This window comes from Candidatus Pelagibacter communis (genome assembly GCF_001179965.1).
Lineage (GTDB): Bacteria > Pseudomonadota > Alphaproteobacteria > Pelagibacterales > Pelagibacteraceae > Pelagibacter.
Window position 1 is genome coordinate 1 of the sequence record NZ_CVSH01000026.1, and the last position, 90553, is coordinate 90553.

At 30.7% G+C, this 90553-nt stretch carries 100 protein-coding genes, 1 tRNA gene and 5 pseudogenes; 30 read left to right on the forward strand and 76 right to left on the reverse strand.

What is annotated here, in order from left to right:
• From AMN73_RS00845 to ffh, 24 genes are all read right to left on the reverse strand, one after another.
• A partial coding sequence (locus tag AMN73_RS00845) for a DEAD/DEAH box helicase (protein WP_143323182.1) occupies positions 1-991 on the reverse strand: 991 nt, incomplete at its 3' end.
• Between the two features lie 22 nt (positions 992-1013).
• A complete protein-coding gene (gene lpdA, locus AMN73_RS00850; protein ID WP_075534421.1) occupies positions 1014-2414 on the reverse strand; it encodes a dihydrolipoyl dehydrogenase in 1401 nt (466 codons plus the stop codon).
• Positions 2415-3740, reverse strand: coding sequence for a 2-oxoglutarate dehydrogenase complex dihydrolipoyllysine-residue succinyltransferase (gene odhB, locus AMN73_RS00855; protein ID WP_075534422.1), 1326 nt, complete (start codon positions 3738-3740; stop codon positions 2415-2417).
• Positions 3741-3742: 2 nt separating this feature from the next.
• Positions 3743-6613: a 2-oxoglutarate dehydrogenase E1 component gene (locus tag AMN73_RS00860; protein ID WP_075534423.1), complete on the reverse strand. Its 2871-nt coding sequence runs from the start codon at positions 6611-6613 to the stop codon at positions 3743-3745.
• Positions 6614-6646: 33 nt separating this feature from the next.
• On the reverse strand, positions 6647-7522 hold the full coding sequence (sucD, locus tag AMN73_RS00865; RefSeq protein WP_075534424.1) for a succinate--CoA ligase subunit alpha: 876 nt from the start codon (positions 7520-7522) through the stop codon (positions 6647-6649).
• 1 nt (position 7523) lies between these two features.
• A complete protein-coding gene (gene sucC / locus AMN73_RS00870; protein WP_075534425.1) occupies positions 7524-8684 on the reverse strand; it encodes an ADP-forming succinate--CoA ligase subunit beta in 1161 nt (386 codons plus the stop codon).
• Positions 8684-9646 carry a malate dehydrogenase gene (gene mdh / locus AMN73_RS00875; protein WP_075534426.1) on the reverse strand — a complete coding sequence of 321 codons (963 nt, stop codon included), beginning with the start codon at positions 9644-9646 and terminating at the stop codon, positions 8684-8686. Before mdh ends, sucC begins: the two co-directional genes overlap by 1 nt.
• 5 nt (positions 9647-9651) lie before the next feature.
• The gene (locus tag AMN73_RS00880) at positions 9652-11145 is read right to left on the reverse strand and encodes a CoA-acylating methylmalonate-semialdehyde dehydrogenase (RefSeq protein ID WP_075534427.1); all 1494 of its coding nucleotides are present in this window, start codon (positions 11143-11145) and stop codon (positions 9652-9654) included.
• A 43-nt stretch (positions 11146-11188) separates the two neighbouring features.
• The gene (locus tag AMN73_RS00885) at positions 11189-11965 is read right to left on the reverse strand and encodes a succinate dehydrogenase iron-sulfur subunit (RefSeq protein WP_075534428.1); all 777 of its coding nucleotides are present in this window, start codon (positions 11963-11965) and stop codon (positions 11189-11191) included.
• Positions 11965-13740 (reverse strand): succinate dehydrogenase flavoprotein subunit, encoded by a 1776-nt coding sequence (gene sdhA / locus AMN73_RS00890; RefSeq protein WP_075534429.1) that lies wholly within the window; start codon positions 13738-13740, stop codon positions 11965-11967. Before sdhA ends, AMN73_RS00885 begins: the two co-directional genes overlap by 1 nt.
• The gene (gene sdhD, locus AMN73_RS00895) at positions 13737-14066 is read right to left on the reverse strand and encodes a succinate dehydrogenase, hydrophobic membrane anchor protein (RefSeq protein WP_075534430.1); all 330 of its coding nucleotides are present in this window, start codon (positions 14064-14066) and stop codon (positions 13737-13739) included. Before sdhD ends, sdhA begins: the two co-directional genes overlap by 4 nt.
• Positions 14066-14449: a succinate dehydrogenase, cytochrome b556 subunit gene (sdhC, locus tag AMN73_RS00900; RefSeq protein WP_075534431.1), complete on the reverse strand. Its 384-nt coding sequence runs from the start codon at positions 14447-14449 to the stop codon at positions 14066-14068. Before sdhC ends, sdhD begins: the two co-directional genes overlap by 1 nt.
• Positions 14446-15444: an aspartate-semialdehyde dehydrogenase gene (locus AMN73_RS00905; RefSeq protein WP_075534432.1), complete on the reverse strand. Its 999-nt coding sequence runs from the start codon at positions 15442-15444 to the stop codon at positions 14446-14448. Before AMN73_RS00905 ends, sdhC begins: the two co-directional genes overlap by 4 nt.
• Before the next feature lie 20 nt (positions 15445-15464).
• Positions 15465-16574 carry a dimethylsulfoniopropionate demethylase gene (locus AMN73_RS00910; protein ID WP_075534433.1) on the reverse strand — a complete coding sequence of 370 codons (1110 nt, stop codon included), beginning with the start codon at positions 16572-16574 and terminating at the stop codon, positions 15465-15467.
• On the reverse strand, positions 16571-17278 hold the full coding sequence (locus AMN73_RS00915; RefSeq protein ID WP_082254564.1) for an alpha/beta fold hydrolase: 708 nt from the start codon (positions 17276-17278) through the stop codon (positions 16571-16573). The genes AMN73_RS00910 and AMN73_RS00915 overlap by 4 nt, the downstream gene beginning before the upstream one ends.
• A 74-nt stretch (positions 17279-17352) precedes the next feature.
• Positions 17353-18981: an acyl-CoA synthetase gene (locus AMN73_RS00920; protein WP_075534435.1), complete on the reverse strand. Its 1629-nt coding sequence runs from the start codon at positions 18979-18981 to the stop codon at positions 17353-17355.
• Positions 18981-20747 carry an acyl-CoA dehydrogenase family protein gene (locus AMN73_RS00925; RefSeq protein ID WP_075534508.1) on the reverse strand — a complete coding sequence of 589 codons (1767 nt, stop codon included), beginning with the start codon at positions 20745-20747 and terminating at the stop codon, positions 18981-18983. The genes AMN73_RS00920 and AMN73_RS00925 overlap by 1 nt, the downstream gene beginning before the upstream one ends.
• A 26-nt stretch (positions 20748-20773) precedes the next feature.
• Complete coding sequence (gene leuB / locus AMN73_RS00930; RefSeq protein ID WP_075534436.1) at positions 20774-21883, reverse strand: 3-isopropylmalate dehydrogenase; 1110 nt, start codon at positions 21881-21883, stop codon at positions 20774-20776.
• Positions 21876-22481 (reverse strand): 3-isopropylmalate dehydratase small subunit, encoded by a 606-nt coding sequence (gene leuD / locus AMN73_RS00935; protein WP_075534437.1) that lies wholly within the window; start codon positions 22479-22481, stop codon positions 21876-21878. Before leuD ends, leuB begins: the two co-directional genes overlap by 8 nt.
• On the reverse strand, positions 22481-23884 hold the full coding sequence (gene leuC, locus AMN73_RS00940) for a 3-isopropylmalate dehydratase large subunit (RefSeq protein WP_075534438.1): 1404 nt from the start codon (positions 23882-23884) through the stop codon (positions 22481-22483). The genes leuD and leuC overlap by 1 nt, the downstream gene beginning before the upstream one ends.
• Positions 23885-23895: 11 nt before the next feature.
• On the reverse strand, positions 23896-24426 hold the full coding sequence (gene rplS, locus AMN73_RS00945; protein WP_075534439.1) for a 50S ribosomal protein L19: 531 nt from the start codon (positions 24424-24426) through the stop codon (positions 23896-23898).
• A 16-nt stretch (positions 24427-24442) separates the two neighbouring features.
• Entirely contained in the window at positions 24443-25132 is a 690-nt protein-coding gene (gene trmD, locus AMN73_RS00950; RefSeq protein ID WP_075534440.1) for a tRNA (guanosine(37)-N1)-methyltransferase TrmD, read from the reverse strand.
• A 2-nt stretch (positions 25133-25134) separates the two neighbouring features.
• Positions 25135-25563, reverse strand: a complete 429-nt coding sequence (gene rpsP, locus AMN73_RS04605; RefSeq protein WP_075534441.1) for a 30S ribosomal protein S16 — start codon at positions 25561-25563, stop codon at positions 25135-25137.
• 14 nt (positions 25564-25577) lie between these two features.
• Positions 25578-26936, reverse strand: a complete 1359-nt coding sequence (gene ffh / locus AMN73_RS00960) for a signal recognition particle protein (protein WP_075534442.1) — start codon at positions 26934-26936, stop codon at positions 25578-25580.
• 158 nt (positions 26937-27094) lie between these two features.
• Here ffh and AMN73_RS04510 point away from each other — a divergent pair, with 158 nt between their 5' ends.
• From AMN73_RS04510 to ftsY, 3 genes and pseudogenes are all read left to right on the forward strand, one after another.
• On the forward strand, positions 27095-27262 hold the full coding sequence (locus tag AMN73_RS04510) for a hypothetical protein (RefSeq protein WP_256997811.1): 168 nt from the start codon (positions 27095-27097) through the stop codon (positions 27260-27262).
• Between the two features lie 40 nt (positions 27263-27302).
• A pseudogene (gene dapF, locus AMN73_RS00965) lies at positions 27303-27920 on the forward strand (diaminopimelate epimerase); the annotation flags it as partial.
• Entirely contained in the window at positions 27920-28837 is a 918-nt protein-coding gene (gene ftsY, locus AMN73_RS00970) for a signal recognition particle-docking protein FtsY (RefSeq protein ID WP_075534443.1), read from the forward strand. The pseudogene dapF and the gene ftsY, both read left to right, overlap by 1 nt.
• On the opposite strand, the gene AMN73_RS00975 is transcribed toward ftsY, so the two are convergent.
• The 20 genes and pseudogenes from AMN73_RS00975 to hspQ all read right to left on the reverse strand — a co-directional run bounded on the left by AMN73_RS00975 (position 28834) and on the right by hspQ (position 44943).
• On the reverse strand, positions 28834-29382 hold the full coding sequence (locus AMN73_RS00975) for a hypothetical protein (RefSeq protein WP_075534444.1): 549 nt from the start codon (positions 29380-29382) through the stop codon (positions 28834-28836). The two genes, ftsY and AMN73_RS00975, sit on opposite strands and share 4 nt — an antisense overlap.
• 48 nt (positions 29383-29430) lie before the next feature.
• A complete protein-coding gene (locus tag AMN73_RS00980; protein WP_075534445.1) occupies positions 29431-30237 on the reverse strand; it encodes an alpha/beta hydrolase in 807 nt (268 codons plus the stop codon).
• 8 nt (positions 30238-30245) lie between these two features.
• Positions 30246-30422, reverse strand: a complete 177-nt coding sequence (locus AMN73_RS04415; protein ID WP_179850064.1) for a hypothetical protein — start codon at positions 30420-30422, stop codon at positions 30246-30248.
• Positions 30415-31752, reverse strand: coding sequence for an amidase (locus AMN73_RS00985; RefSeq protein WP_075534446.1), 1338 nt, complete (start codon positions 31750-31752; stop codon positions 30415-30417). Before AMN73_RS00985 ends, AMN73_RS04415 begins: the two co-directional genes overlap by 8 nt.
• A 7-nt stretch (positions 31753-31759) precedes the next feature.
• Positions 31760-33121: a TRAP transporter large permease gene (locus AMN73_RS00990; protein WP_075534447.1), complete on the reverse strand. Its 1362-nt coding sequence runs from the start codon at positions 33119-33121 to the stop codon at positions 31760-31762.
• A complete protein-coding gene (locus AMN73_RS00995; protein ID WP_075534448.1) occupies positions 33111-33698 on the reverse strand; it encodes a TRAP transporter small permease subunit in 588 nt (195 codons plus the stop codon). Before AMN73_RS00995 ends, AMN73_RS00990 begins: the two co-directional genes overlap by 11 nt.
• Positions 33699-33785: 87 nt before the next feature.
• Positions 33786-34931: a TRAP transporter substrate-binding protein gene (locus tag AMN73_RS01000; RefSeq protein ID WP_075534449.1), complete on the reverse strand. Its 1146-nt coding sequence runs from the start codon at positions 34929-34931 to the stop codon at positions 33786-33788.
• A 124-nt stretch (positions 34932-35055) separates the two neighbouring features.
• Positions 35056-36009, reverse strand: a complete 954-nt coding sequence (locus AMN73_RS01005) for a 2-hydroxyacid dehydrogenase (RefSeq protein ID WP_075534450.1) — start codon at positions 36007-36009, stop codon at positions 35056-35058.
• Positions 36010-36019: 10 nt separating this feature from the next.
• Positions 36020-37396 (reverse strand): FAD-binding oxidoreductase, encoded by a 1377-nt coding sequence (locus AMN73_RS01010; RefSeq protein ID WP_075534451.1) that lies wholly within the window; start codon positions 37394-37396, stop codon positions 36020-36022.
• Positions 37397-37437: 41 nt separating this feature from the next.
• On the reverse strand, positions 37438-38601 hold the full coding sequence (locus AMN73_RS01015) for a pyridoxal phosphate-dependent aminotransferase (protein WP_075534452.1): 1164 nt from the start codon (positions 38599-38601) through the stop codon (positions 37438-37440).
• Between the two features lie 14 nt (positions 38602-38615).
• Positions 38616-39768: pseudogene (locus AMN73_RS01020) on the reverse strand (alpha-hydroxy acid oxidase).
• Between the two features lie 12 nt (positions 39769-39780).
• Positions 39781-40299, reverse strand: coding sequence for an acyloxyacyl hydrolase (locus AMN73_RS01025; protein WP_075534453.1), 519 nt, complete (start codon positions 40297-40299; stop codon positions 39781-39783).
• Between the two features lie 31 nt (positions 40300-40330).
• A complete protein-coding gene (locus tag AMN73_RS01030) occupies positions 40331-40702 on the reverse strand; it encodes a cytochrome c-type biogenesis protein (protein WP_075534454.1) in 372 nt (123 codons plus the stop codon).
• Complete coding sequence (locus AMN73_RS01035; RefSeq protein WP_075534455.1) at positions 40699-41217, reverse strand: DsbE family thiol:disulfide interchange protein; 519 nt, start codon at positions 41215-41217, stop codon at positions 40699-40701. Before AMN73_RS01035 ends, AMN73_RS01030 begins: the two co-directional genes overlap by 4 nt.
• A complete protein-coding gene (locus tag AMN73_RS04515; protein WP_256997812.1) occupies positions 41207-41764 on the reverse strand; it encodes a cytochrome c-type biogenesis CcmF C-terminal domain-containing protein in 558 nt (185 codons plus the stop codon). Before AMN73_RS04515 ends, AMN73_RS01035 begins: the two co-directional genes overlap by 11 nt.
• Before the next feature lie 47 nt (positions 41765-41811).
• Positions 41812-43086: a heme lyase CcmF/NrfE family subunit gene (locus AMN73_RS01040; protein WP_256997813.1), complete on the reverse strand. Its 1275-nt coding sequence runs from the start codon at positions 43084-43086 to the stop codon at positions 41812-41814.
• A gap of 1 nt (position 43087) precedes the next feature.
• Entirely contained in the window at positions 43088-43507 is a 420-nt protein-coding gene (gene ccmE, locus AMN73_RS01045; protein ID WP_075534456.1) for a cytochrome c maturation protein CcmE, read from the reverse strand.
• Positions 43508-43516: 9 nt separating this feature from the next.
• Complete coding sequence (locus tag AMN73_RS01050; protein ID WP_075534457.1) at positions 43517-43747, reverse strand: heme exporter protein CcmD; 231 nt, start codon at positions 43745-43747, stop codon at positions 43517-43519.
• On the reverse strand, positions 43744-44448 hold the full coding sequence (gene ccmC, locus AMN73_RS01055) for a heme ABC transporter permease CcmC (RefSeq protein ID WP_075534458.1): 705 nt from the start codon (positions 44446-44448) through the stop codon (positions 43744-43746). Before ccmC ends, AMN73_RS01050 begins: the two co-directional genes overlap by 4 nt.
• A gap of 174 nt (positions 44449-44622) precedes the next feature.
• A complete protein-coding gene (hspQ, locus tag AMN73_RS01060) occupies positions 44623-44943 on the reverse strand; it encodes a heat shock protein HspQ (RefSeq protein WP_075534459.1) in 321 nt (106 codons plus the stop codon).
• 80 nt (positions 44944-45023) lie between these two features.
• Between hspQ and AMN73_RS01065 the strand changes: the two genes are divergently transcribed.
• Both AMN73_RS01065 and AMN73_RS01070 read left to right on the forward strand, forming a co-directional pair.
• Positions 45024-45575: a septation protein A gene (locus AMN73_RS01065; protein ID WP_075534460.1), complete on the forward strand. Its 552-nt coding sequence runs from the start codon at positions 45024-45026 to the stop codon at positions 45573-45575.
• On the forward strand, positions 45568-45906 hold the full coding sequence (locus AMN73_RS01070) for a DUF2794 domain-containing protein (protein ID WP_075534461.1): 339 nt from the start codon (positions 45568-45570) through the stop codon (positions 45904-45906). The genes AMN73_RS01065 and AMN73_RS01070 overlap by 8 nt, the downstream gene beginning before the upstream one ends.
• Positions 45907-45914: 8 nt before the next feature.
• On the opposite strand, the gene AMN73_RS01075 is transcribed toward AMN73_RS01070, so the two are convergent.
• On the reverse strand, positions 45915-46670 hold the full coding sequence (locus AMN73_RS01075) for a Bax inhibitor-1/YccA family protein (protein ID WP_075534462.1): 756 nt from the start codon (positions 46668-46670) through the stop codon (positions 45915-45917).
• Positions 46671-46729: 59 nt separating this feature from the next.
• Between AMN73_RS01075 and AMN73_RS01080 the strand changes: the two are divergent.
• The 4 genes and pseudogenes from AMN73_RS01080 (at position 46730) to AMN73_RS01095 (ending at position 50593) form a co-directional block, all read left to right on the forward strand.
• A pseudogene (locus AMN73_RS01080) lies at positions 46730-47768 on the forward strand (aldo/keto reductase).
• Complete coding sequence (locus AMN73_RS01085; RefSeq protein ID WP_075534463.1) at positions 47759-48265, forward strand: invasion associated locus B family protein; 507 nt, start codon at positions 47759-47761, stop codon at positions 48263-48265. Before AMN73_RS01080 ends, AMN73_RS01085 begins: the two are co-directional and overlap by 10 nt.
• Before the next feature lies 1 nt (position 48266).
• On the forward strand, positions 48267-49451 hold the full coding sequence (locus AMN73_RS01090) for an argininosuccinate synthase (protein WP_075534464.1): 1185 nt from the start codon (positions 48267-48269) through the stop codon (positions 49449-49451).
• Positions 49452-49456: 5 nt separating this feature from the next.
• Positions 49457-50593, forward strand: a complete 1137-nt coding sequence (locus tag AMN73_RS01095) for an FAD-binding domain-containing protein (protein WP_075534465.1) — start codon at positions 49457-49459, stop codon at positions 50591-50593.
• An 11-nt stretch (positions 50594-50604) separates the two neighbouring features.
• On the opposite strand, the gene AMN73_RS04610 is transcribed toward AMN73_RS01095, so the two are convergent.
• The 3 genes and pseudogenes from AMN73_RS04610 to AMN73_RS01110 all read right to left on the reverse strand — a co-directional run bounded on the left by AMN73_RS04610 (position 50605) and on the right by AMN73_RS01110 (position 52566).
• Positions 50605-50733, reverse strand: a complete 129-nt coding sequence (locus tag AMN73_RS04610; protein WP_075534466.1) for a DUF2256 domain-containing protein — start codon at positions 50731-50733, stop codon at positions 50605-50607.
• A complete protein-coding gene (locus AMN73_RS01105) occupies positions 50708-51079 on the reverse strand; it encodes a thiol-disulfide oxidoreductase DCC family protein (RefSeq protein WP_075534467.1) in 372 nt (123 codons plus the stop codon). Before AMN73_RS01105 ends, AMN73_RS04610 begins: the two co-directional genes overlap by 26 nt.
• Positions 51069-52566 (reverse strand): annotated as a pseudogene (locus tag AMN73_RS01110) (cryptochrome/photolyase family protein). The gene AMN73_RS01105 and the pseudogene AMN73_RS01110 overlap by 11 nt, the downstream one beginning before the upstream one ends.
• A 27-nt stretch (positions 52567-52593) precedes the next feature.
• Between AMN73_RS01110 and AMN73_RS01115 the strand changes: the two are divergent.
• Positions 52594-53307 carry an SDR family NAD(P)-dependent oxidoreductase gene (locus tag AMN73_RS01115; RefSeq protein WP_075534468.1) on the forward strand — a complete coding sequence of 238 codons (714 nt, stop codon included), beginning with the start codon at positions 52594-52596 and terminating at the stop codon, positions 53305-53307.
• Between the two features lie 5 nt (positions 53308-53312).
• Here AMN73_RS01115 and AMN73_RS01120 read toward each other — a convergent pair whose 3' ends face one another.
• From AMN73_RS01120 to hemC, 5 genes and pseudogenes are all read right to left on the reverse strand, one after another.
• On the reverse strand, positions 53313-54158 hold the full coding sequence (locus tag AMN73_RS01120; protein ID WP_075534469.1) for a bifunctional 5,10-methylenetetrahydrofolate dehydrogenase/5,10-methenyltetrahydrofolate cyclohydrolase: 846 nt from the start codon (positions 54156-54158) through the stop codon (positions 53313-53315).
• A 3-nt stretch (positions 54159-54161) separates the two neighbouring features.
• Complete coding sequence (locus AMN73_RS01125; protein ID WP_075534470.1) at positions 54162-54455, reverse strand: YggT family protein; 294 nt, start codon at positions 54453-54455, stop codon at positions 54162-54164.
• Positions 54452-55538, reverse strand: a pseudogene (locus AMN73_RS04615) (mechanosensitive ion channel family protein). Before AMN73_RS04615 ends, AMN73_RS01125 begins: the two are co-directional and overlap by 4 nt.
• Positions 55539-55540: 2 nt before the next feature.
• Entirely contained in the window at positions 55541-56239 is a 699-nt protein-coding gene (locus AMN73_RS01135; RefSeq protein ID WP_075534471.1) for a uroporphyrinogen-III synthase, read from the reverse strand.
• A gap of 1 nt (position 56240) precedes the next feature.
• Positions 56241-57164 (reverse strand): hydroxymethylbilane synthase, encoded by a 924-nt coding sequence (hemC, locus tag AMN73_RS01140; protein ID WP_075534472.1) that lies wholly within the window; start codon positions 57162-57164, stop codon positions 56241-56243.
• A gap of 56 nt (positions 57165-57220) precedes the next feature.
• On the opposite strand from hemC, the gene tsaD reads away from it, so the two are divergent.
• The 3 genes from tsaD (at position 57221) to acs (ending at position 60979) form a co-directional block, all read left to right on the forward strand.
• A complete protein-coding gene (gene tsaD, locus AMN73_RS01145; RefSeq protein WP_075534473.1) occupies positions 57221-58294 on the forward strand; it encodes a tRNA (adenosine(37)-N6)-threonylcarbamoyltransferase complex transferase subunit TsaD in 1074 nt (357 codons plus the stop codon).
• Between the two features lie 182 nt (positions 58295-58476).
• A complete protein-coding gene (locus tag AMN73_RS01150) occupies positions 58477-58914 on the forward strand; it encodes an EVE domain-containing protein (RefSeq protein WP_075534474.1) in 438 nt (145 codons plus the stop codon).
• Positions 58907-60979, forward strand: a complete 2073-nt coding sequence (gene acs / locus AMN73_RS01155) for an acetate--CoA ligase (RefSeq protein ID WP_082254565.1) — start codon at positions 58907-58909, stop codon at positions 60977-60979. Before AMN73_RS01150 ends, acs begins: the two co-directional genes overlap by 8 nt.
• Here the strand turns inward: acs and AMN73_RS04540 are convergent.
• Entirely contained in the window at positions 60976-61290 is a 315-nt protein-coding gene (locus AMN73_RS04540; protein ID WP_256997819.1) for a hypothetical protein, read from the reverse strand. The genes acs and AMN73_RS04540 overlap by 4 nt on opposite strands.
• On the reverse strand, positions 61277-61603 hold the full coding sequence (locus AMN73_RS04545) for a hypothetical protein (protein ID WP_256997820.1): 327 nt from the start codon (positions 61601-61603) through the stop codon (positions 61277-61279). The genes AMN73_RS04540 and AMN73_RS04545 overlap by 14 nt, the downstream gene beginning before the upstream one ends.
• Before the next feature lie 118 nt (positions 61604-61721).
• Here AMN73_RS04545 and AMN73_RS01165 point away from each other — a divergent pair, with 118 nt between their 5' ends.
• From AMN73_RS01165 to purH, 6 genes are read left to right on the forward strand one after another with little or no spacing between them, the layout of a single operon-like run.
• On the forward strand, positions 61722-61985 hold the full coding sequence (locus tag AMN73_RS01165) for a DUF4212 domain-containing protein (RefSeq protein ID WP_075534475.1): 264 nt from the start codon (positions 61722-61724) through the stop codon (positions 61983-61985).
• Positions 61985-63805 (forward strand): sodium:solute symporter family protein, encoded by a 1821-nt coding sequence (locus tag AMN73_RS01170; protein ID WP_075534476.1) that lies wholly within the window; start codon positions 61985-61987, stop codon positions 63803-63805. The genes AMN73_RS01165 and AMN73_RS01170 overlap by 1 nt, the downstream gene beginning before the upstream one ends.
• A 59-nt stretch (positions 63806-63864) precedes the next feature.
• Positions 63865-64215 (forward strand): YggT family protein, encoded by a 351-nt coding sequence (locus AMN73_RS04620; RefSeq protein ID WP_075534477.1) that lies wholly within the window; start codon positions 63865-63867, stop codon positions 64213-64215.
• Between the two features lie 44 nt (positions 64216-64259).
• Positions 64260-64919 (forward strand): ribulose-phosphate 3-epimerase, encoded by a 660-nt coding sequence (gene rpe / locus AMN73_RS01180; RefSeq protein ID WP_075534478.1) that lies wholly within the window; start codon positions 64260-64262, stop codon positions 64917-64919.
• A gap of 1 nt (position 64920) precedes the next feature.
• On the forward strand, positions 64921-66555 hold the full coding sequence (locus AMN73_RS01185) for a heparinase II/III family protein (RefSeq protein WP_102133234.1): 1635 nt from the start codon (positions 64921-64923) through the stop codon (positions 66553-66555).
• Positions 66552-68087: a bifunctional phosphoribosylaminoimidazolecarboxamide formyltransferase/IMP cyclohydrolase gene (gene purH, locus AMN73_RS01190; RefSeq protein ID WP_075534479.1), complete on the forward strand. Its 1536-nt coding sequence runs from the start codon at positions 66552-66554 to the stop codon at positions 68085-68087. The genes AMN73_RS01185 and purH overlap by 4 nt, the downstream gene beginning before the upstream one ends.
• Here purH and AMN73_RS01195 read toward each other — a convergent pair.
• Positions 68084-68422, reverse strand: a complete 339-nt coding sequence (locus tag AMN73_RS01195) for a 4a-hydroxytetrahydrobiopterin dehydratase (protein WP_075534480.1) — start codon at positions 68420-68422, stop codon at positions 68084-68086. The genes purH and AMN73_RS01195 overlap by 4 nt on opposite strands.
• Positions 68423-68436: 14 nt before the next feature.
• A tRNA-Gly gene (locus tag AMN73_RS01200) sits at positions 68437-68511 on the reverse strand.
• Positions 68512-68635: 124 nt separating this feature from the next.
• On the opposite strand from AMN73_RS01200, the gene AMN73_RS01205 reads away from it, so the two are divergent.
• Positions 68636-69280, forward strand: a complete 645-nt coding sequence (locus tag AMN73_RS01205) for an LON peptidase substrate-binding domain-containing protein (protein ID WP_075534481.1) — start codon at positions 68636-68638, stop codon at positions 69278-69280.
• Here AMN73_RS01205 and AMN73_RS01210 read toward each other — a convergent pair whose 3' ends face one another.
• On the reverse strand, positions 69281-70369 hold the full coding sequence (locus tag AMN73_RS01210; RefSeq protein WP_075534482.1) for an FAD-dependent monooxygenase: 1089 nt from the start codon (positions 70367-70369) through the stop codon (positions 69281-69283). It lies immediately after the preceding gene.
• Between the two features lie 66 nt (positions 70370-70435).
• On the opposite strand from AMN73_RS01210, the gene AMN73_RS01215 reads away from it, so the two are divergent.
• Together AMN73_RS01215 and AMN73_RS01220 are read left to right on the forward strand one after the other, a co-directional pair.
• A complete protein-coding gene (locus tag AMN73_RS01215) occupies positions 70436-72526 on the forward strand; it encodes a DNA translocase FtsK (protein ID WP_082254566.1) in 2091 nt (696 codons plus the stop codon).
• Positions 72523-73080 carry a LolA family protein gene (locus AMN73_RS01220; protein ID WP_075534483.1) on the forward strand — a complete coding sequence of 186 codons (558 nt, stop codon included), beginning with the start codon at positions 72523-72525 and terminating at the stop codon, positions 73078-73080. Before AMN73_RS01215 ends, AMN73_RS01220 begins: the two co-directional genes overlap by 4 nt.
• Here the strand turns inward: AMN73_RS01220 and AMN73_RS01225 are convergent.
• The 11 genes from AMN73_RS01225 to hisB are packed head-to-tail and all read right to left on the reverse strand — an operon-like array spanning position 73077 to position 80318.
• Positions 73077-73589, reverse strand: a complete 513-nt coding sequence (locus tag AMN73_RS01225; protein ID WP_075534484.1) for a GNAT family N-acetyltransferase — start codon at positions 73587-73589, stop codon at positions 73077-73079. The genes AMN73_RS01220 and AMN73_RS01225 overlap by 4 nt on opposite strands.
• Positions 73586-73951, reverse strand: a complete 366-nt coding sequence (locus AMN73_RS01230) for an HIT domain-containing protein (protein ID WP_075534485.1) — start codon at positions 73949-73951, stop codon at positions 73586-73588. The genes AMN73_RS01225 and AMN73_RS01230 overlap by 4 nt, the downstream gene beginning before the upstream one ends.
• Positions 73941-74294 carry a hypothetical protein gene (locus AMN73_RS01235; protein WP_075534486.1) on the reverse strand — a complete coding sequence of 118 codons (354 nt, stop codon included), beginning with the start codon at positions 74292-74294 and terminating at the stop codon, positions 73941-73943. The genes AMN73_RS01230 and AMN73_RS01235 overlap by 11 nt, the downstream gene beginning before the upstream one ends.
• A gap of 6 nt (positions 74295-74300) precedes the next feature.
• Positions 74301-75188, reverse strand: coding sequence for a succinate--CoA ligase subunit alpha (gene sucD, locus AMN73_RS01240; RefSeq protein WP_075534487.1), 888 nt, complete (start codon positions 75186-75188; stop codon positions 74301-74303).
• Positions 75189-75191: 3 nt separating this feature from the next.
• Positions 75192-76355, reverse strand: coding sequence for a malate--CoA ligase subunit beta (locus AMN73_RS01245; RefSeq protein ID WP_075534488.1), 1164 nt, complete (start codon positions 76353-76355; stop codon positions 75192-75194).
• Between the two features lie 3 nt (positions 76356-76358).
• Entirely contained in the window at positions 76359-77297 is a 939-nt protein-coding gene (locus AMN73_RS01250; protein WP_075534489.1) for an HpcH/HpaI aldolase/citrate lyase family protein, read from the reverse strand.
• A gap of 53 nt (positions 77298-77350) precedes the next feature.
• Entirely contained in the window at positions 77351-77623 is a 273-nt protein-coding gene (gene hisE, locus AMN73_RS01255; RefSeq protein ID WP_075534490.1) for a phosphoribosyl-ATP diphosphatase, read from the reverse strand.
• 1 nt (position 77624) lies between these two features.
• Positions 77625-78380 carry an imidazole glycerol phosphate synthase subunit HisF gene (gene hisF / locus AMN73_RS01260; protein ID WP_075534491.1) on the reverse strand — a complete coding sequence of 252 codons (756 nt, stop codon included), beginning with the start codon at positions 78378-78380 and terminating at the stop codon, positions 77625-77627.
• Positions 78373-79089, reverse strand: a complete 717-nt coding sequence (gene hisA / locus AMN73_RS01265; protein WP_075534492.1) for a 1-(5-phosphoribosyl)-5-[(5-phosphoribosylamino)methylideneamino]imidazole-4-carboxamide isomerase — start codon at positions 79087-79089, stop codon at positions 78373-78375. Before hisA ends, hisF begins: the two co-directional genes overlap by 8 nt.
• Entirely contained in the window at positions 79090-79716 is a 627-nt protein-coding gene (gene hisH / locus AMN73_RS01270; protein WP_075534493.1) for an imidazole glycerol phosphate synthase subunit HisH, read from the reverse strand.
• A gap of 11 nt (positions 79717-79727) precedes the next feature.
• Positions 79728-80318: an imidazoleglycerol-phosphate dehydratase HisB gene (gene hisB / locus AMN73_RS01275; protein ID WP_075534494.1), complete on the reverse strand. Its 591-nt coding sequence runs from the start codon at positions 80316-80318 to the stop codon at positions 79728-79730.
• A gap of 90 nt (positions 80319-80408) precedes the next feature.
• On the opposite strand from hisB, the gene hslV reads away from it, so the two are divergent.
• The gene (hslV, locus tag AMN73_RS01280; RefSeq protein WP_075534495.1) at positions 80409-80924 is read left to right on the forward strand and encodes an ATP-dependent protease subunit HslV; all 516 of its coding nucleotides are present in this window, start codon (positions 80409-80411) and stop codon (positions 80922-80924) included.
• 62 nt (positions 80925-80986) lie between these two features.
• Positions 80987-82294: an ATP-dependent protease ATPase subunit HslU gene (gene hslU, locus AMN73_RS01285; RefSeq protein WP_075534512.1), complete on the forward strand. Its 1308-nt coding sequence runs from the start codon at positions 80987-80989 to the stop codon at positions 82292-82294.
• Here hslU and AMN73_RS01290 read toward each other — a convergent pair whose 3' ends face one another.
• Together AMN73_RS01290 and AMN73_RS01295 are read right to left on the reverse strand one after the other, a co-directional pair.
• The gene (locus AMN73_RS01290) at positions 82295-82705 is read right to left on the reverse strand and encodes a Smr/MutS family protein (protein ID WP_075534496.1); all 411 of its coding nucleotides are present in this window, start codon (positions 82703-82705) and stop codon (positions 82295-82297) included.
• Positions 82706-83293 (reverse strand): Tim44/TimA family putative adaptor protein, encoded by a 588-nt coding sequence (locus AMN73_RS01295; protein ID WP_075534497.1) that lies wholly within the window; start codon positions 83291-83293, stop codon positions 82706-82708.
• Between the two features lie 58 nt (positions 83294-83351).
• On the opposite strand from AMN73_RS01295, the gene AMN73_RS01300 reads away from it, so the two are divergent.
• Together AMN73_RS01300 and AMN73_RS01305 are read left to right on the forward strand one after the other, a co-directional pair.
• The gene (locus AMN73_RS01300) at positions 83352-83765 is read left to right on the forward strand and encodes an FxsA family protein (RefSeq protein ID WP_075534498.1); all 414 of its coding nucleotides are present in this window, start codon (positions 83352-83354) and stop codon (positions 83763-83765) included.
• The gene (locus AMN73_RS01305; protein ID WP_075534499.1) at positions 83766-84188 is read left to right on the forward strand and encodes a protein-export chaperone SecB; all 423 of its coding nucleotides are present in this window, start codon (positions 83766-83768) and stop codon (positions 84186-84188) included.
• Here AMN73_RS01305 and dnaQ read toward each other — a convergent pair.
• From dnaQ to AMN73_RS01330, 5 genes are read right to left on the reverse strand one after another with little or no spacing between them, the layout of a single operon-like run.
• Positions 84181-84855 (reverse strand): DNA polymerase III subunit epsilon, encoded by a 675-nt coding sequence (gene dnaQ / locus AMN73_RS01310; protein ID WP_075534500.1) that lies wholly within the window; start codon positions 84853-84855, stop codon positions 84181-84183. The genes AMN73_RS01305 and dnaQ overlap by 8 nt on opposite strands.
• On the reverse strand, positions 84845-85429 hold the full coding sequence (coaE, locus tag AMN73_RS01315; RefSeq protein WP_075534501.1) for a dephospho-CoA kinase: 585 nt from the start codon (positions 85427-85429) through the stop codon (positions 84845-84847). Before coaE ends, dnaQ begins: the two co-directional genes overlap by 11 nt.
• On the reverse strand, positions 85426-86220 hold the full coding sequence (aroE, locus tag AMN73_RS01320; protein WP_075534502.1) for a shikimate dehydrogenase: 795 nt from the start codon (positions 86218-86220) through the stop codon (positions 85426-85428). The genes coaE and aroE overlap by 4 nt, the downstream gene beginning before the upstream one ends.
• The gene (locus tag AMN73_RS01325) at positions 86217-86801 is read right to left on the reverse strand and encodes a Maf family protein (protein WP_075534503.1); all 585 of its coding nucleotides are present in this window, start codon (positions 86799-86801) and stop codon (positions 86217-86219) included. Before AMN73_RS01325 ends, aroE begins: the two co-directional genes overlap by 4 nt.
• The gene (locus AMN73_RS01330) at positions 86794-87618 is read right to left on the reverse strand and encodes a pyruvate, water dikinase regulatory protein (RefSeq protein WP_075534504.1); all 825 of its coding nucleotides are present in this window, start codon (positions 87616-87618) and stop codon (positions 86794-86796) included. The genes AMN73_RS01325 and AMN73_RS01330 overlap by 8 nt, the downstream gene beginning before the upstream one ends.
• Before the next feature lie 283 nt (positions 87619-87901).
• On the opposite strand from AMN73_RS01330, the gene hemE reads away from it, so the two are divergent.
• From hemE to AMN73_RS01350, 4 genes are all read left to right on the forward strand, one after another.
• Positions 87902-88903, forward strand: coding sequence for a uroporphyrinogen decarboxylase (hemE, locus tag AMN73_RS01335; protein ID WP_075534505.1), 1002 nt, complete (start codon positions 87902-87904; stop codon positions 88901-88903).
• Between the two features lie 16 nt (positions 88904-88919).
• Positions 88920-89918: a ferrochelatase gene (gene hemH / locus AMN73_RS01340; protein WP_075534506.1), complete on the forward strand. Its 999-nt coding sequence runs from the start codon at positions 88920-88922 to the stop codon at positions 89916-89918.
• The gene (gene hemJ, locus AMN73_RS01345; RefSeq protein WP_075534507.1) at positions 89918-90352 is read left to right on the forward strand and encodes a protoporphyrinogen oxidase HemJ; all 435 of its coding nucleotides are present in this window, start codon (positions 89918-89920) and stop codon (positions 90350-90352) included. The genes hemH and hemJ overlap by 1 nt, the downstream gene beginning before the upstream one ends.
• Before the next feature lie 59 nt (positions 90353-90411).
• Positions 90412-90553, forward strand: a 142-nt coding sequence (locus tag AMN73_RS01350) for a Rho termination factor N-terminal domain-containing protein (protein WP_179850065.1), incomplete at its 3' end; no start/stop codon positions are given.

Consider the following 90553-nt stretch of genomic DNA (forward strand, 5'->3'; position numbering starts at 1 on the left):
CTGCTTTAGAGCAAATAATAAAAAGGGGCGGCCAGTTAGGAGTTAAAGAAGTAAAAATTGGTAATGATGCTTTTTTAAACCTTTCTGATAACTTTGATATTGAGTATTTCCCTTTTCTTATATTCTCATAGGTTTCAATTGAAGGTACGGCAGTTACTAGGTTAATTGGAATATTTTCAAAGTTTGCTCTTGCAATTGCCATATCACGAGCATTATAAATTACTCCTTCGTCTTGTTTGTACGATTGGTCATGTTCCTCATCAACGATAATGAGTCCTAAATTTTTAAAAGGTAAAAAAAGCGATGATCTAGCTCCAATAGCTACTTTTATCTTATTATTAATAATACCACTCCATATTTTTTTTTTATTTTTTTTTGATATGCCTGAATGCCATATTGCTGGTTGAAAACCAAAAAATTCAATGAATTTTTTTTCAAACTGGTTTGTTAATCCAATCTCGGGAAGAAGAATTAGTGCTTGTTTTTTTTTTTCTATAACTTTTCTTATTGTCTCAAAATAAACTAATGTTTTACCTGACCCAGTAACACCTTGTAAAACATGTACTCTAAAATTATTAATATTTTTATTTATTTCCTTTAAATTTTTTTCTTGCTCATTTGTAAGTTTAAAGTCTAATTTGTTTTCGAAACTATTAAAATTTTCATATTCTTTTTCTGGCAATTTTTCAATAGCCTGTCCACTCATTAAAACTAATTTTAAAGCCATCCCTTTAGGGATTAAGTTATATTGAGAAAACCAATCTAAAAACTTGATTGTCTCTATTTTAAGACTTGGTATATTTACTTTTCTTATAACACTTTTAATTTTAAATGTTTTTTGACTTTTTTTTTCAAACTCATCCCAAACAACTCCAATAATATTTTTTTTACCAAAAGGAACCTCAACAAAATCTCCTATTTTTAATTTAATATTTGTTTTGTATGTAAAAGGATGATTAAAAATATTTGGTAATAGAATCGGAATTTCCATAAAGATATAATATGAAAATTTTTTAAGAGTGTATTGCTCTTTTATCCACAGATAAGGCTGCCTCTTTTACAGCTTCTGAAAAAGTAGGGTGCGCATGACAAGTTCTAGCAATATCTTCAGAACTTGCGCCGAATTCCATTGCAACTGCCATCTCCGCAATTAATTCTCCCGCATGTGGACCTATTAAATGTACTCCGAGCACCTTATCAGTTTTTTCATCTGCAAGTATTTTTACAAATCCTTCGGCCTCGTTAATCGCTTTTGCTCTAGAGTTTGCCATAAAAGAAAATTTACCAACTTTATATTTAATTTTTTTTTCATTTAGCTTTTCCTCTGTTTCTCCTACTGTCGCTACCTCTGGTGTTGTATAAATTACTCCTGGTATAACATCATAATTTACATGCCCAGCTTGTCCTGCAATTAGCTCAGCAACTGCAATACCTTCTTCTTCCGCCTTATGTGCAAGCATTGGTCCATCAATAACATCGCCAATAGCATAAATATTTTTAATACTTGTCTCAAAGTTTTTATTTACCTGAACTCTCATTTTGCTATCTAATTTTACTCCAACATTATCTAAATTTAAATTTTTTGTATTTGGTTTTCTACCTACAGAAACCAAAACTACATCTGTTTCCATTTGAGTTTTTTTTCCATCTTTGCCTTGAATTGTAACGGTAGCAGAGTCACTATTTTTTTTAATATTCTCAACTTTAGTCTCCATATGGAAATTTATTCCTTGTTTCTTTAAAATTTTCATAAATTCCTTTGAAATTTCTTTATCCATTCCTGGTGTAATATGATCTAAAAATTCAACAACGTGAACCTCTGAACCAAGTCTTGACCAAACCGAACCCATCTCTAATCCAATATAACCTCCACCCACAATAAGCATTTTTTTTGGAACACTTTTTAAAGATAATGCTCCAGTAGAAGAAACTATAATTTTTTCATCAAATTTTGCACCTGGTAATTCCGATGCTTCTGATCCAGTGGAAATTATAATTTTATCAGTATCTAATAATATTTCTTTATTATTTAAATCTATTATTTTAACTTGATTATTTTTAGTAAGACTACCTGTCCCTTTAAAATATGAGACTTTATTTTTTTTGAATAAAAACTCTACTCCTTTTGTCAAAACATCAACTGCCTTATCTTTATTTTTCATCATTTTTTCTAAATTTAACTTTATTTGACCAACCTCTATACCTAATTGATCAAATGATTTAGCTTTATGGAAATTTTCAGATAGGTTTAAAAGACTTTTAGAAGGAATACATCCTACATTTAGGCATGTACCTCCCAACGTACCTCTTGACTCAACACATGCAGTTTTGAATCCTAGTTGGGCAAGCCTTATTGCACAAACATAACCACCCGGTCCACCACCGATCACAACTGCTTGAAATTTCTCAGACATTTAAATTTCTAAAAATAACCTTCTTGGATCCTCTAGGTTTTCTTTGATTGTTTTTAAGAAGGAAACAGAGTCTTTGCCATCAATTATTCTATGATCATAGGATAATGCTAAATACATAAGTGGCCTAATTTTAATTTCGCCATCAACAACAAAGGGTCTATCAACAATATTATGCATACCTAAAACTGCTGACTGAGGTAAATTTAAAATTGGAGTTGATAACATAGATCCATAAACTCCACCATTACTAATTGTAAAAGTTCCACCCTGAAGATCCTCTATATTTAATTTCCCCTCTCTTGCTTTTTCAGACATAGATTTAATATTTTTTTCAATGTCTGCAAATGATAGCTCATCGGCATTTTTTAACACTGGAACAACTAATCCTTTATCTGTACCAACAGCAAAACTTATATTGTAATAATTTTTATAAATTATTTCATCACCTGAAATTTCCGCGTTTACTATTGGGAAAGCTTTTAATGCTAAAATACATGACTTGATGAAAAAAGACATAAAACCTAATTTAACTCCATATCTTTTTTGAAAATCATCTTGATTTTCTTTTCTCATTTCAATAATTCCGGACATATCAACCTCATTAAAAGTTGTTAAGAGTGCTGCATTATCTTGAGCTTGTTTCAATCTTTTTGCGATTGTTTGTCTCAATCTTGTCATTTTGATTTTTTCTTCTTCTCCAAATTTAATTTTTCTCTCTGATGGAGAAGGTTTTATAGACATTAAATCAATTAGATCTCCTTTTAATATTCTTCCGTCTCTTCCTGTTCCTTTTACTTTGTCCAAGTCTATCTTTTTTTCAGCAACAATTTTTCTTACAGATGGAGAAAGGTTATTCTCTCTTTTTTTTATATTTTTTGAGACTTTCTTTTCTACCTCATTGGTAAGAACCAAAGGCTCTTCCTCATTTTCCTCAGAAATAATATTTTCGTTAACAACAGTCTCTTCGACTTTTTTTTGTTCGTAAACTTTTATTTCTTTCTTTTCAGGCTCAAGTTCAACAACATTATTTTTTTTCTGTTCTTTTGGCTGCTCATGTTTTTCAACAGGTTTTTTTTCAGTAGCTTCTCCATTATTTTGGATCGAACCTAAAATAGCTCCTACTTCAACAGTATCTCCATCTTTAAATTTTATATCTCCTACAGTACCACTTATAGGCGATGGAACCTCTAAATTTACTTTATCTGTCTCAAGTTCTACAACTGGTTCATCTGCTTCAACCGTATCACCAACATTCTTAAGCCACTTAGCAACAGTTGCCTCTGTTATACTCTCTCCAAGTGCGGGTACAATAATTTGCTCACTCATATTTAGTTTAATACTTTTTCTATAATTTCTTTTTGTTGTTTTAGATGTCTTTTTGCATACCCGGTTGCTGGAGATGCAGCAACATCTCTTCCAATGTAAGAAATTGTGTTATTATTAGCCTTAATGTTATCTAAAGTCCATTGTATATAATCTCTCACTGAGAACCAAGCTCCCATATTTTTTGGTTCTTCTTGACACCAAATAAATCTTGCGTTTTTTGCATACGGTTTTAATGCTTTTGCTAAAGATTTTGCTGGAAATGGATATAATTGCTCAATTCTAAAGATAATTATTTTGTCATTTTTAGCTTTTTCTCTAGCTTCTAATAAATCAAAGTATATTTTTCCAGAACAAATTATTACTTTTTCTATACTTCCACTCTTCTTAAGACTAATAAAGCCATTTTTATTATTCAATGCATGATCCTCTAAAATTCTATGAAAAGAGTTTTTTTTACTAAAATCATCTAAATTAGAAACACAATTTTTGTGTCTCAAAAGAGATTTAGGTGTCATTATTACTAAAGGTTTTCTAAAATCTCTATGTATTTGTCTTCTTAATGCATGAAAATAGTTAGCCGGTGTTGTACAATTCAATACTTGCAAATTTTCTTGTCCACATAACTGTAAAAATCTTTCTAGCCTAGCAGATGAGTGTTCTGGGCCTTGACCTTCATATCCATGAGGTAATAAAAGAACTAAGCCTGATGCTCTTGACCATTTTCTTTCACCTGATGCTATAAATTGGTCAATAACAACCTGTGCTCCATTAGCAAAATCACCAAATTGTGCTTCCCATAATGTTAATGTTTCAGGTTCAACTAAACTGTAACCATATTCAAAACCAAGAACAGCCAATTCAGATAAAAAACTGTCTACAATTTCAAATTTTTTTTGTTTATCGGAAATATTATTTAATGGAATATATCTAGAATTATTCTCTTGATTTCTTAAAACAGAATGTCTTTGACTAAAAGTTCCTCTACCTGAGTCTTGTCCAACTAGTCTCACCGGGAAGCCTTCATCCAAAAGACTACCAAATGCGAGAGCTTCGGCACTGGCCCAGTCAATATTTTTCTTTTCTAAAACGCTTTTATGTCTATTTAAAAGAATTTTTTTGATAGTTTTGTGAATATTTTGATTTTCCTTGGTGTGATTAATTTTTTCTGAAATTTTTATTAATTTATTTATATCAACGCCTGTTTGACCTCTTCTATCTTTTCCTTTTTTAGGTTGATATCTTGACCAAGTCCCTTCAAACCAATTAAGCTTTGGTTTATAATCTTTTGCGGTTTTAAACTGTTCATCGAGTAAGTTTTTGAAGTCATTTATATTTTTTTCGAAATATTCTTTGGAGATAGTGCTTTCATCTACTAATTTTTTTCCATAAATCGATAAAGTTGTTGGATGACTTCTAATCTTTTTGTACATAAGAGGTTGAGTAAAAGATGGTTCGTCACCCTCATTATGTCCAAATCTTCTGTAACATATCAAATCTATGACAACATCTTTTTTAAACTTTTGTCTAAATTCTATTGCGATTTTCGCACAATGTACGACCGCTTCTGGATCATCACCATTACAATGTAGGATCGGTGCCTCAACAATTTTACCAAGATCTGATGGGTAAGGACTTGATCTAGCAAACCTCGGACTAGTAGTAAATCCAATTTGGTTATTTAGTATAATATGAATAGTACCTCCAGTATTATGCCCTTTAAGTCCAGACATTGCAAAACATTCGGCAACAACTCCTTGGCCAGCAAATGCCGCATCTCCATGAATTAAAATTGGTATTACCTTTTCTCTTGTTGTGTCTTCATGAAAAAATTGTTTTGCTCGAGTTTGACCTAGCACAACTGGATTTACTGCCTCTAGATGTGAAGGATTATCAGTTAAACTAACATGCACAGAGTTTCCATCAAATTCTCTATCGGATGATGCACCCAAATGATATTTTACATCTCCAGCTGAGTCCTCTGCTTTTGCATAATTCTCTTCTCCTGCAAATTCGTTAAAAATTCTCTTATAAGATTTTTGTAATACATTTGCTAAAACATTTAACCGTCCTCTGTGTGGCATACCAATTTTTACTTCTTTAACTCCTAACTGGCCGCCCCTTTTTATTATTTGCTCTAAAGCAGGTATTAGCGCTTCTCCACCATCTAAACCGAATCTTTTTGTTCCAACATACTTTCTTGCCAAAAATTTTTCAAAACCCTCAGCTTGAACAATTTTATTTAAAATAGCTTTTTTCCCATTTTCTGTAAAATTTAGTTGGTTCTCTCTTTTTTCCATTCTGTCTCTAAACCAAACTTTTTCAATAGGATCAGTAATATGCATATATTCAGCCCCAATTGTAGAACAATATATTTTTCTTAATTTAGATAATATTTCATTAACAGATGAGTAGCCCGTATCTAAGTATGAACCTAAAAATATTTTTTTATCATAATCCTCTTTTTTAAAACCATGATCCTCTGGATGAAGTTCATATAAATATTTTCTTTCCATTAGATTTAATGGATCAAGATTTGCTATTAAATGGCCTCTAATTCTATATGCACGAATTAGAGCAATTGCTTTAATGGACTCACTTTTTGCTGTCTCTAAATCTTCATTATTTGTTACCTTGGTTGTAGATTTTGTGCTTTCATATTTAATTCTTTTTTTATGAGGTTGCCATGTAGGACCTTCAAGTTCTTTGACAACAGATTTAATATCATCATTAAGAGTGTCAAAATAGTCTTTCCAACTCAAAGGTAGATTTGGATCTTTTTCGATATATCTTATGTACATATTCTCAATAAATGCACTATTTGACTTCGTTAAAAATGATGTATTTTTTTGTTCTAAATTTTTTGATGAGCTCATTAATTCCTGATTATAATATCACTATTGATTATTTTAAAGTGACAATTTTTCTAAAAGCGTCTTTCCAATCTCACCTGGCGATTTTGCAACAGTTATTCCTGCTTTCTCCATAGTTTTTATTTTGTCAGCTGCTCCACCTTTGCCTCCTGAGATTATTGCTCCAGCATGACCCATTCTTCTTCCTGGTGGCGCTGTAATACCAGCAATAAATCCCACTATGGGTTTTTTAATTTTATGTTGTGTAATAAATGCTGCAGCTTCTTCCTCTGCTGTTCCTCCAATTTCTCCTATCATTAAAATAGACTCTGTTTCAGGATCATTTAAAAATAAGTCTAAGCAGTCTATAAAATTAGTACCATTTATTGGATCACCCCCGATACCAATACATGTAGATTGACCTAATCCGTTTGAGGTTGTTTGAGCAACTGCTTCATAAGTTAATGTGCCTGATCTTGAAACAATTCCAACAGATCCTTTTTTATGAATATTACCAGGCATAATACCTATTTTGCATTCATCAGGTGTAATTATTCCTGGGCAGTTAGGGCCTATCAGTCTTGATTTCGATTTGGATAAATATTTTTTTACTTTAAGCATATCTAAGACTGGAATTCCCTCAGTGATACAAACTATTAGCTCTATATCTGACTCTATTGCCTCAATAATTGCATTAGCACAAAATTTTGCGGGAACATAAATCATGCTTGCATTCGCATTTGTTGACTTTTTTGCCTCAGCCACAGTGTTAAATACTGGTTTATCTAAATGAGTTTGTCCGCCTTTATTTGGAGTTACACCCCCAACAAGATTAGTTCCATATTTAATTGCTTGTTCAGAATGAAAGGTTCCATGTGAACCTGTAAATCCTTGGCAAATCAGCCGTGTATTTTTATTAACTAAAACTGACATTCTATTTTATTTCATTAACAATTTTTTCAGCTGCACTATTTAAATCTGTTGCAGAAATTATTTTTAACCCAGACTTATCAAGAATATCTTTTCCTTTTTCAAAATTTGTACCAGCTAATCTAACAACTAGTGGAACATTAATTTTTACTTCTTTTGCTGCATCAACTACTCCTTGAGCAAGAACATCGCATTTCATAATTCCTCCAAATATATTTATTAGAATCCCTTTCACATTTTTATCAGAAATTATGATTTTGAGAGCTTCTGATACTTTCTCTTTTGAAGCTCCTCCACCAACATCTAAAAAGTTTGCTGGTTCTTCTCCATAAAGTTTAATAATATCCATTGTAGCCATTGCAAGTCCTGCACCGTTTACCATACAACCAATACTTCCATCTAATTTTATATAAGACAAATCATATTTACTTGCCTCTATTTCTGTAGGATCTTCCTCATTTAAATCTCTGAGTGCAGAAATTTCTGGGTGTCTAAATAATGCGTTATCATCGAAATTAATTTTTGCGTCTAAGCAAATAATTTTTCCCTGCTTTGTCAAAATTAGTGGATTTATTTCAACCATACTAGCGTCTAAATCTATAAAAAGTTTATATATTGATTTCACAATATTCATAGCTTCTAAACTTTGATCTGGTTTAAGATCAAAAATTTCTATTACTTTTTCGCAGTCCAAATCTGAAATACTTTTATTAAAATCGACTTTAATAGTATTAATTTTGTTAGGATTTTTTTTTGCTACTTCTTCAATATCCATCCCACCTTGGTCACTGGAGATGAAGGCTATTTTTGAACTACCTCGGTCTACAAGACAAGATAAATAAAATTCTTTATCAATATCTGATGGTTCCTCTACATAAAGTCTTTTTACTATTTTTCCAGATGGTCCTGTTTGATGTGTGATTAATTTTTTTCCTAATAAATTATTTGACTCTTTCTCCAATTCACTAATGTCATTTAATATTTTTACTCCACCAGCTTTGCCTCTTCCTCCAGCATGAATTTGGGCTTTTAAAACAAGTTTTTGGCTATTTAAGCTTTTCGCTTTTTCTAAAATATCTTTTACGGTTAAAGCAAATACTCCGTTAGGTACATTTGCACCATATTTTTTAAGTAATTCTTTTGCCTGGTGTTCGTGAATATTCATTATTTAGCTAAGTCAGGGTCAATTTTTGATGCAGCTTCCCAAAGTTTTTTTACTGCATTCACAGAATTGATAAATTCTGACTTTTCTTTTTCATCTAAATTAATAACTTCGATTTTTTCAACTCCTTTTTTTCCAACTATAATTGGAACTCCGGCATAAATATTTTTTATACCATATTCACCATTTAAAAAGGCAGCACATGGTAACATTTTTTTTTCATCCTTTAAAAATGCCTGTGCCATCTCCACACCAGATGCTGCTGGCGCATAAAAAGCTGATCCTTTTTCTAAAAATTTTACTATCTCGGCACCTCCGTCTCTTGTTCTTTGATTAATGGCTTCAAGTTTTTCCATTGAAATTTTTCCACTTTTAACCAAATCTAATAAAGGTTTTCCAGAAACTTTGGTAAATCTAGGCAGGGGAACCATAGTATCACCATGACCACCCATTACCATAGCATCTATTTCTTTTACGGGAATATTTAACTCAAGTGATAGAAATAATTTAAATCTTGAACTATCAAGAATACCTGCCATCCCAACAACCTTATTAGTTGGCAGTCCTGAAAACTTTTGAAAAGCCATTACCATAACGTCTAAAGGATTTGTTATACAAATAACAAATGCATCTGGTGCATTTTGTTTTACACCTTCTGCGACTTGTTTCATTATTTTTAAGTTTATACCAAGCAGGTCATCTCTGCTCATTCCAGGTTTCCTTGGAACTCCTGCAGTAATAATTATTACATCTGAATTTTTTATATCTTTATAATTATCGGTCCCTGAAAATTTTACATTAAATCCATCCACAGATGATGATTGTGCAATATCTAGTGCTTTACCCTTTGCTATACCGCTCGCAACATCAAATAAAACTACTTCATCTGATAATTCTTTGGTTCCAATCAAGTGAGCTAATGTTCCCCCAATTTGTCCAGCTCCTATTAAAGATATCTTGCTCATACTAATTATTTCATAGTTGGCATCACAAACTCTGGGTTTGATCTTATCCCAGATGGCCACCTTGATGTAATTGTTTTTAGTTTGGTATAAAACTTTATACCTTCCATTCCGTGCATCGCGCTATCTCCGAACAGAGATCTTTTCCATCCTCCAAAACTATGAAAAGCCATTGGCACAGGAATTGGAACATTTATTCCAACCATTCCAACTTGAATTTTACTTGCAAATGTCCGTCCTGCGTCACCATCCCTGGTATATATACTAACTCCATTTCCATATTCGTGGTCGTTAATTAATTTTGTTGCTTCCTCAAAAGACTTGACTCTTACCACAGATAGAACTGGTCCAAATATTTCCTCTTTATATACTCTCATATCTCTCTTAACATGATCAAATAAACATCCACCTATATAAAAACCATTTTCGTAACCTTGTAGCTTTAAATCTCTACCATCAACAACTAATTTGGCTCCTTCTTTTACTCCTAAATCTACATAACCTTTAACTTTATTTAAATGTTCTTTAGTAACTAAAGGGCCCATCTCAGACGCTTTATCCATACCAGGTCCGACTTTTAAATTTTCTACTTTTTTTGAGAGCCTTGAAACTAGTTCATCACCTATATCTCCAACAGCTACTGCAACTGATTGGGCCATACATCTTTCTCCAGCAGATCCGTAAGCTGCTCCCATTAATCCATTAACAGCACCATCTAAATCACAATCTGGCATGACTACTAAATGATTCTTGGCACCACCTAATGCCTGAACTCTTTTTTCATTTTTTGCAGAATTTTCATAAATATACTTAGCAATAGGAGTGGAGCCTACAAAACTTACTGCCTTAACATCTTTATTGTTTAAAATTGCATCTACAGCCTCTTTATCTCCATTAATGACATTAAAAACACCATCTGGCAAACCTGCTTCTTTTAAAAGTTCTGCTAATTTTATCGAACAAGAAGGATCTTTTTCAGAAGGTTTAAGTACAAATGTATTTCCACAAGCTATTGCGATTGGAAACATCCACATAGGCACCATAGCAGGGAAATTAAATGGTGTAATTCCAGCAACTACTCCAAGAGGTTGGCGCATTGACCAGCTATCAACATTGGTCCCTACATTCTCCGAAAACTCTCCTTTTAATAAATGAGGAATTCCACAAGCAAACTCGACAACTTCTAATCCTCGTGTAAGTGATCCTTTGGCGTCTTCATAAACTTTTCCATGTTCGGCAACTATCATTTTTGTTAACTCATCAGAATTTTTTTCAATTAATTCTTTAAATTTAAACATTACTCTGGCTCTTTGTAGTGGGGGTCTTATTGACCAATCATTAAAAGCTTTTTTTGCAATTTCCACTGCGTTATTTAAATCGGACGATGAGGCCAACATTACTTCTGCCTGTTGCTCGCCAGTAGCTGGATTAAATACCTTACCTTTTTTTTTTGATGAGCCAGGAACAATTTTCCCATCTACAAAATGTTCAATTATTTTCATGAATATGATCTTTTAAATTAAAAATTATTAATAGTCTAATGTTTTAAATATTTGATGTAGCTAACATCTTTTTAATTTCTGCTATCGCTTTTGCTGGGTTTAAGCCTTTTGGACATGCATTGGTACAATTCATAATAGTATGACATCTATACAATTTTAATTCATCTGCTACTTTTTTTAATCTTTCCTTCCTATCTTCATCCCTACTATCTATAATCCATCTGTAAGCTTGTAACAAAACAGCAGGACCTAAATACTTATCACCATTCCACCAGTAACTCGGGCAAGAAGTTGAACAGCATGCACACATAATGCATTCGTATAGACCATCTAATTTTGATCTGTCCTCTCGAGATTGTAAATTTTCTTTCTCAGGTTTTTTTGATGTTTTTAACCAAGGTTGTACCGACTCATATTGTTTATATAATGTGCTCAAGTCACCTATTAAGTCTTTTAAAACTTTCAAGTGTGGAAGTGGATAAATATTAATGTCTCCTTTTATTTCTGCATGTGATTTTGTACATGCTAAACCATTTTTACCATCCATGTTCATTGCGCAAGATCCACATACTCCATGAGCACATGATCTTCGGTAAGCAAGACTAGGATCTATCTCATTTTTTATTTTATTTAAAATATCTAAAACTTTTGATGGACAATTATCCATATCTATTTCATAGGTATCAATTCTGGGTTTTTCATCTGTAGATGGATCCCACCTATAAACATTTACTTTTCTTAAATTTTTGGAGCCGGTTTTATCTTTATAATATTTACCTTTTTGAATCTTTGAGTTTTCAGGTAGATTAATTTGAACCATTAATACACTCTTTCTTGTGGTGGGAAATATTGAACCTCATTTGTCAATGTAGATTTATGAACCGGTCTGTAATCAATCTTTGTCTCTTTTCCATCACACCAAGACAGAGTGTGTTGCATAAAGTTCTTATCATCTCTTTTTGGGAAATCTTCTCTAGCATGAGCTCCTCTGCTCTCTTTCCTATGATAGGCGGAGTCCATGGTCGTGATTGCTTGTCTAATTAAATTATCAAATTCTAAAGTTTCAACTAAATCTGTGTTAAATATCAATGATTTATCTTTTACTGAAATTGCATCCATTCCGTCAAAAGGTTTTCTTATTTCTTGAACTCCTTCTTTTAAAGTTTTTTCTGTTCTAAAAACCGCACATTTTGACTGCATAGTTTTTTGCATAGCTATTCTTAGATCTGCAGTATTATGATCTCCATTACCGTTTCTTAATTTATCAAATCGATCGAGACATTTATCTGTTTCAGACTTTGAAATTTCTTCATGCGGCATGCCAGGTTTAATAAGTTCTGCAGCTCGTTTTGCAGCCGCTCGACCAAAAACAACTAAATCTATCAAAGAGTTAGAGCCTAATCTATTTGCACCATGAACTGAAACGCATGCTGCTTCTCCGATTGCCATTAATCCTGGTACAGTCTTTTCAGAGCCGTTCAATGTTAAAACTTCAGCTTTGTAATTTGTAGGTATACCTCCCATATTGTAGTGTACAGTAGGAACAACTGGTATTGGCTCCTTAGTTACATCTACGTTTGCAAACAATCTTGAAGATTCTGATATGCCGGGTAGTCTTTCCTCAATTACCTTTGGATCTAAGTGATTAAGATGTAAATGAACATGATCTTTTTCTTTTCCAACTCCTCGTCCTTCATTTATTTCTACTGCAATTGATCTGCTTACAACGTCTCTTGATGCTAGATCTTTTGCTTTTGGAGCGTATCTTTCCATGAATCTCTCTCCTTTAGAATTTAAAAGATATCCTCCCTCACCTCTAACACCTTCCGATATCAAAGTACCATGTCCATAAATTCCAGTTGGGTGGAATTGCACAAATTCCATATCCTGTAATGGTAGTCCCGCTCTTAGCACCATTGCATTTCCATCTCCAGTACAAGTGTGTGCAGACGTTGCAGAATAATAAACTTTTCCATATCCGCCCGTTGCTATTATGGTAATATGAGATCTAAACCTGTGAATAGTTCCATCATTTAAATTCCACGCAATCAAACCCTTGCAAGCTCCATCTTTCATGAGTAAATCTAGAGCAAAGTATTCAATAAAAAATTCAGTATTATGCTTTAAAGCTTGTCCATACAAAGTATGAAGAATAGCATGACCAGTTCTGTCAGCTGCAGCACAAGTTCTTTGGACCGTCTCATTTCCATAGTTTTTTGTCATTCCGCCAAATGGTCTTTGATAAATCTTTCCATCTTCGGTTCTACTGAAAGGCACCCCATATTTTTCTAACTCAAGAACTGCTCTTGGTGCTTCCTTGCATAAATATTCTATTGAGTCCTGGTCTCCTAACCAATCGGATCCTTTAACAGTGTCGTACATGTGCCAACGCCAGTCATCTTCTCCCATATTTCCTAGCGCTGCAGATATTCCACCTTGAGCAGCAGATGTATGACTACGAGTAGGGAATACTTTTGAAATACAAGCTGTTTTCAAACCAGCTTCACTCAGACCCACGGCTGCTCTTAAACCAGAGCCACCTGCCCCCAAAACGACAACATCATATTCATGATCTATTATTTTATATGAGCTCATAATCCAAATTTTAGTAATACTGTTATTGTAATTAAAGGAAATATTATAGCAAAGAAATATAATAATTTGTTTGCGACACTTTTTATTTTTTCATTATGGATATAATCCTCAAAAATCTCACTTATTGTAAGAGCTGTATGAAAAAAAGCCATTATTAGTAATAAAGAGAGTATGAATTTTACTATTTGGTCGCTAAAAAAACTGATTACCTGATTATAGTTCTGATCATATACAGACACAAAGTTGATAACAAACCATATCATTAAAGGTATTAAAATAATTGTGCTTACTTTTAAAAATATCCATTTTTTCGTGGCATTGATCATTAGATTATTCCTCTGCCAATAAAGTAAATTAGAACTGTACTTATAAATGATCCAAAAATTACACAAAGACCTGTGATATTCGAAATTTTTAAATCAAATCCATAACCTAAATCCCAAAATAAATGTCTTATTTCACTTAAAATTTGAAAAGAAAATGACCAAATAATACTAATTACAAAAAACTTTCCAAAAATTGAATTAAAAAAATCTGCAAATAAATTGTAATGTTGTCCAAATAAAAAGACAAAAGATATCCAAATACATAGAAAAATAAAAAATAGATAGTTAATTACACCAGATATTCTATGCGAAATCGATACCAAAGATGAAACATGCCAATTATAAATTTGTATGTGTGGAGATAGAGGGTTATTATTTTTCATTGTAATTTATTATAGTAGGTTTCTGCAATTTCAACAGCATTTAGTGCAGCACCTCTCAATAGATTGTCCGAAACAATCCAAAGGTTTATAGAATTTTTATTTGAGTTATCTTGTCTTATTCTCGAAATAAATGTTTCATTTTTACCTGCGCTATCAATAGGTGTCGCATACATATTATTTAAAGGATCATCAATTATTTTACACCCTGGGGCTTTTGCTAAAACTTTTCTTACCTCTGAGAGTGAGACAGTTTTATTAAATTCAATATTTAAAGACTCGGAATGTGAGACCATCACTGGAATTCTTACACATGTTGCTGTTAATTCTATTTTGTGATCTAATATTTTTTTAGTTTCATTTATCATTTTAATCTCTTCTTTCGTGTAACCATCATCTAGAAAATCATCTATATGTGGTATGGCATTGAAAGCAATTTGTTTTGTAAAATTTTTTGATGAAACTTTTTTTTCTGCTAAGATATCTCTTGTTTGTTCAATTAACTCATCCATCGATGCTTTTCCTGCTCCAGATACGGATTGATAAGTAGAAACTACCACTCTTTTGATATCAAATAGATCATGTAAAGGTTTAAGTACAATTACCATTTGAGCTGTTGAACAGTTAGGATTAGCTATAATATTTTTTTTTAAATTAGATAAATGATGTTTGTTTACCTGCGGAACAATTAATGGCACATCTGGATCCATTCTAAAATAACTTGAATTATCTACAACGACAGAACATTTGGCAGCTTTAACGGCATAGGCTTCTGAAATTTTTTTACCCGCTGAAAAAAAAGTAATATCAACTTTGGAAAAGTCAAAATCTTCTAAACTTTGAACTTTTATTTTTTTTCCATTAAACAATAACTCTGTGCCCGCGCTTTTTTTCGAAGCTAATAAACATAAATCCTCTACTAAAAGTTTTTTCTGTTCTAAAACCTCGATTATCTTACGTCCAACATTTCCAGTGGCACCAACAATAGCAATTTTCATGACTTATTTAATACTTTATATTAGATGAAGGGTAAATCACAAACTGTTCCGTTCACAGATTTACCGTTAATATTTATTTTAATTTTAGTTCCTGTATTCCAATTAGGTTTTTTTAACATTGCAATTCCAATAACTTTATTAAAGTGAGGTGAATAAACTCCTGATCTTAATTCGCCTATATGATTTTCATTATTATCAAAAATTTTTATTGTCTCAGTAATACTGATGTTATCAGACTCAATTTTCACACCCATCAGTTTTTTTTTTAAACCATTTTTATTATATTGAATTAATTTATCTTTTCCTAAAAAATTAATGTCACTATTAACATTTACATATTTATCTAGGCCACATTCGTAAGGGTTGTCTTCGTTATCTATATCGTTACCGTAAGAAAGCAGTCCACTCTCTATTCTCTCAATTAAATTTGGACAGCCAGGTTTTACATTAAATTCTTTACCCTCATCAAAAAGTTTATCATATAGCTGTAAACCTGACTTGGTATGTTCAACATAAATTTCATATCCACCTTGTTTAGACCAACCTGATCTTGCTATTAAATGTTTATCTCCTGCAAATTCAAAATAGTCAAAGCCGAAGAATTTCATTTCAGCAATCTTTTTTCCAAAAATTTTCTCCATCAATTTAAATGATTTTGGTCCTTGGACAGCTAAAATATTTACATTTGGTTCAATTATTTTTACATTAAGTTTGTTACCAATTGCTAAACCTTTAGCAAATAAAATCACATCCGAGTCAGCAATTGATATCCACCATTTATCCTCTTTTAATTTTAAAATCACTGGATCGTTAATCATTCCACCATTATCATCTATAATCGGACAATAATAACATCTGCCAATTTTAGACTTAGATAAGTCTCTACAAGTCATAAGCTGAACTAATTTGTAGGCGTCTGGTCCACTTATTTCTACTTGTCTTTCAGCAGCAACATCCCAAATTTGCACATGCTCTTTTAAATGATGGTATGAGTCTTCAAGTGATCCAAACGCAGCTGGTAAAAGCATATGGTTATAAATAGTGTAAGCCGTGACACCTTGAGACTCAATTCTTGATGAATAAGGAGTGCTTCTTAATCTTCTTGATTTAGCAATATTAAATTTTTTCATTTTTTTAGTTTTAAAATAAATTCTTTTACAATTTTTCTCATTTCAAAAGCTTTTTCAAAAATTATCATGTGACCACAGTCAGTGATCACTTTAGTTTCTGAATTTTTAATTAATTCAGACATTTTATTACCAACTTTAAGGGGAACCATTTTATCGAGATCTCCAAATATACATAAAGTCGGACAATTAATTTTTTCTAAAGACTCTTTTCCAGACTTGTAGTTATTACAAGCCTTTAAGTCTACTGATAAAATTTCTATAATTTCTCTAGATGAGTTAATTATCTTTTTTACAGGGTTTCCACCAATAAATGCCTTGGATCCCTCATAACCCCATTTCATCATTAGTAATATCGCCTTATCATCTCCAGCCTCTGCAAGATCTATCAAATCTTGATTTACAGGCATTTTATATGATCCAGCAACTAATACTAATCCATCAATAAATTCTGGATATTTAGATGCAAAATCTATTCCAACTAAACAACCCTGCGAATGACCAACGATGATAATCTTTTGAATTTTGAGTGTTTCCATGAAACTTTTTACCCAAGACGACATATCCTCAATAGATTTAAGTGATGGGCCTTCAGAGCTTCCATGTCCTGGTAAATCAATTGATAAAACATTATATCCTTGGGATGCATAAAACTGTTCATGAAGAGACCAAACAATATGAGTTAACCCACTTCCATGCATCAACATAATAGATGGCTTATCTTTATCAAAATCAAAGCCACCTGTAGAAATAAATACGTTTTTGCCGTTAACGTCTAGGTTCAGTTTAGCTCCTTGGCTAATTTCCTTAATTCAAATTTTTGGATTTTTCCTGTTGAAGTTTTAGGCAATTCACAAAATTCAATTTTTTTTGGTACTTTAAAGCCTGCTAATGTTTCTTTACAATAAGATATTAATTCTTTCTCGGTCACTTCTTTATCTTTTACTTTTTCTATAAAAGCACATGGTACTTCTCCCCATTTTTCGTCTGGTTTCGCAACAACAGCAGCAATTGAAACACTCGGATGTTTTGCTAAAGTATTTTCTATTTCAATTGATGAAATATTCTCTCCGCCAGAAATTATAATATCTTTTGATCTATCTTTTATCTTAATATAACCATCTGGATTTGTTACAGCTAGATCTCCAGAGTGAAACCATCCATGCGACATAGCCTTATCAGTAGCTTCTTTGTCCTTAAAATATCCCTTCATAACAATATTTCCTCTTATCATGATTTCACCTATTGTCTTTCCATCTTTGGGCACTGGTTTCATTGTTTCAGGATCCATTACCATTGTGTCTTCAGTATTAGGGTATCTTACACCTTGTCTTGCTTTAATTTCATTTTTTTTATCTTCATCATAAGAATTCCACTCATCATTCCATGCGCACTGTAAAATATGTCCGTATGTCTCTGTAAGTCCATAAACATGCATTACCTCGAACCCAAGAGCCTCCATTTTTTTAAAGATAATACTCGGTGGTGGTGCCCCTGCGGTTAAAACGTAAACTTTATGATTTAATTTTTTTCTTTCACTTTCAGATGCACCTGTGATCATATTCAAAACAATTGGCGCTCCTCCGAAGTGAGTAATCTTATGCTTTTCAATTAATTCAAAGATTTTTTTTATATCTATTGCTCTTAAGCAAATTGTTTTCCCATTTAGCATTGGAACAGTCCAAGGATACCCCCAACCATTGCAATGAAACATTGGGACTATTGTTAAAAAATTTAATCTATTTGGCATGTTCCATGCAACTGCACTACCAGTTGACATTAAATAAGAACCTCTGTGATGATATACAACGCCCTTAGGATTACCTGTTGTGCCAGATGTATAGCTTAATGATATAGCTTGCCACTCATCTTTAGGTCTTCTCCAAACGTAATTATCATCACCAGTTTTTAAAAATTCTTCATACTCTTTTTCTCCAATTTTTTTTAAAAGTGATTGATCTGCATAATCATCTTGAACATCAATTATTATTGGCTTTATTTTAGTTTGTGTAAGCGCTTTCTCTATTACAGAGTGTAATTGTCGATCGACGATAAGTACTTTTGCCTCACTGTGATCAATTATATATGCCACAGTTTTAGCATCTAATCTTGTATTAATTGTATTTAATATTGCACCCGTCATTGGGACAGAATAATGGGCCTCAAAAATTTCAGGTGTATTGAATGCCATAACTGAAACTGTATCTCCCTCACCAATTCCAATTTTTTCAAGAGCACTTGCAAATTTAATGCACCTTTTATAAATTTCTTTCCAGGTAAATTTTTTATCCTCATAGATAAGAGCCTCATAGTTAGGGTATATATCTTTTGCTCTTTCTAGGAAACTAAGTGGTGTTAATGGCACAAAGTTAGCTTTGTTTTTATCTAAGTTTTGCTCGTATTTATTCATTAATTAAATTTGTGACTCATTATATAATCACTTCCACTAACGGCAGTTATATAATGACTTTCGATCCTTGGTAAAACTCTTTCAAAATAATACTTGGCAGTATTAATTTTGTCCTCATAAAATTGTTTGTTTGTTTCATAGTTTTTATAACTAACCTCTAAAACCTTTATCCAAGAATGAGCAACAGCAACATAACCTAACACTTTTAGGTAATCATTGCATGCAGCACTAACATCGTTCTTGGATTTTTGCATTTTATCTTTAATCCAATCAGTAAATTTAATTAAAGTTTTCAAACTGTTTTCTAATTTTTCGTTAAAATTTTTTAATTCTTGATTATTGCTAGATAAGTCTTTTTTTAAACTCTCAATATATTTATTTATAATATCACTTTCTTTATTTACTAATTTTCTAAAAACTAAATCTATAGCCTGAACTGAGTTAGTACCCTCATATATTGGAGTAATTCTGTTGTCTCTGTAAAGCTGTTCTATTCCTTGGTCTTTTGTATATCCATAACCTCCGAATATTTGCATAGCATCACTTGTTATTTCCATACCTAAATCTGTAAACATCGATTTAACTACGGGTGTCATTAATGATACTAGCTCCGATGCTTCCCTTCTTATTTTTTCGTCAGAATGATAAAGGCTTACCTCTGTTTGTTGTGATAACCAAAAACATAATGCTCTTTCACCTTCAATTATAGATTTCATATTTAGCAATGATTTTCTGATATCTGCATGTTCAATTATTAAATCTGCTCCTCCATTTTGATTTTTTCCATTGTGTGCTTTACCTTGTTTACGTTCTTTTGCATAGTTTACTGAATTTTGATAAGCAATTTCTGAAATGCCTAAACCTTGAATTCCTACAACAATCCTTTCAAGATTCATCATTGTAAACATAGAATTTAAACCTTTATTTTTTGGTCCAATCATATACCCAACTGCATCATCAAAGTTTAAAACACAAGTTGCTGAGCCTTTTATTCCCATTTTACTCTCAATAGATCCAGTTGATACACCGTTTCGTGGACCAATTGATCCATCATCCTTAACAATAAATTTTGGAACCAAAAATAAGCTTATTCCCTTAGTTCCACTTGGGGAGTCAGATGCTCTGGCAATAACTAAGTGGATAATATTTTCAGTTAAATCATGATCTCCTGAAGTAATAAATATTTTTTGCCCGCTTAACTTAAAACTTCCATCTTTTTGTTCTACAGCTTTTGTTTTGAGCAAACCTAGGTCTGTTCCACATACAGGTTCTGTAAGACACATTGTGCCACTCCATTTACCCTCAACCATTTTTGGTAAATACCTATTTTTAATTTCATCAGTAGCATGATGGTTAATACAATTGTACGCACCGATACTTAACTCTGAGTAAAGCTTGAAAGATAAACATGCTGAAGATAACATTTCATCAAAAAAGGCACTTACAGTTTTTGGCATTCCTTGACCACCAAATTTTGGATCACATGATAAAGAAGTCCATCCATCCTCTATATACTTCTTATATGCTTCTTTATAACCTGGGGGAGTTCTAACAATGCCATTTTCTAATACAGTTGGGTTTTCATCTCCAGACTTTGCTAGTGGTAGTATGATGTTTTGATTTATTTTAGCTGCCTCTTCTAAAATATTTTTTACCAAATCTGGCGTGACATCCTTATACTTTTCTATCTCATTATAATTTTTATTATTTCTTAAGTTCTCATAAAGAAACATCATATCTTCAACGGGAGCTGTATAAATTGTCATAATTTTTATAAAATAATTGAAATTAACTAATTTTGCAAACAAGCAATAATCGCATCTCCAACATCTTTTGTTGATACTTCCTTATTACCTTTTGAACATATATCCTTGGTTCTAAGCCCATCATCAAGGATTTTTTGTACTGCAGCGTCTAGCTCCTTTGACTCTTTGTCCAAATTTAAAGAATATTTTAACGCCATTGAAAAACTTAGTATTGTTGCAATTGGATTAGCGATACCTTTTCCAGCAATATCAGGTGCTGAGCCGTGTACTGGCTCGTACATTGATCTCATGTTTCCATTTTTGTCTTTGGCTCCTAAAGATGCTGAAGGTAGTAACCCTAATGAACCTGTTAACATCGCAGCTTCATCTGACAATATATCTCCAAATAAATTATCTGTTACAATGACATCAAATTGTTTTGGATTTCTTAAGAGTTGCATAGCGCAGTTGTCTGCTAACATATGTTCTAATTCTACTTCTTTAAATTCTTTATCATGAATAGCTTGAACTTCCTCTCTCCAAAGCTGACCAGCTTCCATAACATTTGATTTTTCACATGATGTAACTTTATTATTTCTTTTTTTTGCAAGATCGAAGGCTACTCTAGAAACTCTTTCAATTTCGCTTGTTGTATAAGTGTGAGTATTAATACCTTTTCTTTCACCGTTATCTATTGGCTTGATTCCTCTAGGCTCACCAAAATATATTCCCCCGGTAAGTTCTCTGACTATCATTATATCAAGTCCTGAAACTATTTCAGGTTTTAAACTTGAGGCTTCAACTAACTGCTTGAAACAAATTGCTGGTCTTAAATTTGCAAAAAGTTTAAGTTCTTTCCTTAATTTTAATAATGCTCTTTCTGGTTTTTTGGAAAAATCCAAATTATCCCACTTTGGACCTCCAACAGCTCCTAAAATTACAGCTTCACTTTCTAAAGCTTTATAAAAAACTTCATCAGTAATAGGTGTTCCATGTTTATCATATGCAGCACCACCCACTAAGTCTTCGTCAATTTCAAAATCTAAAGATCTATTTTTATTTAACCAATTAATTATTTTTTTTACTTCGGCGATTACTTCTGGACCAATACCATCACCTGGTAAAAGTAAAATTTTTCTTTTCTTAACCTTAATCATTAAAGATCCATGGTTTTGAAGACTCTAATTTTTTTTCAAATTCATTTATATTTGAGGATTTCTCTAGAGATAAAGCAATGTCATCAAGTCCTTCCAATAAGCATTTTTTTTTGAAAGGCTCAATTTTAAAACTGATCTCATTGTTTCCATAGATAATTTTTTCATCATTTAAATTTATTTCTATTTCTTCTTGTCTTTTTGAGTACTCTGATAATTCTTTTATTTTTTCCTCACTTAAAATTATTGGTAATATGCCATTTTTAAAACAATTATTATAAAAGATATCGGCATAACTTGAACTTATCACGCATGTAATTCCAAAGTCTAAAAGAGCCCATGGTGCATGTTCTCTTGATGAACCACAACCAAAATTATTCCCCGCAATTAATATTTTTGAAACATCAAATGGTTTCTTATTTAAAATAAAATCTTTAATAATATTTCCATCGTTATCATATCTCATTTCATGAAAAAGGTTTTTTCCCAATCCTGTTCTTTTTATTGTTTTTAGGAATTGTTTTGGGATGATCATATCAGTATCGATATTGACGATTGGCAAATATGCAGGAATACTTTTGAGGGATACAAATTTTTTCATTAGTTTTGATATTTTCTTACGTCATCAAGATTTCCAGCAATTGCAGCAGCTGCTGCCATACCTGGGCTTACTAGATGTGTACGACCACCTCTTCCTTGTCTTCCCTCAAAGTTTCTATTTGAAGTAGATGCGCATCTCTCTTGTGGTTTTAATTTATCAGCATTCATTGCTAAGCACATTGAGCAACCAGGCTCTCTCCACTCAAATCCAGACTCAATGAATATTTTATCTAAACCTTCCTGTTCTGCTTGTTCTTTTACTAGTCCAGATCCTGGAACAACCATGCCATGCACATGTGCAGCCTTTTTTTTATTTTTTAAAATTTGAGCAGCCTCTCGTAAATCTTCTATTCTTCCGTTGGTACAACTTCCAATAAAAACTTTATCAATTTTTATATCCTGAACTTTAACATCTGGTTTTAGACCCATATATTTTAAAGATCTATTAATTGAATTTTTTTTATCTTCATTTTTCTCATTATCAGGGTTCGGTATTTTTCCATTTATTGTTACAACATCTTCTGGAGAAGTTCCCCAAGTTACCATAGGAGCAATATCCTCTCCATTTAAATTGATCTCTTTATCAAATTTAGCATCATTATCAGTTTTAAGTGAGTTCCAATACTCTAAAGCTTTATTCCAATTTTCATTTTTTGGGGACATTGGTCTTCCTTTTAAGTAATTAAAAATTTTTTCATCAGGTTGAATAAGACCAGCTCTAGCACCACCCTCGATTGACATATTACAAATCGTCATTCTCTGTTCCACAGACAGGTCTGAAATCACCGAACCAGCATACTCTAATACACATCCAGTACCTCCAGCTGTTCCTATTTTTCCAATTATTTGCAAAATAACATCCTTTGAAGTCACTCCCAGTGACAGTTTCCCATTAACGTTTATTCTAAAATTTTTTGCCTTTTTTTGTACCAAGGTTTGAGTTGCTAAAACGTGTTCTACTTCTGAAGTACCTATTCCAAATGCTAGGGCGCCAAATGCACCATGAGTAGCAGTGTGGCTATCTCCACAAACAATTACTGTACCTGGTTGCGTGAAACCTTGCTCGGGCCCTACTATATGAACAATACCTTGTCTTTTATCGTCCATTCCAAAAAGTTTGATACCAAATTCTTTACAATTTTTTTCTAATGTTTCTACCTGAATTTTAGAATCAACATCATCAATTCCTTTAGATCTATCGGTTGTAGGAATATTGTGATCAACTACAGCAAGTGTTAACTTTGGTTGTCTCACTTTTCTTTTTGAATTTCTAAGCCCCTCAAATGCCTGTGGGCTTGTCACCTCATGTATTAAATGTCTATCCACAAATAATAAAGATGTACCATCATCTTGCTGATGAACTAAATGTTCATTCCAAATTTTGTCGTATAAAGTTCTAGGCATTTTAAAAAAGACTATTTTTTATCTTTAAGAGTCTCTTTTTCATTTTTTTTTTCAGAGGTATCTTTTTTTTCAACAGACTCTTTCTCTACTTTCGTTTCCTCTGTTATATTACTTTCTTCAGTTTTAGTTACATTTTGTGCTGTTGGTTGTTCTGTTTTAACATCTACATCAATGCCAATTTTTTTCTTAATTTTTTCTGCAATTCTTGCTGATTTTCCTGTTCTGTCTCTAAGATAATAAAGTTTTGCCCTTCTTACCTTTCCAGATCTAATTACCTTGATTGAGTCTACAATTGGACTATAGAGTGCAAATGTTCTTTCCACACCTTCGCCAAATGAAATTTTCCTTACTGTAAAAGATGAGTTTAAATCTCTATTCTTTTTAGCAATACAAACTCCTTCAAAATATTGAATTCTATCTCTTTTGCCCTCTGTAATTCTAACACCAATTTTCACAATATCGCCTGGAAAAAAATTTGGTAATTTTTTTTCTGCAGCTATTTTTTTGACATTAGCTTGATTAATTTCTTCAATAGTTTTCATTTGTAAGTTTATCAAATTAGTTTTTTTTGTTATATTTTTGCCATAAATCTGGCCTTCGGTCGCGAGTTATAGCCTCTGATTGAGATAAACGCCAGTCTTTAATTTTCGCATGATCACCTGATAAAAGCACATTTGGCACACTTTTTTCCTCCCAGATTTGAGGTTTTGTGTACTGTGGATACTCCAATAAACCATTTTCAAAGCTTTCTTCGCTAGTAGATTTTTCATTTCCAAGTACTCCGGGTATTAATCTTAATATAGCATCCAAAAAAACATAAGTTGCTGTTTCACCTCCAGAAAGGACAAAATCTCCTAAACTTATCTCGTCTATTTTTCTGTTTTCTAATACTCTCTGGTCAATACCTTCGAAATGACCGCAAATTATGTTAACTTTATTTTCTAAAGAAAGTTCTTTTGCAATTTTTTGATTAAAAACTTTTCCTTTTGGAGATAAGTAAACAATTTTCTCATCTCGATTAATGTTTTTATCTAACGACTTTGCGAGTACGTCAGGCTTGATTAACATTCCTGAGCCTCCTCCGTAAGGAGTATCATCAACTGTCTTATGTTTATCAATTGCATAATCTCTAATATTTACAGTTCTCAAATCCCAAATTTTTTTTTCAATAGCTTTCCCATAAAGTCCATTTTTAAAAGGTCCAGGAAAGTACTCAGGATATAATGTAAATACTTGAGCTATAAACATTTTTATTTTTTCTCCTCTGCTTTAGGAGCTTCTTTTGGAGCATCTGCTTTTTTCTCCTCTGCTTTAGGAGCTTCTTTTGGAGCATCTGCTTTTTGTCCTTCTTTTGGTGACTCCTCTTTTGCCTCTTTTTTTCTTTCTTTTTTTGGTACAGCCTTCATTGGATTATTACCTTTTGCTGGCATAGGAATTAGCTCATGTTCACCAAGTAATCTAGCAACTCTAGTGGTTGGTTGTGCGCCTTGGCTTAACCAATATTTTATTCTATCCGTTTGAAGTCCAATTCTTTCTTTTTTTTCTTTTGGAAGCAAAGGATTAAAAAAACCTAATTTTTCAATAAACCTTCCATCTCTTGGAAATTTACTATCAGCAACAACTATTTTGTAAACTGGTCTTTTTTTTGTCCCTCCCATCGATAATCTAAGTTTTAACATTATTCTCCTTTTTTTTATTTTAGTTGATTAAAAAGTTCAGGCGGAATACCTTTATCTGCCATTCCTTTCATATTTCCTTTTGACATCTTTCTCATCATTTCAGACATCATTTTAAATTGCTTGAGCAATTTATTGATAGTGGCTATGTCTGTACCAGAGCCATTAGCAATTCTTTTTTTTCTTGATCCATCAATTATTTTTGGATTTTGTCTCTCTTTTTTAGTCATCGATAAAATAACAGCTTCATTTTGAGTTATAACTTTTTCATCTATTCCAGATTGATCCATTTGTGATTTTATTTTTGAAACCCCAGGAAGAAAGGACATTATGCCCTCTATGCCACCCATTTTTTTCATCTGCTTTAATTGTGATAAATAATCATCTAAAGAAAACTGGCCCTTCTTTAAATTTTCTTCTGTTTTTTTTAATTTCTCTTCATCAAGATCTTCAGCAGCTTTTTCAACAAGGCTAACTATATCCCCCATTCCTAAAATTCTGTTTGCAATTCTTTCGGGATAGAAAACTTCAAGATTTTCAATTTTTTCACCAACACCTAAAAATTTTATTGGAACATTTGCTACATATTTCATGCTTAATGCAGCTCCGCCTCTTCCATCTCCATCAGATCTTGTAAGAACAATTCCTGACAAATTAACTGTATTTTTAAATTCTTTAGCCACATTTGCTGCAACCTGACCAGTAAGCGAATCTGCAACCAAAATTGTCTCTACGGGATTTATAATTTCTTCAATTTGCTTAATTTCACTCATCATTTGTAAATCGATTTGGGTCCTACCCGCAGTATCGAATAATATTACCTCTGATCCATTAAGACTTGCGGCACTCAAAGCTCTTCTACATATATCAGCTGGTTGTTGTCCCTCAATAATTGGTAAGGTGTTAATATTATGCTGTTCTCCTAAAAGTTTAAGTTGTTCTTGAGCTGCGGGCCTATAAATATCTAAGCTCACAATCATTACTTTCTTTTTTTTATTTTTTTCAATAAACTTTGCAAGTTTTGCTGTTGTTGTGGTCTTTCCAGATCCTTGTAAACCTACCATCATCATAGATACTGGAGGTACAGCATTAAAATTTAAATCAGTATTTTCGCTTCCTAATAAATTTATTAATTCATCATTTACAATTTTCACCACCATTTGTCCTGGCGATGTAGATCTAATGATTTCTTGTCCTAATGCCTTAGGTTTAATTTTATTTACAAAATCTTTAGCAACCTCTAATGAGACATCTGCCTCTAAGAGTGCCAATCTGATATTTCTTAACCCTTCATCAACCTGCTTCTCATCTAGAGATGCTGACTTTTTTAAGGAGGAAAATATTTCCTCGAATTTATTAGTTAAATTTTCAAACATAATTTCATCCAGCAGTTATCGCACCAGTGGGCGAACCCTCGCTGACTGGTGTCGATCTCTTTGTTGCCAAAGACACCGCAAATTGCTGTTTTTGCGGAAACTTCGACAAACTATAATAGAGGTTCAAAAAGTCAATAAATAAGTTAAGTATTAAATATATGGAATTTAGAGCTTTTAAAATGGATGGTTTGGGTAACGATTTTATAATTATAGATAATAGAGAAAAAATTATAAATCTTACAAAAGACCAAATTATAAAAATTTGCGATAGAAATTTTATTGGTTGCGATCAGTTAATATTTATTAAAAAAAAACCAAAACTCTGATGGTTATCTTGAATTTTTTAATTCTGATGGTGGAAAAGCAGGTGCATGTGGTAATGGGACAAGGTGTGTCGCTGATTTTATAGCTAAAGAAAAAAATAAAAAAATTGTTAATTTAACTACTTCCTCTGGAAATTTGAAATCTGAGATAATTGGAGAAAATATTGTTTCAACTGAAATGGGACAACCAAAAACAAAATGGAGCGAAATTCCATTATCAAAAGAATTAAATACAATAAATTTAAATATTAAAATTTTTGATAAATTTAAAAAAGAATTCCAAGGCGGTACAGCAGTAAATATCGGAAACCCACATGTAGTTTTTTTCGTACCAAGCATTGATAACTTCGATATAAAAAAAATAGGTCCTGAAATTGAAAATCATAATTTATTTCCGGAAAAAACAAATGTTACTTTAGCAAAAGTAATTAGTAAAAATTTAATAAAAGTGAATGTATGGGAAAGAGGGGCGGGAAATACAAAAGCTTGTGGAACTGCAGCTTGTGCAACTGCAGTAGCGGGTAAGTTGAATGACTTAACAGATCAAAAAGTAGATATTGAATTTGCTACTGGTAAATTGGTTGTCAAAATTGATGAAAAAAATTCAATTCATATGAAGGGTCCAGTTTCAAAAATAAATACTATTAATGTCAAATTGTAATGAGCATATTTGAAAAATTTAAAATAGGCTTTAAAAAAAGTGCGCAGAATATTTCCTCGGGTTTTCGAGAAATTCTTATAAAGAAAGAAATTGATGATAACTCACTTAATAAAATAGAGGAATTTTTAATAAGTTCTGATGTAGGAATTGATGCAGCTTCTGAAATAAGAAATATTTTAGCTCAAGAAAAAATTGACCCAAGTTCGGACTTAATTGGAGAAATAAATAAAGTTCTTAAAAGGTATATTGTCTCTACTATGGGTAATTTTGAGAAAAAAGATTTTTTCAAAAATAATAATAATTTAAATGTTATATTAGTGGCTGGTGTCAACGGCTCTGGAAAAACAACAACGATTGGTAAAATCGCTAAAATTTTTAAAGAAAATAATAATAAAGTAGTCTTGTCTGCGTCTGATACATTTAGAGCTGCAGCAATTGAACAATTAGAAAATTGGGCAAATAAAATCGGCGTCGATTTGGTAAAATCAAATCAAGGGTCGGATCCTGCATCTGTTGCATATAAAGCAATGAGTTTTGCTAAAGAAAATAATTTTAACCAATTAATTATTGATACAGCTGGAAGGTTGCAAAATAAAAAAAACTTGATGGAGGAGTATAAAAAAATTGCAAACGTTGTAAAAAAAATCGACGATAATGCTCCAAATGAAGTTATTTTAGTTTTAGATGCTACTTCAGGACAAAATATACTGAGTCAAGTTGACGAGTTTAACAAAATTATTCCCATCACCGGACTTGTTATGACAAAATTAGATGGAACAGCAAAGGGTGGAATTCTCTTAGCTTTATCTAAAAAATATAAAATTCCAATAATAGGACTTGGTTTAGGTGAAAAAGAGGATGATCTTCAAATATTTGATGTTGAAAAATTTGCTGAAGCTTTTACTCAAATAAATTAGTTTATTAAATTTTTTGATATCAAAGGTTTAAATAAATTACACTCATGCTTTTTATCAAGAGCAGCATATCCACAATTCTTAGCATACGAAGAAATTATAAAACCTAATTTACCACTCCTATCGTTGGATCTTAGTTCTTTTTTTTGAATATCAAATGTAAGATTTTTTGAGATGTTTTTATTTGCACTAACCATCACTAATGTATTATTATCCTCTAAAAGATAATACGCAAAATCCTCTGGAAATACTGGATAATCATAATCCATTAAAAATAATTTAGCTTTATTTGGAAACCACTCATAAGAAATAAGAGGTAGATCCTTTTTTAATTTATGGTCATATAGATAAAGATCTTGTGGATAATCAGTTACATAATTTAAATCCTCTCCTCTTGCAAGTATGGCATTTTCTCTTGTTTTAAAATATAGAGTGAATTTTTTGTCATAAGACACCATTTTACCTATATGAAAGTATTTATCTGATTGATCCGAAGAAGCATTGCTACAAATTAAAAGTAAAAGTGTAATTATAAAAATATTTCTCATAAACAAAATTTAATTGTAAACTTTGAAGAGTATTTGTTTAAAATGTGTCTATTTTAGACTTTTAATAAATTTTTGAATTTCGCTGATTAAATTTTGATCGAAATTCATCATATGATCATCATTTTTTATAAAATATTTTGATTTTTGAGTGTTTGATTTTTCAAAGATTTTAACACCCATGCTAAAAGGAACTATAGTATCCTCCTCACCGTGCATCACTAATAGGGGGGAATTTATTTTTTGAATCTTATTAATAGAGTCGAATTTATCTTTAAGAATAATTTTTACTGGAAAAATTGGATAATATTTTTGTGCAAGTCTTGTCATTGAAGTAAATGGGGATTCTAATATTATCCCTGCGAACTTATGTTTACTCGCTAAATCAACAGCAACTGCTGTACCAAGAGACTCTCCATATAAAATTATATCTTTATCTTTAACACCATTGTTATTCAGCCAAATTTTAGCGGATTTTGCGTCTTCATATAAGCCACTCTCAGTTGGTTTTCCCTCATTTCCACTGAAACCTCTATAAGCAATTATTAAGTAATTTATTTCAAGTTTTGAAAGTTCGTTTAGTTTATAAATTCTATTATCGAGTTTTCCAGCATTTCCATGAAAAAAAAGAATAGTTTTATAATCTGAGTTTTTTTCAAAATACCAAGAAACAAGTTTATTTTCTGATTGAATAAATTTTTTTTCTATATTGTGGTTTAGGGATGTTTCATCTAAGTAATTATTTTCACTTGGATGATAAAGTAATTTTCTTTGATAAAAAAACAAAAAAATTATTACAAAGATATATAAAAATAATAATATTAAAAAAGAATTAAGAGCGATGCTTCCTAGCTTCATTAAAAAAATTATTTTTTATCGAAAAAGGCTTCATATAGCATCATGAATATGGCAACTCCCATTAGTAAGTAGACTGGCAAAACATCCCAAAAGGTTATCATCATTGATCTTGTTAATGTTGTAGCAAGACCAACTAGAAAAAAAACTGCAAAAGACAAACCTATTAATGTAGTTATTTTATTCATTAAACTCCTTACTTTTTTGTTCAAGCCATCTCGCGGTACTTAAAAATCTGAGATCGTCATATTTATCTCCAACAAGCTGGACACCTAAGGGTAGATTATTTTCTCCTTGAAGTAAAGGCAGAGAAATTGCTGGTGTATGCATATAAGACCAGACTCTATTAAAATCTGCACTTCCAGTGTCTTTTAGTCCTTTATCTGCTACCCCAGTGCTACACGGGCTTAATACTCCGTGGTAATCCTCGAATACCTCTTTATAAGACTCATAACTTCTTTTCATAAAATCAACTGCATCTAAATATTCTTTTGCTGAATATTTCATTCCTCTTGCGATTGCTGATTGCATTTGTTTTGATAGCTTATTTTTAGACTTTTTGTAGTAAACTTGAAAGTTATTAGCTAAGTCGGTTTCATGAATAACTCTGTGATATTTATCTATATCCTTAAAATATGATGGCGTATCGAATACTTCAATATTTTTTTTAAAAGTTTTAATAAAGTATTCAAAAGACTCTCTTGATTTTTTATCAATCTTTTTCCAGCTATCGGTTTTATAAAAAATAAATTTTGGCTCAAATAATGGTGCTTTCAAACATTCTTCCAACATAAACTCTGATGAATAATGTATAGTCGCTTCATCGTACTGATCTTTTTTAATTAACACCTTTGCAAGTAAAGCTACATCCTCGACGGTTTTTCCGAAAACACCTATATGATCTAGATTATATGATGTTCTGAGAACACCATTTCTTGATATTAATCCATAACTTGGTTTGTAACCAACTACACCACAATAAGAAGCAGGTCTTATAACGGATCCGCCAGTTTGAGATCCAATAGATAATGGAGCCATATGAGTTGCAATTACAGCAGCTGATCCACTCGAGGATCCACCAGGTGTTCTTGTATAATCATGAGGATTTCTTGTTGCTGGAGGCCCAAGATAGGCAAGTTCTGATGTTGCTGTCTTACCCATTATTATTGCACCTTCAGATTTTAATAAGTCAACTATTTCAGCATTTTGCGATTGAGTTCTACCTTTTCTTAAAACAGTGCCACATTCTGTTGGCATATCATAAGTGCCAATTATATCTTTTAAAGCTACAGGAACTCCATGAAGTAACCCCATCGGTTTACCTGACTTTCTATAAGTATCTGCTTCTTGGGCTTTTTCTAATAATAGTTTTTTATCAAAGAATGCCCAAGCTTTAACATCTTTTTCAAATTTGTTTACTTGAGAAATATAGTGCTCACACAACTCTAAAGAAGTCATCTCGGATTTTCTAATCTTTTCTGCTAATTTAGATATTGGTAGTGAAAAGACATTCGTCATTTAAAAATTACTCTGCAAATAATGTATCAGGTAACCACAATGCTATTCCGGGAAATATATACATTAAAACCATAGCAAGAATTACAATTCCAAGGAAAGGCATGATTCCTCTAAAAATTTCCATTAACTGAACATTTCTGCTTTGAACACCCTTTAAGTAGTAAGCTGACATCGCCATGGGGGGAGTTAAGAAAGATGTTTGTAAATTTAGCGCAATTAACATTGCAAAGAAATAAGGATTAACTCCAAAAAACTCTACAAGTGGTAAAAAAATTGGCACAAAAATAATTAATATTTCTGTCCATTCAAGTGGCCATCCTAAAAGGAAAATAATAATTTGTGTGATTACTAAAAATTGCCATGGTTTAATATCCATTGATTTAAAAAAATGTTCAAATACCTCATGTCCTCCAAGATAAGAAAATACTGAGGCAAAAGTCCATGACCCTACAAATAACCACATAATCATAGCGCTAGTTTTTGCAGTCAAAAAAACAGACTCTTTAAAATTTTTCCATTTAAGAGATTTATAAAAATAAGAAAGCACTAATGCTCCAAATGCACCAACGGCTGCTGCTTCAGCAGGTGTAGCTAATCCAGCTAATATAGTTCCTAAAACTAGGATTATTAATGAAAATAATGGAACAAATGAGACTAATACTTCTTTTAAAATTTCAGATCTTGGAGGAATTTCTTCAGCTGCAGGTTTTGGAGCTAAAGAAGGATTAAAGTATGCTCTTATTATAACATAAAGAATATATAACCCTGCCAACATCAATCCTGGAAATATTGCTGCAGCAAAAAGTCTGAGTGGAGACAACTGAGCGATTACTGCATAAACAATTAACATGATACTTGGCGGAATAAGAATTCCTAAACATCCACCTGAGCAAATTACTCCCGAAGCAAATTTTTTGTCATATCCAGCTCTAATCATTGCGGGCCAAGCAAGAAGTCCCATAAGTGTAACGACAGCACCAATTATTCCTGTAGCTGTCGAGAATAATGCACAAGTTACTAATGCAGCTACCGCCATCGACGCTGGAAGTCTGTGCGACGCTAGTCTTATTGCAAAAAATAGTTTTGCTACAATACCTGCTCTCTCTACTAAATATCCCATAAATAAAAATAAGGGGACTGCTGTTAAAACGGTATTATCCATAATTGTATACGTGTTAGAAACAAGCAAAGAAAATATCCGATTATCAAACAAGTGATCCATTCTAGTTGGATCAAAATAAGCGTAATAACCAAAACCAACACCCATTGCTAGCAATGTGAACGCAATCGGAAATCCTAACAAAACTGCAAAGAGAAATAAACTCATCATTAAAATTGCAATCTCTGGATTAGTTAATTCAAATAACATCTGCTTGATCGTCCTTTTGCGAAGTTCTCATTAAAACTTTTTCTGTTTCCTCAGCATCTGCAGATGCTCTTTGAGGCCAATGCCCAGTTCTAATACAAATAATTGCTCTGCATACCTCACTGACACCTTGTATGGTTAATAATATTCCAGACAATGGTATTAATGATTTTGCCATATAGATTTGTATTTGTGCTGGACTGTTCCAACTCGTTTCTTTAATTTTCCAGGCTAAAGCTGCATATTCATATCCGTAAAAAGCTAAAGCTAAAATTCCAGGAAAGAAAAATATAAAATAGAGAATTAAATCGATCCAACCTTGTACTCTTGTTGGAAATAATCTGTAAATTACGTCACCTCTTACATGAGCTTCTGTCGATAAGGTGTATGCTCCTGCCATCATAAAAATAGCTCCATACATTTGTAAACTAAAATCGAAATTCCATAATGTTGGGCTATTGAATGCATATGCCATGATAACTTCATAGCAAGTTCCTCCCATAAGAATGACTATACACCAAGAAAAAGCTTTACCCATTGAAGCACTAAGTGTGTCGGCAAATTTTATGAAAGATTTCATTATCGTACTTTATGTTAAGTTATATTAACAAAGCAAACAAAAAAAAGGGGACCAAATGGTCCCCTTTTTAAATATTTAAGTTAATAATTATATCTTAACTTTACCAATAGGTCCGAACTCATTTTCATAAGCTAATTTGTAATTAGGCTGGTTCATCAGCAAGTACTTCATTACTCTTTTAGCGTATGCTTTTTGAGAATCTACGATTTTCTTAAAGAAAGGATCTTTCTTATTGAAATCACCGATTACTTTATCCCAACCTTTTAATTGTTGAGCTAAAATCTCATCAGACGTTTGGTAAACATTAACTTTATGTTCATTCATTAATTTAGATAAATCAGCTGAATATCTAACTAATGCTTTGAAATAGTTATCTGTGTTTGCAGCATAAGCAGCATTTTTTAATATTGCTTGGTTAGCTGGTGACAGACCGTTAAATGTTTTGTTGTTGATAGGTATTTCAAACATCTCTTGAGATTGGTGGAAACTTCCTAAGTGATAATGCTTAGAAACGTCTTGCATACCAAACTGAGAGTCTGAAGTTGGGTTGTTAAACTCAGCAGCTTCAATCAAACCAGTTTTCATAGCTGGTTGAATTTCACCACCTGGTAACTGTCTAACGACCATTCCCATTGCAGTAAGAACGTTAGTTGCAAGACCAACTGTTCTATACTTCATACCTTTAACATCAGATACTTTTGTTACATTTTTCTTAAACCATCCAAACGGTTGTGCTGGCATAGGCATGTGAAAAACACCTGTATAGTCGAAACCTACTTTTTTAATAGTCTCTTCATAAAGTGCTCTTCCTCCACCATACTCCATCCATCCCATTACTTCTTGAGATGACATTCCGTACGAAGGTCCAGTTCCGAATAGTGAAGCGGCCGGATTCTTACCATACCAGTAAGCCGTTACCCAGTGACCCATATCTACAGCTCCTGAACTTACAGCTTGTCCAATTTCACTAGTCTTAACAACTGCTCCAACAGGTTGAAGATCAATTTTTAATGATCCACCTGACATGTCGCTAACCATTTTGCAATAGTCTCCTGCCATTTCAAAAAATATGTTAGCACCACTTGGCCATGCAGCTTGCATTTTTAGAGTCTGTGCAGCACCTAAATTTACATACGGCATTGCAACAGCTGCTGCACCCGCTGCGGCTGCAGTTTTAAAGAACTTACGTCTTGAAGGAATTTTTCCCTTCAATGATTTTTTTTCTTTAACCATTGTTTTCTCCTCTTAGTTAATTAACTTAAAATAATTAAAGCATATTAGGAGTTGTGAGTCCCTTGTTAAATGGTCCTCAAATAAGTTTTTTTCAACTTGAAGTGGTAATTACTTTAAAATACTTCTAATTTACTTTATTTTTACAATTACCCGTTTTGAAATATTCCTCAATATTATCTATCGCTAAATTAGCCATTGCTGTTCTTGTTTCTTTTGTGGCACTCCCTAAGTGGGGAAGTATAAAAGCACTTTTATGCTTGAGATAACCTGGATTTAAATTTGGTTCACCTTTATAGACATCTAAACCGACTGCATAAACTTTTCTTCTATTCAAAGCATCTATTAACGCTTCATCGTCAACAATATCTCCCCTTGCAACGTTTGTAACAACTGCACCCTTTGGCAAAAATTCCAAAGTTTCTTTATTTATAAGATTTATGGTTTCTTTTGATGCAGGGCAACAAACGGATAAAACATCAGATACGGACAATAAACTTTTTAAATTATCATGATATGTTGCTCCTTGAGCCTTGTCTTCACTTAGTTTTGACCGATTGTGATAATGAATAATCATGCCCAATGATTTTGCAACTTTAGCAATTTTTTGTCCAATTCTACCCATGCCAAGTATTCCTAATCTTGTTCCTGTCAATTGTTTACCTATCAAATAATCCGCCGACCATTTCCAGTCTGATGCTCTTGCACCATCTATGCCTTCTGAAGCACGTCTACATGCACCCAAAATTAGTAGTATACCTATTTCAGCAGTTGCATCAGTAAGAACTTCAGGTGTATTTGTCACTGCAATATTCTTTTTTTTGGCAGCTTCTAAATCGATGTTTCCAAAACCCACAGCAAAATTAGATAAAATTTTTACTGTGTCTGGTAATTTTTTAATTGTTTCTTCATCCAATTTATCTGTTAATGCTGAAAGAATACCATCGCATCCTTGGCTTAATTCAATTAATTTGCTTTGAGAGTAAAGTTCATCATTGTTGTTAAGTCTAACATCATATAGCTCTTTTAATCTATCTTCATTTGATTGCAGTAATTTTCTTGTAACTAAAATTTTTTTCATATTTTTTCTTTTAATTTAAGTCAAAAATTTTTCCTGGATTCATTATATTATTAGGATCCATTGTTCTTTTAATTGATTTCATAACTGGAAGGTTATCTGGATGTTCTTTTAATAGATAGCTTTTTTTATGTAAACCTATGCCATGCTCACCTGTAATTGTACCCTCAAGCTCAAGTGATTTATCAATTAAAATATCATTAAAATATTTTATTTTCTTGTATGCATCTTGTTCTTTTGGGTTGTAAGGCATCATAATATGAAAATTTCCATCCCCTAAATGACCAACCATTGGAGCCCTTAAACCTAGTTTTCTTACCTCTTTTTCAGCAAAATTTACACACTCTGTGATTTTTGAAATTGGGACACAAACATCTGTGGTGTACACTCTTCCATCATTTATCAAAGCTTTCACAGAGTACCAAGCATCCCATCTGGCTCTCCACATTTTCTTTCTTTTTTCAATTGTGTCAGCCCATTTAAATTTACTTCCATTATTATTTTTTGAAATTTCCTCAACTACCCCAATTGCCTCTTTATTTGATGTTTCTGAGCCGTGAAATTCAAAAAATAAGGTTGGCAACGCGCTTACATCTTCAAGTTTAGAGTAGTTTATACTTATTTCCATTTGATCTTTATTAAGCATTTCAACTCTAGCAATAGGAATTCCATATTGTATTGTCTCCTGAGCAGTTTTAACTGCATCTTCAAGTGTTGGAAAATGACAAACTGCACTCATGATGCTTTCGGGTATAGGTGATAATCTCAATTGGACTTCGGTTATTATTCCAAGTGTACCTTCAGATCCAATAAATAAATTTGTTAAATTATATCCAGCAGAAGTTTTTTTGGCTCTTCCGCCAGTATTAATTATATCGCCATTTGGTAATACAACAGTTAATCCCGTTATTACTGATTTCATTGTTCCGTATTTAACTGCCATTGTTCCAGATGCTGATGTAGATGCCATACCTCCTAAAGATGCATTTGCTCCTGGATCAATCGGAAAAAAAACACCGTCCTCTCTTAAATATTCATTAAGCTCTTCTCTAGTGACGTTTGCTTGCACACGGCAATCAAAGTCAGATGCATTAACGCTTAAAACCTTATTCATTTTTTCTAGAGAAATTGTAATTCCATCTTTATTCCCAACCACATGTCCTTCTAATGATGTTCCTGTTCCAAAGGGAACTACAGGTGTATGATGCTTATTACACAGTTTTAAAATTTTAGAAACTTCCTCATTATTCTCAGGAAAAACTACTGCTTGTGAAAGAACTGGATCGAAAGTATCTTCACCTCTCGCAAAGTTTAATCTGGTTGACTCTGATAAAGAAATTCTATCTTTCAAAAGCAAAGTTAAATCTTTTTTAAGTGATGTATTTTCCATTTACTAAAGGTAGTATACCAAGCAATTGGTTAAATTAAAACTTAGCCAAGCATTTTTTTAATGTTATCTAGAGCTTGCGAAATATTATCTCTAGATGCTGCAAAACTAAATCTTACGTAATCATTGCAACTTTTACCAAAAGCAGTCCCTGGAACAATTGCAACACCTGCTTCGTGCATGGCTTTCTTACAAAATTCTGCTCCATTCATTCCAGTTCCAATCACTTTTGGAAATGCATAAAAGGCGCCACCTGGCAAACTACACTCAACACCAGGCAAACTATTTAGTCCTTCATGAATTAGTTTTCTTCTTGCTGTAAATTTTTCCATCATTTCATGGATTGAGTCATCAGGGCCATCTAGAGCGGCTATGCCAGCAAATTGAGCTGCTGCATTTACACATGAAACACTATTAATTAATAATTTGTTTACATGTTCAACTAAATGTTCTGGCCAAAAACTCCAACCCAATCTCCATCCTGTCATTGAATAAGCTTTACTCCAGCCCTCAAGAACTATTAATCTATCTCTTAACTCTGGGTAATTAAAAAAGGATGGCATTTCTTTGCCATCAAAAATTTGCCTACTATAAATCTCATCACTTAGTATTGTTACATGAGGATATTTTTTCAAACCCTCTGCGATTTTATCTATCTCTGATCTCTCAACAAAGCTTCCAGTTGGATTATTTGGGTTTATTAAAATTAATAATCTTGTTTTGTCTGTTATTAAAGAAAGAATTTTATCTGCGCTAAATTTTAAATCTTTATCTTCAGTCAAATCGTATGGTACTGAGGTTGATCCTGTATAGTTTATCATTGACTCATATATAGGAAATGCTGGAGTAGGATGAATTATTTCTGCACCTGGCTCACCAAAGCATTGAATTGCATAGCTCATGGTAGGTTTTCCACCTGGCATTATTAAAACTCTCTCGAAACTTATGTCGACGTTGTATCTCTTTTTAACCCATCTTGCTACTGCTTGCCTACACTCTGGTATACCGTTTGACATCACGTAACCATGATGACCATCGTCTAAAGCTTTTTTAGCTGCATCAACCACATGTTTTGGTGTTTTGAAATCTGGCTGACCTAAACCTAAGTGAATCATTGGTTTTCCTTGAGCCTCTAGTTTTTTAGCTTCTGCAAGAACACTAAATGCAGTTTCTGTTCCGAGTCTATCTAAGCTTTTTGCAAGTTTCATTTTATCTCCAATTTTTATTTTCTATAAATTATCTTCGAGCTATTTAATTCTCCTAAATTTTTACAGCCCATTAGCACCATGTTTCTATGTATCTCATCATGCATGTTTTGTAATAAATGTTCAACGCCTTGTTGACCGCCTGCGGCCAAAGAGAACAGAAACATTTTTCCGAAACTACACGCTTTTGCGCCCGCTGCCAAGGCTTTTAATACATGCGTTCCTCTCCTAATTCCACCGTCTAGAATTATTTCAAGTTTATCTCCCACAGCATCTGAAATTGCTTTTATCTGATCAAAAGGTGATCTCGAACCATCTAATTGCCTGCCGCCATGATTTGATACCATTATAGCGGTACATCCAATATCAATTGCTCTTTTAGCATCATCTACTGACATAACACCTTTTAACGCAAAAGGTTTTCCCCATTTTTTTACACAATATTCTGCATCCTTCCAATTCATGGCTGGATCATATTGTTCGTTAATATATTCGATTACAGACTTTGAAATGTTAGTACCTTTATCTGTTTTTTTTGAAACGTTTGCTAATTCAAATTTTTTTCCAGTTAAATAATTAAAAACCCAAGCTGGACGCATAGCAAAACTTAATAGACTATTCATTGTAAGTCTGGGTGGAGTTGTAAATCCGGTTCTATGGTCCTTTTCCCTATTACCTGCAACAAGAGTATCAACGGTCAAACACATTCCATCAAAATTTGACCTTTTGCATCTATCAATTAAATCATCTGTAATAGATTTATCCTTGTGAACATACAATTGAAAAAGTTTTGGCCCACTTGAAATATTTGATATTTCCTCAATCGTATTATTTGCCATTGATGACATGCTATAAAAAGTTCCAAAATTTGCTGCAGCTTTAGCAGAAGCTTTATCACCTTCGGGATGATACAATCTCTGCATAGCACTTGGTGATAAAAAGATTGGCATATCAATTTTCCTTCCAAATATGCTGGTTGATAGATCAGGCTTTCCAACACTTGCAAGAATATTTGGCACAAGATCACAATCATCGAAAGATAAAGTATTTCTTTTTAGTGTTTTTTCATCATCTGATCCGCCGTCAATATAATGGAAAATTGGTGATGGAAGTTTTTTTTTTTGCTAATTTTCTAAAATCATTAAAATTGTAACAATCAGTAATTTTCATTATTTAAAACTATTAAAACTTCTTTAAGAAATTAAACATATAGCTATTGGCACCAGGATTCTTATCTCCAAAATTTGCATTTGATATATGATTATATGATAGACCAAATTCAGAGTCTTTAGCTAGATCAAGTGAGAGCTGCAGCTCGCTTTTAAATTCAATCATGTGACCCAAATCTTTTCCATCGCCTTTGCCGTAAAGACCTGGAGTAAAGCTTGGTGTAAAGTTAAGTTTTCCTAAATTATAATCAGCTTGAACACCTGTATATAAATATGTAGCATTATCACCAGTCATCATAAAGCCTGTTATTGGGGACAAAGTTCCTATAAAACTATCTCTGTATAAATCTTCATTTTGATGTTGAATTCCAAAAGCAACAGATTTTCTATAGTTGTCACTAAAATCAAACATGCCAGTGTAAAAATTATATTTATGGGGATCTATTTTCTTTTTTATTGCTTCATCACTTTTAGAAGTCGAAAAGGAAAGAGCAAATATAGTTAATACAATTAAAAAATTTTTTAAATTCATATTAAATTTATAATATATTTATATCGTATTGTTACTTCTTGAAAACACCTAATTTTCTTATAATTATGGCACCTCCTACAACAAAAAGTATAATAGGTAAGCCCCATAATAAATAAGTTCCTTTGTTTATTTCTGGATTATACAAAACCCATTCTCCATAATTTTTCTTCATAAATTGGTAAATATCTTTTTCGGACATTCCATTTGATAAGTTTTTTCTTACTACTATTTTCATACTCTCAGCAAAATCGGACTGAGAGTCATAGATAGATTGACCTTGACATATTAGACAACGAAGATTTTTAAAAATTTTATTCTCTAATTCAGTAGGTTTATCTACCGCTAGTAAATAATTATTACTTAAAATGATAAAGAAAGTTATAAAAAAAATTAGTTTTTTCATTTTATTAATTCTAATATTTCATTAAATTTTTCATTATCTATGGGTCCAATAATTTTTTTAATTATTTTCTTTTCTTTATTTACAATAAAAGTTTCGGGAACACCGTATGCACCTAACTCAATTGATGTAATACCATTTTTATCTGATAAAATTTTTGAGTAAGGATTACCAAGCTCATTTAAAAAAGATTGAGCATTACTAATATTATCTTTGTAGTTAATGCCTAACAAATTCAAATTTTTATTATTAAGTGCCATTAGAAATGAATGCTCAGCTCTACATGGAACACACCAAGATGCCCATATATTAATAATATAATAACTATTTTTTTTTAAAAGATTATCAGAGATAACCTTTTCTCCTGAAAAAAAATCATTGCCTACAAAATTCGGTAGCTCAATTTGTTTATCAAGTTTTGGTGTATATATATTAGGTTTCTGCAAACCTACATAAAATACTGCAAAACAAAAGGAAAATAAAACAAAACTGATAGTAACAAATATTTTATTTTTCATTCCTTAAAAAATTAATACACCCGCCAATCATTATAAGAATTGTAGAAATCCATATCCAAACCATTAATGGTTTTTCTTGGTAGCGGACATTGAAATATGTTTTATCTTTAACAGGATTTATAACTAAAAATCTATCTTTAAAAATACTTGTTTTAATAAAAGCTTCACTAGTGATGACCTCTGGTTGATTATATATCCTTACTTCAGGCATAAACTTAGTATCAATTTTTTTTTTATGTCTAATAATAAAAACTCCAACAATTTTTTCAAAATTTGGACCTGAGCTTGTCTCTATTTTTTTAAAAATAATTTGATTATTTTCAAAACTTAATCCCTCACCAACCTTCAGATTTGCTATGATTTCTTTTGAAAAAATTGCATTTAAAATAATACTTAATATAAGAAGACTAAATCCAAAGTGTGAGACAGTTTGTGAAAAATTTTTATAACCTTTTTTTAAAAAATCTTTTACAGTCGTAAAAAATAAGTAAAAATTAGCTGCAAGTAATAATAAAGTAAGAAGCTTTACTTTGCCTATTATTTTCAAAATAAAGAAACTTAAAAATAAGTTTATAATAAAAAATGTAAGCAAAATTATTTTTTTTCAATTTTTTTACTACTTAACCATCCTAAATTGGGGCCAAGTGACATAAAAATTAAAAAGGGAATTAAAAAGGGAATAATAAGCTTATTAAAAAATGGCGGTCCTACTGAAATTCTTTGGTTTGATATTACTTCTAGAAAAATTGGATAAATTGTACCTATTAAAATTACTGACAAAAAATACATCAAAAACCAATTATTTATTAAAATATGACTTTCTTTTGTGATTAACCCAAAACTTTTATTGGAGAAATTTAATTTATCCTCATAAAAAAAATAAAGTACTAAAGATAAGAATATTATAAAAAATAAAAAAATTAAAATATATAAACCTCTTTCGGGATCATTTGCAAAAGTGTGAACTGAATTTAGAATTCCAGATCTTACCAAAAAAGTTCCACAAACGCTCAAAGTAAAAGTAGATATACATAAAATTATTGACCAGGATCCTAAAGATGATCTTTTCTCTAAAACTAATATACAATGCAGAAGAGCAGTTAAACTTATCCATGGCATTAAAGATATATTTTCGACCGGGTCCCAAAACCAAAAGCCACCCCAACCCAGTTCATAGTAAGCCCAAATGGAACCTAATAAAATACCTCCAGTTAGAAAGATCCATGAGCAAAGTATCCACTTTTTAATGTGAGATGCCCAATTGCTGTTAACATTGCCCATTACTAAAGAGGATAGACCTGAAGAAAAAATAATGGATGTAGAAACGTAACCCAAATAAAGAATTGGTGGATGAATGGCTAATAATGGATCCTGTAGAATAGGATTTAGTCCTAGTCCCTCTTTTGGAGAAGGAAATATTTCATTAAATGGATTTGATGTAAAAATTAAAAAAGCTATAAAACCAAAGATTATGATTTGTTGAAATATAACAGTTAGTAGCCTTTCCTTAGTTGATCTACTATATGATCTAGAGAAATATAAAAAGTTAATAAAGGTTAATATTAATAACCAAAGCAATAAACTTCCCTCATGGTTTCCCCATAGACCACTTACTTTATAAAAAAATGGTTTTGTTGTATGCGAATTATAATAGACAGTAATATTACTAAATTCTGAATTTATAAAAAGAATAAGTAAACAAATAAAACTTACAAGAATAAAAAAAAATTGAAAAAAAATTAATTTTTTTAGATCTATTTTTATTAACTCATTAAGATTTTTTAATCTAAAAATTGTTCTAAAAAAAATTGCAAAAGATAGGAAAAGCGAGATAATTACAGAATAATTTCCAATAAAATTAAAAATCAATTTATTTATCCCCCTTTTTGTTGCTTAATTCTGGAGGCATATAGTTTTCATCATGCTTAGCTAAAATTTTTACTGCTTTAAAATAATTTTTATCTCTCAAAAATCCTTCCGCAACTACTCCTTTATTTTCTTGAAACAAATTTGGTACAAGACCTGAGTAAGTTACATTAATCTCATTTTTAAAATCGGTAATTACAAATATGATCTTATCATTATTTACGTTAATAGAATTCTTTTTAACCATGCCACCAATCCTGATTTTATCTTTTTTTAATTCACTAAGAGCTTTTATCTCTGTGGGCGACAAAAAATAAACAACATTTTCTTTTAATGATACCAAAACTAAATAAATTGTTAATCCAAGAGATAAAATTAGAACTATTAAGAATGTAAGTCTTAACTTAACTTTTTTACCATACATTTGTTAAAGTTAAATTTTTGAAAAAATACTTGCTGATAATATTTCTTTGTTAATTTTTTGTTTATTAGCTACAGAAACTTTATCCAGTTTAAGTTTACCAAATTTTTCAGCAAATTTTTGTTTCTCTTTTTTTAGCTGATATCTAACAATCAAGTATAGTCCTAAAAAACTTACCATTGTAAAAACGAATGCAGAAAAAACATAAACACCATATCCATTCATGCTTAAAAAATTTATCATAGTCTATCTAAACCTTTATTTTTTATCTTTATCAGTTCTGTATTATATTTCATTAAAAAAATCAGCAAAGAAAACAGGGCAAATGCCGCAGTCATTATTATCAAAGGCACCAACATCGACTCATGAATTTTTGAATCAGATAATATTTTTATGGAGGAAGGTTGGTGAAGTGTACTCCACCAATCAACAGAGAATTTTATAATTGGTATGTTAAAAGCTCCAATAATAGTTATTAAAGACGTAATTTTTACAACACTATCTTTATTCTCAAAAATTCTCCAAGCTAATAGGTACATCAAATAAAATAGGCACAAAATTAGCATAGTTGTAATTCTAGCATCCCAAGCCCACCAAGTTCCCCACGTAGGTTTGCCCCAAATCGATCCTGTTACTAAAGCAATTAAAGTAAAAATAAATCCCGATGGCGCCAGACTTTTAGTAATTATTACTAAATTTTTATTTTTAAAAATAAAAACTAAAATAGATAAAAAAGCCATGGAAGAAAAAATTCCTAAAGATATCCACGCAGATGGAACGTGTACATACATTATTCTAACCGAGTGTCCTTGCAAATAATCCTCAGGAGAAATAATTAAAGCTTCAATTAATCCTAACGATAAAACTGCTAAGAAAAATACTAAAATTAAATTATGGTACTTGTTAATAAATGAAAAAATTTTGCTTTGATTAAAAAAATTCATCCTAAATTATATACAAATTATTAAGAGATTGAATGAGCTAAAAGGTCAATACTGACCAAGAATGAGAGGGAGATAATTTATAAGGGAAACAATTTCATTCTCGGTCAGTAAAAATTAAATAACAAACCTATATGACAAAGTTTTGAGCTAATTGTGTTTAAATAATGTATTTGGTTAATTTGAAGGCTTAAAATAGCTAGATCCCTTTTTGCCTGAGAAAATTTCGTTAATTAAAGGATGTTTAATTGGCTCTTCTGAGTCGTCGACTAATAGATTTTGCTCTGAGACGTAGGCTTCATAAGTAACATCATCATTCTCAGCAAGAAGATGATAAAAGGGTTGGTCTTTTCTTGGTCTCACATTCTTAGGAATAGATTGGTACCATTCCTCGGAATTACTGAATTTAAAATCAACATCATATATTACACCTCTAAAATCAAAGTGTTTATGTTTAACGATGTCACCAATTGAAAACTTTGCTTTTTGAATGCTCATTAGAGTTATTATATGTGTATTTAAATTTAAAAATCAATAAAAAAATATTAAAGTTTTTTGAAATCTGTTAATATCTTTTTGTGAATAAATCATTTTTCAAATTTGTCACAGACTTTGGTCCACTTTTAATATTTTTCTCTTTTTATTACAAAAATGATAAAAGTTTAGAAATAGCAATACCTCCTTTCATAATTGCCACACTAATCGCTTTAATTTTTGTTTGGATAAAAGAGAAAAAAATTCCAATGGTTCCTCTTATAGGAGGAATTTTGATAACTTTTTTTGGCGGTTTGACAATTTATTTTAAAAATCCAATTTTTATTTATATTAAGCCTACAATAATCAATATATTATTTGGACTAGCTTTAATGTTTGGGAAGTTTTTTACTAAAGAACCATTGTTAAAGAAAATGCTGGATGGTGCAATTAAAATTACAGATGAAGGTTGGAGGATATTAAACCAGAGGTGGGTATATTTCTTTTTTGCTCTTGCGATAATGAATGAAATAGTTTGGAGGACTCAAACAGAGGAATTTTGGGTAAATTTTAAAGTTTGGGGGATGTTACCTATAACATTTATATTCACTGCTTTTCAATTTAATGTAATTAATAAGTACAAACTTGATGAATAAAATCCTCAAACTTGTAGTAGATAACACCACGAATGAAAAAGATAAAAAACATTTTTTTGAAAAGAATGAGTTAAAAATAATACTAGACCTATATGCAAAAATGGTTTCTCAAGGTTCTTGGAAAGATTATGGTCTATCTATATCAAGTAAACAAGTTGGATTTAGTGTTTTTAAAAATTCTGCAGAAAATGCAATGTATAAAATTTGCAAAAATTTTAAACCTTCAAATAAAAATTTGAAATATTTAATAACAGATTCAAAAGGTAAGATTTATAAAAACTCTAATAGTTTAGAGGTATTATTAAAAAGTACAAATTGGAAAAAATTATAGAGATCGAGTTATCTTCTTTGTCCGAAAAGTCTTAGAAGCATTATGAACAAGTTGATAAAATCTAAATAAAGGGTAAGTGCACCCATTACTGCTTTTTTACCGATAACTTCACCTGAATCTGATGCCGCGTACATATTTTTGATTTTTTGAGTATCGTATGCAGTTAAACCAACAAAGATTAATACTCCTAATATAGAGATAACAAAATACATCATCGCAGATTTTAAAAATATATTTACAAGTGATGCAATAATTATTCCAATTAGACCCATCATTAGAAAAGATCCAAATTTTGTTAAATCTCTTTTAGTAGTGTATCCATAAATACTCATAGCACCAAAAGTAGCTGATGTGATGAAAAAAACTCTAGCAACACTTACACCAGTATAAACTAGAAGGATCCAAGACAATGACAATCCCATTAAAGCCGCAAAAATCCAAAATACTGTTTGTGCCTTAGCAGCACTCATTTTGTTTATTCCAAAGCTCATATAAAACACCACCCCTAGCGGAGCTAACATCACTATCCATTTTAAACCTGAAAAGAAAAGTGCATTACCTAATGAGGTAAAACCTACGATGGCACCTTGAGAGTCTGTTACTACAGACATCTTAAATGATAATAACGCAATAATTCCAGTTAGAAGGACACCAGTTGCCATATAGTTATAGATCTTTAGCATGTAAGATCTTAGACCTTCGTCCCATACTACGGTTTTTTTGGCAGCTGTTGCCTGAAAGATATTTTGTCTATTAAAATCCATATAATATATATAATAATATTTTTTTATATTTTCAAGTAATCAAAAAAAGCAAAATTTTAATGAATTATAAGAAATTGGGTAACACAGACTTAAAAGTGAGTACAATTTGTCTCGGTACCATGACCTGGGGTGAACAAAACACAGAGCAAGAAGGTTTTGAACAAATGGATTTTGCTTTAGATCAAGGTGTAAATTTTTGGGATACAGCAGAAATTTACTCAATTCCACCAAAAGCAGAAACTTTCGGTCACACAGAAATTATAATTGGTAACTGGTTTAAAAAAACAAAAAAAAAGAGAAAAAGTCATCCTTGCAACAAAAGTTGCGGGTCCAATGAGATCATATGTAAGAGGTGGTGGCAATCAATTTGGAATTAAAAATATGACAGAGGCAATTGACGGAAGTTTAAAAAGATTACAAACAGATTATATAGATTTATATCAATTGCATTGGCCTGAAAGAAATACCAATATGTTTGGAAGACTGGGTTATGAACATAATGACAACGGTGAATGGAATAAATTTGAAGATGTTTTAGAAAACTTACAAAAATTCATTCAAGCAGGTAAGATTAGATACGTAGGATTATCAAATGAAACGCCGTGGGGAGCTTCTAAATTTTTACAAATTTCTAAAGAAAAAAAATTACCAAGGATGATGTCAGTTCAAAATCCATATAATTTACTTAACAGAACTTATGAGATAGGTTTAGCGGAAATATCTGTGAGAGAACAAATGGGCCTCTTAGCTTATTCACCTCTTGCAATTGGTTTCTTGACTGGGAAATATAGAAATCAAGAAAGACCAGAAAAATCAAGACTTGCGGTAGATGGAGATTTTTGGACGAGATATAATAAGCCAAATACTGAAAAAGCTGTTGATGCTTATTATGAAATAGCTAAAAAATTTGACTTAGATATGGCCCAGATGTCTTTAAAATTCTGTGAAATTCAACCCTTCGTTACTAGTGTAATAATTGGCGCTACAAGAATGGATCAGTTGAAAACAGATATAGAAAGTGTAAATGTAAATTTAACAAAAGAAATTTTAAAAGAAATTAATGAAGTGCAAAGTATATATCCAAATCCATGTCCATAGTTAAAAAAATATTATTACTATCTGTGTTAATGACATTAAGTCTTGCTGCATCAGCTGAGGAAATAAAAAAAATAGGTAAATTTAAAGATTGGGAAGCTATGGTTTTAGTAAGAGATAGTGGCATTACTTGTTTTGCTCAATCAAAACCGGTTCTTCAAGCTCCAAAAACAAACAAAAGGGATGCAAGACTATTTGTTAGTTTTAGACCCAATGAAAAAATTAAAGATGAGATAAGTATTACTTCAGGTTATGAGTTTAATAAAAAAAATTCTATTACTGCTAAGTCTGGAAAGTACAAATATAATTTTGATATTTCGCAACAAGGCTTTGCCTGGATTGCAGATGCTAAAATTGAAAAAAAAATGATTAAAACTATGAAAAGAGGATCAAGAATTATGATATCAGGACATAATTCATCTGGTTCACAAACTATTGACCATTATTCACTTCTAGGTTTCACAAAAGCTTATAACGAGGCAAAGAAAAGCTGTAGTTAGAATAATGAGTAAAAAAAAAATTGTTCTCGCTTATTCAGGCGGTTTAGACACTTCCATAATACTTAAATGGCTCCAAGAAAACTATAATGCTGAAGTAATTGCTTATACCGCAGATATTGGCCAAGAACTCAATAAAAAGAAAATAATTAAAAATGCAAAAAAACTAGGTGTAAAAAAAATAGTCATCAATAACCTTAAAAATATTTTTGTAAAAGATTACGTATTTCCAATGATTAGAGGTCACGCCATTTATGAAGGTGTTTATCTATTAGGTACATCAATTGCTAGACCTTTAATTGCAAAAGACCAAATTCAAGTTGCAAAAAAAAATAAAGCTTTTGCTGTTTCCCATGGATCAACAGGCAAAGGAAATGATCAAGTAAGATTTGAATTGGGTTATCATTATTTTGGTCCAAAAATAAAAGTTATTGCTCCTTGGAGAATTTGGAAATTAAAATCAAGAACAGACTTAATAAATTATGCAAGAAAGAATAATATTTCAATTCCAAAAGACAAAAAAGGGGCGCCACCCTTTTCAGTTGATGATAATTTATTTCATACATCGACTGAGGGTAAAGTTTTAGAAAATCCAAAAAATTCAGCTCCAGAGTTTATTTTTCAAAGGACAATTTCACCTGAGAAAGCACCTAATAAACCTACTTATTTATCAATTGGATTTAAAAATGGCGATCCAACAAGTGTAAATGGAAAGAAATTAACTCCAGAGAAAATTTTAGAAAAATTAAATCAGTTAGGTGGAAAAAATGGAATTGGGAGAGTTGATTTAGTTGAAAATAGATTCATTGGAATAAAATCTAGAGGAGTTTATGAAACACCCGGAGGGACATTGCTTTTAATTGCTCATAGAGCAATAGAGTCTGTAACACTAGATAGAGATACTATGCATAAAAAAGACTCCATTATGCCAAGATATGCTGAATTAATTTACAATGGTTATTGGTTTTCTAAAGAAAGATTAAAATTACAAAAAATTGTGGATCAAAAAAGAAAGAAGGTTAATGGAACTGTAAAACTTAAGCTATATAAAGGAAATGTTACAATTCAATCAAGAATGACAAAAAGTAGTGCTTACTCAATGAAGAAAGTCTCTTTTGAAGAAAATAAATCTTTTAATAAAGCTAATGTTGAAAGGTTTATTAATTTCCACAAAAAAAAATTAAAATAACAAATATGAAGTTTGAAGCCTCGAGAGCGAAAGCTATAAATAAATTAAATAATTTTGTTGAAAATAATCTTTCTGATTATTCGAAGCTAAGAAACTTTGATTTTGGCCCTGATAAACGAAATAATGTTTCTTGCTTATCACCTTATATAACCCATGGTGTAATTAACGAAGTTGAAATAATAAAAAAATCACTGGATAAGTATTCTTTTTCAAAAAACGAAAAGTTCATACAGGAAGTACTCTGGAGAACATATTGGAAAGGTTGGCTAGAATTAAGACCAAATGTTTGGGACGACTATTTAATTGATCTTAAAAATATTCGAGAAAAATATAAAAACGACACAAATTATCAAAATGCAATAAATGGTAAAACTAATATTGATTGCTTTAATGAATGGGTAAGTGAATTGAAAGAAAATAACTACTTACATAATCATACAAGAATGTGGTTTGCCAGTATTTGGATTTTTACACTTGATTTGCCTTGGCAACTTGGTGCAGAATTTTTTATGCATCATCTATATGATGGAGATGCAGCATCAAATACTCTCGGATGGAGATGGGTTGCAGGAGTTCAAACACAAGGAAAGCATTATCTTGCGAGCGAATGGAATATAAAAAAATTTACCAAAGATAGATTTAAAAATATTAAGTTAAATGAGAACGCTCCTCCAAAAATTTCAGACAAAACTTACTCAATAATAAAACAGAATTTTATTAATTCTGAAAATATTGAAGAAAATAGTTTGTTAATTTTTGATAACAATCTTTCTTTTGAATTCACTGACTTTAAAAATAAAAAGTTCAAAAAAATTTATTTAATATCTAATAGAGATAGATCAATCAAACTTAGTGAAAAAGTAATGAAATTTAAATCACTTTTAATCAATGATCAGGAACATAGATTAAAAGAGCAATCAATTGATTGCGAAGTTATTGATATAAATGAAATTAAAAACATCGATGAAAAAATTATTGGATTATATCCAAATGTTGGTGAAAACTTAGATTATCTAAATACAAATAACTTAAATTTGAATTTTCTATACAGAAAACTTGACCAGTATTCTTGGCAATATTGTAATAAAGGATTTTTTAATTTTAAAAATTACATTCCTAAAATTATTGCAACTTTTAGCTAACTTTTAGATATTTATTTTTTTGATGAACATTTTTTAGAACAATATTTTACTTTTTCCCAATTTAGCTTCCATTTTTTTCTCCATTTAAATGGCCTTTCACAAATTGGACATAACTTAGTTGGTAGGTTTTGTTTTTTCATTGAGTTGGTGTTTGTTTTTTAAAAATAAAAAATAAGCTACAAATTCATAAGCGTAATTAAATAAAAAAAATAAAGGTTTAAAACTTAAGATTTTGGCTAAAAAATTATATTTTGGAATTTTTGACCAAATAATAATAAAAGCTTTTGCTCCACCTATTACCTTTCCATCATCGATGACATGAAGTCTTCTTAATAATTCTTCTTGAGATTTAGATGTTATTTTTAGAGCCTCATCATTATTCGTGATATCAATCCACTCAAGATTACTGTCAGCAATTTTTTTGTAGTGGTTTATCTCTAATCTACAAACATTGCATGAATTGTTAAAAAAAACTTTAATTGCCATATGTATTCTTATTTATAAATTTTTCAGCCTCTGACAATATTAATTTTTTTCTCTCAGGTTTCATCTTATCAAAAATTCTTACCATCATTGAAAGTCTTGGATTTTTTAAAAAGAAATTTCTATTTCTATTAATAAATCTCCAGTACAAACCATCCATGGTATTGCACCATTCACCTTTTTTAAAATCCATCATTTTCATAAAGTAACTTGATCCACAAATATAAGGCTTAGTAGCAAAAATTCCTCCATCACTGAATAAACCCATTCCATAAACATTTGGCACCATTACCCAATCAGATGAGTCCACAAACATTTCCATGAACCATTTGTAAACAATTTTAGGTTTCAATTCACACAAGTTCATAATATTTGAAAGTATCATAAGTCTTTCAATATGATGTGACCATCCGTGATTTAATGCATTTTTAATTGCATGATCTAGTGGCGGTAAACCTGTTGTTCCCTCATACCACGAGTCTTTCATTTTTCTATTTTGCTTAAAAAAATTTCTTGTTTCCATTTCATTACTATACTGTTGATAAACTCCTCGCATAAACTCTCTCCAACCAATAACCTGTCTTACATAACCTTCTAGAGAATTTAGTCGGATTTTATTCTTTTTATGAAATTCTAAAGTTTTAGAAATTATAAATTCTGGTGTTATAAGACCTAAATTAATATACGGACTTAAAGCGCTATGAAATAAAATGTTGTTTCCTTGATCAACTGCATCTTCATAATCTCCAAATAAATTTGACTTCTCTTTAAGAAAGAAGTTAAGAAGTTTAACTACATCATCATATTCTGTTGCAAACCAAAAATTTTGTATACTTCCTGGATGATCTTTAAAAATTTTTTCAATAATAGGTTTTAAATTTTTTGTATGCTTTGTTTCAGCGATTGTTGGAAATTTTGGAACTTTCGTATTTTTAGGAAGTTTCTTTCTATTATCTTCATCAAAACTCCATTTTCCGCCTTCTGGTGTTCCGTCTTTCTTCATTAATATATCAAGCTTTTGTCTAGTACCTTTATAAAAAGTGGCCATGAACGGTCTTTTATTTTTTGAAAGATAATTATTAAATTCCTCTCTAGTGTTTAGAAACATTGGCGATTTAATTTGATGCCAAATCAAATCGTTTTTTTTAACAAAGTTTTGTACTTTTTTTTCAAAAAACTTATCTTCAATTTCAAAACTAGTAATCTCTTTGATTTTTTTTGGATTTAATAATTTTTTTTATTTTTTCTAAATAATCTTTTTTAAAATCACCTGAGTCAATTTTCGTATACTCAATTTTAAACTTATTTTTTTTTAGATTATCTGCGTGAGATCTCATTGCAGATAAAAAAAGTAGAATTTTTAACTTATGATGCTTTTCATAAGTGCACAATTCATAGTCTTCGGACATAAAAAATAGGTGATCATTTTTGAAGCGGTCTAAATATTTTGGTGGAAATAACTGGTTTCCAAGTATAAAAAATAACTTCATAATATAACTATAACGTAATTATTATTTATGTCAGGAAAGTTTTTGATATTTGGTGCCACAGGTTCAATTGGATCCAGTTTAGCAAAACAGTTAAAAAATGCTGGTATTTCAAATGTTCATTTAATTGCTAGAAATGAAAATGAGGTTAAAAATATTTCAACAAATCTTGGATTTAATTATTCAGTTGCAGATGTTCTAAAAGATGGATTTGTAGAAAAAATCAAAAAAGATATTGATGAAGTTTGCGGGATTGCTTATTGCGTAGGCTCCATAGATTTAAAACCACTTCGAATGGCAACAGAGCAAGATTTTAATAAGTGTATGAAGTTAAATCTTTATTCTGCAGTTGACGCAATTAAAGGTTTTCAAGAAAGTTTAAAAAAAAATAAAGGATCGGTTGTTTTGTTCTCTACAGTTGCTGCTCAAAGAGGTTTCACAAATCATTCTATAATAGCATCAGCTAAAGCTGCTGTAGAAGGTTTAACAGTTTCACTCGCAGCTGAATTTGCCCCAAACATTCGAGTTAACTGTGTAGCACCAAGCTTAACTAACTCAAAAATTGCTCAGCCTATGCTAAAAAATAAAGCTCTTGCAGAAGGTATAGCTAAAGCACATCCATTAAAAAGATTAGGTGAGGGAAAAGATTCAGCAGCATTGGCAAAATTTTTGCTTACTGAAGATAGCTCTTGGGTTACAGGGCAAATTATTGCTGTTGATGGTGGTAGATCAAAGCTATCTTGAAGTATTTATTTTTGTGATCTTTTAAAACACTCAATAGTATTTTTAAGCAAACAAGCAATTGTCATTGGTCCAACGCCACCAGGTACAGGTGTTAAAGCTTTTGCAACTTTTGATACCTCATCAAAAGCCACATCTCCTACAATACCTTTTTCTGTTTTATTGATCCCAACATCTATAACAATTGCATCTTTTTTAACCCAATCGCCTTTTACTAATTCTGGTATACCAACAGCTGCAACAATAATATCTCCTTTTAAACACTCACCTTTAAGGTCCGAAGTTTTTGAATGAGTTATAGTAACAGTGCAGTTTTCTTTTAATAATAATTGTGTCATGGGCTTGCCATTTAAATTCGATCTGCCAACTACAACAGCTTTTTTTCCTGAAAGATTTGGTTCAATTTTTTTTATTAATAAATAACATCCAAGTGGCGTACATGGAACTGAACTATCATATCCAGAAGATAAGTTTCCAACATTCATTGGATGAAAACCATCAACATCTTTTTCTGGAGTTATTGTTTCAATTACTTTTTGTTTATCAATATGTTTTGGCAAAGGTAGTTGAACTAAAATACCAGAAACTGTATCATCTTTATTTAGCTCTTGGATTTTATTTAAAACAGTTTTTTCCTCTACATTGTCAGGGTATTTTATTACATCAGACTTTAAACCAACTTCATTTGCGGATTTCTCCTTATTTCTTACATAGATCTGACTTGGCGTTAGATCGCCAATTAATATTACTGTTAGACCAGGAACTTTATTAAATTTTTTTTTTAATTCAGAAACTTCTTTTTTTAGATCTTCTCTTAATTCTGAAGCTATTTTTTTTCCGTCTATTAAAATCATGAGCTAATTAAATATAATTGGTGCTATATAAAGCTTCATACACATTTCTATGAACCATATCAATAAAAGAAGTATAATAGGTGAAATATCAAGCGCTCCAAGATTCGGTAAAAATCTTCTTATTTTTTTTAAAATTGGCTCCGTTAAACGGTAAGTAAAATCTAATATTGCATATACAAATCTATTTGATGTGTTTAAAACATTAAAAGCGACTAACCAACTAATTACTACATTTGCAATTACTACATAAGAATAGAGCTTTAGAACTTGAAGTACTAGGTAAAAAATAGCAATCATTTTTTTTCAACATAGATAGATTGACTAGGAAATGCAAAGGAAGCACCATTTTTTTCGACAATTTGTTTTATTTCAATTGCAAGTCTCTCTTTAACCTCCAACCAGTTCTCCCAACTATCTGAATTAGTAAAGCACCTTACATACATATCTATTGAACTATCTGAAAACTTGTCTACTCGAACAGCGTATCCAATTTTAGAGTTAAAATCTTCATGTGACTTTATATATTCCTCTATTTTATCTCTTATTATCTTTAGCTGATCAACTGTAGTATCGTACTGCAATGTAATAACCCAACTTATAATCCAATTTGTAGTTTGGCTAACATTAATAACCGCATTCTCTGCAAATTGAAAATTTGGAATTATTGCTAATGATTTATCAAATTTTCTTATCGTTGTAGATCTGAAACCAATTCTTTCAACTATACCTTCTATAATTCCCTCTACTAAAATCCAATCACCCATTTTAAATCTTTTTTCTACTAAAACTAAAATTCCTGATATTAAATTTTTTAAACAAGTCTTGTGCACCTAGTGCAACGGCTACTCCAAATAATCCTAATCCAGCAATAATTGGCCCAATCTTTATACCCCATAGCTCAAGGACTGCTGCGGCACCCAAAATAAATATTAAAATTTTTAAAGACTTTATTATCCATCCAATTAATTCACGGGTAAGTATTTTTCCTAAACCGCTTAATATATAAGAAATCGGCTCAATTATTTGATGTATAATCCAAAATATTAAAATCGTGATAAGTGTTCTATTTATATTATCAACAAAAGCTCTGCTATCTTCATCAAAAGACATGTAATAGCTAGCAATAAAAAAACCTAAAACTATTGGTAAAAATCTTGCAGGACCAACCATTGAATTTACAAATGTATCATCAAGTTTATTTGTGGTTCTTTTTGATATTACTTCTAATTTTTTAATAATTAATTTACTTATTAGTCCTCTGAAAATTAAAAATATTAGGAAAATACCTAGTCCAATTAAAATTTCGAAAATATCTATTCCCAAAATTCCTTTATCCCAAACCGATAAAAATAATTCTTTAAAATTTTTAAATAGTTCCATAATTAAATTTTATATAATAAATACTCCTCTTCACCTGGATTGAATAAAAATATTTTTTTCCATTTTATATCGTTCAAAACTGAAGAAGTTTTTTCACTAATACACATCAAATTAGTGTTCATCCAATGATTTTGCAAGTTGTAGTTTTTAATTAAGTTCTTAAAGCTAATTGCGCTATTTTGTGAGTATATATAAACAATATCCGGAACGTTATTTTTTAAATCATCTATTAAAATTTCATTAAATTTTTCGATTGGGTCAGAAGAATAATTAATTACTCTTTTCACGTTCAATCCCTCTGAAATCAAAAATTTATCTAATTCAAAAGTTATTGTTTCACCACTTATATAAAGTAACTTACCTTCCGAACTTTTAAAGTTTTGGAGAATTATTTCTTTTAAATTATTAACATTACCTTCAGCCGAAAATATATTTTGAAAACCCTTTTCTTTAGCCAAAAGTTCAGTGGCATTTCCAACACAAAAACATTTTATATTTTTATCCAAAAGTTTAATATCTAAAAACTTAATAGCATTTGAACTTGTAAATATTATCCCTTTAAAAGAAGAAAAATCTATTTTTGAATATTCTTTTTTCTTTATTGATATGACTGGAATACTGGAGACAATATGACCTAAGGATTTAAATTTTAAAATTAAATCTTTAGAGTCATCTATCGGTCGAGTGAATAAAACATGCATATTATTTTTTGTGTGACTCTTTTGATTTTTTTTTCAATATTTTTCCAACTTCTTCTCCGAGTTGGTCTGCATACTTTAGTTCTTTTGAGGACTTTACATAAAATCTTTTTGATCCATCTAAAGAAAAAAGTTCGGCTTCTACATATATTTTTCCATTCTCTACTTTTGCATATGCGCCTATAGCCGTATCACAGTCTCCTTCTAAAATTTTTAAAATATTTCTCTCAGTATTTACACATTTTTTAGTTTCATCGTGGTTAAGATTTTCTAGAATACTTCTTATCTCCAAGTCATCCTCGCGACATTGAACTGCAATTACTCCCTGTCCAACGCTTGGTATCATATCTGAAGTAGAAAATATTTGAGAAACATTTTTTTCTAAACCTAAAAATTTTAATCCGATGAACGATAAAATAATTCCATCATATAAACCATCCTTAAGTTTTTTAATTCTAGTATCTACGTTTCCTCTTATTAGTTTAAAATTAAAATTATTAATTTTTCTCTTAACTTGAAATTCCCTTCTTAAAGAAGAGGTCCCTATTATTGCTCCTTTTTTTTGTTTTTCCAAAATTTTATTGTTTTTTGTAATTAAAACTTCCCTAGGATCATTACGTTTTAAAAAACATTCAGTAGATAACCCTTTGGTCTCTAAAGATGGCATGTCTTTTAAGGCATGAACTGCTAAATCAATATTATTTTCTATCAATTGTTCCTCAATTTTTTTTGAAAATAAACCTTTTCCTCCCATATCAGAAAGTCTTACATCTTGTATTTTGTCACCATCTGTTTTAATTTTTTGAACTAATACATCTTCAAAATTATATTTGTTTTGTAATTCAAGTAATTTTTTTTTTACGATATCCGCATATATTACTGCTAATTTACTTCCCCTTGTTCCGATAATAATTTTTTTTCTACTCATTTAATATTTTATACTGAAATTTTATAACTGAATTGTATTATCATTAAAAAAAAATAATGAAAAAAAAAACATTAATTCTTGGTATTGAAACCAGTTGTGACGAAACTGCAGCAGCTGTAATTGAGGAAAATACAGGTACAATACCCAATATTTTATCAAATGTAGTTTCGAGCCAAATAGAAGTTCATAAAGAATTTGGTGGAGTGGTTCCAGAGTTAGCAGCAAGGTCACATATAGAAAAGATAGACTTAATTGTTCATAAAGCTATTAGGGATAGCGGTAAAGATTTATCTGAAATGGATTGTATAGCTGTAACTGCCGGTCCAGGATTGATTGTATGCTTATCCGTTGGTCTAAATTTTGCAAAATCTTTAGCATTGAGCTTGAATAAACCTTTCGTGGCTATAAATCATTTAGAAGGTCATGCTTTAAGTCCAAAATTAGTTACTGATTTAAAGTTTCCTTATTTGCTTCTTCTAATATCTGGGGGACATACTCAATTTTTAAGTGTTAAAAAATACGGCAAGTACAAAAGATTAGGAACTACAATTGATGACGCTCTAGGAGAAGCATTTGATAAAACTGCCAAAATGATTGGAATAGAATTTCCAGGTGGCCCTTATTTAGAAAAGCTTGCTAAGAAGGGGAATCCAGAAAGATTTAAATTACCAAAACCAATATTAAAAAAAGGTGGATGTAATATGTCATTTGCTGGTTTGAAAACTGCAGTGCTTAAAATATCTAAATTGGTGAAAAATGATGAGGATAGAAATGATTTAGCAGCCTCGTTTCAGAAAACAATTCAAGATATATTGTATGCAAAATCCAAAATCGCATTTAAAGAGTTCAGAGATATAAGTAAAACAAATCAAAATACTTTTGTAGTAGCTGGAGGTGTGGCTGCAAACAAAAGTATAAGAAAAACGTTAATTGACGTAAGTTTGGAAGAAAAATTTAATCCAATTTTTCCACCTTTAGAATTATGTGGAGATAATGCAGCCATGATTGCGATGGCAGGATTAGAAAAATTAAAATTAAAAAAATTTGATAATCTAAATCATCCTGCAAAACCAAGATGGCCATTAGATAATAAAGCTGCTTTTTTAAAAGGCGCTGGAGTGAAACTTTAAATATTATATTTCGAAATTTTTTAAAGGCTGATTATTTTTATAAGAGTTTTGGACCTCTAAACATTTTAACTTTGCTTCATTAAAATTTCTTTTTAGAAAAGATTAATTATGTTTGCAATTTTTATATCCATTTTAATATGTTATAATTTTTTTTAATATAAATAAATCTTACGTAAAATTATATGAATTATTGGCTACTTAAATCTGAACCCGATGTCTGGTCCATAGATAAACAAAAAAAAACATCAAATGGGATATCTATTTGGGATGGTGTAAGAAATTATCAGGCTGCAAAAAATCTAAAAACTATGAAGATCGGTGATCTTTGTTTTTTTTACCACTCCAACATTGGGAAAGAAATTGTAGGGGTTGTTGAGGTTGTAAAAGAGGCTTTTATTGATCCTACAGATAAATCAAAAAAGTTTGTTGCGGTCAAAGTGGGCTTTAAAAAATATCTTGATAACCCAGTAAGTCTTGAAATGATTAAAAAAAATAAAGATCTTAAAAATTTAGCGATTATTAAACAGAGCAGGTTATCGGTTATGCCAATTGATACTAAAAGCTGGAAAATTATAAATAAGATGAGTAAGATACTTAATAAAAATAAAAAAAATGGCTAAAAGACCAAAAAGAAGAAATAAAAGAAAAACTCCTAAAAAGAAAAAAAAGGTAAAAAGTAAAAGTAAAAGAAAAAAAAGTTTAAAAAAAAACAAAAGAGTCGTTAAAAAAGTAATTAGTACAAACGCAAGTCAAGAAACAATATTTAAAACAAAATCTGACTGGGTTAAAAAAGCTTTAGTAAATAAAAAACAATACGAAAAAAAGTATAATCAATCAATTAAACAAAATGACGAATTTTGGAAAAAAGAAGGTAAGAGAATTACTTGGATAAAACCTTACACTAAAATTAAAGATATTAAGTATAGTAAATCAGATGTTCATATAAAGTGGTTTTATGACGGCACACTTAACGCATCAGCTAACTGTGTAGATAGACATCTAAAGAAAAATAAAGACAAAACTGCAATTATATGGGTAGGTGATGATCCAAAAGTTCAAAAAAAAATATCATATAAACAACTTCATAACGAAGTTTCCAAAACAGCTAATGCTCTAAAAAACTTGGGTATTAAAAAAGGTGATAGAGTTACAATTTATTTAACAATGATACCCGAGCTTGCCTACACTATGCTGGCTTGTGCAAGAATTGGTGCTATACATTCTATTATTTTTGGTGGGTTCTCACCAGATAGCATATCTGGCAGAATCAACGACTGTAAATCAGATTACGTTATAACTGCGGATGAAGGACTTAGAGGTGGAAAAATAATCCCTTTGAAATCAATTACTGACGAAGCTCTACTTAACTGCCCAAATGTTAAAAAATGTATAGTTGTTAAACGAACTGGAAATAGAGTTAATTGGGATGAAAGCCGGGATGTTTGGTACCACGAGATAACTAAAAAAGCATCCTCAACATGCGAACCAGAGGAAATGAACGCTGAAGACCCTCTTTTCATTTTATATACATCGGGATCTACTGGTAAGCCAAAAGGAGTTTTACATACAACTGGAGGCTACATGGTTTATGCATCCATGACTCATCAATACATATTTAATTATAAGCCTAAAGATATTTATTGGTGTACAGCAGATATTGGCTGGATAACAGGTCATAGCTACATAATTTATGGTCCACTTGCAAATGGTGCAACTACAATTATGTTTGAGGGAATTCCTACTTATCCAGATACATCAAGGTGGTGGCAAATAGTTGATAAGTACAAAGTAAACATTTTTTATACTGCACCAACAGCTATTAGAGCTTTAATGAGAGAGGGTGAAGGGCCGGTTAAAAAAACTTCAAGGAAAACTCTTAAATTATTAGGAACTGTAGGAGAACCAATAAATCCAGAAGCCTGGCAATGGTACTTTAAAACAGTTGGGGATTCGAGATGTCCTATTGTGGATACTTGGTGGCAAACTGAAACTGGTGGAATTTTGATAAGTCCTCAAACTGGTGCAATTGACCTAAAGCCTGGTTCTGCAACTAAGCCATTTTATGGAATAAAACCTGCTATTGTAGATCAAGATGGAAAAGTTTTAAAAGGAGAAGCAAAAGGAAGACTTTGTATTTCTCAATCATGGCCTGGTCAAATGCGAACGGTTTATGGAGATCATAATAGATTTATAGAAACATACTTTTCACAGTTTGATGGAAAATATTTTACGGGGGATGGTTGTAGACGAGATAAAGATGGATATTATTGGATTACTGGTAGAGTTGATGATGTAATAATTGTATCAGGTCATAATCTAGGAACTGCTGAAATAGAAAGCGCTTTTGTTGCTCATCCAAAAGTAGCTGAGGCTGCAGTTGTCGGGTATCCACATGACATAAAAGGTAATGGTCTTTACTGTTATGTAACTCTTAATGTGGGTGAAAGCCCTAGTGGTGATTTAGAGAGAGATTTAAAACTTTGGGTGAGAAAACAAATTGGCCCAATCGCTACCCCAGATTTAATTCATTTTTCACCTGGTTTACCTAAAACAAGATCAGGAAAAATAATGAGAAGAATTTTAAGAAAGATTGCAGCAAATGAACATGAACAACTTGGGGATACAACAACATTAGCAGATCCAAGTGTTGTTGAGAGCCTAGTAAACGATAGAAAAAATATTTAAATATTTATAAGTCTTGTAAATTCGTCTTTAATATTATCCCACTTTAAAATCATTGAATTAAGAACAATTTTTCTATCTAAAGTTTTTAATTCATCAGCTATTGGTGCCCAGTGATATAAAGCTAATGCGCTTTCGTTAAAAGGTAAACTGTTGTGATATTTTTTCCAATCAACTTTTTGAAACCTGTCCTCAAAGGATTTTTTAGCACTATTGAAAACATCATCTGGCATTCCATTAATTTTTTCTTTATCTAAAATTGAAAAAAAAATATCTTTTGATTTAATTATGTCATCATAATTAAAAAAAAACATTTAGATAAGAGAAACTAAAAAAAGTTAAATCTTGAAGCGCTACTGAATAAATATTCCATTTAGCTTTGTTTATCGATGACAATAGTTTCTCATTATCAAAGTGAAGTACATATTTAGTTCCCATTCTTGTTTTAAGATAGCTATAAAGTGTAACTTGAGAAACCCAGGCTGATTTTTTTTGAATAAAAGTTTCTAAATCAGACAAATTTTTAATTTTTTTTTTAGGTAGGATAGATTTGAATAAAGCTAAAAAATAAACCTTGAAATCCTCTATAGATATGTCCTTTAAATTAAACTTATACTTTAAAACCATTTATATACCTGTGGTTGTATTGTATGACAAAAAACCCCTATTTTCGATCATATTAAGTCTTTCAATCTACTTCATTTTGAGTAAAGTTTCATCTTTTAACCTATAGGGAGGCAAAAAAATGTCAAAACAACAACAACACTGGGAAAAAACCAGGGGATTGCTTTTTGTAACATTAGCAATTTGGTTTGTTTTCTCAATTGGCATCTTTTTCTTCGGAGCCGAAATGCAAGAATCTAACATTAGACCATTTGGATATCCTTTAACGTACTGGTTTACATGTCAAGGTTCTCTTGGAATTTTCGTAATACTAATTTTTTGGTTTGCGGGAAGACAAGAAAAGATTGATGAAGAGTTCGGCTATTCTGAAAAGGAGGATGACTAATGTTTAAAGGTAAATTTATAGACAACTTGCCTAAGATTTATGGAACATACACAGGAGGTTTCCTTGTATTCATAATCTTAATGGCAATAGCTGAACAAGCTGGAATGTCTGCAAAATTAATAGGAATATTTTTTGTGGCATTTACAGTTTTAATTTATGCACTAATTGGTTATCTATCTAGAACACTTCAAGTTGACGCGTATTATGTAGCTGGAAGACAGGTTCCAACAGTATTTAACGGTATGGCAACTGCTGCTGACTGGATGTCAGGAGCATCGTTTGTTGCAATGGCTGGTGGTATCTACTTCAAAGGTTATGGTTACATGGCGCTTTTAGTTGGATGGACTGGTGGATACGTTCTTGTAGCATCACTGCTTGCACCTTACTTGAGAAAGTTTGGTTGCTATACTGTGCCAGATTTCATTGGTACAAGATACGGTGGTAACGCGGCAAGACTATGTGCTGTATTAGTACTAACAGTTGCTTCATTCACTTACGTGACTGCACAGATCAATGCAACAGGAACTATTGCATCAGTTGCATTAGATATTCCTTTTGGGATTGCAGTTTATGTTGGTCTAGCGAGTATTTTAATGTGCTCTATGCTAGGTGGAATGAGAGCAGTTACTTGGACACAAGTTGCACAATACATTGTATTGATTATTGCATACTTGTTACCTGTATTCTGGATCAGTAACAAATTAGGTGCTGGTGTATTTCCGCACTTTATGTTAGCAGATGAAGTTGCTAGAATTGCTGAACTTGAGTCTCAGTTTGGTCTAGGAACTGTTAAAAACTCTGCAGCTGATTTAGCTACAGTACCAAAAGGTTTAGCTGGAATAACTAAAGCTCACTCGGATGTAAACACAACACCTTGGAAATTTATTTCATTGGCGGTTTGTATGATGGCTGGAACAGCTTCATTACCTCACGTTATGATGAGATACTTTACTACTCCAAGTGTTAAATCAGCTAGAAGATCAGTAGGTTGGTCATTATTCTTTATCTTCCTATTATATTCTTCAGCGCCGATGTTAGCTACATTATCTAAGCTTTCATTAATGGATCCAAACTTAGCAACTGGAATTATTGGTAAATCAATTGCTGATGTTCAAGCATTAGACTGGTACCAAAACTGGAACCAAGCAAACTTAATGTTTGTCAGCGACTTTAACGGAAATGGAACTCTTGAGTTAAACGAGTTTTTCATGGGTGGTAAAGCCGTTGTATTAGCAACACCAGAAATAGCTGGATTACCTTATGTAATTTCAGGACTAGTTGCTGCAGGTGGTATGGCTGCTGCCATGTCTACTGCTGATGGATTAGTTTTAGCAATTGCGAACGCTTTATCTCATGACTTATACTATAAGATCATTGACCCTAAAGCTGAAACAGCAAAAAGATTAATTGTTGCAAGAGTATTACTTGTATTAATTGGTTTTGCTGGAGCAACAATTGCGGCTCTTGAAATTCAAGGTATCTTAGGTTCGGTTATCTGGGCTTTTGACTTTGCAATGTCAGGGTTATTCTTCCCACTTGTACTTGGTGTATGGTGGAAGAGAGCTAATGCACAGGGTGCAGTTGCTGGAATGCTTCTTGGTCTAGCTTCAGGAACAGCGTACTTAATTTGGGTACGAACTGGTGGAGCAGGATTCTGGGGTGTTACGCAATTAACATTCGGTATTGTTGGATCATTAGTAAGTTTAGTTTCTATGGTTGTGGTAAGTTTAATGACTAAAGCACCAGATGCAGCTACACAGAGAATGGTTGACGAAGTACGTGTACCAAGCGGTAAAACTGTACTTGGCAAACAACACTAATTAAATCTATTTTTAAAGGGGCGAATTATTCGCCCCTTTAACTTCAAATCAAGAACACTATGTCTGCTAACTTTCATCCTTTAGTATATCTAATTGACTATGTAATGGGAGTAATTATGTGGACACTCATTGGTAGAGTTGCAATGAATATATTTCAAAGGGAAGACTCAAACTTTTTTTTTATGAAGGTTTTTGTAAAATTGACAGATCCCCTAATAAATCTGTTTAGGTTTATTACTCCATCTTTCATTGTAAGACCCCTCGTTCCACTATATGTCGCATGGTTTTTTTACATGTTTAGATTTTACCTTTTTCCATATCTGCTAGGTTATTCTGTAATGGGTATGCTATCTTTTCCATTGGAAAGCGAAATCGCAATCCAAATTTATCAAATTTTTGGTAAAAATTAATTCAAATTAAAAAATTTTATTGATACTACTAGTTAAAGTTATCAATGCAAAAAATTAAAATTTCACCTTCAATATTATCTGCTGATTTTAGTCAGCTTAGTTTAGAAATTAAAAAACTTGAAGATGCAGGGGCTGACATGATTCATGTAGATGTGATGGATGGACACTTTGTGCCAAATTTAACAATTGGACCCCCAGTGATAAAATCTTTGAGAAAACATACTAATCTAATATTTGATGTTCATCTAATGATTTCGCCGGTTCATAAATATATTGAGAGTTTTTCTAATGCAGGCGCTGATATAATTACATTTCACCCCGAGGCAACTGAAAGTATGCATGAAACAATTGGTCTGGTTAAAGAACTAAAAAAAAAAGTTGGAGTCTCTTTAAATCCGCAAACTCCAATTGATTTAGTTAAAGACTTCCTGGATAAAATAGATCTTGTTTTAGTTATGAGTGTACATCCGGGTTTTGGTGGCCAAAAATTTATGCCAGAAGTTCTAAGTAAGATTGAAGATCTATCAAAACTTAAAAAAGAAAAAAAGCTAGCGTTCGATATAGAAGTTGATGGTGGTATAGATTTTGATAACTCTAAATTAGTCAAAAAAGCTGGAGCAAATATTCTTGTATCTGGAACAACCATATTTAAAAATAACAACGGTGATATAAAAAAAAATATTGATGCTTTGAGAACTGGGTAATATGCTTTTAAAAAATTCATTAATTTACATTAATCAATTTTTTTTTTTCATTTTCACCGAATTAAGAAAAATTTACTTAAAGTCTAATATTTATAACAATAAGATATCTAAAATTGACTCTAATCATTTAGATTACAAGCCTAGTCCAAGTCTTTTAGATGGAATTATAAAGTATTCTAAAAAAAGAAAAAATATTAGTGATTTTTCACTTAATAATGTGTGGTCAGATAATAAAGTTTCAAAAAAAGATTTTAAAAAATTACACAGTTTTTTCTGGTTGTTCACACTTGATCTTAATTCGTCAAAGAAAGATGTACAAAACATTTTACTTAAATGGTTTAAAAAGTATCATAACTATAATGCTGATAGCTGGGAAATCGATTTATTATCCAAAAGAATAATATCCTGGATTTCAAATACAAAAATAACATATGAGAGTAGTGATGAAATTTATAAAAATGAATTTGATTATTTAATAAAAAAACAAGTTAATCATCTTATTAATGAGATCGATCGATCAGAAAAAATTGATGACAAAATAATTGGCTGCGCTGCAGTAATATTAGCAGGTGTATCATTTAATGATAAAACAAAATTTCTTAATTATGGTTTAAGTCTTTTAAATCGAATTATAAGGAATACATTCGATAGGTATGGTTTCCCAAAATCAAGAAATTTGCGGCAACTCACTCTGTTTTTAAAATATTTTATTTTGATTAGAGAATGGCTGAAAGAATCGCAAAACGATATTCCAGAATATCTAGATGAAATTATTTATCATTTAGGTCAGGCTTATAATTTAATCAATAAGGACTCTGCAGCAACATTCTTATTTAATGGTAGTCAAATTTCAAATAATGTGAATTTTGATAATTATTTAAAAAGATTGGGTTATAATTTCAAGAGCGAAAGTTTTGAAGTAGGTGGCTATGCCTTTTTAAATAACAAAAAACTTTCTCTAGCAATAGATTTGGGTGCTACTCCTGAAAAGAAATTTTCAGAGAATTATCAAGCTGGCACTTTGTCTTTTGAAATATCTTATAATGGAGAAAGAATTGTTTCAAATTCGGGCTATTTTCAAAACTTTAAACACCAATTAAATCTAATTTCAAAAAGTACAGCATGTCATAGCACTCTAATTTTAAATAACTGTTCTTCTACTCAGTTCATTAAAAAATCTAGTGGAGTTTCATATGTCGATAGTACAACGAGAGTTACTAGGAAAAATATTAATGTTAAAAAAAACCATTGGATTATAAGCGCTGAGCATGATGGTTATCTTAAAAGATATGGGATTATTCACTCAAGAAAAATTGAGTGTCTTTTAGATCAAAATAAATTTGTTGGATTAGATAAAATTATAAGAAAAAAAAAGGGTAAAGAAATGAACTTTGAGATAAGGTTTCACTTAGATCCCCAAGCAAGAGTAATGAAAACGCAAGATAAAAAAACGATTTTTATTGAGTGTAATAATGAAGCCTGGAAATTTAAATCAGCAGAGCATAGTATTAATTACGAAACTGGTCTATTTTTTGGAAAAAAAAATAAGTTCTTGGAAAATCAAAATATACTTATTTCTGGTATAGTAAAAAATGAAACACAAGAAATGAAATGGGAAATTGAAAGACTTGCATGAAAAAAATTAAGAGAGCACTTATATCTGTTTATGATAAAAAAAAATTAAAAAACCTATTAAAAATCTTAAAAAAAAATCATGTGCAAATTTTGAGTTCAGGTGGAACGTACAAAGAAATTAAGAAATTAGGTTTTGAAACTATTGAGATCTCAAATTATACAAAAAGTCCAGAGGTTCTTGATGGTAGAGTAAAGACATTAAATCCCAAAATCCATGCTGGAATTTTAATGAAAAGAAATAATACCAAACATAAAAAAGAGTCCGTTAAAAATAACTTTCGGGAAATTGATTTAGTTGTGGTGAATTTTTACCCATTTAAGAAGGCTTTAGAGAGAACTAATAATCATAACGAAATTCTCGAAAATATAGATATTGGAGGACCTGCATTAGTAAGAGCTGCAGCAAAAAATTATAGAGATGTAGCTATAGTATCTGATCCTTCGCAGTATGATGAAGTAATTCATCATTTACAGAAAAATAATTGCTCTACAAGTTTAAAATTGAGAGAAAAACTTTCCTCCGAGGCATTTAATGCAACAGCTTCTTACGACAGTAATATTGCTAATTATTTTAATAATGTTACAGAAAATAGTTTTCCGAAGAAAAAAACATTCGCTTTTAAATTACATGAGAAACTTAGATATGGAGAAAACCCTCACCAAGAAGCCTCGGTTTATATTGATGGAGACTATAAATTAAAACAATTAAACGGTAAAAAATTAAGCTATAATAATTATAGCGATATATTTGCTGCTTTAAGAATATCAAAGACTTTGCCGAAAAATAGAGGAACAGTAATTGTCAAGCATGCTAATCCATGCGGTGTATCAATTGAAACAAATAAAGCGGAAAGTTTTAAACTTGCACTTAAATCCGATCCAATAAGTGCATTTGGGGGCATTGTTTCTTGTAATTTTAAAATTAAAAAAAAGGTAGCAGAAGAAATTAACAAAATGTTCTTTGAAGTAATTATAGCAGATGGATTTGATAAAGAAACACTAAGAATTTTTAAACGAAAAAAAAATCTAAGACTAATTGATTCGAGTAATCTTAAAAATAAAAATTTACAAAATTTTAAAAACGATTTTAACATGTTGCTCCTTCAAAGCTCTGATGATATTAAATTTTCAACTAAAAATTTTAAGGTAGTTTCAAAATTAAAACCAACTAGAAAAGTATTAAATAATTTAATTTTTGCTTTCAATATCTGTAGATTTGTAAAATCAAATGCAATAGTTTTAACTCATAGAGGCACAACAGTAGGAATAGGCTCTGGTCAACCCAGTAGATTAGATAGTTGTAAAATAGCAATTGATAAATTAAAAAAATTTAATTCTGATATAGGTGGAGAAATTTTAGCTGCTTCAGATGCCTTTTTTCCTTTCGTTGATGGTATAGAAACTTTAGTACAATCTGGTGTCACCGCTGTAATTCAACCATCCGGCTCTGTTAGAGATAAAGAGATAATAAAATACGCTAATGAAACTAGAACTATTCTAGTCTTTTCAAAATCACGTCACTTTAATCACTAGCAAATTTTGTCGACCTTAGCAGCTAGTATAAAATCACTTTCTGCCAATCCTTGTATAGCATGAGTAAATATTTTAATTTTTGCATACCCCCATCCAAAAGCTATATCAGGATGGTGACCCTCTTTTTCTGAAATTTCTCCGACTTTATTTATAAAAGATTGGCTTTCTAAAAAATTTTCAAATTTAAATTCTTTAAATAAATAAAAATTTTTTTTTTCGTCTTCTTTAACATCCCAACCGTCAATTTTTTTTAAATATTTATGAATCTCACTCTTATCAAATGCTGGTATTCCTCCCTCGCAAGGTATACATTTTTTGTTAGCTAAATCATCCATAAATTTCCTTAATTTGGAGCGGGCAATGGGACTTGAACCCACGACCTTCTCGTTGGCAACGAGACGCTCTACCACTGAGCTACGCCCGCTTTTATTGAATTATTATAATGAGCGATCTTTTTAATTGCAACAACTTATGGAAAATTAATATTATTTAAATGCTACCTAATTATCATTTACTAATATTATTTGATTAATATAATTTAAAGTATTATGAAAAATAAAATTAATCTGCCCTCTGAAGTACCAGTCTTTCCACTATCAAACTTTATTATTTTTCCTGAGACCACAGTCCCTTTAAATATATTTGAACCAAGGTACATACAAATGATTGATGACTCAATGAAATCACACAGATTGATTGGAATGGTTCAGCCAAAAAAAACCGGAGATTTGAAAAAACCAGATTTATATACTGTAGGATGTCTTGGAAAAATAACAAGTTTTAATGAGACAGAGGATGGTAGATATCTAATTGTATTAAATGGTTTGAGCCGTTTTCAAATATTAAATGAAATATCAACGGATAAACTTTATAGAATTTGTGAGGTAAATTATAAAAAATATTCTTCGGACTCCGATGATATTAAAGAAAAAGTTAATTTTTCAAATTTGGAGTCAATTTTAAAGGATCTAAAAAGTATTTTTGACAAAAAGGGTTATGCAATTAATTGGTCTGAACTCAAAAAGCAAGATATGTATAATACTGTAAATACATTATCAATGGCCTCCCCAATTTCTTTAGAAGAAAAACAAACTTTGCTCGAAAGTTTAAGTATAAATGATAGAAAGTCAAAATTAGAAAATATATTAAAGACGTATTTACTAGATGAGTTTGGCAATAACACTTTGCAGTAACTAAATATTTCTTAATCCATTATCAGCAAAATTAATAAAAAAATCTTTTAACTTTTTATTTTTGTTAATTAATGCTGGAACAGAACTTGAAAATTTATTGTTAAAGTTTGTATCAAATTTAAAAAAGCTCTCAATTAGGTTTATTCCATTAGAGTAAAGCAAATTGTAAGGTCTTGTTTTATTTTGAAAACTACTGAGTAAATTTTTATTGAATGGAAGACCAAGATTTTTAGACTTAACTAATTCATTTACTAGTATTTTTAAATCTCTTAAAGTCATATTAAATCCCTGGCCTGCTAATGGATGGATTTTATGGAGTGCATCACCAAATAATAATATATTGTTATGAAAATAATATCTTGCTGCTTCGAATTTTAATTCTGCTATTTCAAACTTAGAAAAATTTTTAATATCATAATATTTATTATAATTTTTTATTAAATTTTTTATATTTTCATCTAAAAGTCTATTATTTCTTTTTCGAATCGAAAAAACTACTGAGGTCATGGTTTTAGATAGAGGTAAAAAAGCTAATGGTCCGTAATTTGTAAATATTTGTCTTGCTTTATTATTTTGAATAGATTTATGTTTTATGATTGAGGTATATGCAATGCTTTTGTAATCTTTAGTGAACTTTTGATTAAAAAAACTATTATTGTAAAAATTATTTCTTTCACAATTAATAATTAATTGATTTTTACAACTATTAAGCATTTTTTCATAAAACCTTTTATTTTTAATTTTAGTGAATTTGATTTTATTTAAACTTCTTTTTAAAATTTTAATTAGTTCGTGATTTCGTATTAAATAAAAAAGCACTTTTTTATTCTCAAAATTTAAGACTTCTTTTAAGGGATCATTTTCCGTTAAAATTCCAATTTCGTTTACTGGATTTACAAGTTTTTTAGGTATTGTAAGAATATCTGCCTTTAGAAAAGCCATATTTTTATTTGTAATTGCTATAGTTCTATTAGATTTAAGATTTTGAGTTTTGGCCTTATAAAATATTTCAAAGTTTATATTTTTGTTTGCTAAAGCTTTAGCAAGAATTAAGCCTGTGAGACTATTTCCAATTATACTTATTTTCATAAAAAAATAATTTTAACAACAAATATTAAATGATACAAAGTGATAAATTGGATTCTATATTATTTTATGAATATTAAGCCATTAATACAAAATATATCAAATTTTTTGTTTGATAGACTTGTTCAATTAATAGGTATTGTTTTAACATTTTTAAGTATATTTATTCTTCTGGCACTTTTTACTTACTCTGCTGAGGATCCAAATTTTGTATTTTCAAACAATAATGAAATAAATAATATATTTGGGTTTCAAGGAAGTGTTGTTTCTGACTTTCTTTTACAAACCATGGGACTAGTATCATTTTTATTCTCAATCACTTTATTTATTACAGGGATAAATGTTGTAATAAAAAAAAGATTAGTAATTATTCTAGAAAATTTTTTTTATACAATCTTATATATTATTTTTGGAACAGTTTTTTTTGGCATTTTTTACCTCAATTCATTTTGGCTTCCTGTTAACGGTAATGGTGGTTTTGTCGGAAATATCCTAACTCAAACTTTTTTAGAAAATCTAATCTTAACAAATCAAGAAATATCTTATTATATTTTAATTTTGGTAACAAGTTTACTATTTTTAAAGAGTATTAATTTTAGTCCCATGGGTTTAATTAATTTTATAAAAAAAATAAAAACTAGAAATGTAAGCAATAAAATAACTGAAAATCAATTTGAAAACTCAGAAGTTATAAATTCAAAACAACTAAAAATGGATGAACAAGTTCAAGAAAATTTCTCTTTTGATCAAAAGATCAAGATAAATAAAGATATCAAAATTAAATATAAAACTCCTAAAATTGAGTTTTTGAACACCGCATCCAAAGATGAAAGATCAAAGAAAAATAGTGATCCAAATTATAATTCAGAATCATTAGAAAAAATTCTTTTAGATTTTGGTGTCGAAGGAAAAATAAAAAAAGTAAGTAATGGACCAGTTGTAACATTAAATGAATTTGAACCAGCAGCCGGCGTAAAAGTTTCAAAAGTGATTAATCTTTCAGAGGACATAGCTAGAAATACTAGCTCAGAGTCTGCAAGAATATCTACAATTCCAGGTCAAAACACCATAGGTATTGAACTTCCAAATACTTTTAGAGAAAATGTATACCTAAGCGAAATAATTTCGTCTTCCAATTTTAAAAATAAAGATATTAAATTACCAATTGCTTTAGGCAAAAGTATATCGGGTATTCCAATTACTGGTGATCTATCGTCAATGCCTCATTTATTAATTGCAGGAACAACTGGTTCAGGAAAATCTGTTTGCATTAATACAATTATTCTGTCTCTTTTGTATAAACACTCACCTGATAAATGTAAGTTTATTCTAATAGATCCCAAAATGTTAGAGCTTTCTACTTACGAAGGTATACCACATTTGCTTTGTCCCGTAATAACTGAGGCAAAAAAAGCTGCCTCTGTACTTGGCTGGGTAGTTAAAGAGATGGAAAGTAGATACAAGCTTATGACAAGAGAAGGAGTTAAAAATATTGATGGATATAATTCTAAACATACTCATTCAATGCCTTATATAGTTGTAATAGTTGATGAAATGTCTGATTTAATGTTAGTTGCTGGAAAAGAGATAGAAAATTATATTCAAAAGTTATCTCAAATGGCAAGAGCTGCTGGCATTCATATTATTATGGCAACCCAAAGACCAAGTGTTGATGTAATAACTGGAACTATCAAAGCTAACTTTCCAACAAGAATATCTTTTCAGGTTACATCAAAAATTGATAGTAGAACAATCTTAGGTGAGCAAGGGGCTGAACAACTATTAGGAAAAGGGGATATGCTTTATATGTCTTCAGCTAATCGAATAGTAAGGATACATGCCCCATATGTTTCTGAGAATGAAATTGATAAAGTTAATAATTACATAAGGTCTCAGGCAGAACCTGATTATGTCGATGAGATACTTAGCTTTGCTGATGAACGAGATGAAGGAGCGTCATTATCAAATGATAATAAGGATGAATTATATGAGACAGCTGTTGGTATAATTAAGTCTGAAGGAAAAGCTTCAACCTCTTTTTTACAACGAAAATTACAAATTGGTTATAATAGAGCTGCGAGAATAATTGATATGATGGAAGATGATGGAATAGTGAGCAAAGCAAATCATGTGGGAAAAAGGGATGTTTTAAAGTCATGAAACAATTAAGCGTAGTTTTTTTTGGTATTTTTTTTTTTTGTGTAAATCTATACGCGTCTGAAATTGAAAATATAATAAATCACTTTAAAAAAATTGAAAATATTTCTTTCTCATTTAAACAAAATATTAATGAAAAAATAGAGAAAGGTAATTGTGTCGTTGAATATCCAAAAAAAATTTATTGTTTATATGATAATTTTAATAAAAAACTTTTGGTATCCAATGGAAAAGACCTTGTTATTAAAAACCAACAAATAGATCAGTATTATATTTATCCAATTGAAAAAACCGCTCTAAATCTAATATTGGACAAAGATTTTCTTATTTCAAAAATTGAGAAAGCAAATATGGACTTGGTTGATAACAAACTTTATAGATTTAGATTTGAGGAAAATGAACATACAATTAATATTTTTTTCGACAGAAAAACTTTAAATCTTATTGGTTGGCAAAATATTGATATATATCAAAATTTAGTCATTACATATCTTTTTGATATAAAAATAAATTCTCAACTTGAGAAAGATCAGTTCAAATTACCTTCGATTAATTAGATAGCCTGCCTCTTAAGGATTTCATTTTTAAAAACTTGCATTCCTCTTGACTTATAATTTAATATTGCATTTGGGTGGTCCAGAGAGCATGTATGGACCCAAACTCTTTTAACATCAGACTGAAAACCAAGCTTGATAGCTTCTGATAATAAGTATCCTCCATACCCTTTGGAGAAAAATTCCTCCAGAATTCCAAAATATGCTATTTCACAATCAAAAGCTTCGTTATTATATATCAACTCAAAATAACCAATCAAATTATTATTTTCTTTCAATACGTAAGTTTTTAAATTTTTATTTGCTGTGTATTTTTGCCAAGTTGTGTCGCTCCACACTAATCTGTCGACCCATTGATATTTTTTACCAATTTGTTTGTAGAAAAATTTATTCAATTCAAAATTTTCAGATTTTAATAAATCTATTTTTAAATTATCAATTGGCTTTTGCTTATCTTTAAGTTTATCAATTGACGTAATTTCTAAATAGTATCTGTCGATTTTTTCTATCACTCAACCATTCTCCCAACTTTTTCACCCCCAAAAATATGAAAATGTAAATGAGGTACTTCTTGACCTCCGTGTTCATTAATGTTTGCTAAAGTTCTATATCCTTTGCCTTTATTTATCGACACACCTAATTTTTCAGCAACATTTGAGATGCCTTTTAAAAGTCCAACGATTTCATCTTTTGATGCTTTATTAGTAAAATCATCCAAATCTATGTATTTTCCTTTTGGTATTACAAGAGCATGAATTTTTTTTTGAGGATTTATGTCATGAAAAGATAAAATAAATTCATCCTCGTAAATTTTTTTGCAAGGAATTTCCCCTCTTAAAATTTTTGCAAAAATGTTATTTTCATCATAACGCATTAAGCACCTCTATTTCCTCTATTATTCTAATAATTTTTCCTTCTTTAACTACGGCCTCTAATTTAGCACATTCATAATATGCATTTGAATTCTCCTCAGCTATTACTTTCATTTCGAAACATTTTTCCTTATTTTCTACAAGCAGGTGCTCAATTAAATCTAAATCATCAGGATCGCCAAGATACATCATTAATCCAATAACTTTATCTTGTTTTTCAAAACCCATTTTTTCTATCTGGGTAACTTCTTTATCTATTCCAATTTCAAAATTTTTGATCGCTACAAATCCCTTGTAAATAATAAAACCTAATATTAATAAAAAAACAAATTTTATTTTACTCATTTATAATCAGCTTTTACCTAATACTTTCTTTACAGTGTCACCCATTACAGATGGATTTTTTGAAATAGTTACACCACATTCTTTAAGAAGTTCAACTTTTTCAACTGCACTTTCGCCGTATGCTGAAACGATTGCACCAGCATGCCCCATCACTCTACCTTTAGGAGCAGTCAATCCAGCAATATAAGCAATAACAGGTTTTTTCATATTTTCTTTTGCAAAATGGCCTGCTGCTACTTCTTGTGGACCTCCAATTTCTCCTATCATTAAAATTGCATCAGTCTCATTATCTGTCTCAAATTTCTCAATAATGTCTCTGAAAGAGCTACCATTAATTGGATCACCTCCAATTCCTACACTTGTAGAAACTCCTATGTTTAAATTTTTTAATTGCTGGGCCGCTTCATAACCTAAAGTCCCTGACCTGCTTATGATACCAATTCTTCCCTCTTTATAAATATGACCAGGCATTATTCCTAACATACACTTACCTGGACTAATTATACCCGCACAATTTGGGCCTACAAGTGTCATCTTACCACTTTTTGTATATCTTCTCATATACCTTTTAATTTTAATCATATCATGTGAAGGTATTCCATCAACAATTGCAACACAGGTTTTAATTCCTGCGTCTGCTGCTTCCATTGCGCTGTCTGCTGCAAATGCAGGAGGTACAAATAGTATTGATGCGGTTGCGCCTGTTTCCTTAACTGCTTCTTTGACGGTATTAAATACTGGACGATCTAAATGTTTGGTCCCGCCTTTACCAGGTGTCACCCCGCCGACAACATTTGATCCATATTTCATCATTTCATCAGCATGAAAGGTTCCCATTTTACCAGTGAAACCTTGGATGATTATTTTTGTACTTTTATCAATTATAACAGCCATAAATTATTTTCCTAAAGCTTTAACTGCTTTATTTGCAGCATCTTCTAAAGTGTTCGCCTCTATATATTTAATTTTACTTTTTTTTAGTATTTCATTTCCCTTTTCTACATTTGTTCCAGCTAATCTTATTACTAAGGGAACCTTTACCTCAATTTTTTGTAAAGCCTGGACAATTCCTTCTGCCACCCAATCGCACCTATTAATACCTGCAAAAATATTTACTAAAATTACTCTTACTTTCTCGTCCATTGTTATTAATCTAAATGCCTTTACAATTTTTTCAGGAGTTGCTCCTCCACCAACATCTAAAAAATTAGCTGGAGATCCGCCAGCTAGCTTAATCATGTCCATCGAAGCCATTGCGAGACCTGCACCATTGATGATGTTTCCGATATTCCCGTCCAAACTTACATAGTTCAAGCCTCTGTCCGATGCGTAAACTTCTTTTGTTTCCTCTTGAGTTTTATCTCTTAATTCAGAAACCTGGCTACGCCTGAACATTGCGTTGTTATCGAAACTCATTTTACAGTCCAATGCTAGTATTTGTTTTTGTTTTGAAATTACTAACGGGTTTACTTCAACCATAGTTGCATCAAGTTCACTAAAAGCTTTATAGCATCCAACTATTGTATCCGATACACGTGGAATTAAAGCTGGCTCAATGCCAAGACCAAAAGCAAGTTCTCTAGCTTGAAAATTTTGTATTCCAACAGCAACTTCTATTTTAGATCTTATTATAGTTTCTGGTTTTTCCTTTGAAATTTCCTCCACACTCATACCTCCCTCTGTTGAAGCAACAATCATGATACTTTCTGAACTTCTATCAAAAACTAAACCTAAGTATAATTCTTTTTCAATATCAGTTGCTTCTTCTATATAAATTCTATTTACTATTTTTCCCTCAGGTCCTGTTTGATTAGTAACTAATTTTTTTCCAAGTAATTTATCTGTTGCTTGTGCTACTTCTAATGGTGAGTTACATACAATTATACCACCTGCTTTTCCTCTTGCACCTGAATGTATTTGAGCTTTAGCAACCCATTTAGATCCACCGATTTCTCTAGCTTTGTTTTCTGCATTCTCAGGACTGTAGACAATACCTCCTCTTGGAATCGTTACTCCAAAACTTGATAAGATTTTTTTTGCTTGATATTCGTGAATGTCCATAGCTTACTTATTATGTATTAATTTGTCTATGTTGACAATATTTTCAGCCATTCGAGCTGAGGCTGCATCAATCATTCTGCCGTCAAGTTGGGCTGCACCTTTTCCCTCTTTTGCAGCTTTATCAAGTTCCTCTATTATTCTTTTTGCTTTGGCAACCTCTGACTCTGGTGGTGTAAATACTTTGTTTGCAAGTTCGATCTGGGATGGATGAATAGCCCATTTACCTTCGATACCAATTGCTGCTCCTCTTTTTGCAGACTCTATATAGGCATCCGGGTCATTAAAATCACCAAATGGTCCATCTATTGCTCTTAATCCGTAAGCCCTACAAGTGACTACTAACTCTGATAAACCGTGATGCCATTGATCTCCTGGATAGTCAGGATTTAATCCTCCAATAACGACCGTTCTAGCTCTTAGGCTAGCTGCATAATCAGCTACACCAAAATGTAAAGCTTCTAATCTAGGGCTTGATTGAGCTATCTCTTTTATGTTTGCCATACCCAATGCTGTTTCAATTAAGCATTCAATTCCAATTTTATTTTGTATTTTTTTATTAGTTTCAATTTGTGTTAATAAACAATCCACCATATAGACATCGCTTGCAGTTCCTGCCTTTGGTACTAATATTGTATCAACATTGTTTCCAGCTTGTTCAACTATTTCAACTAAATCACTGTACATATAATGAGTATCCAAACTATTAATTCTTACCGAAATAGTTTTGCCTTTTTCTCTCCAATTCATTTCGTTTAACGCTTTAATGGTATTCATTCTTGCTGTTACTTTGTCATTTGGAGATACTGCATCCTCCAAATCTAGAAAAACAACATCAGCTTCAGAATTTAATGCTTTCTCAAACATTTTTGGAGATGAGCCTGGAACTGCTAATTCACTTCTATGAAGTCTTGCCCTTGCTGGTTTATAAAATTTATGGCTCATAAGGATTTTTTAATCTGTAAAGGCTAGCACTAATTTAGACTTTTTAAGACTCTTTATTTTCGTCTTTTATCTAATTCTAACATTATATCCTCAATTCGAACGCCATTTCCTTCGAGATAGACTAATAAATGGTAAAGGACATCTGCTGCTTCGTGAACTGTATTAGAATTATTTTCAACTGCATCTATTAATTCAGCTATTTCCTCTTTTACTTTTTCAACACTTAAATTTTTATCTCTTAATAATTTTGAAGTATAAGATTTTTCATCTGGTGATGTTTTTTTTTGTCTTATTGTTGATATTAAGTTTTCTAAAGTTTTAAGCATACTAAATTCTAACTGGAATTCCCTTTGAATCCAAATATTCCTTTGCCTGTTTTACTGAATATTTACCGTAATGAAAGATTGAAGCTGCTAGTACAGCACTCACATTACCTAATTTAATACCATCTACAAAATGATCTAAAGTTCCAACTCCACCAGAAGCAATTACAGGAATATTTACAGCAGATGTAATCTTGGACATTAGATCAATATCATATCCAACCTGAGTACCATCTCTATCCATTGATGTTACGAGTAATTCACCCGCACCACTTGTTTCCATTTCTTTTGCAAATTTTAGTGCATCAATACCAGTTTTATTTCTTCCACCATGAGTATAAATCTCCCATACATCTCCATTTTTTTTTGCATCTATTGCAACAACGATACATTGAGAACCAAATTTTTTTGAACTTTTAACAACAATCTGCTTATCATTTACCGCAGCTGTATTTATTGAAACTTTATCAGCACCACAGTTAAGTAGTTTACTTATATCTTCGACAGTTCTTACTCCTCCACCTACTGTCAACGGAACAAAACATTTCTTTGAGGTTTTTTCTACAACGTCATAAATGGTATCTCTATTTTCATTTGATGCTGTTATATCTAAAAAACAAATTTCATCAGCACCACCATCGCTATAAATTTTTGCTTGCTCAACAGGATCTCCTGCATCCTTTAAATTAACAAAGTTTATGCCTTTTACAACACGGCCATTCTTCACATCTAAACAAGGAATAATTCTATTTTTAAGCATCTTCTTTTATAAGTTCATCTAATTTAATATCGCCATCATAAATTGCTTTCCCAACTATTATACCTTCAATATTTTTTAAACCCTTTGCTTTTTTAATATCATCTATTGATGAAACCCCACCAGATATAATCACAGGACAATTGGATTTAGCAGCAACTTTTGATGTTTCGTCAAAATTTGGACTTTGCTTCATTCCATCTTTGTTTATATCAGTATAAATAAGTCTGCTAACCCCATAATCATTTACCTCATTCAAAAAATCTAAAGCTAATTGATTAGAATTTTCCTTCCATCCAGATACTGATAAATATCCATCTTTAGTATCTAAACCTAATGCTATTTTATTTGGAAATTTTTCACACGCTTCTTTGAGAAAATTTTTATCTTTAATAGCGGCGCTTCCTAAAATTACTTTCTCAGCACCAACATTAATATATTCTTCAATACTATTAAGATTTCTAATACCACCACCGATCTCAACTTTTAGATCATAGTTACTAACAATATTTTGAATAATATCAATATTTACCGTTTCTCCCTGCAAAGCTCCATCTAAATCAACAACATGTAAATTTTTAAAACCATAATTTTTATATTTTTTGGCTTGCTCAATTGGAGACATTTCATATTCCGTTTTATTTTTAAAATCTCCTTTGATAAGTCTTACGCACTTCCCATCTTTAATATCTATTGCTGGAAATATTTTCATTTATAAATTTATAAAATTATTAATTATTTTTAATCCAGTTTTATCACTTTTTTCTGGGTGAAATTGTGTTCCAAATAAATTTTCTTTCTCAACTGAGCAGACGACTTTTGTTGAATAATTCGTAGTAGCTGAAATAACTGTTTTATCAGTGGGTACAAATTCGTAACTATGAACAAAGTACATGTGTGAATTATTTTCTACTTGTTTAAAGATTTTACTATCCTTTAAAATGTTTATTTGATTCCAGCCTATGTGGGGAAGTTTATATTTACCATTCTGGTTATCTATTTTTGATACTTTACCTGAAATCCATCCTAGGCCTTTTGTTTCAGTTTCTTCGTAACCGACATCTGCAAACATTTGTAACCCTACACATATTCCTAAAAGTGGTTTTTTATTTACTGTTACAAATTCATTTAAAGCATCATTTAAACCGCTGATTTTGTTTAATGCATCTACACAACTTTTAAATGAACCTTGTCCTGGTAGAACAATTTTATCAGATGCTTTGATTTTTTCTAAATCTGAAGTTATTTCTATTTTTGCTTTATTTTGCGCAACCTCTTTAAATGAGTTTACTACAGAGCTAATATTGCCTGAGCTATAATCGACGATTGTGACTTTCATTAATTCTTTTTTTATAAAGAACCTTTTGTAGAGGGCACTGTATTTTTATTTTTTGGATCTAATTCAAGCGCTGCTCTTAGTGATCTAGCAAGTCCTTTATAACAAGATTCGATAATATGGTGACTATTATCACCATAAATATTTTCAACGTGAAGAGTAATTCCAGCAGATTGTGCAAAAGCTTGGAACCATTCCTTAAACAATTCAGTATCCATTTCTCCCAATTTTTCTACTTTTAATTTTACATTCCATATTAAATATGGCCTATTAGATACATCTAGAGCTACTCTAGTTAATGTTTCATCCATAGGTAAAAGTGCATGTGCATATCTTTTTATTCCAACAAAATTTTTTGATGCTTTTTTCAAACATTCACCAATAGCAATTCCGGTATCTTCGGTCGTGTGATGTAAATCAATATGAGTATCGCCTTTAGCTTTAACTTTTAGATCGATTGAAGAATGTTTAGATAATTGCTCTAACATATGATCTAAAAAACCGATTCCTGTGTCAATTTTGTATTGACCTTTTCCATCAATATTCAGTTCAACCTTGATTGATGTTTCTTTTGTTTTTCTTGTAATATCAGCTTTTCTCTTCATTATTTTAATACGTATATATTCATTATTTGCTTATATCAATAAAAGTAATCAATAGCTTGAATTATAGAAATTAATGTCCATCTAACATGTATGACAACAATTGTATTAGTCAGAAAAAACAAAGACGTTGTAGTTGCTAGCGATGGGCAGGTTAGTATGGGAAATACTGTCATCAAAAGTACTGCCAATAAAGTTAGAAAAATTGAGAAAAGAAATGTGATCGCAGGATTTGCAGGATCAACAGCGGATGCATTAACTTTATTTGAAAGATTGGAGTCTAAATTAGAAAAGCATGCAGGAAATTTAACAAGAGCTGCTGTAGAACTTGCAAAAGATTGGAGAACAGACAAGTATTTAAGAAGACTTGAGGCGTTAATGGCAATTGGAGATAAAGAAAAAAGTTTTATAATATCTGGAACTGGAGACGTTCTAGAGCCAGAGGGTGATGTAATTGGGATTGGATCTGGAGGAAACTATGCATTAGCTTCAGCTAAAGTATTAATGGATACCGATTTATCAGCTGAAGAAATTGCAAAAAAAGCTATTAAAGTTGCATCCGAAATTTGTGTTTTTACAAACAATAATATTACAGTGGAAAAAATATAATGGAAAAATCAAACGTAACACCACTAGTTCCTAAAGGCGAAAAAAAAGATAATGAGACTTATATTAGCTCTCTTTCACCAAGAGAAATAGTATCGGAATTAGATAGATTTGTTATTGGGCAAAATAAGGCTAAGCGTGCTGTTGCCATTGCACTTAGAAATAGATGGAGAAGACAAGCTCTTAAAGGCGATATGAAAGATGAAGTGCTGCCTAAAAATATTCTTATGATTGGACCAACTGGTGTTGGAAAAACCGAAATTTCAAGACGATTATCTAAGCTTGCTGAGGCTCCTTTCGTAAAAGTTGAGGCTACAAGGTTTACAGAAGTTGGGTATGTAGGAAGAGATGTTGAGCAAATCGTAAGGGATTTATTAGAAATTGCCATTGCTATGGAAAAAGTTAAAAAAAGAAAAGAAGTCTATGCTCAAGCACAAAAACAAGCGGAAGAAAAAGTTTTAGATGCAATTGTAGGAAATAAAGCAAGTGTTGCAACTAGAGAAAGTTTTAGGAAAAGACTAAGAAATGGTGATTTGGATGATAATGAAATAGAGATTGCTGTAAACGAAAGTAATTCATCTATGCCGTCATTTGAAATCCCAGGAATGCCTGGAGCTAATGTTGGTATGATAAATATTGGAGAGATGCTTGGTAAAGGAATGGGTAAGCAGCAAAAGAAAAAGAAAATGACGGTAAAAGAGTCTCATGAAATATTAATAAACGAGGAATCAGACAAGCTTATAGAACAAGATAAAATTATAAAATCTGCAAAAAATTCAACAGAAAATAACGGAATTGTTTTTTTAGACGAAATAGATAAAATTTCTGCAAGAACTGATCGTGTAGGTGGTGACGTTTCTAGAGAAGGTGTTCAAAGAGACTTATTACCTTTAATAGAAGGTACAACTGTAAGTACAAAATATGGACCAATTAAAACTGATCACATATTATTTATTGCATCAGGAGCATTCCAATTGGCAAAGCCATCTGATCTGCTTCCAGAGCTACAAGGTAGGCTGCCAATTAGAGTTGAGCTTGAAGCTTTAACTAGTGATGACTTTAAAAAAATTTTAAGAGAGCCAGACAATAGTTTAATTAAGCAATATAAAGCTTTATTAAAAACTGAAAATGTTGATTTAGAGTTCTCTGATGATGGTATAGATGCAATAGCAAATATAGCAACTGAGGTGAATTCTACGGTTGAAAACATAGGTGCTAGAAGGCTTCATACTATTATTGAGAGAGTTTTAGACGAAATAAGTTTTACTGCTACTGATCGATCTGGAGAAAAAGTAGTGGTTGACTCAAAATACATCAAGGAAAATTTGGGAGAATTAGTTAAAGATACTGATCTTTCAAAGTTTATTTTATAATCAATTTTTTTTTAACAATATATTAAAACTCCCACTACTTGCTTCGTTTACTGTTTCTTGATCAATTTTTAAGATTTTATCCATCAAATCAGAATTATTTGTGATGTAATCTGGAACAGCATATTTTAAAATAGATAAATCTTTTGATTGATACGGATCTTTTTGATTGCTTGATCTATTCCCTTTGCCAGTAATTATATTAATATTTCTAATTCCCTTCTCAAAACAGTTTAATATTACTTCTCTTACTTTGTTATTTGCTTGGTCTAAAGTATAACCGTGAAGGTCAATGGACATTTTAGATTGGGTGTTATTATGGATATTAGAAGTTCTATCTTTGTCTTCCAATTTGTTTTTAGTATTTATGAAATTATTCCAATCTTTTTTATCTTTATCGCTTATATTGCTCAATCAACTCTCAGTTCCAATTAGAAGCCAATTTGGATTATTTGAAGAAATTTCTTTCGAAAATATCCATGTGTCATAAACTTTTTTAACTTTTTTTGGATCACCAGATATTATTTTATCATCTTTATCTTTTATACATGAAATAATTTCACTTGCAAAATCAACGGTGACTTCTAGGAAGCCTTTATTATTTTCATGTTTTTTAATTTCAGCTGAGTTAATTCCTATAAAAGTTGTCTCAGAAATTTGCCCGTTGGTCTTCATGTCTTTAATAGCATTCTCAAATTGATCGTAAACTTTTTTACTTAATATTTGTTTTACACCACTAAGATTACCTGACGAAAAACTCACTACTATATTTTCATAAGCAATCTTTGCCCCTTTAATAAAGTTATTTTTAGCCTCGTCGTCAAATTCCATATTCTTTGGATTTTTTTGAAGTGGTTCTTTTGAAAAATCATGTGGAAAACTTGATGCCATTTCATCTTCGTAGCCAGATTTTTTTCCTAAAATTCCTCTCAACCTTAAAAATATAAATCCAGCAATCATTGCTAAAAGTATGATATCAATGTATTCAAAACTATAACTCATATTTAAATAATATTTACTATGTTGCTTAATTTCAACCAGCAAATTAGACTAAAGACAAATGAACGCTATATTATTATCAATTATCCTAATTCCTATTGTTGAGATCTACCTTTTTATTGAGATAGGAGGTAAAATTGGTGCTTTCAATACTATATCCCTAATTTTCATCACTGCATTTGTAGGGGTTCTTTATGCAAGATACGAAGGTTTTAACACGCTCAGATCAGCAATGTCACAAATGGTTAAAAACGAACTACCAATTTATGAAATTATATCAGGCGCTGCTTTAGCATTTGCTGCATTGCTACTAATAATACCAGGCTTTGCAACAGACTTGGTAGGATTCTTAATAATATTTCCACCTACTCGTTATTTATTATTTAAGAAATTTAAAAATAAAAATTCTGGTAAAAAATATGATAAGGAAGATTTGATTGAAGGCGAGTCCGAAGATATAGATGAGAATAAATAAATGAGTGAAAAATATAAAATACTATCAAACTTTGTTAAAGATATGTCCAGCGAAACACCAGACGTGGAAAGTTATTTATCAACCAAAAATAATATAAATAAATATGAACTGGATATAGATATAAGCTCTAAGCCACTTAAGAATAAACTTATAGAGGTTGATACAAGTCTAAAATTTCAAAATAAAACACAAGCAGACAAAAAATCTTATTTTGAAATTGTTTATGCATCAATTGTAAAAATTGAAGAAAGTGTAAAAGAAAAAAAAGATCTTCAGAAAATTATCTTATGTGATATTCAAAATGATATTTATCCAAAACTCGAAAAGATACTTTTAAATTTATTAAGTGACTCTGGATTTTCAAACGTAAAGTTTGATAAAAAAGTTGATTTCAATAAATTATTTAACGATAAATTTAACTAAAAAAATTTTTTTTTAAATGCGTTTTTAAGAACAACTTATGATTTTCAATATCCTGCTTTGAAGGTTTAATAACCTTTTTACAATATGGTAAGTCTTTGTTATCACCTAAACTTATTACTTTATCAGTGTTTTCAAAATTCAGTAAAGGTTCTTTTTGGTCAAAAAGATTTACATAAACTTTTGAAAGTAATTCACAATCAATTAAAGCTGTATGTTTTACCCTTCTTGAATTATCAATTTTATACCTTTTGCACAGGGCATCCAAGCTTATCTGTGAACCTGGAAATTTATTTTTTGAAATTTCAAGAGTATCTATAACGTTTTCAAAATTTATTTTATTTCTATTCGCCATCATTAATTCGTTATTGATATGTGAAATGTCAAATTTTGCATTGTGAATTACTAATTTTTTACCATCAATAAACTTTAAAAATTCATCAACAACTTCTGAAAATTTTTTTTGTTTCGATAAAAATTCATCAGAGTATCCATGAACTTTAAATGCCTGTTCTGAAACTTTTCGTTCTGGATTTAGATAACAATGAAAGGTTTTTTTTGTGGGTATAAAATTTTCAATTTCTAAACATCCTATCTCAACAATTCTATGCCCATCTCTGATATCTAATCCTGTTGTCTCTGTATCGAGTATTATTTCTTTATTGGTCATTTATTCTTAAAATTTTAAATTTTAAATTATTAACAGCTTTTTTTAATACCTGTGAATTAAAATTATTTGCTATTTTATAATCGGATTTTTTTTTCTTTAAATTGCTTTTCAGTTGTATTTTTTTGAATTTTTTAAGTAATTTTTTATTATAATTTGATCTTTCTCTTAATCTTTTATTAATAAGTTTTTGCTTTGCATCAACGTAAATTATTATATCTCCTTTTTTATTTAGTCTATTTTCTAGATATAAAGGTATATCTAATACAATCGCTCTTTTTTTTTTGTTCTTTTTAATAAATAAATTCATTTTTTTTCTGACAATGGGGTGAATAATTTTTGTTATTATTTTTAAATTTTTGTTATTTGCCAATATGCAACTTAAGATCTCTTTTTTATCAATTGGAAATGATTTTATAAATTTTGGAATTTTTTTATGAAGTCTCTTAAAAAAAAATTTATTTTTTTTATATATTAAAGAAACCTCTTTATCTGCATTAAATACTGGCAAACCAAATGATTTGGCTACAAATGACTTTCCTGATCCTATATTGCCGACTACTGCTATTCTAATCATTTTTCAACTATTCCAATAACTTCGTCGTCGATTACTGGAAATATTTTATGCCAAACAGAGAATGCTTGGTGAGCTTGATATATAAACATCATTTTCCCATTTTCCGCAAGATTCCCCAATTTCCTTGCATCTAATAAAAAATTAGTTTCTTTAGGATTATAAATAACATCATAAAAAAATTTATTTTCTCCAAACTTTTTTAAATCCATGTCTAGTTTTTCTCCTTTTTTTAAACCTATGCTAGTCGCATTTATAATCATGTCTACATCAATAGTTTTATTCCAATCAATTAAATTTATTTCTGGAAATTTTTTTTTTAAATTTATTGCATTATTTTCACTCCTGTTTTTAACGAATATTTTTTCAATATTCATTTTTTTTAAAGCAACAATTATTGATGGAACCACGCCTCCTGCTCCAATTATTAATGCTTTTTTCTTATTTGCATTATATTTGCAATGTCTAATGGATAATTCGAAACCAGCTATATCGGTATTATGTCCTATCAATCGTCCATCAGCACAATATATTGTATTTATAGAATTTGTTTCTTTAGCTTCTGAACTTAAACTGTCTACATGTTGAACAAAATCTTTTTTGTATGGAACTGTAATATTAATTCCACTTAAATTACCATTTTTAAGTAATTTTATGATTTCTGGAATTTCTTCCTTCTTAATAAGTTTTTTTTCATAAATTGCATTTATATTATTTTTGCTTAACCAGTGGTTATGTATGTCTGGTGATAAAGAATGCTCTATGGGATCTCCTACAACTAGATATTTTTTCATTTTAAATTACTAAGATATTCTTTGATTTTTTTAATTGGTAAACCCATTATAGTGTCCATATCACCTTTTATACTATTAAATAAATTTTTACCCTCACCCTCTATTTGATAAACATTGTATGCATATAATTTTTCATCCTCGATTTTTGATAAATATAGTTTTAATTCATCTTCTGTCATCGTTTTCATTTTCAGCTCAGCCTTGTCCGTGTAATGCCATATCATTGAACCATTTTTTGAAATACAAACCGAGCTAATTAAAAAATGAGTTTTTCCATTGAGTTTTCTTAGAATTTCTAAAGCCTCAGATCTATTTTTTGGTTTGGATATAATCTCATTTTCTAAATCTATTACACTATCAGCACCAATCACTATTTTATCATGATTATTTTGACTAACCTTATTTGCTTTAATTTCTGCAAGATTTTTTGATACATCCTTTGGTGATGCTCCGTCCTTTAACATTGAAATCTTAATTTCATCTTCATCTACATTAGACGGTTTAGCGCTGCAAATAACATTATTTTTATTAAGTATATCTAATCTTACCTTACTTTTAGATGCTAAAATAATATCAAACATTTTTTTTACTTATTTCATATATTTTTATTACGGATGCCGCTGTTTCTTCAACTGATTTTCTACTAACATCAATTGTTGGCCACTTATATTTCTGAAAAGTCATTTTTGCTGACTCAACCTCTTTAGATATTTTTTCGAGATTTATATAGTTTGTACTAGTGCTATCTTTCAAAGAGTTTAGTCTATTTCTCCTTATCTCAACCAATCTATCCGCATCAGCAGTTAGTCCAATTATACAAAATTTATTCTTTTTATCTTTAAGGCTATCTGGTATTGAATTTTCATTAACTAAGGGAATGTTTGATACTTTAAATCCTTTATTAGCTAAATATATTGATGTGGGAGTTTTGCTGGTTCTGCTCACACCTAACAAAATTATATCCGACTTACTCAGATCGTCAGACAAGTTGCCATCATCATGGTTCATGGTAAATTGAATTGCTTCAATTCTTTTATAGTATTCATCTGTCAAAGCATGTTGGCCACTAGGTTTAAACGATGCTTCTTGATTCAGTAGTTTTGAAAAACTTATAATTAAATCTCCTAATACTCCAAAACATGGAATATTCTTTTTCTTCGCTTCTTCATTAAGAAATTTTGATAAATCATTATCTACAATTGTATAAAGTATAATAGCTTTATCTATATCATCCAATGTTTCTAATATCTTTAAAACCTGGTTTTCTGTTCTTGTAAAAGAATAATGATTAGTCTCATAGGAAAAATTTTTAAATTGCGCTTTTAAGGCAAGGAAAATTCTATCTAAAGTTTCCCCGGTTGAGTCGGAAATCAAGTATATTTGATATGGATTACTCATGTATAAATATGTTTATAAATAACTAATAATAAACTTATTTGTTATAAATTTGAATATTATTGTTATTTAAGTGAAAAAAACCCTTTTAATTAACAAATTTAAACATGTTAAGAATTATTATAACTTATTGTGCATAAATATTAAAATTAAAATAAATTTATGTTCTATTAATAAAAATCTAAAAAAATGGTTGTGGATAGTTTTTGTAAAAAAGGTTAATTAAATTTAATTAACATTATTAACAGTACAATAAACTAATACTAAACTTATATACTTATATTTTATGAGTCTAATTAAGAAATGCATTATTAATAAAGATGTTTCTTATAAACCTGTATGGTTAATGAGACAAGCGGGTAGATATCTGCCAGAATTTAGAGCTATAAGAAAAAAAAATCAAAATTTTATTAGTTTATGTTTAAATACAAAATTAGTACCTGAAATAACTTTACAGCCAATTAAAAGATTTGATTTAGATGCAGCTATAATTTTTTCTGATATATTAATGATACCATATGGTTTTGGACAAAATGTTATTTTTAACAAAGGACTTGGGCCCGAACTTGGTATATTTGATAAAAGTAATTTTTCTAATATCAACGAAAAAGATTTTAAAAAAAAACTTGATCCTATTTATAATTCAATAAAGATTACATCAAAAAATGAAATACTAAAAAATAAAGATCTTATTGGTTTTGTAGGTGCTCCGTGGACCTTACTTGTTTATATTATTAACAGAGCTTCACCAAAAAAAAATATAAATAAAAACTTTTTTAATGATCAATCTTTAATTGATAAATTATTAAGGTTTCTGGTTAAATATATAAAGATACATATCTTAAATCAGATAAAAAGTGGTGCAACTATAATACAAGTTTTTGACAGTTGGGCTGGACTATTAGAAGAGGAGGATTTAGGAAAATATATATATGCTCCTACAAAAGAAATTATTGATTTTATAAGAACATTAAATGTCCCATCGATTTGTTTTCCAAGAAATATAAAAAACTATAAAAAATTTGTTACTACCGTTAAACCCGACGTAATAAGTATTGACTACAATGTTAATCCTGAGAAAATATTAGAAGAAATAGATATACCTGTGCAAGGTGGTCTAAACCCCGAAAAACTGTTAGAAGATAAAGCTACTTTAAAACAAGAAGTGAAAAAATATTTGAAAGTTTTTAAAAATCATCCTTATATATTTAATTTAGGACACGGTGTCCTGCCAGAAACAAACCCTAATATGGTAGAATATTTAATAAAGTTTATTAAAGACAATTAATGTTGTAATTTTTATAATGGAATCAAATCACCCAGAGGTAAAGTTTGGAAAAACAGGAGTGCTTCTTGTAAACCTGGGCACACCAGATTCAACGAATTGGCTTGATATTAGAAAATACTTAAAAGAATTTTTATCAGATAGAAGAGTTATAGAAGTTAATCCAATAATATGGCAGATTATCCTTAACTTATTTATACTGACTTTTAGACCATCCAAAACAGCCAAGGCTTATAAAGAAATATGGATGAATGATATTAATATGTCACCTTTAAAATATTACACAGAAATGCAAATGAAGAAACTTCGTGATAAAATGAATACGGATAGTGTCATAGTTGATTATGCTATGAGGTATGGAAATCCAAGCATCAACAGCAAGATAAAAAATTTACAAGGGGAAGGGTGCGAAAATTTAGTTATATTACCCTTGTACCCACAGTATGCAGCAGCAACAACAGCTACCGTGTGTGATGAAGTCTATAGATCCCTTATGAAAATGAGATGGCAACCAAGTCTTCAAATTATACCCCATTATGAGTCTGATCCACTGTATATCGAAGCATTAGTTAATAGTATAAATAAAAAAATTTCCGAAATTAACTGGAAACCAGATTTAATAGTTGCATCATATCATGGAATACCAAAAAAATATTTTGATAAAGGAGATCCGTACCAATGTTATTGCCAAAAAACATCACGTTTGATCTCTGAAAAATTTACGAAAATTCCAATTACAACAACTTTTCAATCACGCTTTGGTCCACAGGAATGGTTAAAGCCCTATACAGATAAAACATTTGAAAAGTTACCCATGGAAGGAAAAAAAAATATTTTAGTAATCTGTCCAGGTTTTTCATCAGATTGTGTTGAGACTTTAGAAGAAATTTTAATTCAGGGTAAAGAAAGCTTTTTGGAAGCGGGAGGAGAAAACTTTGATCTCATACCATGTTTAAATGATAATAATGACCATATAAATTTATTTAAAAATCTCGTTTCTAAATACATAAAAAATTAATGAATATTTATCTAACCTATAAAGCGCTGCATCTTATAGCCGTAATTTCATGGATGGCCGGATTGCTTTATTTGCCAAGAATTTTTGTTTATCACACTGAAAACCAAAGTGATAAAAATATTTCTAGGGTTTTTAAAACCATGGAAAGAAAACTTTATTTTTACATTATGACGCCAGCAATGATTATTTCTTGGATATTTGGGTTGCTTTTAATTGGTAGTATTGGATTTGAGCAACTATCTACTTACTGGCTGAAAGCTAAGCTTTTGCTTGTAACCTTTTTGACAATATATCATTTCTATCTTGGCGGATTTCTTAAAAAATTTGAACTGGACATGAATACTAGATCCTCCAAGTTTTTCAGGTTTTTTAATGAGGTACCAACAATATTGCTAATTTTGATTATATTCATTGTAATATTTAAGCCCCTCTAGACTTGAAAAATAATAGAAAGTATATATATTAACTTAATCTTAAACTTTAATCCCACATTATGAATATCCAAGAACTTAAAAAAAAATCATCTGAACACCTTATTACGCAGGCTGAGGAGCTTGGTATAGAAAACGCCAGCACACTAAGAAAACAAGAAATTTTATTCGCAATCTTAAAGAAATTAGCCGAAAAAGGCGAAG

What these genes read in the sequence shown, in the direction of transcription:
- lpdA (WP_075534421.1), bottom strand. Translation starts at nt 2,414, where the DNA reads ATGTCTGAGAAATTTCAAGCAGTTGTGATCGGTGGTGGACCGGGTGGT.
- odhB (WP_075534422.1), bottom strand. Translation starts at nt 3,740, where the DNA reads ATGAGTGAGCAAATTATTGTACCCGCACTTGGAGAGAGTATAACAGAG.
- AMN73_RS00860 (WP_075534423.1), bottom strand. Translation starts at nt 6,613, where the DNA reads ATGAGCTCATCAAAAAATTTAGAACAAAAAAATACATCATTTTTAACG.
- sucD (WP_075534424.1), bottom strand. Translation starts at nt 7,522, where the DNA reads ATGTCAGTTTTAGTTAATAAAAATACACGGCTGATTTGCCAAGGATTT.
- sucC (WP_075534425.1), bottom strand. Translation starts at nt 8,684, where the DNA reads ATGAATATTCACGAACACCAGGCAAAAGAATTACTTAAAAAATATGGT.
- mdh (WP_075534426.1), bottom strand. Translation starts at nt 9,646, where the DNA reads ATGAGCAAGATATCTTTAATAGGAGCTGGACAAATTGGGGGAACATTA.
- AMN73_RS00880 (WP_075534427.1), bottom strand. Translation starts at nt 11,145, where the DNA reads ATGAAAATAATTGAACATTTTGTAGATGGGAAAATTGTTCCTGGCTCA.
- AMN73_RS00885 (WP_075534428.1), bottom strand. Translation starts at nt 11,965, where the DNA reads ATGGTTCAAATTAATCTACCTGAAAACTCAAAGATTCAAAAAGGTAAA.
- sdhA (WP_075534429.1), bottom strand. Translation starts at nt 13,740, where the DNA reads ATGAGCTCATATAAAATAATAGATCATGAATATGATGTTGTCGTTTTG.
- sdhD (WP_075534430.1), bottom strand. Translation starts at nt 14,066, where the DNA reads ATGATCAATGCCACGAAAAAATGGATATTTTTAAAAGTAAGCACAATT.
- sdhC (WP_075534431.1), bottom strand. Translation starts at nt 14,449, where the DNA reads ATGAAAAATAATAACCCTCTATCTCCACACATACAAATTTATAATTGG.
- AMN73_RS00905 (WP_075534432.1), bottom strand. Translation starts at nt 15,444, where the DNA reads ATGAAAATTGCTATTGTTGGTGCCACTGGAAATGTTGGACGTAAGATA.
- AMN73_RS00910 (WP_075534433.1), bottom strand. Translation starts at nt 16,574, where the DNA reads ATGAAAAAATTTAATATTGCTAAATCAAGAAGATTAAGAAGCACTCCT.
- AMN73_RS00915 (WP_082254564.1), bottom strand. Translation starts at nt 17,278, where the DNA reads ATGTTGATGCATGGAAGTGGGTTAACTCATATTGTTTGGTCTCTTCAT.
- AMN73_RS00920 (WP_075534435.1), bottom strand. Translation starts at nt 18,981, where the DNA reads ATGAATAAATACGAGCAAAACTTAGATAAAAACAAAGCTAACTTTGTG.
- AMN73_RS00925 (WP_075534508.1), bottom strand. Translation starts at nt 20,747, where the DNA reads ATGACAATTTATACAGCTCCCGTTGAAGATATGATGTTTCTTTATGAG.
- leuB (WP_075534436.1), bottom strand. Translation starts at nt 21,883, where the DNA reads ATGATTAAGGTTAAGAAAAGAAAAATTTTACTTTTACCAGGTGATGGT.
- leuD (WP_075534437.1), bottom strand. Translation starts at nt 22,481, where the DNA reads ATGAAAAAATTTGTATCCCTCAAAAGTATTCCTGCATATTTGCCAATC.
- leuC (WP_075534438.1), bottom strand. Translation starts at nt 23,884, where the DNA reads ATGCCTAGAACTTTATACGACAAAATTTGGAATGAACATTTAGTTCAT.
- rplS (WP_075534439.1), bottom strand. Translation starts at nt 24,426, where the DNA reads ATGAAAACTATTGAAGAAATTAATCAAGCTAATGTCAAAAAAATAGCT.
- trmD (WP_075534440.1), bottom strand. Translation starts at nt 25,132, where the DNA reads ATGTTTATAGCTCAAGTATTTACATTATATCCTGAGTACTTTCCTGGA.
- rpsP (WP_075534441.1), bottom strand. Translation starts at nt 25,563, where the DNA reads ATGTTAAAACTTAGATTATCGATGGGAGGGACAAAAAAAAGACCAGTT.
- ffh (WP_075534442.1), bottom strand. Translation starts at nt 26,936, where the DNA reads ATGTTTGAAAATTTAACTAATAAATTCGAGGAAATATTTTCCTCCTTA.
- AMN73_RS04510 (WP_256997811.1), top strand. Translation starts at nt 27,095, where the DNA reads ATGGAATTTAGAGCTTTTAAAATGGATGGTTTGGGTAACGATTTTATA.
- ftsY (WP_075534443.1), top strand. Translation starts at nt 27,920, where the DNA reads ATGAGCATATTTGAAAAATTTAAAATAGGCTTTAAAAAAAGTGCGCAG.
- AMN73_RS00975 (WP_075534444.1), bottom strand. Translation starts at nt 29,382, where the DNA reads ATGAGAAATATTTTTATAATTACACTTTTACTTTTAATTTGTAGCAAT.
- AMN73_RS00980 (WP_075534445.1), bottom strand. Translation starts at nt 30,237, where the DNA reads ATGAAGCTAGGAAGCATCGCTCTTAATTCTTTTTTAATATTATTATTT.
- AMN73_RS04415 (WP_179850064.1), bottom strand. Translation starts at nt 30,422, where the DNA reads ATGAATAAAATAACTACATTAATAGGTTTGTCTTTTGCAGTTTTTTTT.
- AMN73_RS00985 (WP_075534446.1), bottom strand. Translation starts at nt 31,752, where the DNA reads ATGACGAATGTCTTTTCACTACCAATATCTAAATTAGCAGAAAAGATT.
- AMN73_RS00990 (WP_075534447.1), bottom strand. Translation starts at nt 33,121, where the DNA reads ATGTTATTTGAATTAACTAATCCAGAGATTGCAATTTTAATGATGAGT.
- AMN73_RS00995 (WP_075534448.1), bottom strand. Translation starts at nt 33,698, where the DNA reads ATGAAATCTTTCATAAAATTTGCCGACACACTTAGTGCTTCAATGGGT.
- AMN73_RS01000 (WP_075534449.1), bottom strand. Translation starts at nt 34,931, where the DNA reads ATGGTTAAAGAAAAAAAATCATTGAAGGGAAAAATTCCTTCAAGACGT.
- AMN73_RS01005 (WP_075534450.1), bottom strand. Translation starts at nt 36,009, where the DNA reads ATGAAAAAAATTTTAGTTACAAGAAAATTACTGCAATCAAATGAAGAT.
- AMN73_RS01010 (WP_075534451.1), bottom strand. Translation starts at nt 37,396, where the DNA reads ATGGAAAATACATCACTTAAAAAAGATTTAACTTTGCTTTTGAAAGAT.
- AMN73_RS01015 (WP_075534452.1), bottom strand. Translation starts at nt 38,601, where the DNA reads ATGAAACTTGCAAAAAGCTTAGATAGACTCGGAACAGAAACTGCATTT.
- AMN73_RS01025 (WP_075534453.1), bottom strand. Translation starts at nt 40,299, where the DNA reads ATGAATTTAAAAAATTTTTTAATTGTATTAACTATATTTGCTCTTTCC.
- AMN73_RS01030 (WP_075534454.1), bottom strand. Translation starts at nt 40,702, where the DNA reads ATGAAAAAACTAATTTTTTTTATAACTTTCTTTATCATTTTAAGTAAT.
- AMN73_RS01035 (WP_075534455.1), bottom strand. Translation starts at nt 41,217, where the DNA reads ATGAAAAATAAAATATTTGTTACTATCAGTTTTGTTTTATTTTCCTTT.
- ccmE (WP_075534456.1), bottom strand. Translation starts at nt 43,507, where the DNA reads ATGTATGGTAAAAAAGTTAAGTTAAGACTTACATTCTTAATAGTTCTA.
- AMN73_RS01050 (WP_075534457.1), bottom strand. Translation starts at nt 43,747, where the DNA reads ATGATAAATTTTTTAAGCATGAATGGATATGGTGTTTATGTTTTTTCT.
- ccmC (WP_075534458.1), bottom strand. Translation starts at nt 44,448, where the DNA reads ATGAATTTTTTTAATCAAAGCAAAATTTTTTCATTTATTAACAAGTAC.
- hspQ (WP_075534459.1), bottom strand. Translation starts at nt 44,943, where the DNA reads ATGAGCATTCAAAAAGCAAAGTTTTCAATTGGTGACATCGTTAAACAT.
- AMN73_RS01070 (WP_075534461.1), top strand. Translation starts at nt 45,568, where the DNA reads ATGAATAAAATCCTCAAACTTGTAGTAGATAACACCACGAATGAAAAA.
- AMN73_RS01075 (WP_075534462.1), bottom strand. Translation starts at nt 46,670, where the DNA reads ATGGATTTTAATAGACAAAATATCTTTCAGGCAACAGCTGCCAAAAAA.
- AMN73_RS01085 (WP_075534463.1), top strand. Translation starts at nt 47,759, where the DNA reads ATGTCCATAGTTAAAAAAATATTATTACTATCTGTGTTAATGACATTA.
- AMN73_RS01095 (WP_075534465.1), top strand. Translation starts at nt 49,457, where the DNA reads ATGAAGTTTGAAGCCTCGAGAGCGAAAGCTATAAATAAATTAAATAAT.
- AMN73_RS04610 (WP_075534466.1), bottom strand. Translation starts at nt 50,733, where the DNA reads ATGAAAAAACAAAACCTACCAACTAAGTTATGTCCAATTTGTGAAAGG.
- AMN73_RS01105 (WP_075534467.1), bottom strand. Translation starts at nt 51,079, where the DNA reads ATGGCAATTAAAGTTTTTTTTAACAATTCATGCAATGTTTGTAGATTA.
- AMN73_RS01115 (WP_075534468.1), top strand. Translation starts at nt 52,594, where the DNA reads ATGTCAGGAAAGTTTTTGATATTTGGTGCCACAGGTTCAATTGGATCC.
- AMN73_RS01120 (WP_075534469.1), bottom strand. Translation starts at nt 54,158, where the DNA reads ATGATTTTAATAGACGGAAAAAAAATAGCTTCAGAATTAAGAGAAGAT.
- AMN73_RS01125 (WP_075534470.1), bottom strand. Translation starts at nt 54,455, where the DNA reads ATGATTGCTATTTTTTACCTAGTACTTCAAGTTCTAAAGCTCTATTCT.
- AMN73_RS01135 (WP_075534471.1), bottom strand. Translation starts at nt 56,239, where the DNA reads ATGCATGTTTTATTCACTCGACCGATAGATGACTCTAAAGATTTAATT.
- hemC (WP_075534472.1), bottom strand. Translation starts at nt 57,164, where the DNA reads ATGAGTAGAAAAAAAATTATTATCGGAACAAGGGGAAGTAAATTAGCA.
- tsaD (WP_075534473.1), top strand. Translation starts at nt 57,221, where the DNA reads ATGAAAAAAAAAACATTAATTCTTGGTATTGAAACCAGTTGTGACGAA.
- AMN73_RS01150 (WP_075534474.1), top strand. Translation starts at nt 58,477, where the DNA reads ATGAATTATTGGCTACTTAAATCTGAACCCGATGTCTGGTCCATAGAT.
- acs (WP_082254565.1), top strand. Translation starts at nt 58,907, where the DNA reads ATGGCTAAAAGACCAAAAAGAAGAAATAAAAGAAAAACTCCTAAAAAG.
- AMN73_RS04540 (WP_256997819.1), bottom strand. Translation starts at nt 61,290, where the DNA reads ATGTTTTTTTTTAATTATGATGACATAATTAAATCAAAAGATATTTTT.
- AMN73_RS04545 (WP_256997820.1), bottom strand. Translation starts at nt 61,603, where the DNA reads ATGGTTTTAAAGTATAAGTTTAATTTAAAGGACATATCTATAGAGGAT.
- AMN73_RS01165 (WP_075534475.1), top strand. Translation starts at nt 61,722, where the DNA reads ATGTCAAAACAACAACAACACTGGGAAAAAACCAGGGGATTGCTTTTT.
- AMN73_RS01170 (WP_075534476.1), top strand. Translation starts at nt 61,985, where the DNA reads ATGTTTAAAGGTAAATTTATAGACAACTTGCCTAAGATTTATGGAACA.
- AMN73_RS04620 (WP_075534477.1), top strand. Translation starts at nt 63,865, where the DNA reads ATGTCTGCTAACTTTCATCCTTTAGTATATCTAATTGACTATGTAATG.
- rpe (WP_075534478.1), top strand. Translation starts at nt 64,260, where the DNA reads ATGCAAAAAATTAAAATTTCACCTTCAATATTATCTGCTGATTTTAGT.
- AMN73_RS01185 (WP_102133234.1), top strand. Translation starts at nt 64,921, where the DNA reads ATGCTTTTAAAAAATTCATTAATTTACATTAATCAATTTTTTTTTTTC.
- purH (WP_075534479.1), top strand. Translation starts at nt 66,552, where the DNA reads ATGAAAAAAATTAAGAGAGCACTTATATCTGTTTATGATAAAAAAAAA.
- AMN73_RS01195 (WP_075534480.1), bottom strand. Translation starts at nt 68,422, where the DNA reads ATGGATGATTTAGCTAACAAAAAATGTATACCTTGCGAGGGAGGAATA.
- AMN73_RS01205 (WP_075534481.1), top strand. Translation starts at nt 68,636, where the DNA reads ATGAAAAATAAAATTAATCTGCCCTCTGAAGTACCAGTCTTTCCACTA.
- AMN73_RS01210 (WP_075534482.1), bottom strand. Translation starts at nt 70,369, where the DNA reads ATGAAAATAAGTATAATTGGAAATAGTCTCACAGGCTTAATTCTTGCT.
- AMN73_RS01215 (WP_082254566.1), top strand. Translation starts at nt 70,436, where the DNA reads ATGAATATTAAGCCATTAATACAAAATATATCAAATTTTTTGTTTGAT.
- AMN73_RS01220 (WP_075534483.1), top strand. Translation starts at nt 72,523, where the DNA reads ATGAAACAATTAAGCGTAGTTTTTTTTGGTATTTTTTTTTTTTGTGTA.
- AMN73_RS01230 (WP_075534485.1), bottom strand. Translation starts at nt 73,951, where the DNA reads ATGCGTTATGATGAAAATAACATTTTTGCAAAAATTTTAAGAGGGGAA.
- AMN73_RS01235 (WP_075534486.1), bottom strand. Translation starts at nt 74,294, where the DNA reads ATGAGTAAAATAAAATTTGTTTTTTTATTAATATTAGGTTTTATTATT.
- sucD (WP_075534487.1), bottom strand. Translation starts at nt 75,188, where the DNA reads ATGGCTGTTATAATTGATAAAAGTACAAAAATAATCATCCAAGGTTTC.
- AMN73_RS01245 (WP_075534488.1), bottom strand. Translation starts at nt 76,355, where the DNA reads ATGGACATTCACGAATATCAAGCAAAAAAAATCTTATCAAGTTTTGGA.
- AMN73_RS01250 (WP_075534489.1), bottom strand. Translation starts at nt 77,297, where the DNA reads ATGAGCCATAAATTTTATAAACCAGCAAGGGCAAGACTTCATAGAAGT.
- hisE (WP_075534490.1), bottom strand. Translation starts at nt 77,623, where the DNA reads ATGCTTAAAACTTTAGAAAACTTAATATCAACAATAAGACAAAAAAAA.
- hisF (WP_075534491.1), bottom strand. Translation starts at nt 78,380, where the DNA reads ATGCTTAAAAATAGAATTATTCCTTGTTTAGATGTGAAGAATGGCCGT.
- hisA (WP_075534492.1), bottom strand. Translation starts at nt 79,089, where the DNA reads ATGAAAATATTTCCAGCAATAGATATTAAAGATGGGAAGTGCGTAAGA.
- hisH (WP_075534493.1), bottom strand. Translation starts at nt 79,716, where the DNA reads ATGAAAGTCACAATCGTCGATTATAGCTCAGGCAATATTAGCTCTGTA.
- hisB (WP_075534494.1), bottom strand. Translation starts at nt 80,318, where the DNA reads ATGAAGAGAAAAGCTGATATTACAAGAAAAACAAAAGAAACATCAATC.
- hslV (WP_075534495.1), top strand. Translation starts at nt 80,409, where the DNA reads ATGACAACAATTGTATTAGTCAGAAAAAACAAAGACGTTGTAGTTGCT.
- AMN73_RS01295 (WP_075534497.1), bottom strand. Translation starts at nt 83,293, where the DNA reads ATGAGTTATAGTTTTGAATACATTGATATCATACTTTTAGCAATGATT.
- AMN73_RS01300 (WP_075534498.1), top strand. Translation starts at nt 83,352, where the DNA reads ATGAACGCTATATTATTATCAATTATCCTAATTCCTATTGTTGAGATC.
- AMN73_RS01305 (WP_075534499.1), top strand. Translation starts at nt 83,766, where the DNA reads ATGAGTGAAAAATATAAAATACTATCAAACTTTGTTAAAGATATGTCC.
- dnaQ (WP_075534500.1), bottom strand. Translation starts at nt 84,855, where the DNA reads ATGACCAATAAAGAAATAATACTCGATACAGAGACAACAGGATTAGAT.
- coaE (WP_075534501.1), bottom strand. Translation starts at nt 85,429, where the DNA reads ATGATTAGAATAGCAGTAGTCGGCAATATAGGATCAGGAAAGTCATTT.
- aroE (WP_075534502.1), bottom strand. Translation starts at nt 86,220, where the DNA reads ATGAAAAAATATCTAGTTGTAGGAGATCCCATAGAGCATTCTTTATCA.
- AMN73_RS01325 (WP_075534503.1), bottom strand. Translation starts at nt 86,801, where the DNA reads ATGTTTGATATTATTTTAGCATCTAAAAGTAAGGTAAGATTAGATATA.
- AMN73_RS01330 (WP_075534504.1), bottom strand. Translation starts at nt 87,618, where the DNA reads ATGAGTAATCCATATCAAATATACTTGATTTCCGACTCAACCGGGGAA.
- hemE (WP_075534505.1), top strand. Translation starts at nt 87,902, where the DNA reads ATGAGTCTAATTAAGAAATGCATTATTAATAAAGATGTTTCTTATAAA.
- hemH (WP_075534506.1), top strand. Translation starts at nt 88,920, where the DNA reads ATGGAATCAAATCACCCAGAGGTAAAGTTTGGAAAAACAGGAGTGCTT.
- hemJ (WP_075534507.1), top strand. Translation starts at nt 89,918, where the DNA reads ATGAATATTTATCTAACCTATAAAGCGCTGCATCTTATAGCCGTAATT.